This is a genomic window from Asanoa sp. NPDC049573, assembly GCF_040676615.1.
Classification (GTDB): domain Bacteria; phylum Actinomycetota; class Actinomycetes; order Mycobacteriales; family Micromonosporaceae; genus Asanoa.
In genome coordinates this window covers 1-112,222 of the sequence record NZ_JBFAPI010000016.1, presented here as the reverse complement: position 1 = coordinate 112,222, position 112,222 = coordinate 1, and the positions used below count along the sequence as shown (strand labels likewise).

Annotated in this window: 107 protein-coding genes and 5 pseudogenes (1 of these 112 cut by a window edge); 63 read left to right on the top strand and 49 right to left on the bottom strand. The window is 71.8% G+C overall.

Going from position 1 to position 112,222, the window contains the following annotated elements:
• The 3 genes from AB0J74_RS29620 to AB0J74_RS29610 form a co-directional block, all read left to right on the top strand.
• Positions 1-3,180: the 3' portion of an ATP-dependent helicase gene (locus AB0J74_RS29620; RefSeq protein WP_363453837.1), read on the top strand. It extends 1,389 nt beyond the left edge of the window; the window shows 3,180 of its 4,569 coding nt (coding positions 1,390-4,569); its start codon lies off the left edge, out of view; the stop codon is at positions 3,178-3,180.
• Positions 3,181-3,396: 216 nt separating this feature from the next.
• Entirely contained in the window at positions 3,397-3,531 is a 135-nt protein-coding gene (locus AB0J74_RS29615; RefSeq protein WP_363453693.1) for a hypothetical protein, read from the top strand.
• The gene (locus AB0J74_RS29610; RefSeq protein WP_363453691.1) at positions 3,524-4,000 is read left to right on the top strand and encodes a hypothetical protein; all 477 of its coding nucleotides are present in this window, start codon (positions 3,524-3,526) and stop codon (positions 3,998-4,000) included. The genes AB0J74_RS29615 and AB0J74_RS29610 overlap by 8 nt, the downstream gene beginning before the upstream one ends.
• Here the strand turns inward: AB0J74_RS29610 and AB0J74_RS29605 are convergent.
• The 7 genes from AB0J74_RS29605 to AB0J74_RS29575 all read right to left on the bottom strand — a co-directional run bounded on the left by AB0J74_RS29605 (position 3,947) and on the right by AB0J74_RS29575 (position 12,326).
• Positions 3,947-4,645 (bottom strand): haloacid dehalogenase-like hydrolase, encoded by a 699-nt coding sequence (locus tag AB0J74_RS29605; RefSeq protein WP_363453689.1) that lies wholly within the window; start codon positions 4,643-4,645, stop codon positions 3,947-3,949. The genes AB0J74_RS29610 and AB0J74_RS29605 overlap by 54 nt on opposite strands.
• Positions 4,646-4,661: 16 nt before the next feature.
• Positions 4,662-4,985: a hypothetical protein gene (locus tag AB0J74_RS29600; RefSeq protein WP_363453687.1), complete on the bottom strand. Its 324-nt coding sequence runs from the start codon at positions 4,983-4,985 to the stop codon at positions 4,662-4,664.
• Between the two features lie 34 nt (positions 4,986-5,019).
• The gene (locus AB0J74_RS29595; protein ID WP_363453685.1) at positions 5,020-5,463 is read right to left on the bottom strand and encodes a MerR family transcriptional regulator; all 444 of its coding nucleotides are present in this window, start codon (positions 5,461-5,463) and stop codon (positions 5,020-5,022) included.
• Complete coding sequence (locus AB0J74_RS29590; RefSeq protein ID WP_363453683.1) at positions 5,460-7,166, bottom strand: MFS transporter; 1,707 nt, start codon at positions 7,164-7,166, stop codon at positions 5,460-5,462. The genes AB0J74_RS29595 and AB0J74_RS29590 overlap by 4 nt, the downstream gene beginning before the upstream one ends.
• Positions 7,167-7,213: 47 nt before the next feature.
• Positions 7,214-9,382 (bottom strand): bifunctional polysaccharide deacetylase/glycosyltransferase family 2 protein, encoded by a 2,169-nt coding sequence (locus AB0J74_RS29585; protein WP_363453681.1) that lies wholly within the window; start codon positions 9,380-9,382, stop codon positions 7,214-7,216.
• The gene (locus AB0J74_RS29580) at positions 9,382-9,654 is read right to left on the bottom strand and encodes a hypothetical protein (RefSeq protein ID WP_363453679.1); all 273 of its coding nucleotides are present in this window, start codon (positions 9,652-9,654) and stop codon (positions 9,382-9,384) included. Before AB0J74_RS29580 ends, AB0J74_RS29585 begins: the two co-directional genes overlap by 1 nt.
• Before the next feature lie 83 nt (positions 9,655-9,737).
• A complete protein-coding gene (locus tag AB0J74_RS29575; RefSeq protein ID WP_363453677.1) occupies positions 9,738-12,326 on the bottom strand; it encodes a DUF4062 domain-containing protein in 2,589 nt (862 codons plus the stop codon).
• 218 nt (positions 12,327-12,544) lie between these two features.
• Between AB0J74_RS29575 and AB0J74_RS29570 the strand changes: the two genes are divergently transcribed.
• Positions 12,545-13,858: an MFS transporter gene (locus AB0J74_RS29570; RefSeq protein WP_363453675.1), complete on the top strand. Its 1,314-nt coding sequence runs from the start codon at positions 12,545-12,547 to the stop codon at positions 13,856-13,858.
• Here AB0J74_RS29570 and AB0J74_RS29565 read toward each other — a convergent pair.
• The 3 genes from AB0J74_RS29565 to AB0J74_RS29555 are packed head-to-tail and all read right to left on the bottom strand — an operon-like array spanning position 13,824 to position 16,089.
• Positions 13,824-14,819 carry an ABC transporter permease subunit gene (locus AB0J74_RS29565; RefSeq protein ID WP_363453673.1) on the bottom strand — a complete coding sequence of 332 codons (996 nt, stop codon included), beginning with the start codon at positions 14,817-14,819 and terminating at the stop codon, positions 13,824-13,826. The genes AB0J74_RS29570 and AB0J74_RS29565 overlap by 35 nt on opposite strands.
• Positions 14,816-15,706, bottom strand: a complete 891-nt coding sequence (locus AB0J74_RS29560) for an ABC transporter ATP-binding protein (RefSeq protein ID WP_363453671.1) — start codon at positions 15,704-15,706, stop codon at positions 14,816-14,818. Before AB0J74_RS29560 ends, AB0J74_RS29565 begins: the two co-directional genes overlap by 4 nt.
• Positions 15,703-16,089, bottom strand: coding sequence for a GntR family transcriptional regulator (locus AB0J74_RS29555; protein ID WP_363453669.1), 387 nt, complete (start codon positions 16,087-16,089; stop codon positions 15,703-15,705). The genes AB0J74_RS29560 and AB0J74_RS29555 overlap by 4 nt, the downstream gene beginning before the upstream one ends.
• A 142-nt stretch (positions 16,090-16,231) precedes the next feature.
• Between AB0J74_RS29555 and AB0J74_RS29550 the strand changes: the two genes are divergently transcribed.
• The 5 genes and pseudogenes from AB0J74_RS29550 (at position 16,232) to AB0J74_RS29530 (ending at position 22,204) form a co-directional block, all read left to right on the top strand.
• Positions 16,232-16,432: a DUF3046 domain-containing protein gene (locus tag AB0J74_RS29550; RefSeq protein WP_363453667.1), complete on the top strand. Its 201-nt coding sequence runs from the start codon at positions 16,232-16,234 to the stop codon at positions 16,430-16,432.
• A gap of 172 nt (positions 16,433-16,604) precedes the next feature.
• Positions 16,605-17,654 carry a recombinase RecA gene (recA, locus tag AB0J74_RS29545; RefSeq protein ID WP_363453665.1) on the top strand — a complete coding sequence of 350 codons (1,050 nt, stop codon included), beginning with the start codon at positions 16,605-16,607 and terminating at the stop codon, positions 17,652-17,654.
• A 413-nt stretch (positions 17,655-18,067) separates the two neighbouring features.
• Positions 18,068-18,646: pseudogene (locus AB0J74_RS29540) on the top strand (regulatory protein RecX); the annotation flags it as partial.
• Between the two features lie 1,293 nt (positions 18,647-19,939).
• Positions 19,940-21,715, top strand: a complete 1,776-nt coding sequence (gene rny, locus AB0J74_RS29535) for a ribonuclease Y (RefSeq protein ID WP_363453663.1) — start codon at positions 19,940-19,942, stop codon at positions 21,713-21,715.
• A gap of 138 nt (positions 21,716-21,853) precedes the next feature.
• Positions 21,854-22,204, top strand: a complete 351-nt coding sequence (locus AB0J74_RS29530) for a nuclear transport factor 2 family protein (RefSeq protein ID WP_363453661.1) — start codon at positions 21,854-21,856, stop codon at positions 22,202-22,204.
• A 6-nt stretch (positions 22,205-22,210) separates the two neighbouring features.
• Here AB0J74_RS29530 and AB0J74_RS29525 read toward each other — a convergent pair whose 3' ends face one another.
• The 4 genes from AB0J74_RS29525 to AB0J74_RS29510 form a co-directional block, all read right to left on the bottom strand.
• On the bottom strand, positions 22,211-23,185 hold the full coding sequence (locus tag AB0J74_RS29525; protein ID WP_363453659.1) for an amino acid ABC transporter permease: 975 nt from the start codon (positions 23,183-23,185) through the stop codon (positions 22,211-22,213).
• Positions 23,182-23,889 (bottom strand): amino acid ABC transporter permease, encoded by a 708-nt coding sequence (locus tag AB0J74_RS29520; RefSeq protein ID WP_363453657.1) that lies wholly within the window; start codon positions 23,887-23,889, stop codon positions 23,182-23,184. Before AB0J74_RS29520 ends, AB0J74_RS29525 begins: the two co-directional genes overlap by 4 nt.
• Before the next feature lie 38 nt (positions 23,890-23,927).
• Positions 23,928-24,812, bottom strand: coding sequence for a glutamate ABC transporter substrate-binding protein (locus AB0J74_RS29515; RefSeq protein WP_363453655.1), 885 nt, complete (start codon positions 24,810-24,812; stop codon positions 23,928-23,930).
• A gap of 77 nt (positions 24,813-24,889) precedes the next feature.
• Complete coding sequence (locus tag AB0J74_RS29510) at positions 24,890-25,654, bottom strand: amino acid ABC transporter ATP-binding protein (RefSeq protein WP_363453653.1); 765 nt, start codon at positions 25,652-25,654, stop codon at positions 24,890-24,892.
• Positions 25,655-25,858: 204 nt separating this feature from the next.
• Between AB0J74_RS29510 and AB0J74_RS29505 the strand changes: the two genes are divergently transcribed.
• Both AB0J74_RS29505 and miaB read left to right on the top strand, forming a co-directional pair.
• A complete protein-coding gene (locus AB0J74_RS29505) occupies positions 25,859-26,278 on the top strand; it encodes a hypothetical protein (protein WP_363453651.1) in 420 nt (139 codons plus the stop codon).
• Positions 26,279-26,307: 29 nt separating this feature from the next.
• Complete coding sequence (gene miaB / locus AB0J74_RS29500) at positions 26,308-27,801, top strand: tRNA (N6-isopentenyl adenosine(37)-C2)-methylthiotransferase MiaB (RefSeq protein WP_363453649.1); 1,494 nt, start codon at positions 26,308-26,310, stop codon at positions 27,799-27,801.
• Between the two features lie 52 nt (positions 27,802-27,853).
• Here miaB and AB0J74_RS29495 read toward each other — a convergent pair whose 3' ends face one another.
• Entirely contained in the window at positions 27,854-29,452 is a 1,599-nt protein-coding gene (locus AB0J74_RS29495) for a cellulase family glycosylhydrolase (RefSeq protein ID WP_363453647.1), read from the bottom strand.
• A 137-nt stretch (positions 29,453-29,589) separates the two neighbouring features.
• On the opposite strand from AB0J74_RS29495, the gene AB0J74_RS29490 reads away from it, so the two are divergent.
• Positions 29,590-30,447 carry a DUF4262 domain-containing protein gene (locus tag AB0J74_RS29490; protein WP_363453645.1) on the top strand — a complete coding sequence of 286 codons (858 nt, stop codon included), beginning with the start codon at positions 29,590-29,592 and terminating at the stop codon, positions 30,445-30,447.
• Positions 30,448-30,928: 481 nt separating this feature from the next.
• On the opposite strand, the gene AB0J74_RS29485 is transcribed toward AB0J74_RS29490, so the two are convergent.
• The gene (locus tag AB0J74_RS29485) at positions 30,929-32,137 is read right to left on the bottom strand and encodes a DUF349 domain-containing protein (RefSeq protein ID WP_363453643.1); all 1,209 of its coding nucleotides are present in this window, start codon (positions 32,135-32,137) and stop codon (positions 30,929-30,931) included.
• A gap of 239 nt (positions 32,138-32,376) precedes the next feature.
• Here AB0J74_RS29485 and AB0J74_RS29480 point away from each other — a divergent pair, with 239 nt between their 5' ends.
• The 4 genes and pseudogenes from AB0J74_RS29480 to AB0J74_RS29465 form a co-directional block, all read left to right on the top strand.
• Entirely contained in the window at positions 32,377-33,066 is a 690-nt protein-coding gene (locus AB0J74_RS29480; protein WP_363453835.1) for a hypothetical protein, read from the top strand.
• Positions 33,066-33,980 (top strand): annotated as a pseudogene (miaA, locus tag AB0J74_RS29475) (tRNA (adenosine(37)-N6)-dimethylallyltransferase MiaA); the annotation flags it as partial. The gene AB0J74_RS29480 and the pseudogene miaA, both read left to right, overlap by 1 nt.
• A 45-nt stretch (positions 33,981-34,025) precedes the next feature.
• Positions 34,026-34,592: pseudogene (dapF, locus tag AB0J74_RS29470) on the top strand (diaminopimelate epimerase); the annotation flags it as partial.
• A 381-nt stretch (positions 34,593-34,973) separates the two neighbouring features.
• Positions 34,974-35,207, top strand: a pseudogene (locus AB0J74_RS29465) (diaminopimelate epimerase); the annotation flags it as partial.
• Positions 35,208-35,424: 217 nt separating this feature from the next.
• On the opposite strand, the gene AB0J74_RS29460 reads toward AB0J74_RS29465, so the two are convergent.
• The gene (locus AB0J74_RS29460; RefSeq protein WP_363453641.1) at positions 35,425-36,852 is read right to left on the bottom strand and encodes an NAD-dependent malic enzyme; all 1,428 of its coding nucleotides are present in this window, start codon (positions 36,850-36,852) and stop codon (positions 35,425-35,427) included.
• Between the two features lie 97 nt (positions 36,853-36,949).
• Between AB0J74_RS29460 and hflX the strand changes: the two genes are divergently transcribed.
• Together hflX and AB0J74_RS29450 are read left to right on the top strand one after the other, a co-directional pair.
• Entirely contained in the window at positions 36,950-38,422 is a 1,473-nt protein-coding gene (hflX, locus tag AB0J74_RS29455; RefSeq protein ID WP_363453639.1) for a GTPase HflX, read from the top strand.
• Between the two features lie 55 nt (positions 38,423-38,477).
• Positions 38,478-40,151 carry a hypothetical protein gene (locus tag AB0J74_RS29450; protein ID WP_363453637.1) on the top strand — a complete coding sequence of 558 codons (1,674 nt, stop codon included), beginning with the start codon at positions 38,478-38,480 and terminating at the stop codon, positions 40,149-40,151.
• Positions 40,152-40,266: 115 nt separating this feature from the next.
• Here AB0J74_RS29450 and lexA read toward each other — a convergent pair whose 3' ends face one another.
• On the bottom strand, positions 40,267-41,058 hold the full coding sequence (lexA, locus tag AB0J74_RS29445) for a transcriptional repressor LexA (protein ID WP_363453635.1): 792 nt from the start codon (positions 41,056-41,058) through the stop codon (positions 40,267-40,269).
• Between the two features lie 296 nt (positions 41,059-41,354).
• Between lexA and AB0J74_RS29440 the strand changes: the two genes are divergently transcribed.
• The 3 genes from AB0J74_RS29440 to AB0J74_RS29430 all read left to right on the top strand — a co-directional run bounded on the left by AB0J74_RS29440 (position 41,355) and on the right by AB0J74_RS29430 (position 45,896).
• On the top strand, positions 41,355-41,627 hold the full coding sequence (locus tag AB0J74_RS29440) for a LysM peptidoglycan-binding domain-containing protein (RefSeq protein ID WP_363453633.1): 273 nt from the start codon (positions 41,355-41,357) through the stop codon (positions 41,625-41,627).
• A gap of 814 nt (positions 41,628-42,441) precedes the next feature.
• The gene (nrdR, locus tag AB0J74_RS29435) at positions 42,442-42,945 is read left to right on the top strand and encodes a transcriptional regulator NrdR (RefSeq protein WP_363453631.1); all 504 of its coding nucleotides are present in this window, start codon (positions 42,442-42,444) and stop codon (positions 42,943-42,945) included.
• Positions 42,946-42,983: 38 nt separating this feature from the next.
• Entirely contained in the window at positions 42,984-45,896 is a 2,913-nt protein-coding gene (locus tag AB0J74_RS29430) for a vitamin B12-dependent ribonucleotide reductase (RefSeq protein ID WP_363453629.1), read from the top strand.
• A 54-nt stretch (positions 45,897-45,950) separates the two neighbouring features.
• On the opposite strand, the gene AB0J74_RS29425 is transcribed toward AB0J74_RS29430, so the two are convergent.
• Together AB0J74_RS29425 and AB0J74_RS29420 are read right to left on the bottom strand one after the other, a co-directional pair.
• Complete coding sequence (locus tag AB0J74_RS29425) at positions 45,951-46,256, bottom strand: DUF6582 domain-containing protein (RefSeq protein WP_363453627.1); 306 nt, start codon at positions 46,254-46,256, stop codon at positions 45,951-45,953.
• Positions 46,257-46,285: 29 nt separating this feature from the next.
• Positions 46,286-46,600, bottom strand: a complete 315-nt coding sequence (locus AB0J74_RS29420) for a hypothetical protein (RefSeq protein WP_363453625.1) — start codon at positions 46,598-46,600, stop codon at positions 46,286-46,288.
• 163 nt (positions 46,601-46,763) lie between these two features.
• Between AB0J74_RS29420 and AB0J74_RS29415 the strand changes: the two genes are divergently transcribed.
• The 3 genes from AB0J74_RS29415 to AB0J74_RS29405 all read left to right on the top strand — a co-directional run bounded on the left by AB0J74_RS29415 (position 46,764) and on the right by AB0J74_RS29405 (position 49,289).
• Positions 46,764-46,943 carry a DUF5522 domain-containing protein gene (locus tag AB0J74_RS29415; protein WP_363453833.1) on the top strand — a complete coding sequence of 60 codons (180 nt, stop codon included), beginning with the start codon at positions 46,764-46,766 and terminating at the stop codon, positions 46,941-46,943.
• A 10-nt stretch (positions 46,944-46,953) separates the two neighbouring features.
• Positions 46,954-48,147 (top strand): L-2-hydroxyglutarate oxidase, encoded by a 1,194-nt coding sequence (gene lhgO, locus AB0J74_RS29410; protein WP_363453623.1) that lies wholly within the window; start codon positions 46,954-46,956, stop codon positions 48,145-48,147.
• Between the two features lie 581 nt (positions 48,148-48,728).
• Positions 48,729-49,289: a hypothetical protein gene (locus AB0J74_RS29405; RefSeq protein WP_363453621.1), complete on the top strand. Its 561-nt coding sequence runs from the start codon at positions 48,729-48,731 to the stop codon at positions 49,287-49,289.
• Positions 49,290-49,293: 4 nt separating this feature from the next.
• Here AB0J74_RS29405 and AB0J74_RS29400 read toward each other — a convergent pair whose 3' ends face one another.
• Positions 49,294-49,977 carry a metal-dependent transcriptional regulator gene (locus AB0J74_RS29400; RefSeq protein WP_363453619.1) on the bottom strand — a complete coding sequence of 228 codons (684 nt, stop codon included), beginning with the start codon at positions 49,975-49,977 and terminating at the stop codon, positions 49,294-49,296.
• A 91-nt stretch (positions 49,978-50,068) separates the two neighbouring features.
• Here AB0J74_RS29400 and AB0J74_RS29395 point away from each other — a divergent pair, with 91 nt between their 5' ends.
• The 3 genes from AB0J74_RS29395 (at position 50,069) to AB0J74_RS29385 (ending at position 54,738) form a co-directional block, all read left to right on the top strand.
• The gene (locus tag AB0J74_RS29395) at positions 50,069-50,902 is read left to right on the top strand and encodes a sulfurtransferase (protein WP_363453617.1); all 834 of its coding nucleotides are present in this window, start codon (positions 50,069-50,071) and stop codon (positions 50,900-50,902) included.
• A 25-nt stretch (positions 50,903-50,927) separates the two neighbouring features.
• Entirely contained in the window at positions 50,928-52,106 is a 1,179-nt protein-coding gene (locus AB0J74_RS29390; RefSeq protein WP_363453615.1) for an acetoin utilization protein AcuC, read from the top strand.
• Positions 52,107-52,263: 157 nt separating this feature from the next.
• Positions 52,264-54,738 (top strand): GNAT family N-acetyltransferase, encoded by a 2,475-nt coding sequence (locus tag AB0J74_RS29385; RefSeq protein WP_363453831.1) that lies wholly within the window; start codon positions 52,264-52,266, stop codon positions 54,736-54,738.
• Between the two features lie 71 nt (positions 54,739-54,809).
• Here AB0J74_RS29385 and AB0J74_RS29380 read toward each other — a convergent pair whose 3' ends face one another.
• A complete protein-coding gene (locus AB0J74_RS29380) occupies positions 54,810-55,118 on the bottom strand; it encodes a hypothetical protein (RefSeq protein ID WP_363453613.1) in 309 nt (102 codons plus the stop codon).
• Positions 55,119-55,203: 85 nt separating this feature from the next.
• Entirely contained in the window at positions 55,204-56,514 is a 1,311-nt protein-coding gene (locus AB0J74_RS29375; RefSeq protein ID WP_363453611.1) for an MFS transporter, read from the bottom strand.
• 85 nt (positions 56,515-56,599) lie between these two features.
• Between AB0J74_RS29375 and AB0J74_RS29370 the strand changes: the two genes are divergently transcribed.
• The gene (locus AB0J74_RS29370) at positions 56,600-57,106 is read left to right on the top strand and encodes a MarR family transcriptional regulator (protein ID WP_363453610.1); all 507 of its coding nucleotides are present in this window, start codon (positions 56,600-56,602) and stop codon (positions 57,104-57,106) included.
• 22 nt (positions 57,107-57,128) lie between these two features.
• Here the strand turns inward: AB0J74_RS29370 and sigB are convergent, their stop codons facing one another.
• Positions 57,129-58,088, bottom strand: a complete 960-nt coding sequence (gene sigB, locus AB0J74_RS29365; protein WP_363453608.1) for an RNA polymerase sigma factor SigB — start codon at positions 58,086-58,088, stop codon at positions 57,129-57,131.
• Between the two features lie 192 nt (positions 58,089-58,280).
• Here sigB and AB0J74_RS29360 point away from each other — a divergent pair, with 192 nt between their 5' ends.
• The gene (locus AB0J74_RS29360; RefSeq protein ID WP_363453606.1) at positions 58,281-59,069 is read left to right on the top strand and encodes a sporulation protein; all 789 of its coding nucleotides are present in this window, start codon (positions 58,281-58,283) and stop codon (positions 59,067-59,069) included.
• A 5-nt stretch (positions 59,070-59,074) separates the two neighbouring features.
• Here AB0J74_RS29360 and dtd read toward each other — a convergent pair whose 3' ends face one another.
• The 4 genes from dtd to AB0J74_RS29340 form a co-directional block, all read right to left on the bottom strand.
• The gene (gene dtd / locus AB0J74_RS29355) at positions 59,075-59,497 is read right to left on the bottom strand and encodes a D-aminoacyl-tRNA deacylase (RefSeq protein WP_363453604.1); all 423 of its coding nucleotides are present in this window, start codon (positions 59,495-59,497) and stop codon (positions 59,075-59,077) included.
• A complete protein-coding gene (locus AB0J74_RS29350) occupies positions 59,494-60,954 on the bottom strand; it encodes a methyltransferase (RefSeq protein WP_363453829.1) in 1,461 nt (486 codons plus the stop codon). The genes dtd and AB0J74_RS29350 overlap by 4 nt, the downstream gene beginning before the upstream one ends.
• 92 nt (positions 60,955-61,046) lie before the next feature.
• A complete protein-coding gene (locus AB0J74_RS29345) occupies positions 61,047-62,654 on the bottom strand; it encodes a M28 family peptidase (RefSeq protein ID WP_363453602.1) in 1,608 nt (535 codons plus the stop codon).
• 115 nt (positions 62,655-62,769) lie between these two features.
• Positions 62,770-63,198, bottom strand: coding sequence for a cupin domain-containing protein (locus AB0J74_RS29340; protein ID WP_363453600.1), 429 nt, complete (start codon positions 63,196-63,198; stop codon positions 62,770-62,772).
• A gap of 70 nt (positions 63,199-63,268) precedes the next feature.
• Here AB0J74_RS29340 and AB0J74_RS29335 point away from each other — a divergent pair, with 70 nt between their 5' ends.
• The 4 genes from AB0J74_RS29335 to AB0J74_RS29320 all read left to right on the top strand — a co-directional run bounded on the left by AB0J74_RS29335 (position 63,269) and on the right by AB0J74_RS29320 (position 65,754).
• Entirely contained in the window at positions 63,269-63,916 is a 648-nt protein-coding gene (locus AB0J74_RS29335) for a PadR family transcriptional regulator (RefSeq protein ID WP_363453598.1), read from the top strand.
• Positions 63,913-64,581: a class I SAM-dependent methyltransferase gene (locus AB0J74_RS29330; RefSeq protein ID WP_363453596.1), complete on the top strand. Its 669-nt coding sequence runs from the start codon at positions 63,913-63,915 to the stop codon at positions 64,579-64,581. Before AB0J74_RS29335 ends, AB0J74_RS29330 begins: the two co-directional genes overlap by 4 nt.
• A 43-nt stretch (positions 64,582-64,624) precedes the next feature.
• Positions 64,625-65,197: an HhH-GPD-type base excision DNA repair protein gene (locus AB0J74_RS29325; protein ID WP_363453594.1), complete on the top strand. Its 573-nt coding sequence runs from the start codon at positions 64,625-64,627 to the stop codon at positions 65,195-65,197.
• A gap of 311 nt (positions 65,198-65,508) precedes the next feature.
• Positions 65,509-65,754 (top strand): hypothetical protein, encoded by a 246-nt coding sequence (locus AB0J74_RS29320; protein ID WP_089248483.1) that lies wholly within the window; start codon positions 65,509-65,511, stop codon positions 65,752-65,754.
• A 60-nt stretch (positions 65,755-65,814) separates the two neighbouring features.
• Here AB0J74_RS29320 and AB0J74_RS29315 read toward each other — a convergent pair whose 3' ends face one another.
• From AB0J74_RS29315 to AB0J74_RS29305, 3 genes are all read right to left on the bottom strand, one after another.
• Entirely contained in the window at positions 65,815-67,560 is a 1,746-nt protein-coding gene (locus AB0J74_RS29315) for a DEAD/DEAH box helicase (RefSeq protein ID WP_363453591.1), read from the bottom strand.
• A 111-nt stretch (positions 67,561-67,671) separates the two neighbouring features.
• Positions 67,672-68,280 carry a trimeric intracellular cation channel family protein gene (locus AB0J74_RS29310; protein ID WP_363453589.1) on the bottom strand — a complete coding sequence of 203 codons (609 nt, stop codon included), beginning with the start codon at positions 68,278-68,280 and terminating at the stop codon, positions 67,672-67,674.
• Positions 68,281-68,294: 14 nt separating this feature from the next.
• On the bottom strand, positions 68,295-68,567 hold the full coding sequence (locus AB0J74_RS29305) for a DUF3039 domain-containing protein (protein WP_363453587.1): 273 nt from the start codon (positions 68,565-68,567) through the stop codon (positions 68,295-68,297).
• A 58-nt stretch (positions 68,568-68,625) separates the two neighbouring features.
• Here AB0J74_RS29305 and AB0J74_RS29300 point away from each other — a divergent pair, with 58 nt between their 5' ends.
• Both AB0J74_RS29300 and AB0J74_RS29295 read left to right on the top strand, forming a co-directional pair.
• Entirely contained in the window at positions 68,626-69,525 is a 900-nt protein-coding gene (locus AB0J74_RS29300) for a pseudouridine-5'-phosphate glycosidase (RefSeq protein ID WP_363453585.1), read from the top strand.
• Positions 69,522-70,406, top strand: coding sequence for a PfkB family carbohydrate kinase (locus tag AB0J74_RS29295; protein WP_363453583.1), 885 nt, complete (start codon positions 69,522-69,524; stop codon positions 70,404-70,406). Before AB0J74_RS29300 ends, AB0J74_RS29295 begins: the two co-directional genes overlap by 4 nt.
• Positions 70,407-70,791: 385 nt before the next feature.
• Here the strand turns inward: AB0J74_RS29295 and AB0J74_RS29290 are convergent, their stop codons facing one another.
• From AB0J74_RS29290 to AB0J74_RS29280, 3 genes are read right to left on the bottom strand one after another with little or no spacing between them, the layout of a single operon-like run.
• On the bottom strand, positions 70,792-71,442 hold the full coding sequence (locus tag AB0J74_RS29290; protein WP_363453581.1) for an NAD-dependent epimerase/dehydratase family protein: 651 nt from the start codon (positions 71,440-71,442) through the stop codon (positions 70,792-70,794).
• Positions 71,443-71,446: 4 nt separating this feature from the next.
• Entirely contained in the window at positions 71,447-71,758 is a 312-nt protein-coding gene (locus AB0J74_RS29285) for a hypothetical protein (protein WP_363453579.1), read from the bottom strand.
• Positions 71,759-71,760: 2 nt separating this feature from the next.
• Positions 71,761-72,045 carry a hypothetical protein gene (locus AB0J74_RS29280; RefSeq protein WP_363453577.1) on the bottom strand — a complete coding sequence of 95 codons (285 nt, stop codon included), beginning with the start codon at positions 72,043-72,045 and terminating at the stop codon, positions 71,761-71,763.
• 73 nt (positions 72,046-72,118) lie between these two features.
• On the opposite strand from AB0J74_RS29280, the gene AB0J74_RS29275 reads away from it, so the two are divergent.
• Positions 72,119-72,478 (top strand): DUF3099 domain-containing protein, encoded by a 360-nt coding sequence (locus tag AB0J74_RS29275; protein WP_363453575.1) that lies wholly within the window; start codon positions 72,119-72,121, stop codon positions 72,476-72,478.
• A gap of 9 nt (positions 72,479-72,487) precedes the next feature.
• Here AB0J74_RS29275 and AB0J74_RS29270 read toward each other — a convergent pair whose 3' ends face one another.
• Entirely contained in the window at positions 72,488-74,074 is a 1,587-nt protein-coding gene (locus AB0J74_RS29270) for an RNA polymerase sigma factor (RefSeq protein ID WP_363453573.1), read from the bottom strand.
• Between the two features lie 268 nt (positions 74,075-74,342).
• Here AB0J74_RS29270 and AB0J74_RS29265 point away from each other — a divergent pair, with 268 nt between their 5' ends.
• Positions 74,343-75,155 (top strand): inositol monophosphatase family protein, encoded by an 813-nt coding sequence (locus AB0J74_RS29265; RefSeq protein WP_363453571.1) that lies wholly within the window; start codon positions 74,343-74,345, stop codon positions 75,153-75,155.
• Positions 75,156-75,161: 6 nt separating this feature from the next.
• Here the strand turns inward: AB0J74_RS29265 and AB0J74_RS29260 are convergent, their stop codons facing one another.
• On the bottom strand, positions 75,162-75,692 hold the full coding sequence (locus AB0J74_RS29260; RefSeq protein WP_363453569.1) for a LytR C-terminal domain-containing protein: 531 nt from the start codon (positions 75,690-75,692) through the stop codon (positions 75,162-75,164).
• 386 nt (positions 75,693-76,078) lie between these two features.
• On the opposite strand from AB0J74_RS29260, the gene AB0J74_RS29255 reads away from it, so the two are divergent.
• On the top strand, positions 76,079-76,375 hold the full coding sequence (locus AB0J74_RS29255; protein ID WP_363453567.1) for a DUF4193 domain-containing protein: 297 nt from the start codon (positions 76,079-76,081) through the stop codon (positions 76,373-76,375).
• 115 nt (positions 76,376-76,490) lie between these two features.
• Positions 76,491-77,321, top strand: a complete 831-nt coding sequence (locus AB0J74_RS29250; RefSeq protein ID WP_363453565.1) for a hypothetical protein — start codon at positions 76,491-76,493, stop codon at positions 77,319-77,321.
• Here the strand turns inward: AB0J74_RS29250 and AB0J74_RS29245 are convergent.
• A complete protein-coding gene (locus AB0J74_RS29245) occupies positions 77,299-77,754 on the bottom strand; it encodes a DUF3093 domain-containing protein (protein ID WP_363453563.1) in 456 nt (151 codons plus the stop codon). The genes AB0J74_RS29250 and AB0J74_RS29245 overlap by 23 nt on opposite strands.
• 90 nt (positions 77,755-77,844) lie before the next feature.
• Between AB0J74_RS29245 and dut the strand changes: the two genes are divergently transcribed.
• The 4 genes from dut (at position 77,845) to AB0J74_RS29225 (ending at position 80,231) form a co-directional block, all read left to right on the top strand.
• The gene (gene dut / locus AB0J74_RS29240) at positions 77,845-78,321 is read left to right on the top strand and encodes a dUTP diphosphatase (RefSeq protein WP_363453561.1); all 477 of its coding nucleotides are present in this window, start codon (positions 77,845-77,847) and stop codon (positions 78,319-78,321) included.
• Positions 78,318-79,049 carry a DUF3710 domain-containing protein gene (locus AB0J74_RS29235; RefSeq protein WP_363453827.1) on the top strand — a complete coding sequence of 244 codons (732 nt, stop codon included), beginning with the start codon at positions 78,318-78,320 and terminating at the stop codon, positions 79,047-79,049. Before dut ends, AB0J74_RS29235 begins: the two co-directional genes overlap by 4 nt.
• A 121-nt stretch (positions 79,050-79,170) precedes the next feature.
• Complete coding sequence (locus tag AB0J74_RS29230; protein ID WP_363453559.1) at positions 79,171-79,551, top strand: OB-fold nucleic acid binding domain-containing protein; 381 nt, start codon at positions 79,171-79,173, stop codon at positions 79,549-79,551.
• Positions 79,548-80,231 (top strand): DUF3159 domain-containing protein, encoded by a 684-nt coding sequence (locus tag AB0J74_RS29225; protein ID WP_363453557.1) that lies wholly within the window; start codon positions 79,548-79,550, stop codon positions 80,229-80,231. The genes AB0J74_RS29230 and AB0J74_RS29225 overlap by 4 nt, the downstream gene beginning before the upstream one ends.
• A gap of 45 nt (positions 80,232-80,276) precedes the next feature.
• Here AB0J74_RS29225 and AB0J74_RS29220 read toward each other — a convergent pair whose 3' ends face one another.
• Positions 80,277-81,587: an MFS transporter gene (locus AB0J74_RS29220; protein WP_363453555.1), complete on the bottom strand. Its 1,311-nt coding sequence runs from the start codon at positions 81,585-81,587 to the stop codon at positions 80,277-80,279.
• Positions 81,588-81,684: 97 nt separating this feature from the next.
• Between AB0J74_RS29220 and AB0J74_RS29215 the strand changes: the two genes are divergently transcribed.
• Positions 81,685-82,560 carry a LysR family transcriptional regulator gene (locus AB0J74_RS29215; protein ID WP_363453553.1) on the top strand — a complete coding sequence of 292 codons (876 nt, stop codon included), beginning with the start codon at positions 81,685-81,687 and terminating at the stop codon, positions 82,558-82,560.
• A 105-nt stretch (positions 82,561-82,665) separates the two neighbouring features.
• Here AB0J74_RS29215 and AB0J74_RS29210 read toward each other — a convergent pair whose 3' ends face one another.
• Positions 82,666-83,358, bottom strand: a complete 693-nt coding sequence (locus tag AB0J74_RS29210; RefSeq protein ID WP_363453825.1) for a TrkA family potassium uptake protein — start codon at positions 83,356-83,358, stop codon at positions 82,666-82,668.
• Positions 83,355-84,020 carry a TrkA family potassium uptake protein gene (locus AB0J74_RS29205; RefSeq protein ID WP_363453551.1) on the bottom strand — a complete coding sequence of 222 codons (666 nt, stop codon included), beginning with the start codon at positions 84,018-84,020 and terminating at the stop codon, positions 83,355-83,357. The genes AB0J74_RS29210 and AB0J74_RS29205 overlap by 4 nt, the downstream gene beginning before the upstream one ends.
• A gap of 117 nt (positions 84,021-84,137) precedes the next feature.
• Between AB0J74_RS29205 and AB0J74_RS29200 the strand changes: the two genes are divergently transcribed.
• Together AB0J74_RS29200 and AB0J74_RS29195 are read left to right on the top strand one after the other, a co-directional pair.
• Positions 84,138-86,228: an APC family permease gene (locus tag AB0J74_RS29200; protein ID WP_363453549.1), complete on the top strand. Its 2,091-nt coding sequence runs from the start codon at positions 84,138-84,140 to the stop codon at positions 86,226-86,228.
• Positions 86,225-87,436, top strand: a complete 1,212-nt coding sequence (locus AB0J74_RS29195) for a TRAM domain-containing protein (RefSeq protein ID WP_363453547.1) — start codon at positions 86,225-86,227, stop codon at positions 87,434-87,436. The genes AB0J74_RS29200 and AB0J74_RS29195 overlap by 4 nt, the downstream gene beginning before the upstream one ends.
• Before the next feature lie 49 nt (positions 87,437-87,485).
• Here AB0J74_RS29195 and AB0J74_RS29190 read toward each other — a convergent pair whose 3' ends face one another.
• Entirely contained in the window at positions 87,486-87,707 is a 222-nt protein-coding gene (locus AB0J74_RS29190) for a hypothetical protein (protein ID WP_363453545.1), read from the bottom strand.
• A 455-nt stretch (positions 87,708-88,162) separates the two neighbouring features.
• Here AB0J74_RS29190 and dxs point away from each other — a divergent pair, with 455 nt between their 5' ends.
• From dxs to AB0J74_RS29155, 7 genes and pseudogenes are all read left to right on the top strand, one after another.
• Positions 88,163-90,121, top strand: coding sequence for a 1-deoxy-D-xylulose-5-phosphate synthase (dxs, locus tag AB0J74_RS29185; protein ID WP_363453543.1), 1,959 nt, complete (start codon positions 88,163-88,165; stop codon positions 90,119-90,121).
• A 9-nt stretch (positions 90,122-90,130) separates the two neighbouring features.
• Positions 90,131-91,402 carry a PQQ-binding-like beta-propeller repeat protein gene (locus tag AB0J74_RS29180; protein WP_363453541.1) on the top strand — a complete coding sequence of 424 codons (1,272 nt, stop codon included), beginning with the start codon at positions 90,131-90,133 and terminating at the stop codon, positions 91,400-91,402.
• Between the two features lie 18 nt (positions 91,403-91,420).
• The gene (locus AB0J74_RS29175) at positions 91,421-92,812 is read left to right on the top strand and encodes a PQQ-binding-like beta-propeller repeat protein (RefSeq protein ID WP_363453539.1); all 1,392 of its coding nucleotides are present in this window, start codon (positions 91,421-91,423) and stop codon (positions 92,810-92,812) included.
• 45 nt (positions 92,813-92,857) lie between these two features.
• On the top strand, positions 92,858-93,529 hold the full coding sequence (locus AB0J74_RS29170; RefSeq protein WP_363453537.1) for a response regulator transcription factor: 672 nt from the start codon (positions 92,858-92,860) through the stop codon (positions 93,527-93,529).
• Positions 93,530-93,602: 73 nt separating this feature from the next.
• On the top strand, positions 93,603-94,814 hold the full coding sequence (locus tag AB0J74_RS29165; RefSeq protein WP_363453535.1) for a HAMP domain-containing sensor histidine kinase: 1,212 nt from the start codon (positions 93,603-93,605) through the stop codon (positions 94,812-94,814).
• Positions 94,815-94,829: 15 nt separating this feature from the next.
• A pseudogene (locus tag AB0J74_RS29160) lies at positions 94,830-94,943 on the top strand (VOC family protein); the annotation flags it as partial.
• A 21-nt stretch (positions 94,944-94,964) separates the two neighbouring features.
• Complete coding sequence (locus AB0J74_RS29155; RefSeq protein ID WP_363453533.1) at positions 94,965-96,149, top strand: hypothetical protein; 1,185 nt, start codon at positions 94,965-94,967, stop codon at positions 96,147-96,149.
• 58 nt (positions 96,150-96,207) lie between these two features.
• Here the strand turns inward: AB0J74_RS29155 and AB0J74_RS29150 are convergent, their stop codons facing one another.
• The gene (locus AB0J74_RS29150) at positions 96,208-98,190 is read right to left on the bottom strand and encodes a 3-hydroxyacyl-CoA dehydrogenase NAD-binding domain-containing protein (RefSeq protein ID WP_363453531.1); all 1,983 of its coding nucleotides are present in this window, start codon (positions 98,188-98,190) and stop codon (positions 96,208-96,210) included.
• Positions 98,187-99,380 carry an acetyl-CoA C-acyltransferase gene (locus AB0J74_RS29145; RefSeq protein WP_363453529.1) on the bottom strand — a complete coding sequence of 398 codons (1,194 nt, stop codon included), beginning with the start codon at positions 99,378-99,380 and terminating at the stop codon, positions 98,187-98,189. The genes AB0J74_RS29150 and AB0J74_RS29145 overlap by 4 nt, the downstream gene beginning before the upstream one ends.
• A 106-nt stretch (positions 99,381-99,486) precedes the next feature.
• Here AB0J74_RS29145 and galE point away from each other — a divergent pair, with 106 nt between their 5' ends.
• Positions 99,487-100,491: a UDP-glucose 4-epimerase GalE gene (gene galE, locus AB0J74_RS29140; RefSeq protein ID WP_363453527.1), complete on the top strand. Its 1,005-nt coding sequence runs from the start codon at positions 99,487-99,489 to the stop codon at positions 100,489-100,491.
• Positions 100,492-100,497: 6 nt separating this feature from the next.
• Here the strand turns inward: galE and AB0J74_RS29135 are convergent, their stop codons facing one another.
• Positions 100,498-101,853: a ribonuclease D gene (locus tag AB0J74_RS29135; protein ID WP_363453525.1), complete on the bottom strand. Its 1,356-nt coding sequence runs from the start codon at positions 101,851-101,853 to the stop codon at positions 100,498-100,500.
• 111 nt (positions 101,854-101,964) lie between these two features.
• On the opposite strand from AB0J74_RS29135, the gene AB0J74_RS29130 reads away from it, so the two are divergent.
• The 5 genes from AB0J74_RS29130 to hemQ all read left to right on the top strand — a co-directional run bounded on the left by AB0J74_RS29130 (position 101,965) and on the right by hemQ (position 107,082).
• Complete coding sequence (locus AB0J74_RS29130; protein WP_363453523.1) at positions 101,965-103,122, top strand: trypsin-like peptidase domain-containing protein; 1,158 nt, start codon at positions 101,965-101,967, stop codon at positions 103,120-103,122.
• A gap of 90 nt (positions 103,123-103,212) precedes the next feature.
• Positions 103,213-104,253 carry a uroporphyrinogen decarboxylase gene (gene hemE, locus AB0J74_RS29125; protein WP_363453521.1) on the top strand — a complete coding sequence of 347 codons (1,041 nt, stop codon included), beginning with the start codon at positions 103,213-103,215 and terminating at the stop codon, positions 104,251-104,253.
• Positions 104,254-104,357: 104 nt separating this feature from the next.
• A complete protein-coding gene (locus tag AB0J74_RS29120; protein ID WP_363453519.1) occupies positions 104,358-104,921 on the top strand; it encodes a DUF3000 domain-containing protein in 564 nt (187 codons plus the stop codon).
• Between the two features lie 26 nt (positions 104,922-104,947).
• Positions 104,948-106,366, top strand: a complete 1,419-nt coding sequence (gene hemG, locus AB0J74_RS29115; protein ID WP_363453517.1) for a protoporphyrinogen oxidase — start codon at positions 104,948-104,950, stop codon at positions 106,364-106,366.
• A gap of 14 nt (positions 106,367-106,380) precedes the next feature.
• Entirely contained in the window at positions 106,381-107,082 is a 702-nt protein-coding gene (gene hemQ / locus AB0J74_RS29110) for a hydrogen peroxide-dependent heme synthase (RefSeq protein ID WP_363453515.1), read from the top strand.
• Here the strand turns inward: hemQ and AB0J74_RS29105 are convergent.
• Positions 107,031-107,450, bottom strand: coding sequence for a VOC family protein (locus tag AB0J74_RS29105; RefSeq protein ID WP_363453513.1), 420 nt, complete (start codon positions 107,448-107,450; stop codon positions 107,031-107,033). The genes hemQ and AB0J74_RS29105 overlap by 52 nt on opposite strands.
• Before the next feature lie 54 nt (positions 107,451-107,504).
• Between AB0J74_RS29105 and AB0J74_RS29100 the strand changes: the two genes are divergently transcribed.
• Positions 107,505-108,461, top strand: coding sequence for a YafY family protein (locus AB0J74_RS29100; RefSeq protein ID WP_363453511.1), 957 nt, complete (start codon positions 107,505-107,507; stop codon positions 108,459-108,461).
• Here AB0J74_RS29100 and AB0J74_RS29095 read toward each other — a convergent pair.
• Genes AB0J74_RS29095 through AB0J74_RS29085 form a run of 3 tightly spaced genes read right to left on the bottom strand, consistent with a single transcriptional unit; the run spans position 108,458 to position 109,656 of the window.
• Positions 108,458-108,919: a group II truncated hemoglobin gene (locus AB0J74_RS29095; RefSeq protein ID WP_363453509.1), complete on the bottom strand. Its 462-nt coding sequence runs from the start codon at positions 108,917-108,919 to the stop codon at positions 108,458-108,460. The genes AB0J74_RS29100 and AB0J74_RS29095 overlap by 4 nt on opposite strands.
• Before the next feature lie 9 nt (positions 108,920-108,928).
• Complete coding sequence (locus tag AB0J74_RS29090; protein WP_363453507.1) at positions 108,929-109,375, bottom strand: GNAT family N-acetyltransferase; 447 nt, start codon at positions 109,373-109,375, stop codon at positions 108,929-108,931.
• 20 nt (positions 109,376-109,395) lie between these two features.
• Positions 109,396-109,656: a Prokaryotic metallothionein gene (locus AB0J74_RS29085; RefSeq protein WP_363453505.1), complete on the bottom strand. Its 261-nt coding sequence runs from the start codon at positions 109,654-109,656 to the stop codon at positions 109,396-109,398.
• Between the two features lie 181 nt (positions 109,657-109,837).
• Here AB0J74_RS29085 and AB0J74_RS29080 point away from each other — a divergent pair, with 181 nt between their 5' ends.
• Positions 109,838-110,122 (top strand): isoamylase early set domain-containing protein, encoded by a 285-nt coding sequence (locus AB0J74_RS29080; protein ID WP_363453503.1) that lies wholly within the window; start codon positions 109,838-109,840, stop codon positions 110,120-110,122.
• Positions 110,123-110,244: 122 nt separating this feature from the next.
• Here the strand turns inward: AB0J74_RS29080 and msrB are convergent, their stop codons facing one another.
• Positions 110,245-110,676 (bottom strand): peptide-methionine (R)-S-oxide reductase MsrB, encoded by a 432-nt coding sequence (msrB, locus tag AB0J74_RS29075; protein ID WP_363453501.1) that lies wholly within the window; start codon positions 110,674-110,676, stop codon positions 110,245-110,247.
• 176 nt (positions 110,677-110,852) lie between these two features.
• Here msrB and AB0J74_RS29070 point away from each other — a divergent pair, with 176 nt between their 5' ends.
• Together AB0J74_RS29070 and AB0J74_RS29065 are read left to right on the top strand one after the other, a co-directional pair.
• A complete protein-coding gene (locus tag AB0J74_RS29070; protein ID WP_363453499.1) occupies positions 110,853-111,287 on the top strand; it encodes a hypothetical protein in 435 nt (144 codons plus the stop codon).
• Positions 111,288-111,387: 100 nt separating this feature from the next.
• A complete protein-coding gene (locus AB0J74_RS29065) occupies positions 111,388-112,122 on the top strand; it encodes a chaplin family protein (protein WP_363453497.1) in 735 nt (244 codons plus the stop codon).
• Positions 112,123-112,222 lie beyond the last annotated feature (100 nt).

The following is a 112,222-nucleotide window of genomic DNA, read 5'->3' as shown; positions in this document are numbered from 1 at the left end:
GACCTGGCCGTGCTGGTCCGTCGGGCCGCGCCGTTCGCCGAGCTGCCCGACTCGGCGCTGCACGCGGTGCTCGACATGCTGTCGGGGCGCTACCCGTCGACCGCGTTCGCCGAGCTGCGGCCCCGGCTCGTCTGGGACCGGGCGACCGACCAGCTCACCGGGCGGCCAGGCGCGCAGCGGCTGGCGGTGACCAGCGGTGGCACGATTCCCGACCGCGGCCTGTTCGGTGTCTTCCTGGCCGGCGCCGAGCGCGCGGCCCGGGTCGGCGAACTCGACGAGGAGATGGTCTACGAGTCGCGGGTCGGCGACGTCTTCCTGCTCGGCTCGACGTCGTGGCGGATCGAAGACATCACGCCCGACCGGGTGCTGGTCTCGCCGGCGCCCGGGCAGGCGGCCCGCATGCCGTTCTGGAAGGGCGACCAGATCGGCCGGCCGGTCGAGCTCGGCCGGGCCATCGGCGCCCGGCTGCGCACCCTGGTCAAGCAGGAGGAAGAGGCGGCGACCAGCGCGCTCAAGGCCGGCGGCCTCGACGACTGGGCGGCCGGCAACCTGTTGGCCTACCTGCGCGAGCAGCGGGAGGCGACGCGTTCGCTGCCCGACGACCGCACCGTCGTGGTCGAGCGGTTCCGCGACGAGTTGGGCGACTGGCGCATGGCCGTCCACTGCGTGCTCGGCGCGCGGGTCAACGGGCCATGGGCGCTGGCGGTGGGCCAGCGGCTGGCCGAGCGCTACGGCGTCGATGCGCAGGTGATGCCCTCCGACGACGGCATCGTGGTGCGGCTGCCCGACACGGCCGACGAGCCGCCGGGTGCCGACATCGTGGCGTTCGAGCCGGAGGAGATCGTCCAGATCGTCGAAGAGGCGGTCGGCGGCTCCGCGCTGTTCGCCGCGCGGTTCCGCGAATGCGCGGCCCGGGCGCTGTTGCTTCCGCGCCGCGACCCGCGGCGCCGCCAGCCGCTCTGGCAACAGCGCCAGCGGTCCGCGCAGTTGCTCGACGTGGCCCGGGAATACGGCGACTTCCCGATCACCCTCGAAGCGGCCCGCGAGTGCCTGCAAGACGTCTTCGACGTTCCGGGCCTGACCGGCCTGATGCGCGACCTGGCCGCCCGCAAGGTGCGCCTGGTCGAGGTCGAGACGCCGCGCCCGTCGCCATTCGCCCGTTCGCTGCTGTTCGGCTACGTGGGTGCGTTCCTCTACGAGGGCGACTCGCCGCTGGCCGAGCGCCGGGCCGCCGCCCTCGCGCTCGACTCCGCGCTGCTCGGCGAGCTGCTCGGCCGGGTCGACCTGCGCGAGCTGCTCGAGCCGGCGGTGGTCACCGAGACCGAGCGGCAGTTGCAATGGCTGACCCCGGAGCGGCAACCGCGCGACGCCGAAGACGTGGCCGAGCTGCTCCGCCTGCTCGGCGACCTGTCGCCGGGCGAGCTGGCCCAGCGCGGCGCCCCGGTCGCCTGGGCCGAGGAACTGGTCGCCGCGCGGCGCGCGATCCTGGTCCGCATCGCGGGCGAAGACCGCTTCGTCGGCATCGACGACGCGGGCCGGTTCCGCGACGCGCTCGGCGTGGCGCTCCCGGTCGGCATCCCCTCCGCACACCTGGATCCGGTCGCTGATCCACTGGGCGATCTGGTCGCCCGCTACGCCCGCACCCATGGGCCGTTCGCGGCCACCACCTGCGCGGCCCGTTTCGGGCTCGGCGTTTACGTCGTCGAGCAGGCGCTGCGCCGGATGGCCGCGACCGGCCGGGTCGTCTCCGGCGAGTTCTCACCCGGCGGCGCCGGCAGCGAGTGGTGCGACGCCGAGGTGCTCCGGATGCTGCGCCGTCGCTCGTTGGCCGCGTTGCGCCGCGAGATCGAGCCGGTCCCGCCGCGGGTGCTGGCCACGTTCCTGCCGCGCTGGCAGCAGGTCGGCTCCTCGGCCCGCGGCGTCGAGGCCGTCGAGGCGGCGATCGAGCAGTTGCAGGGCCTCGCGGTGCCGGCGTCCGCGTTGGAGCGGCTGGTGCTGCCGGCGCGGGTGGCCGACTACCAGCCGGGTTACCTCGACGAGCTGTGCGCCAGCGGCGACGTGGTCTGGGCCGGCGGCGGAGCCATCGCGGGCGGCGACGGCTGGGTCACCCTGGCCTACGCCGACTCGGCGCCGCTGCTGCTTCCGGTCCCCGACGAGGCGCTGGCGCTGACCCCCCAACACACCGCGGTGCTCGACGCCCTGGCCGACGGCCAGGCCCTCTTCTTCCGCACCCTGTCCGACCGGGTCGGCTCGACCGACGACGCCGAGCTGATCGGCGCCGTCTGGGACCTGGTCTGGGCCGGCTACCTGACCAACGACACGCTGGCTCCGCTGCGCGCGGTGCTCGGCGGCGGCGGCGCACACCGGGCGAAATCGACCGCGCCGCGCACCCGCTACCGCCGCCCTGGCCGGGCCACGATGCCGAGCCGCACCGGCCCGCCGACGGTCGCCGGCCGCTGGTCCCGACTGCCGGAGCGCGACACCGATCCGACCAAGCGGGCGGCCACCCTGGCCGAGGTCCTGCTCGAACGCCACGGGGTCGTCACCCGCGGCGTCGCCGCCGCCGAGGGTGTGGCCGGCGGCTTCGCGGCGGTCTACCCGGTGCTGGCCGCGTTGGAGGAGCGCGGCACGGCCCGGCGCGGCTACTTCGTCGAGGGGCTGGGAGCGGCCCAGTTCGCGGTGCCCGGCGCCGTCGACCGCCTCCGCGCCATCGCCGACCGCAGCGACCGCGTCGAGGCGGTCGAAGAGCCGCCGAGCCGTGGGCGGGCGCGCGGTGGCGGCGGCGGGTTCGCACTGGTCCTGGCCGCGACAGACCCGGCCAACCCCTACGGCGCGGCCCTGCCGTGGCCCGAGCGGGTGGTCGACTCGGGCGAGGGCCAGCCCGGCCCGGCCACCGGCCACCGGGCGGGCCGCAAGGCCGGCGCCCTGGTCGTGCTGGTCGGTGGTGACCTGGTGCTCTACGTCGAACGCGGTGGCCGCACGCTGCTGTCCTTCACCGACGACACGGAGACGCTGGCCGCGGCGGCCAAGGCCCTGGCCGACGCGGTCCACACGGGAGCGTTGGGTGCGCTCTCGGTCGAGCGCGCCGACGGCGAAGGGGTCTACACCTCGCCGCTGCGCGACGCCTTGACCTCGGCCGGTTTCCGCGCCACCCCGCGAGGCCTGCGCCTGCGCGGCTGACGCCCGCCCGGCCGGTCGACACCGCGGCGGTCGGCGAGCTGCGACGCGGGCTCGACCACGCGATCTCTCGGCGATGTGCGCTGCAGGGTGCATGCAACCTTTCTCGCCGCTCCGGCGTATTTCCCGCATCGGGCGTGGGGGAGGGGTTCACGGGCGATGCGCGGACGGCAAGCTTCGACGACTTCTACCGCGGCAGCGTGTGGCGGACGCTGGGCTATGACCGGCGATATCGCCGACGAGAGCGGCGTTGCGCTCGGCACGGTCAAGGCCGGGCTGGCCGGTGGCCGGGCCGCGCTCGCCCTGTTGCTCGCCGACCGCGACGGGCCGGAAGTGGAGGCCGACCGTGGCTGATCTCGAGGAGCTGGCGGGTCGGCTCGACCATGAGCTGCCCGACGTCGCGTGGGCCGAGCCCGACCAGATCCGGGAGCGTGGGCGAGACCGGCGCCGGCAGCGGGCGGTGGTGCTCGCCGCCCTGAGCGTGCTGGTGATCGCGGCCGCCGCGGGCTGGCTGGCGACCGGCACGTGGTCGGTGCCGGCCGGGCCATACCCGTCGGGCATCATCGGCCCGACCCCGTCGGGCACGAGCAGCCCGACGCCGTCGGGCATCATCGGCTCGACCCCGTTCGGCACCATCGGCGCGACGCCGTTGGGCATCACCAGCCCGACGCCGTCGGGCGCCAACGGCCCGATCCCGTCGGGCATCGGGCACCATCGGCCCGACGCCGTGGGGGCATCGGCCCGACCCCGTCCGCCGTCCCTGATACGGCTATTCGGCCGACAGGCCGCCGACCGGCTCTGCGCCGTCGACCGGCGCTGCTGACGCGCCGGAGAGCAGCGACCGCCCGATCGCGTAAGCCGCGAGCAGGTCGTCGCCGTCGTACGCGGCCCCCGCGACCGCCCTCAGCCGCGCGTCGGCGTTGACCGCGACCGTCGTCGCACCCAGATGGGCGAAGAGCGGACCGTCCGAAAGAGAGTCCCCGTACGCGACGCAGCGCGACAACGGCACCCCGAGCCGGAACAGGGCCGAGGAGACCACCCGCACCTTGTCGGCCGGCGTCAGGATCCCGGCCGGGTCGATCGGCGCGACGAAGGGCACCGCGGGAAAGCGCGACGCCACCACCTCGTCGACCCCCTCGGCCAGCAGGAGCGAGGCGAAGAAGTCCGGCGACAGCGTGACGACCAGCGACCGCTCGCCCCGCCGCCGGATGTCGGCGCAGACCTCCCGAATGCCCGACAGCCACGGTGCGCCGGCGAACACGGCGGCCACGGTCGAAGAGGTCAGCCCCGACCACAGCCGATGCACCCCGACCGCGAACCCGGCGGTGTCGATCAGCCCGGCAACGAACGCGGCCTCCAACTCCGCCACCGCCGACACGGTGCCGGTCGCCTCCGCGATCCGCAGGCTCGCCGACGTGCCACGCAGGAGCGTGCCGTCCATGTCGAAGACGTGCAGGGCTGGGGTCATCGCCCCGAAAAATAGCTCAGCCGGGGCTGACGCTGTCGTCCACCTCGCGATCGAGGTCGAACAGCGACTGCTCGACGACCGGCGCGAGGCCGCGGTCGTCCAAGCCGTCGGCGGCCATCTCCAGCACCGCCAGGGCGCCGCCGGTGGGTACGTCGTCGACCCGCAGGTCGGCCCACCAGGCGCCGGCCTCGTCGCGCCAGGTGGCGAACAGGTCGGGCTCGGTCGTGGCCGGTCGCCGGTGCAGCGGGGCGGGCAGCCAGCCCACCCGGGCCGGGTCGGTGGCCGTGTTGAACACGACTTCCGGCTCGGCCGACATGCCGCGTACCCGCCGAACGCTCATCATCGCGGGGTACCCGCCGATGCGGACCCGAAACTCAGCCGCGCAGCTCGGCCAGCTGCCGGTGCAGGTCGGCCAGTTTCGCCTTCCGCTCGGTCGCGAACTCGGCCAGGCTGCGCTGCCGGGCGTGCACCAGCTCGAGCTGGCGCTCGATGTTGTCGACGGCCGCTTCGAGGATCCGCACCCGGTCGGCGTCGTCGGTGCTGCTCGCCCACTGGTCGCGCAGGCTGGCCCGCACCTCGATGGTGTCGGCCAGCCGGGTCAGTTCCTCGAGCGAGACCCCGAGCAGGTCGCGCAGTCGAACCAGTTCGCGCAGCCGCTCGACGTCGGCGTCGCTGTAGAGCCGGTGGCTGCCCTTGAGCCGGTCACCCGCCGCGCCGAGCAGGCCGATCTCCTCGTAGTAGCGGATCGTCCGGGGGGTCACGCCCGCGGCCTCGGCGGCCTCGCCGATCCGGTAGCGCGGGTCAGCGGGCGAGGTCACGGCGCTACGGCGTCGGCAGGTTCGCGAGGCGGCACGGTCGTCTCCTCGGTGTGGTGGTATTTGCCGCCGCGCAGCAGTGACGCGACGACGGCGACCAGGCACGCCACGATGGCGAAGATAAAAGCGTAGACGAGCGCGGTGTGGAACGGCGCCGAGATCAGCTCGGGGAAGAAGGCGCGTCCGGTGATCTCCTGGGCCTGGCCGGGCGGCAGCGCGTCGAGCGTCTGCTGGCCGAGCAGGGTCTGCATCGGGTTGTAGCCGAGGAACGACGCGAACAGCGTCGCCACCGGTGGCAGGGCCGCCACGGTGGCCGCGTCGGTCGAGCTGACCCCGTGCGCGGTCAGGCCGGACTGCAGCGCGCTGGGCAGGTCGGCGGCCAGCCCGATGATCATCAGGGTGAAGAAGACACCGATCGACAGCACGCTGGCGGTGTTCTGGAAGGTGGCGAGCATGCCGGCACCGGCCCCGCGCTGGTTGGGCGGCAGGCTGTTCATCACGCCGGCCGAGTTCGGCGACGCGAACAGGCCCATGCCGATGCCGTTCAGGAGCAGGATCAGCGCGAACCAGATGTACGCGAAGTCGACCGGCAACAGGATCAGCAGCCCGAAGCTGACCGCGGCCAGCACCAGCCCACCGGTCGCGAACGGCCGGGCGCCGAACCGGTCGGACAGGTAACCGGACACCGGCCCGGCGACCAGGAAGCCGGCGATCAGCGGGAGCATGTAGATGCCGGCCCACAGCGGCGTCTCGGTGAAGTCGTAGCCGTGCCGGGGCAGCCAGATGCCCTGCAGCCAGATGATCAGGATGAACTGGAGGCCACCGCGGCCCATCGCGGCCAGCAGCGTGGCGATGTTGCCGCCGGCGAACGCCCGGATCCGGAACAGGTCGAGGTGGAACATCGGCTCGTCGACCCGCAACTCGATCAGGCAGAAGACGACCAGCACCACGACGCCGCCGATCAGGGTGCTGAGCACCAGCGGCGAGGTCCAGCCCATCGTGTGCTCGTGATAGGGCTGGATCCCGTACGTGATGCCGATCATCAGGCCGATCAGGCCGATCGCGAACGTGACGTTGCCCCACCAGTCGACCTTGGCCTTGCGGCGGATGCCACTCTCCCGGAGGCTGCGGAACGACCAGACGGTGGCCAGCACGCCGATCGGCACGGAGACGAGGAACACCAGCCGCCAGGAGATCGGCGCGAGCACGCCGCCGAGCACGAGGCCGATGAACGAACCGGCGATCGCGGCGATCGAGTTGACGCCGAGCGCGAGGCCGCGCTGGTTGGCCGGGAACGCGTCGGTGAGGATCGCGGTCGAGTTGGCGAACAGCATCGCGCCGCCGACGCCCTGGCCGACCCGCATCAGGATGATCCACAGTGCCGCGGCGGAGCCGTGCATCCAGGTGACGGTCAGCAGCACGGAGAAGAAGGTGAAGACGGCGAAGCCGAGGTTGAACATCTTCACCCGGCCGTAGATGTCGCCCAGCCGGCCGAGGCTGACCAGCAGCACCGCCATCACGACCATGAAGCCCAGGATCATCCAGAGCAGGTAGCTGGTGTTGCCGGGTGCGAGCGGGTCGATGCCGATACCGCGGAAGATGTCGGGCAACGCGATCAGCAGGATCGACGAGTTGATCGTCGCCACCAGCATGCCCAGGGTGGTGTTGGACAGCGCCACCCACTTGTAGTCCAGCTTGTGTCGCACCCGACGCCCCTTTCGGTTCCTTACGTAAACGTAAGGTAGCCCCGAAACTAGGCGGCGTCGGCGGCGACCTCCCCGCTGCGGCGCAAGTGTTGCCAACGCAACAGCCCGCCGGTCAGCGCGGTGGCGGCCGCGTGCACCAGCACGAGATACATCACCTGGCGGTAGACGAGCTGCTGGAACGGCAACGCCCAGAGTGGCCGCAGCGGCTCGCGGTCGAGCCGGAACGCCAGGATCGCGGTGAGCACCTGGATCACCAGCACGGCCAGCCAGGCGATCAGCGCTTCCTTGCGGTCGAGGAAGAAGAGCCCGTAGACGGCGAGGATGTCGAGCACCGGGGCCAGCAGCGGGAGGGCGACCGAGAACAGCGCGATGAACGGCAGGCCGCGCCGGCCGAACCGGCCCGAGGCGCCCTTCTCGACGACCGCGCGCCGGTGCCGCCACATCGCCTGCATCGTGCCGTAGCTCCACCGGTAGCGCTGCCGCCAGAGCTGGCCGAGCGTGTTGGGCGCCTCGGTGCGGGCGACCGCGCTCTCCTCGTAGACCACGCGCCAGCCGGCCCGGTGGATGGCCATCGTCAGGTCGGTGTCCTCGGCGAGGGTGGCCCGGCTGAGCCCGCCCGCCGCCAGCACCGCGGCCTTGCGGAAGCCGCCCAGCGCGCCCGGGATGGTCGGCATGCAGCGCAGGGTCTCGTAGAGGCGGCGGTCCAGGTTGAAGCCGATGACGTACTCGATGTGTTGCCAGCGACCGATGATCCGGCGCCGGTTGCCGACCTTGACGTTGCCGGCGACCGCGCCCACCCCCGGGTCGGCGAACGGCTGCACCAGCTTGTGTATCGCGTCCGGCGCGACCACGGTGTCGGCGTCGACCATCACCAGCAGGTCGTGGCTGGCCAGCGCGACGCCGGCGTTGAGCGCGGCCGCCTTGCCGCCGCCGGGCACCCGCACCACCCGCACGTTGGGCAGGTCGAGCGCCGCCACCTCGTCGGCCGTGCCGTCGTCGGACTCGTCGTCGATGACCAGCACCTCGATCACCGGATGGGTGCCGGTGGCCAGGCTGCGCACGGCCGCGGCGATCGTCCGCACCTCGTTGTAGGCCGGCACGAGCACGGTGACCGGGTCGTTCACCTCGGCACCCCACGACCAGGTCCGGGAGCGGCGCCTGCGCGCGTGCCGAAGGGCGAAACCGAAGAGCACCAGGGTACGCAGCAGCGTCAGCGCCCCGACCAGCAGCAGGAGCACCCAGAGCACCCGGTTGGTGCCGTCGGACACCTTGACCGCCCAGACCAGCAGGCCGCCCCGGATCCGGTCGGCCGTGCTGGCCCGGCCCGGCGCGAGGTCGGGCGCCGCCGTGCCGAACGCCTCCTGCACCGTCGCGAAGCGATAGCCGCGCTGCTGCATCTGCGGGATGAACCGGTCGAGCGCGGCGACCGTCTGTGCCCGGTCGCCGCCAGCGTCGTGCATCAGCACCACGGCGCCGTTGCCGTCGTCGGGCGTCGAGTTGCGCACGATCGCGTCGGCGCCGGGCCGGGCCCAGTCGCGGCTGTCGGTGTCGTCGAACACCGTGACCATGGCCTGGTCACCGGCGGCGCGGACCACCGACCAGTGTTCGTCGTCGAGCGAGTCGACCCCGCTCGAGTAGGGCAGCCGCAGCAGCGGCGTGGTGATGCCGGCGGCGTAGGCGATGGCCGACCGGGTCTGGCTCAGCTCCAGCCGTTGCCGCCACCCGGCCAGCCCCGGCAGGTCGGGGTGGGTGAACGTGTGCGCGCCGACCTCGTGACCCTCGCGGACCATCCGCTCCACGAACTCCGGGTGCCGGCTGGCCTGCGAACCGATCACGAAGAAGGTCGCCTTGACGCCGTGCTTGTGCAGCACGTCGAGCACCTGTGAGGTCCACCGCGGGTCGGGGCCGTCGTCGAAGGTGAGCACGATGGTGCGGTCCGGCACCTTGTGGCTCGCGCTCCGCCCGGCGCGCGTGTCGACCACGGGGCCGCCGTCGCGTACGGCCGCCGGCACCGTGTCCTGCCGCCCTGGCTTGTTCTGGTTGTCGGGCGCGAACCGGGAGTTGGCGTAGGCGCCGATCGCGAGCAGGTTGGCCAGCACCAGGGTGCCGATCCCGGCGAGGATCCAGCGCCGGCCGCGCAACCGCGGTTGGCTCGGCTCGGGCATGACGACGTGCTGGGTATCGCCGATCCGTTGCCCGGCGCGGTAGGTGGCCATCAGCCCACCCAGACCGCCTGGCTCAGCCAGAGCAGCGCGAGCAGGGCCAACACCACCACGAGCACGGCGTACGCCGCTCGGCGCAGGCGCCGGCCGCGGCGCCCGCTGTGGTCGACGAAGATGGCCTGGGTGGCTTCGGGCAGGCGGATGGCCCGCGTGTTCACGTCGGGTTTGTCGACCCGGCCGCGCACCGTGCCGCTCGTGGTCGGCCGGGGGCGTTCCAGGCGGATGGAGTCGGCGGTTCGCGCCCGACCCACGAATCGATACGGCATATCCGAAAGCGTATGAGCATCGCCCGACCTCTGCATGATCAACTAGGTCGGCGTCTGTAACCCGATCCAAGCCGCAAATCGGGTCAGGTCGCCAACGCCTCCGCGGTCGCGCGGTCCAGGCCGAGCGCGCCACCGTCGCGGCGGGCCTTGTCGTAGACGGCGCCGCCCAGCTTGCGGCGCAGCGCGTCGGCGGTCGGCCCGTCCTGCGGCCAGGGCAGCACCCACGCGGCGAGCCAGGTGGTCCCCGACGGCGTCCGCAGCGACTCGGCCGCGGCGGTCAGCCGCACCGCGCGTTCGGGCTCGCCCTGCCGGGCGGCGAGGTCGGCCAGCGCCGCGATGAACAGCGGCGGGCTGTTGGTGTCGCCCTTGCCGTAGGCCGAGGACAGCCCGTCGGCCAGGTAGTCGTGCGCCTCCGCCAGGTCGCCCTGGCTGATCGCGTTGAGCCCGAGGCTGTAGAGCGCGATCGAGGTGCCCAGCGCGTCGTCGGTGTGCTGTGCGGTGACCAGCGCGGCATGGAACTCGTCGGCCGCGTCGTCGTGGTTGCCCTCCAGCAGCGCGATCGAGCCCAGCCGGGTGTGGTAGATGCTGCTCTGCCAGTCGTCGCCGCTCTGTGCGCTGAGCCGGCCGGCCTCCTCGACCAGCGGGCGCGCCCTGGCGAAGTCGCGGGTCACGATCGCGAGGTGGCCGAGCGGCCCGGCGGCCCGGGCGACGCCCTCCATGTCACCGACCTCGCGCAGGATCAGCAGTGCCCGCTCCAGTCGCGGCCCGCCCCGGGCCAGGTCGCCGCTGGCCAGCGACATCGTGCCGGCGGCGAGCAGCGCGCGGCCGTACCCCCGCCGGGACAGGTAGTCGTTCATCTCGAAGATCCGGGTGAGGTAGCGCAGCGCCTCGTCGATGTGGCCGTGCAGCCACCAGAACACCCAGATCGCCTCACTGAGCCGCAGCGCCGACTCCGGGTCGTTGCGCTCGAGGAACCAGGTGATCGACGCGGTCATGTTGTCGTGTTCGACCTCCAGGCGGTCCAGCATCCCGCGCTCGGCCAGCCGGTTGAGCAACGGCTCGACGGCGACCGCCACGCCCAGGCAGTACTCGGCGTGCGCCTGGTGCGCGGCGTCCCAGTCCGGGCCGTCGCGCATCTTGTCCAGCGCGAACTCGCGGATGCTGTCGAGCATCCGGAACCGCGGCTCGGCCGTGGGTGTCGTCTCCTGCCGGACCAGGCTGCTCTGCACCAGTCCGTCGAGCGCGTCGACCACGTCGACCACGTCGCCGCCCAGGGCAGCGGCGTCGGCGACCGCCTCGGCGGCCTCGAGCGTGAAGCCGCCGGCGAACACCGCCAGCCGCAGCAACAGCGCCCGCTCGCCCGGGGAGAGCAGGTCATAGCTCCAGGCCACGGTGTCACGCAGGGTGCGCTGCCGGTCCGGCAGGTCGCGCGGACCGCCGGTGAGCAACTCCAGCGGGCGGCCCATCCGCTGCAGGATCGCGGCCGGCGGCAGGACCCGGATCTTCGCGGCGGCGAGTTCGATCGCGAGCGGCAGGCCTTCCAGCCGGCGGCAGATCCCCACCACCGCGTCCAGGTTGTCGGCGGTCAGCGTGAACTCGCCCGACGCGGCGCGGGCCCGGTCGACGAACAGCCGCACCGAGCCGTAGTGCCGGACGACGTCGAGCGTGATGTCGCGGTCCGGGATGGCCAGCGGCTCGAGCGCGAACGCGTGCTCGCCGCTGATCCGCAGCGGCGAGCGGCTGGTCACCAGCGCGGTGACGTCGGCGGCGCCGGCGAGGATGTCGGCGAGCACGGGCGCCGCGTCGGCGACGTGCTCGAAGTTGTCGACCACGAGCAACACCTGCCGGGTACGCAGAAACGCCACCACGTCGGCCAGCGGGCGCCAGGTGCTCGAGGTGCGCAGCCCCAGTGCCCGGGCGATCGCGTCGATCACCATGTCCGGCGAGTTGACCGCGGACAGTTCGACGTAGCCGATCCCGTCCGGGAACTGCGGGCGCAGCCGGTCGGCCAGGTCGGTGGCCAGCCGGGTCTTGCCGACGCCGCCCGGCCCGGTCAGTGTGACCAGCCGCACGTCCTCGTCGGTGAGCAGTTCGCTCAGCGCCGCGATCTCCAGGTCGCGGTCGAACATCTGGGTCCGGGCGACCGGCACGGCCGCCAGCGGCGCCGTCTCCGGCCCGGCGCCGCTCTCCTGGAACCGCTCGGTCAGCAGCACCGCGATGTCGTGCTCGACCAGCCGCCGCAGCTCCTGTGCGTCGCTGAAGAGCCGGAAGGAGACGTCGGCGCTGTCCTCGATGTCTTCGATCAGCTCGGTCAGCCGGGGGTCGCGCCGGGGTGCCGGCGACTTGACGTAGATCAGCCGGGGCATGTCGGCGGCCAGCCGGTATTCGTCTTCGATGCCCGAGATCGAGGCGCCCGGGGGGATCCAGCCGTAGTCTTCGCCGTACACGCCGATGAAGAGGTGACTCTGGGCGACATGGGCGCGGTAGACGTCGCGTGGTGCGTGCGGCCGGGCACCGTGCTCGAACATCACCGGTGCGAGGTGCAGCCGGAGAACGGCCTCGTTGACCGCCCTCCGCTCGGCCGCGAGCTCGTCGAGCGTGGAGCTGACGAACACGCGCAGCCGCTGATCCGGGTTGTGGATCGCGGCCGCGGGCGGGGTCGCGGTCGACACGGGGTATCACCACCTTTTCGGACAATTGCCGTCAATCAGCGTAACGCCGAGCGCGCCGATTGCGGAGGGCCGCGATCCCTGGTCCCGAGCGGACCCGGGGGTTCCCCGGGCGGTCGGGGGTGGTGCGGCTCACCCGGATTACCAGGCCGGCCGGCGGTAAGGCCGAAAGTGGCCGATCCGGCCTTACATATCGACGGACCTGCCACTAGCCTGCGGTGATGGATGTCGGGGCGGTGCAGCGGCATACGCTCCGGCTGCTGTTCGGCACGCAGATCGTCGCCGGCATCGGCACCACGATCGGCATCGCGGTCGGCGCCCTGCTGGCCGCCCGGGTCGGCGGCACGGCGGTCTCCGGTCTGGCCTCAAGCGCGGTCGTCGTCGGCGCGGCGGCACTCGCCATTCCGATCAGCAAGATCATGACGGCGTACGGGCGGCGCAGCGGTCTGGTCCTCGCCTACCTGGTCGGCGCCGCCGGCGCGGTGTTGGTCGTGGTCGCCGCCGCGGTCGGCAGCCTGCTCCTGCTGCTGCTCGGCTTCGCGGCGTTCGGCGGTGGTTCGGCGGCCAACCTACAGGCCCGCTACACGGCGATCGACCTGGCCGAGCCCTCCCGCCGGGCCCGGCAACTCGCGCTGGTCGTCTGGGCCACCACGCTCGGCGCGGTGGCCGCGCCCAACCTCACCTCGGTGGCCGACGGGGCCGGCCGGCGGCTCGGGCTGCCCACCCTGGGCGGGCCGTTCGGTGCCAGCGCGGTCGCCTTCGTGGTCGCCGGCGCGGTGCTGTTCTTCTTCCTGCGGCCCGATCCCCTGCTGACCGCCCGCGCCTTGGCGCCGGCGCCCAGCGACCCTCGCCGGCCGACCTCGCGCGACGGCTTCCGCGCGGTCTTCGGCAGCCCCGTCGCCCGCCTCGGCGTCGCCGCCGTCGCGGTCGGCCACCTGGTCATGGTCGGCGTGATGTCGATGACTCCGGTGCACATCGACATGGAGCCGGGGCACGCCGACGCCGACGTGCTGCGCATCGTCGGCCTGGTGCTGAGCGTGCACATCGTCGGCATGTACGCGTTCTCCCCGGTCGTCGGCTGGCTCGCCGACCGGCTGGGCCGTCGCGCGCTGATCCTGGTCGGCGCGGCTGTGCTGGCCGGCGCGTGCGCGGTGGCCGGCACCTCCGGCCACTCCACGGTCCGGCTGACCGCCGGGCTGTTCCTGCTCGGGCTGGGTTGGTCGGCAACCATGGTGGCCGGGTCGACGCTGCTGTCCGAGGCGGTGACGGTCGACGTGCGGGCCTCGGCGCAGGGGCTGTCCGACACGCTGATGGGCGTCGCCGGCGCGGCCGCGGGTGCCCTGAGCGGCGTCGTTGTCGAGGTGGCGGGCTATCCGGTGCTGACTGCGCTGGCCGGTACTGCGGTGGTGCCCCTGGTCGCGCTAGCGTTACGGCCGTTGCCCGCCGGGCCGGCACCTTCTTCCTCCGGCCCGGTCGGGCACGACCTGCCCGACGCGACGGTCAGGTCAGCCGCCGACGGAGCCACCAGAAGCTGACCGCGGCGAGCAGGGCGGCCAGGGCCACGAAGATGCCGGCCTCGATCCACTGCAGCGGCCAGTAGTGGCTGTCCGGGTGGTAGACCACGTCCTGGCGCAGGCCCAGCGAACCCACCCACGCGTCGCAGCCGCGCATCGGCGCGGTCGGGCCGCAGTGCGTCGGGTCGGCCGGGCCGGTGAACGGCTGGCCCGCCGAGGTCACCGTCTGGTTGCTGACCGTCCAGGCGTTGGCGACGTCGTTGGGCTTGACCAGCATCTCGCCCCGCTGGTCGATCAGCAGCGCGTCCAGGTTGCCCATGTCGAGCGCCGGTGTCTCGTGGCGCGCCGGCACGAGGTGGGCGCGCAGCCACAGGGGCATCGACGCGACGGCTACGGCGTACACCCCGAGGGTTGCCGCCATCGCCGGGACCGTCCGGCGGATCACCATGCCGCAGGTGACGCCGAGGGTGAAAGCGAAGAGCGCATAGCCGATGGGTACGACGCCCCGCGCGCCGAACACCAGCGGGGTGATCCGGTCGGCCGCGGCGCTGTCGATGCGGTGGGCCCAGGTGGTGACCGCCCAGCTCAGCAGGCCGGTGGCCAGGGCGGTGGCGCCGCCGACGATGGCCAGCTTGGTGGCCAGCCAGCGCGACCGGGTGATCGACTGGTTCCAGGCCAGACGATGGGTGCCGGCCTCGAGCTCGCGGGCGATCAACGGGGCGCCCCAGAAGACGCCGATCAGCGGCGGAGCGGCGTACATGATGGCCAGTCCGATGTTGTAGATCGTGCCGCCGGCGCTGTTGCGCACCTGGGTCAGGAAGGCGTCGATCGCGTTGCCGCAGTCGCTGCGGCAGGTGGCGACGCCCGCGTACGCGTCGGTGATGGCGTTGCCGCTGACCAGCAGCACGATCGCGAACACGGCCAGCGCGCCGGCGGTGATCGCGGCCGGGGTGCGGAACTGGCGCCAGGTGAACCAGATCATCGGGCGGTCTCCAACTCGGTCCGGTGCGGCGGCAGGGACGGCGACAGATAGGCCAGGACAAGGTCTTCGAGGGTGAGCTGCTCGACGGTCAGCGACGCGTCGGCGATCGGCACCAGGCTGCGCACGACGAAGGTGGACTGCCGCTCGGTGTGGCTGTGCTCGATCACCTCGGCGCCGGCGGGCAGGTCGGCCGGGTCGCGGCGGGCGCCGGTGAGCCGGTAGTGGCTGCCCATCAGCTCGTCGACCTCGCCGGTGACGCGCACCCGGGAGGCGGTCAGCACGATCAGGTGGTCGCAGACCCGCTCCAGGTCGGACACCAGATGCGAGGAGAGGATCACGCTGGTGCGGTGCTCGGCGGTGTAGGCCATCAGGGCGCGCAGAAACTCGCGCCGGGCGATCGGGTCGAGGCTGGCCACCGGCTCGTCGAGAACCAGCAGCTCGGGCCGCTTGGCGACGGCGAGGGTGAGGGCGAGCTGGGCGCGCTGGCCGCCGGAGAGCCGGCCGGCCTTCTGCGCGGGGTCCAGGCCGAGCTGGGCGATCCGGTCCTCGGCGAACGGCTGGTCCCAGCCCGGGTTGGTGCGCCGGCCGAAGCGCAGGTGCTCGGCGACGGTGAGGCCGGCGTAGGTGGGCGCGTCCTGCGCGACGAAGCCCACCTTGGCGAGTTGGGCCGGGCCGGCGCCGGGGCGGCCACCGAGGACCGTGATGCTGCCGGCGGTCGGTGTCAGCATGCCGACCGCCAGCTGCAGCAGCGTCGTCTTGCCGGCGCCGTTGGGGCCGACCAGCCCGACCACCCGGCCGGGCGGGACGGTCAGGGTGCAGTCGGTCAACGCCGCGCGGCGCCCGTAGTGCTTGGTCAGGCCGGTGGCCCGCAACACGGGGTCGGTCATGTCGACTCCTGTAGCTGGGTGCGGAAGGTGGTCACGAACAGCGCCTCGATGCTGTCGGCGTCGAGGCCGGCCGCCTGGGCCCGGCGCAGCCAGGCGCGCAGCTCCTCGCGCAGCGGCTCGTGCGCGCCGGTCTCGTCGTTGAGGGTGCGGGCGATGAAGGTGCCGACACCGGGGCGGGCGCTCACCAGGCCCTCGTATTCGAGCTCCCGATAGGCCTTGAGCACGGTGTTGGGGTTGATCGCCACCTTGGCGACCACGTCTTTGATGGTCGGGAGCTTGTCGCCCTCACGCAGCAACCCGAGCCGCAGCGCCTGCCGGACCTGCTGGATCAGCTGCATGTAGGGCGCCACGCCGGAGCGACCGTCCAAGTGGAACTCGATCATGCTTACCGCATTTCTCTAGTTTCATAGGACTATAGGACGCAGCGGCCCGTGCCGGTCAAGACCGGCCGCCTGGCGGTTTCCTGGGAACGGCGCGGAGGGCGTACTTTTGGGCGCGGGCGTCTGCGGCTGAGGGGTTTGAACTGTGCGGTTGACCGATTTCTGGACGCGGCTCGAGCAGGCGTTCGGGCCCGGTTATGCGGCGTCGATCGCCGCCGACCAGGTGCTGCCACAGCTCGAGGGGCGCACCATCGAGCAGGCGCTCGACGCAGGCGTGCCGACGGTCGTCGTCTGGCGGGCCGTGGTCGCGGCCTATCCCGATCGGGTGCCGGCGCGGCTGCACTGATTCGTTTTTCCGCGGCGTGTCGGCCGCCGCCTAGAACACCTGTTCGGCTATTGTCCACAGCTGGCGGTTATCCACAGGCGCGGCACGGCGGCTGTTTTCTGTCATACCCAGCGCCTAGGTTGTCCGCGTGACGAAGAGTTCAAAGATGCCGGCGAAGGCAGGGGTGGCGGCAATGGCAACAGTGCCTGATCGAGACAAGGCGCTTGACCTTGCTCTCGCACAGATCGACAAGCAGTTCGGCAAGGGCTCGGTGATGCGGCTGGGAGAGCGGCCGGTCATCCAGACAGCGGTGATCCCGACCGGGTCCATCGCGCTCGACGTGGCGCTCGGCGTCGGCGGCCTGCCGCGCGGGCGGGTCGTCGAGGTCTACGGTCCGGAGTCCTCCGGCAAGACGACCGTGGCGCTGCACGCCGTGGCCAACGCCCAGCGGGCGGGTGGCATCGCGGCGTTCATCGACGCGGAGCACGCGCTCGATCCTGACTACGCCAGGGCGCTCGGTGTCGACACCGACGCGCTGCTGGTCTCCCAGCCCGACACCGGTGAGCAGGCGCTCGAGATCGCCGACATGCTGATCCGCTCGGGCGCGATCGCCATCATCGTCATCGACTCGGTCGCGGCGCTCGTGCCCCGCGCCGAGATCGAGGGCGAGATGGGCGACAGCCACGTGGGTCTGCAGGCCCGCCTGATGAGCCAGGCGCTCCGCAAAATCACCGGTATCCTCAACAACTCCGGCACGACCGCGATCTTCATCAACCAGCTCCGCGAGAAGATCGGCGTCATGTTCGGCAGCCCGGAGACCACGACCGGTGGCCGCGCACTGAAGTTCTACGCGTCCGTGCGCCTCGACGTGCGCCGCATCGAAAGCCTCAAAGACGGCACCGACGTGGTCGGCAACCGCACCCGCGTCAAGGTCGTGAAGAACAAGGTCGCGGCGCCGTTCAAGCAGGCCGAGTTCGACATCATGTATGGCAAGGGCATCTCCCGCGAGGGCTCCCTGATCGACGTGGGCGTCGAGCAGAACATCATCCGCAAGTCCGGCGCCTGGTACACCTACGACGGCGACCAGCTCGGCCAGGGCAAGGAAAAGGCCCGCGAGTTCCTCAAGGAAAACCCCGACGTCGCCGCCGAGATCGAGAAGAAGATCCTCGAAAAGCTCGGCGTAGGCCAGGGCGGCGCCGGCGACGCGGCCGGCGGGCCAGAACTGCCGCCGGTCGACTTCTAACCGGCTGACCGGCCATGGCCGGTCGACGCAGGGGTGCCCGTTCCGGCCGAGGCTGGGACGCGGCACCACCACGTCCTTCAACACGCCCAAAGCGCCCCGGCCCGGCGCCCGACGGCGAAACCCCCACCGACCCGACCGCCGACTTCGACTGGCCAGAAGGCGCCGAACCACTCGGCGACCCCTGGGGCGGCCGAGCCGCGGTCCTCGACGACGCCGCCGCCACGCCGCGCCCGCGCGGCGGCGCCGCCGCGAGCCGCGCCTCCTTCGGCGCGGACGAGGCTGGCGTGCGGCGCGGCGCCTTCGGCGCCGACGACGCCGGGGGTGAGCCGCCCGCGCGGGGTGGTCGGTCGTCCGGCGGGCGGGGCCGGCGCGGCGGTTTCGGTTCGGCGGGTCGCGGCGCGCCCGTCGTCCCTTCGGCACCGGCCGACGAGGCCGAGCTGGCGCGGGAGATCTGCCTGCGCCAGCTCGCGGTGCGCCCGCGCACCCGCGCGGAGCTCGCGCGGGCCCTGGCCCGCCGCGGCATCTCCGAAGAGACGTCGTCGGCGGTGCTCGACCGCTACGACGAGGTCGGCATCATCGACGACGCCGCCTTCTCCCGCGCCTGGGTGGCCAGCCGCCACGCGGGCCGCGGCCTGGCCCGCCGCGCCCTGGCCAACGAACTCCGCAAACACGGCGTCGACGCCGATACCGCCGGCGAAGCCCTGGAGCAACTCGACGACTCCACCGAGGCCGAGACCGCCCGCGCCCTGGTCGACCGCAAGCTCCGCACGGCCCGCGGCGAGCCCGAGCAGATCTTCCGCCGACTGGTCGGCATGCTGGCCCGCAAGGGCTACGCCCCGGGTGTGGCGATCCGCGCGGTCAAGGACGCCCTGGCAGCCCAGAGCGCCGAGGCGGCGGAGTTCGCCGACCAGGTCGACGCCGACGCCCTCGCGGAGGCCCAATCAGCGATGGAAGCCGACGCCGACCTGACCCGCCCAGCCGACCCGGACTAACTAGCCCGCCGGGTCCGTGGGTCCCTCACTGCTGCGGCGCCGCGCCGGGTCGGCGCGTGGCGGGGCGCCGCGCCCGAGTGGTCCCACGCTGGTCGGTGTTTCGCTTGGCTTCGCACCGAGCCAGACGTCGCTCGCTGCGGTGCGGTCGGGTCCGGACGTTGCTTGCTGTGGTGCGGTCGGGTCCGGACGTTGCTTGCTGTGGTGCGGTCGGGTCCGGGCGTTGCTTGCTGTGGTGCGGTCGGGTCCGGGCGTTGCTTGCTGTGGTGCGGTCGGGTCCGGACGTTGCTTGCTGTGGTGGGGTTGGGGTCGGCGTCGTTTGCGGTGCTGCCTTGCCCGGCCCGCGTGGTTGCTGCGCCGGCCGGCCGGCTTGCTGGCGATGCTGCCTTGGCAGCCCCGCTTGGTTGCGGTGCGTCGCTGCCTGGCCGGCTTGGTTCCGGTGCCGCCTTGCCCGGCCGGCTTGGTTGCGGCCCCAGCCGGCAGGCGTGCCTCGGTGCGGCCTCGCCTAGCGGTAACTCTGCCGGCTGCCGCGCCAGGCCCGCGCGCCTCTTCACCCGGGTAGGCGCCGAGTCGGGAAGCTGCGGGCGTCGCGGTCACAACGAGACAAGCCCTATCGGACGGCCCTGCCACGTCAGCCGGCGCCGCGTCCATGGTCTTAACCCCACGCCACGTCGGCGTCCCGGGGCGTCGCAGACGGCGACTCGAAGCCGCACCCCGTCACCACAGCAACTCCCGACCGCGGCCAGAACGGCACCCTCACCGATGACTGTGGACGGCCGCTGTGGCACCATCGGGTATCCACGTTGTGCAACCGCACGGTTACCGACACGCGATGTTGAGTTTGATGGGAACTTTCGTGATGTTTCGAAGCGGGTTGAGCAGGGGGGTGAGCGCATCCGTGCCCTCTGTGCCTCGCCCGGCCGGATCATGAGTCCTTGACCGAACGGCCCCTCGCGACCTAGCCTCGCGTTACAGATTGGATTGCCCGACCATCGCAGGCTAAGCGCACAACATAGATCGCGTAACAAGACGGCATAGATTTTGGTCAGCTTTACGGCCACATCCACCGTTACCGGACAGGCCGGTCCGGCGGCGGGGTGATAACAGCTTCGGCCGGCCGGCGGCGCAGAGGCGCTCCGTCGGTCGGCCCTCCACGGCCAACAGCCGCCTCGGTCGGGCGTCTCATACAGCCGCGCGTGTGAGCGGGAGGTCACACCCTCCCTTCGCGCCGGACGGGTGAAGGGGAGGCGTCATGACCGGGCGACACCGGCGATGCCGCATTGAGGACGTCGCGGCATGAGCGCTCTCGACGTCGTACTCCTGTCGGCGGTCATTCTTCTCGCCCTCGCCGTCCTGGCCGGTCTCGTGCTCGGTGCGCGCGCCCTGCGCCGCTTCAACGCGCAGCCTGCGGCGCCGGCCGGCGAAGACCCCACCTATACGGCCGAGCGTGAGCGGCACGAGCAGTCCCTGGCGACGCTGCGCAGCAAGGCCGAAGAGGTCACCTCCACCGTCGACACCGCGAAGAGCGCGGCCGCCGCCGCGCGCACCGAGGCCGCCGCCGCCAAGGCCGAAGCGTCCGCGGCCCGCGCCGAGGCCCGGCGGATGCTCGACACCGCCCGGGCCGAAGCCGACACCGTCCTCGACCGTGCGCACAAGCAGGCCGAGCAGGACGCCGAGCAGCTACGCGCGGCCGCCCGGCGCAGCGGCGAACGCGAAGCCGCCATGCTCGCCGCCACCACCAAGGAGCACGCCGCCGACGTCGAGCGGCGCGCGGCGCGGATGGACGAGCGGGAGCGGCTGCACAGCGAAGAGGTCGAGCGGCTCACCGAGCGCGAACGCCGGCTCGCCAAGGCCATCGCTGAGGTCAACGAGCGCGAGCAGGCGCTCGCCGCCCGCGAGGTGCTGATCGCCGAGGCCGAGGAGCACCGCCGCAAGGAGTTGGAGCGCGTCGCCGGGCTGACCGCCGAGGTCGCCCGCACCGAACTCGTCGAAGCGATCGAGGTGCAGGCCAAGCGCGAGGCCGCCATCCTGGTCCGCGACATCGAGGCCGACGCCCGCGCGACCGGCGAGCAGCGCGCCCGGCACATCGTCGTCGAGGCGATCCAGCGGGTGGCCAGCGAGCAGACCGCGGAGAGCGTGGTCAGCGTCCTGCACCTGCCCGGCGACGAGATGAAGGGCCGCATCATCGGCCGCGAGGGCCGCAACATCCGCGCGTTCGAGTCGGTCACCGGCGTCAACCTGATCATCGACGACACCCCCGAGGCCGTGCTGTTGTCGTGCTTCGACCCCGTACGCCGGGAGATCGGTCGCCTCACCCTCGAAAAGCTCGTCCTCGACGGCCGCATCCACCCGCACCGCATCGAGGAGGTCTTCGAGACCGCCAAGCAGGAGGTCGAACGCCTCTGCCAGCGCGCGGCCGAAGACGCCCTGGTCGAGGTCGGCATCACCGAGATCCACCCCGAGTTGGTCACGCTGCTGGGCCGGCTGCGCTACCGCACCAGCTACGGGCAGAACGTGCTCAAGCACCTGGTCGAGACCGCGCACATAGCCGGCATCATGGCCGCCGAGCTGCGCCTCGACGCGCCGCTGATCAAGCGCGGCGCGTTCCTGCACGACATCGGCAAGGCGCTCACCCACGAGGTCGAGGGCAGCCACGCCCTGATCGGCGCCGACCTGGCCCGCAAATACGGTGAGTCCGACGAGGTCGTGCACGCGATCGAGGCGCACCACAACGAGGTGCAGCCGCAGACCATCGAGGCCGTGTTGACGCAGGCCTCCGACGCCTGCTCCGGCGGCCGCCCAGGCGCCCGCCGCGAAAGCCTGGAGGCCTACGTCAAGCGCCTCGAGCGCATCGAGGAGATCGCCGGCGGCAAGACCGGCGTCGAGAAGGTCTTCGCGATGCAGGCCGGCCGCGAGATCCGCGTCATGGTCAAGCCCGACGACGTCGACGACATCGGCGCCGCCGTGCTCGCCCGCGACGTGGCCAAGCAGATCGAGGAAGAGCTGACCTACCCGGGCCAGATCCGCGTCACCGTCGTCCGCGAGTCACGCGTCACCGAGATCGCCAGATAACCGCGCGAAACGGTCCCGGGTCCGCCGGGGGCGCGACCGTCGCTCCCGCCGGAGACCGGGCGAGGGCCAGGCCCGGGCCCTCGCCCTGCCAGGTCCGCGAACCCGCAGGCTCAGACCGAAAACCGAACGGGGAACCGCATGGGAACGGAAACGGCGACGAGCGTGGTCGCACGCTACTTCGAGATGTGGAACACCGGCGACACGTCGACGGCGGAGTCCATCGTGGACCGGGCCTGGGTCGACCATGCGCACCCTGAGGTCGCTGGGCCCGAGGGTGTGCGGCAGGCGGTGGCGGCCATCCGGGCCGTGCGCCCCGACCTGCACTTCACGGTCGAATCCATCCTCGCCGGCGACGACGGCCTGGTCGCCGCCGTGGGTGGGGTCGGCGCCCAGCAGCCGTCACCGGGACGGATCATCTGGCTGGTGCGCGTCGCGGGCGGTCTGATGGTCGAGATGTGGACCTACCACCAGAACCCCCCGCCCGTCTGAGCCGGTCTAGGGCGCACCGCCCGCGCCGACGCCGGAAGCGGCGTCCATGCCGACGACCGCGGACATCTTGGCGTCGACCGGCGGAGCCGCGGTGCGGCGGGCCCGCGACATCCGGTGCTGGATGTATTCGGCCAGCTTCGAGAGCGCGTAGTTCAGCAGGATGTAGATGGCGCCGACGACGAGGTACATCTGGATCGGGTTGTTGAGCACCTGGATCACCTGCGTGACCACGCGCAGGATCTCCTCGTAGCCGATGATGAAGCCCAGTGACGTGTCCTTGAGCACCACCACGAGCTGGCTGATCAGCGCCGGCAACATGATCCGGATCGCCTGGGGTAGCAGCACCAGGCGGGTGGTCTGGAACGAGCGTAGGCCGATCGCGCGGGCGGCCTCGGACTGGCCGCGGGGCAGGCCCTCCATGCCGGAGCGGAGGATCTCGCCGATCACGACCGAGTTGTAGATGGCCAGGCCGATGACGAGGTACCAGAGCACGTCGTCGAAGTCGATGCCCATCGCCGGGAAGCCGAGCCAGCAGAACGCGATCGTGACGACCACCGGCGTGCCGCGGAAGACCTCGACACAGGCGCGGGTGATGCCGTTGAGCGTCCAGCTCAGCGCCTTGAGCAGGCCGCCGGCCGGGCCGGTGAAGTCGCGGCGGGCCAGTTCCTTGAGCTGCACGCGGAGGATCGCGAGCAGCAGGCCGGCCACCAGCGAGAACGCGATGGCGAGGCCGGCCGCGGTCAGCGTCGCCTTGAAACCGATCCAGATGCGGTCCCAGAGCAGCTTGAAGCTCTCGTTGCCCGGGTCGACCAGCGGGCCCCACTTGTCCATCGAGAACTCGCCGCGGCTGTCGAGCGGGCGGTAGACGAAGAAGTAGAGGCCGGCGACGATCAGGACGGCGGCGACGATGCTGACGGCCAGCGTGATCCGGCGCGCCCTGGGGCCGGGTGCGTCGTAGAGGACGGTCTGGTTGTTGCTCATCGGGTCACCGCCCGCTGCCGCTCGACCCGGTCCAGCAGGAGACTCAGCGGGATCGTCATGAGGAGGAAGCCGATCGTGATGCCGACGAACGTCGGGATGACCGGTTGGTTGTCCTCGACGATCAGGTTGTAGCCGCGGTAGGTCAGCTCGCCGAGGACACCGAAGAACGCCGCGATGGCGGAGTTCTTGATCATCGCGATGATCACGCTGCCCAGGGGAACGATGGCGGCTTTCCAGGCCTGCGGGAGGACGACGTACCGGAGGTTCTGGGTGAAGGTCAGGCCGATCGCGCGGGCCGCCTCGGCCTGGCCGGGCGGCACCGCGTTGACGCCGCTGCGCAGCGCCTCGCAGACGAACGCGCCGGTGTAGAGGCTCAGCCCGATCAACGCGAAGCGGAAGAACGGCAGGTCGATGCCGAGCCGGGGGACGATCTCCTCCACGCCCGGGATCCGCAGGAAGTCAGCGTTGGAGCCGAGCGCGGGCAGGCCGAACGCGGAGAAGAACAGGACGATCGTCAGCGGTACGTTCCGGAAGATCGTCACGTAGGCGGTGCCGACCCAGCGCAGGGGCGGGATCGGCGAGATCCGGAAGATCGCCGCGATGGCGCCCAGGATGAGGGCGCCGATCGCGGCGAGCACGCAGTACTGGAAGGTGTTCCACAGCCCGCCCGCGAAGGCGTCGAAGTGGTCGACGAGCACGTTCAAGCCGAGCACCTTCCAGTTCTGCGAGTTGTCGGGTTACGTCAGTAGCGGTTGATGGTCGGGGTCTTGGGCTCGTTCTTGTCGTACTTGCCCGCGGTGTCGGCCCAGGCCTTCGCGTAGCTGCCGTCGGTGAACGAGGTCTCGAGGGTCTTGTTGATGAACTCGCGGAACTTGTCGTCGCCCTTCTTCAGGCCGATGCCGTAGGGCTCCTCGGTGAAAGGCGTGCCCGCGAGCTTGAACATGCCCTCGTTGGTCGACATGTAGCCGGTCAGGATGACGTTGTCAGTGGTGATCGCGTCGACCTGGCCGTTCTTCAGGGCGTCCAGGCACTTGGTGTAGACGTCGAACAGCACCAGCTGCGCGGTCTCGTTCTTGAGGTAGGTCTTGATGTTGGTGGCCGGCGTCGAGTTGGTCACCGAGCAGACCTTCTTGGTGCCGTCCTTGAACGAGTCAGGACCGGTGATCGTCGTGTCGTCGGCCTTGACCAGGATCGTCTGGCCGGCGATGTAGTAGGGGCCGGCGAAGTCGACGACCGCCTTGCGCTTGTCGTTGATCGTGTAGGTCGCGGCGACGATGTCGACCTTGCCGTCCTGGATCACCTGCTCGCGCACCGTCGACGGCGTCTCCACGAACTCGATCTTGTCTTCGGAGATGCCCAGGGCCTTGGCGATGATCTTCGCGATCTCCACGTCGAAGCCGGCCGGCTTGCCGTCGAGGCCCTTGAGGCCGAACAGCGGCTGGTCGAACTTCGTGCCAACGGTGATCTTGCCGGCCTTGTTGAGCTTCTCCATCGTCGTGCCGGCCTCGAAGGTCACGTCAGACGTGCCCGAGCTGCCGGAATCGCTGTCGCCGTTGTCACCGCAGGCACCCACCGCCAGGGCGAGGGCCGCCGCGGCGGCAAGGGCCGCCACCCGCTTCATCCGCATGTGCATTTCTCCTTCTGGTACGGGAGATCCCGACGGGGTCGTGCCGGGACTCCGCCGATCGACCTTGTGGTGCTGGGTCAGTGCGTCAGGATCTTGGAAAGGAAGTCCTTGGCCCGGTCGCTGCGCGGGTTCGCGAAGAACTCGACGGGCTCGGCCTCCTCGACGAGTTGGCCGTCGGCCATGAAGACGACGCGGTTGGCCGCGTGTCGCGCGAAACCCATCTCATGGGTGACCACGACCATCGTCATGCCGTCACGCGCGAGTGACGTCATCACCTCGAGCACCTCGCCGACCATCTCGGGGTCGAGGGCGCTGGTCGGCTCGTCGAAGAGCATCGCCTTGGGCTGCATGGCCAGCGCCCGGGCGATCGCGGCGCGCTGCTGCTGGCCGCCGGAGAGCTGGGCGGGATATTTCTCGGCCTGGTTGGCGATGCCGACCCGCTCCAGCAGGGCCAGTGCGCGCTCCCGCGCGGCGGCCGGCTTCTCCTTGCGGACCTTGATCGGGCCGAGCGTCACGTTCTGCAGGATCGTCTTGTGCGCGAAGAGGTTGAACGACTGGAACACCATGCCCACGTCGCTGCGCAGGCGGGCCAACTCGCGCCCCTCGGCCGGCAGCACCTTGCCGTCGAACCTGATGGTGCCCGAGTTGATCGGCTCCAGCCGGTTGATCGCGCGGCACAGCGTCGACTTGCCCGAACCCGACGGTCCAATCACGACGACCACCTCGCCGCGCTCGACCGACAGGTCGACATCGTGCAGAACGTGCAGGTCACCAAAGTATTTGTTGACCTTTTCGAGCACGATGAGCGGCTCAGCCGTCGGCACCGTGTCAGTTGCGACCATCGACCCCCCCTTTTGGATGGGGCCACTCTAAGGGTGACGATGTGTCAGGAAGCGCTGTCTACGGTCACGGAGCGGTAACGCGGGCTACACGCGCGCCAACGGGCAGGCACGATCGTTGGTATGGCGATCCCTCCGGTCCCCCTGGGGCAGGGCTCCGCGATCTGGAACTGGCACGCGGAGGCGCCCTTGACACCTTCCGTAGTCATGCGCGCACTGGGCGCTATCACCGGTTGCGCGGTCGTCCCTCTGGGTGACGACGCCGACCTGCCCGGCGACGCGGTCCTCTGCGACGTCTGGCAGGGCGTCGGCGACTTCCCGATCGCGATCGACTGCTACGCGCCGCCACCGGACGTCCCCGAGGCCGTCGCGGCCGCCGAGGTCGCCGCGGTGCTCCGGCGCCGCATCCTGCTCGCCGACGACACGCTGATCCCCGACCGGCACGTGCTGGCGACGGTCGACGGCACGCTGCGACCCGTACACGTGGATGTGGTCGAAACCGACGACGGCGAGGCGCGATCCAACGTGCGGCCGTGCACCGGCCACGACGCGTGGTGCCGGCAGCGGGTGCCCTGCCAGCAGTCGCGGTGGACTCCCGACCAAGTGGTCCCCGGCCTGGCCGCCTGATCACGCGCGGCGGCTACTCTCTAGGGGTCATGACTACCGCAACGCAGGCCAGCCCCCGCACCTACCAGGTGCGCACATACGGCTGCCAGATGAACGTCCACGACTCCGAGCGGATCTCCGGCCTGCTCGAAGCGGCCGGTTACGTGCGGGCCGAGGCGGATGACGCCGACGTGGTGGTGTTCAACACCTGTGCCGTGCGGGAAAACGCCGACAACCGCCTCTACGGCAACCTCGGCCACCTGCGCCCGGCCAAGACCCGCCGGCCCGACATGCAGATCGCCGTCGGCGGCTGCCTGGCCCAGAAAGACCGCGGCGAGATCGTCAAGAAGGCGCCCTGGGTCGACGTCGTCTTCGGCACCCACAACATCGGCTCGCTGCCCGCGCTGCTGGAACGGGCCCGGCACAACAGCGAGGCCGAGGTCGAGATCCTCGAGTCGCTCGAGGTGTTCCCGTCGACGCTGCCGACCCGGCGCGAGTCGACCTACGCCGGCTGGGTGTCCATCTCCGTCGGCTGCAACAACACCTGCACCTTCTGCATCGTGCCGTCGCTGCGCGGCAAGGAGAAGGACCGGCGGCCCGGCGAGGTGCTGGCCGAGGTCGAGGCGCTGGTGGCCGAGGGCGTGCTGGAGGTGACGCTGCTCGGGCAGAACGTCAACTCCTACGGCGTCGAGTTCGGCGACCGGTTGGCGTTCGGCAAGCTGCTGCGGTCGACCGGGTCGATCGAGGGCCTGGAGCGGGTCCGGTTCACCAGCCCGCACCCGAAAGACTTCACCGACGACGTGATCGCCGCGATGGCCGAGACGCCCAACGTCTGTCACTCGCTGCACATGCCGCTGCAGTCCGGCTCCGACGCCGTGCTGCGGGCCATGCGCCGCTCCTACCGGCAGGAGCGCTACCTCGGCATCATCGAGAAGGTGCGCGCGGCGATGCCCGACGCGGCCATCACCACCGACATCATCGTCGGCTTCCCGGGCGAGACCGAGGAAGACTTCGTGCGAACCCTCGATGTCGTACGCCAGGCGCGGTTCGCGACCGCCTTCACGTTCCAGTACTCGCCGCGACCCGGCACCCCGGCGGCCACAATGGACGGCCAGGTGCCGAAGGCCGTGGTGCAGGAGCGCTACGAGCGGCTGATGGCCGTCGTCGAGGAGACCACCTGGGCGGAGAACCGGGCGCTGGTCGGCTCGACCGTCGAGGTGCTGGTAGCGGTCGGCGAGGGGCGCAAGGACGAGCGCACCGGGCGGCTCTCCGGCCGGGCCCGCGACGGCCGGTTGGTGCACTTCGCGACCGCCGGGCTGACCGGCATCCGGCCAGGCGACGTGGTCGAGACGACCGTCACCTACGCGGCGCCGCACCACCTCAACGCCGACGGCGCACCCCTGTCGCACCGGCGCACCCGGGCCGGTGACGCGTTCGAGGCCGGCCGGGCCACCCGCACGCCCGGTGTCAGCCTGGGCATGCCGACGCTCGGTCGCCCGCCGGTGCAGCCGATGCCGGCCGCGCCGGCCTGCGCCACCCACTGACGCTCCGGGGCGGCGGCGGGCGCGTTGGCTCGCCCGCCGCCGCGGTCCGGTTTCAGCAGGTGACGCCGTTGAGCGCGACCCCGCCCGGTATTGCCGCCGGGCCGTTGGCGGTGAAGCCGATCGTGACGGATGCCCCCGCGGCCAGGGACGGCGACCAGGTCGGCGCCGCCGCCGTGATCGTGGTGCCGGACTGGGTGACGGTCGCGTTCCAGCCGCTGCCGAGGGTGACGCCCGACGGCCAGGTCCAGGTCACCCGCCAGGGGTTGGCGGCCGCGGCGCCGCGGTTGGTCACCGTGACCTCGCCCTGGAAGCCGCCCTGCCAGGTGTTGGTCGACCGGTAGGTGGCGTCGCAGTCGCCCGGCGGGGGAGTCGTCGGGCCGCCGGTCGGCCCGCCGGTGGGTCCGCCGGTCGGTCCACCGGTTCCGCCGGTCGGCGCGATCAGGTAGGGCCCGATGATCGACTGTTTCGCCTGGTTGATCGTGGTCCAGTCGTCGTTGGCGATGCCACCGGTGTCACCCGAGTTCGGGTTCCACGACCAGTAGGTGAACGACATCCCGTTGACCCCACTGCCCAGATAGGACATCAGGTTGGTCAGCCAGACCCGGTCCTTGGGGTCGGCCAGCGTGGTGCCGAACTCGCCCAACATGATCGGGGCGGTGTTCTGCTTGAACAGGTAGCCCCAGTAGTTGTCCCAGATCGCCGGCAGGTTGGCCGGGTAGTTGGGCGCGTCGAACCAGGTCTGGTGATAGACCGAGATCGCGTAGTCGTGCGGCGAGTAGACCAGCCTGTTGGCCACCGAGAGCCGCACGGGGAACTGCCCGGCCTTGCTCAAGTTGCCGCCCCACCAGCCGCAGTCCTCGTCGTTGCTGGTGTCGCCGTCCCACACATTGGACAGTCCGCCGCTCGGGCAGCTGACACCCTCCACGAAGATGAGCCAGTTCGGTTGTACGCCGAGGATCGCGTTGCCGGCCCGTTCGGCGGCCAGCCGCCAGTCCCGGTTGGTGTCGCCACAGCCCCAACAGGCGCCGGTCGCGGCCGGGTTGGTGCCCTCCGCGTGCGGTTCGTTATGCAGGTCGGCGCCGATCACGGTCGGGTTGTTGGCATAGCGCTGGGCCAGCGCGCGCCAGTCGCTGAGCCAGGTGCTCTCCGGCACCGCGCTGGTGTACCAGAGCGCCGTCTGCTGCGCGCTGGTCGGCCGGTGCCGGTCGAGGATCACCCGCATGCCCTTGCTTCCGGCGTACGCGATGACCTTGTCGAGAATCTGCAGTGGAGAGTTGCCGACCAGGTCGGGGTTGACGAAGTCGTTGATCCCGGTGGCGACGGCACCGGCCTTGAGCGCGTCGTTGGAATAGGGGATGCGCAGCGTATTGTAACCGAGGTTGGCCATGGTGTCGATCTGGTTGCGCCACGGGTTGCTTGACCACAGGCCGTGGAAGGTCTTGTTGTCGGTCTCCATGCCGAACCAGTTGATCCCGGTGAGCCGCACGGTCGCGCCGGTGCTGTCGACAATCTTGTTGCCGCTCGTGTGCAGGTAACCGGTGCCGGTGCCGGCAGCCATCGCCGGCGGAGTCGCCAGGGTGATGCCGACGAGGACGGTCGCGGCCGCGACCACCAGCGCGGCCAGCGCGCCGCGGACAGGTTTGCGTTGCATGTGCCAGGGCTCCATTCACGGGGGTACGAAATCCGCGCGCGCCGTTGATCGGCGTCGGTCGCGGTGCGTGCCCTGGCTCCGCGTACATTCTGATCGCGATCGATGCCCCAGGTCAAGGTGCCGGTACGATCGCCTCCATGCAAGATCCATCTTGCCCGTGCGTGATCTGTGGTGGAGTGCGCCGCGGGCGCGATGCTTCGACGATCGCGACCGTCGAGAAACACGGCTGGTGCGCGCTGCTGGTACCGGGCACGATCGACTTCGCCTACACGGTCGGCCTGTGGCACTCGTTCCAGATGCCCGAGTTGGTGATGTTCGGCCTGGCCGGCGAACACATGCAGCTGTGGCTGAATGCCTGTGTCGACCGGTTGCGTGACATCGGTTGGCCGGCCGACTCGGCCCCGTTCACGGGTGTGATCGAGGGCCACGAGACCATGCTCCGCCCGGTCGACGACTCATGGCGCGACGCCCTGTTCGGCACGGCGTACCGCTTCTACCGCGGCTGGCCGGTCCCGATCTGGCAGCTGGTCTGGCCGGACGGAGCGGGCCGCTGGCCCTGGAACGACGAGGCGACGGTGAGCAGCCGTACCCGCCAGGCCTTCGGCTGGCTCCCGGTCGCCCACCACCCGCGCGGAAGCTGGCGCCTGGTCGGCACCTTCGGCGGCTCGTTCCCGCTCCCGGCCGAGCCGGACAGTTGGGCCCTGACCACCCAGTCGTTGCTGGCCGGCACGACCGCGCCGGCCCTGGTCGCCTTCGACGACGGCGCCTTCGACGTGTTGGACGCCCGCGGCTACGACGCCGACGACCTGTGCCTCGGCTATCTCGGCGAGGCGGTGGAACGCCATCCCACGCTGCGCCATTTCGCCGACCTGGCCGCCGGGGACGCCGCCGTCGTCGACGCCGCCGGTGCCTGGCAGCGGGCGCCGCTGTCGCCGGACCAGCGCACCACCAGCGTCGCGGCCTGGAGACAGGCCCAACCCCCGACCCGCGGCTAGACGGTCGCGGGTCCGAGCAGCCTCGACGCCGGCCAGTTGCCGCGGCCAGCCGGTCGGCAGCTCGAGCGGTCTCAGCGGGCAGCCCGGTGCCGCCCTTACCCACCGCGGGCCTTACAGGCGGTGGTCCGGCTGCGCCGGTCTTGCGGACTTGGCGGAGGCCGCGTGGTCTTTTTCCACCGCGGGCCTTACAGACGGTGGTCCGGCTGCGCCGGTCTTGCGGACTTGGCGGAGGCCGCGTGGTCTTTTTCCACCGCGGGCCTTACAGGCGGTGGTCCGGCTGCGCCGGCCTTGCTGCCGCGGTCGAGGCCGTATGGCTGTAACGCACGGCGGGATCTGACGACGGGGCCCGCGGGCCCCGACAGAGGCCGCGCGTGGTCTTTCCCACCGCGGACCTGGCAGGGACGGGCCCCCTAGGGCCCGGCCCGGTCCCCGGCGGGAGCAACGGTCCGGACCACCGCGGACCCGGGACCGCGGTTGTTGATCAGTTGGCCTGCTCGGCCAGGTTGAGGAACTGGCGCTTCTGGTTGAGGGCGGTTTCGGCTTCGCGGATGCGCTTGGCGTCGCCGGCGTTGCGGGCGCGTTCGAGGCGTTGTTCGGCCTCGGCCACCTGCTCGCGCATCTGGGTCAGCAGCGGGTTGGCCGACGGGTCGGTGCGGCGCCACGCGGAGTCCATGGCGAGCCGGACCTTTTCCTCCACCGCGCGCATGCGGCGGTCGAGGGCGCCGGCCACCTCGCGGGGGACGCGCCCGGCGTCGTGCCACTGGGCCTGGATCTCGCGGAGCCTGGCCTGCGCGGCGCGCGGGTCGGTGTCGACGTCGATCGCCTCGGCCTCGACGACCAGGGCCTGCTTGCGCTCCTGGTTGCCCTTCTGCTCGGCGTCACGGGCCGAGAAGACCGTGCTGCGGTTGGTGAAGAAGGCGTCCTGGGCGGCCCTGAACCGCTCCCACAGGCGCTGCTCGGCCTCCTTCGACGCGCGCGGCGCGGCCTTCCAGTCGTTCATCAGTTCCTTGAGACGCGCGGCGGTCGGGCCCCAGTCGGTCGAGTCGCGCAGCGTCTCGGCCTCGGCCACGAGCTCTTCCTTGACCGTCTGCGCCTGCTTGCGCTGCGAGTCGAGGGTCGCGAAGTGGGCGCCGCGGCGGCGGGTGAAGCCGTCGCGGGCCGCGGCGAAGCGCTTCCACAGCTCGCCGTCGGACTTCTTGTCGACGCCGCGGATGGTCTTCCACTCGTCGAGGATCTCCTTGAGCCGGTCGCCGGCGGACTTCCAGCCGGTGGACTCGGCCGCGATCTTCTCGGCTTCTTCGACGAGTTGGGTCTTGCGGGCCAGCGCCTCGGCGCGGGCGGTCTCGCGGGCGGCCCGGGCCTCGCCGGCCTTCGCGTCGGCCGTCTCGGCCAGCCGGTCGAGCCGGGCCATCAGGCCGTCGATGTCGCCGACCACGTGTGCCTCGGGCAGCGTGCCGCGGATCCGGCGGATCGTGGCCAGGGAGTGCGACGCGTCGGCGGCGCCGGAGTTCATCCGGGCCTCGACGAGGTCGACCTCGGTGACCACGTCGGCGAACCGCCGGGCGAAGTGGGCCAGGCCCTCCTCGGGCGAGCCGGCCTGCCACGAGCCGACGACCCGCTCTCCGTCGGCCGTCTTGACGTAAACCGTGCCCTCCGCGTCTACGCGTCCGAAGGCCGTCCAGTCGCTCATCTGCCCATCCTCGTTCGTCCGACTCCGTCGGGAATGCAAGGAATGCACCCTTCAGGCGTCGCCATAGCGCAGTATTGTTACCGCTGCATTGTCACAGGTCCTACCCCGTCCGCGTCGAGCGCCTATTCGCGACCGTGACCATACGGAGACCGGGGCCGGAATCACGCGGGTGCCGGCGACGGTCCCGATACCGTTATGCGGTGACCCTCGTAGCTGTCGCGGTCTGTCCTCATCCGCCCATGATCGTCCCAGAGGTGGCCGGCGGGGCCGCGGCCGAACTCGACGACCTGCGGGCGGCCTGCGCCGACGCGGTGACGATGCTGGGCAAGGCCGGCGCGCGGCAGATCGTCGTGTTCGGTGCTGATTCGTCCATGACGTCCTATGACCCGCCCCAGCGCGGCTCGCTGCGCCCGTGGGGCGTCGACCTCGACGTCTCGCTCGGCCCGCACGACCCGCTGGAGAGCCACCAGATGCCATTGAGCCTGGTGATAGGCGCGTGGCTGTTGCGGCAACACCCGCCACAACAGCCCGTGGTGGTCAACATGCAGGGCATCGCCGGCACCGCCACACCCGCCGAATGCCGGCATTTCGGCGAATGCTGCGCCCCCGACGGCCGGTGGGCGCTGCTCGTGATGGGTGACGGGTCGTCGTCGCGAGGAATCAAATCACCGGGGTACGACGATCCGCGCGCCCTGCCCTACGACGACGCGCTGGCGGCCGCGCTGGCCGACGTCGACCTCGACGTGTTGCACGGCCTCGACCCGGCCCTGTCCGCGGAGCTGGGCGTGGCCGGACGGCCGGCGTTCCAGGCCGCGGCCGGCGCGGTCGCCGCGGCCGGCGGTGCCTGGTCGGGGGAGCTGACCTACAACGCGGCGCCGTACGGCGTCGGCTATTTCGTGGCGACCTGGCAGCGCGGGGCGGCGGCATGACCGTGATCGCCGTGGTCGGCCCGACCGCCGCCGGCAAGTCCGCGCTCAGCCTGGCCCTGGCCGAGAAGCTCGACGGCGAGGTCGTCAACGCCGACTCGATGCAGCTTTACCAGGGGCTCGACATCGGCACGGCGAAGCTGTCGGTGGCCGAGCGGCGCGGCATCCCGCACCACGTGCTCGACATCTGGCCGGTCACCGAGCCCGCCAGCGTGGCCGAATACCAGCGGCTGGCCCGGGCGGCGATCGACGACATCCTGGCCCGGGGCAAGGTGCCGCTGCTGGTCGGCGGCTCGGGACTCTATGTGCGGGCGGTGCTGGAAGAATTCGATTTCCCGGGTACGGACGCCGCTTTGCGCGCGTCCCTCGAGGCGGAACTCTCGGTCGTCGGGGCGGCCTCGCTGCACGAGCGGCTGCGTGCGGCCGATCCCGAAGCGGCGGCGCGGATCCTGCCCACGAACGGCCGCCGGATCGTCCGGGCGCTCGAAGTGATAACGCTCACCGGCTCGCCGTTCAAGGCCGCTCTGCCCGCGGCTCCGGTGCCGTTTTATCCGTCTGTGCAGATCGGGGTCGACGTCGAGGGTCCGTTGCTCGACGAGCGGGTGTCGTCGCGGATCGCTTCCATGTGGTCCGCCGGGTTGGTCGCGGAGACGGCCGCGCTGGTTTCCCGTGGCCTGCGGTCGGGGCGGACGGCCAGCCGGGCGCTCGGGTATCAGCAGGTCCTGGCGTTCCTGGCGGGAACGTGTTCGGAGTCTTCGGCATTCGAGGAAACGATCCGGTCGACCCGCCGGTTCGTACGCCGGCAACGCACCTGGTTCCGCCGTGACCCCCGGATCACCTGGCTCGACGGAGCCGACCCCGACCTGGCCACCGCGGCGCTGCGGGCGGTCCACGCGGATGGAACAGGTGCGCCATGATGGGCGGCGTACCTGTTGGGGGGCGGCTTTGAGATGGGGGGCAGTGTGCGTTTCTTCAAGGGGCATGGCACCGGCAACGACTTCGTGATCCTCCCGGACCCGGACGGGGTCCTGGCGCTGACGCCGTCGCTGGTGGCGGCGCTCTGCGACCGCGGCCGGGGCATCGGAGCCGACGGCGTCCTGCGCGTGGTCCGCTCCGCGAAACACCCAGACGCGGCGGGCCTGGCCGGCGACGCCGAATGGTTCATGGACTACTGGAACTCAGACGGCTCGCTCGCCGAGATGTGCGGCAACGGGGTCCGGGTCTTCGCGCGGTTCCTCGTCGCCGAGGGCTTCGCCGACGCGGCCGACTTTCCGATCGCCACCCGCGCCGGCGTGGTCCGGGTCTCGGTCGGCACCGACTCGGTGTCGGTCGTGTTGTCGGCGCCGCGGGTCGGCGCCGCTTCGACCGCGACGCTCGGCGGGCTGACCTTCACCGGGACGTCGGTCGACGTGGGCAATCCACACCTGGTCTGCGCGCTGCCGTCCGGGATGTCGCTGCGGGACCTCGACCTGACCCACGCGCCCGGCTACGACACGTCGGCGTTCCCGACCGGGGTCAACGTGGAGTTCACGGTGCGGGGCGGCACGGAGGCCGCCGCGTTCGGGCATATCGCCGTCGACCGGCGGCCTGGGCCGGACCGGGGTCACATCGCGGTCGATTCGCCGCCGCCTGTCGGGCTTGAGCGCGGTCACATCGCCGTCGATTCACCTCCCGCGACCGGGCCGGATCGCGGTCATATCGCGGTCGATTCGCCGCCGGTCGAGGGCCGGGAGCGGGGTCATATCGCGGTTGACTCGCCTCCGCCGACCGGGCTGGATCGCGGTCATATCGCGGTCGACTCGCCTCCGCCGACCGACCCGCAGCGCGGTCACATCGCGGTTGATTCGCCGCCGCCCTCGCAGCCGGATCGGGGTCACATCGCGGTCGACAGGCGCCCGGTCCCGGTTGCGGTCGACGCGCATGTCGCGATGCGGGTCTACGAACGCGGCTCGGGCGAAACCCTGTCCTGCGGCTCAGGCGCGATCGCGGTCGCCGCGGTGGCCCTGCGTGAGGCGGGGAAGGAAACCGGCGTGGTCGCGGTCGACGTGCTCGGCGGCCGGTTGACGATCGCCTTCGACGGCCAGACCTGCGTGCTGACCGGCCCGGCCGTCCTCGTGGCCACCGGCGAAACCCTGCACATCTAGGGACGTCTTGTTCGCCGGGTCGGGCCACGCCCGCCCCGGCGAAATCACCGGCATCGGGAACGCGGGCGGCGGCCGCCGCCCTGAGGCAGGGTGATCAGCGACATCCCGCGCACCGATCGCGAGGCGGCGCGCCAAGGGACCGCGACCAACAACGGACCTGGCTTCCCCGGCGGGAGCGACGGCGAGTAACCACCGCGCACCCGGGCAAAAATCAAAATCAGGGCGCCGACGTGTCGGCGGCCGCAACCGCCGCACCGCTCTGCGCCGCCGCCCGCACCGCGGCGGCGACCGCGACCGCCACCCGCGGGTCGAACACACTCGGCACGATCACCGTCGGGTTGATCTTGTCCTGGCCGACCACGTCCGCGATGGCCTGGGCTGCCGCGATGGCCATCTCCTCGGTGAAGGCCTCCGCGTGCGCGTCGAGCATGCCGCGGAAGACGCCAGGGAAGGCGAGCACGTTGTTGATCTGGTTCGGCTGGTCGGAGCGCCCGGTGGCGACCACCGCCGCGTGCTTGCGGGCCTCGCGCGGGTCGACCTCCGGGTCCGGGTTGGCCAGCGCGAACACGATCGCGCCCTCGGCCATCGTCGCGATGTCGTCGCCGGTCAGCAGATTGGGGGCGCTGACGCCGATGAACACGTCGGCACCGCGCAGCGCGCCCCGCAGGTCACCTTGATAGCCGTCGCGGTTGGTGTTCTCGACCAGCCACTGCCACGGCGCCGGGAGGTCCTGGAGGCCCGCGTGCAGCACGCCCGGCCGGTCGTAGGCGAGGATGTCGCCCACGCCCTGGCGGAGCAGCAACTTCATGATGGCCGTGCCCGCCGCACCGGCGCCACTCACCACCACCCGCACGTCTTCGAGACGCTTGCCCACGACGCGCAACGCGTTGGTCAACGCGGCCAGCACGCAGATCGCCGTGCCGTGCTGGTCGTCGTGGAAGACCGGAATGTCCAGCAGATCCCGCAGTCGCTCCTCGATCTCGAAGCAGCGCGGCGCCGCGATGTCCTCCAGGTTGATGCCGCCGTACGCCGGCGCGATCGCCTGCACGATGCGCACGATCTCGTCGGTGTCCTGCGTGTCGAGCACGACCGGCCACGCGTCGACGCCGCCGAACCGCTTGAACAGCGCCGCCTTGCCCTCCATCACCGGCAGCGACGCCGCGGGGCCCAGGTTGCCGAGGCCGAGCACGGCCGAACCGTCGCTCACCACGGCCACCGTGTTGCGCTTGATCGTCAGGCGGCGGGCGTCGGCCGGGTTCTCCGCGATCGCGAGGCAAACCCGGGCAACACCCGGCGTGTACGCCCTGGACAGCTCGTCCCGGTTGCGCAACGCCACCTTCGGGGTCACCTCGATCTTGCCGCCGAGGTGCAGCAGGAACGTCCGGTCGGAGACCTTTCGCACGTCGACGCCCTCGAGCGCCTCCAGGGCCTTGACCACCTGGTCGGCGTGGTTGGCGTCGGCGGTGTCACAGGTGAGGTCCACGACGACGGTCGTGGGATCCGAGTCGACCACGTCGAGGGCGGTGACGATGGCACCCGCCTCGCCGACGCAGGTGGTGAGCCGGCCGATCGACGACGCGTCGGCCATCACCCCGATCCGGATCGTGATCGAAAAGCCGGCGCTGGGCAGGCGGGTCGTCGCCACGTGGTCCTCCGTCGTCCTACGAGCGCCGGCCACGACGCCTGCGCCACGCGCATTGTTGCCCACCTTCGTCGAGGTCGGCCAACCGGCTGCGCGATTTATGGATGCGCTCTCGGTGCTGGCGTGTCACGATCGGTGTTCGAGGAGGATTGTTTTGCGCACATTCCACGCTGTGGATGATCAAGCTGACATCGACGCCACCATCGGCGAGCTCGAGCTCGAAGACCGACATGCCCTGCGTCGCGTCGCGGGCCTGTCCACCGAGCTCACCGACATCACCGAGGTCGAATACCGCCAGCTCCGGCTCGAACGGGTCGTGCTGGTCGGAGTCTGGACCGAGGGCACTTCCACCGACGCCGACAACTCATTGATCGAGCTGGCCGCACTCGCCGAGACGGCCGGTTCCCAGGTGCTCGAGGGGCTGATCCAGCGCCGCGGCCGACCCGATCCGGCGACCTTCGTCGGGCGCGGCAAGGTCGACGAACTGCTCGCCGTGGTCACCTCGACCGGCGCCGACACCGTCATCTGCGACGGCGAGCTGTCTCCTTCGCAACTGCGCAACCTGGAGCAGCGGGTCAAGGTCAAGGTGGTCGACCGCACCGCGCTGATCCTCGACATCTTCGCCCAGCACGCGAAGAGCAAAGAGGGCAAGGCGCAGGTCGAGCTGGCCCAGCTCGAATACCTGCTGCCCCGGCTCCGTGGTTGGGGCGAGACGCTGTCCCGGCAGACCGGTGGTTCCGGGCGGGGCGGCGGCGCGGGTGGCGGCGTCGGCGTGCGTGGTCCCGGTGAGACCAAGCTGGAGACCGACCGCCGCCGGATCAACCACCGCATTGCCCGCCTGCGGCGCGAGATCAAAAGCCTTCGTGTCGTACGCGCCACCAAGCGCGCCAGGCGCAACCGCAACGGCGTGCCGGCCGTGGCGATCGCCGGCTACACCAACGCCGGCAAGTCCAGCCTGCTCAACCGGCTGACCGGTGCCGGGGTCCTGGTGGAGGACGCGCTGTTCGCCACCCTCGACCCGACCACCCGGCGGGCCCGGGCGGCCGACGGCCGGGTCTACACGCTGTCCGACACGGTCGGTTTCGTCCGCCACCTGCCACACCAGATCGTCGAGGCGTTCCGCTCGACGCTGGAGGAGGTCGCCGAGGCCGACGTGCTCGTGCACGTCGTCGACGGCGCCCACCCCGACCCGGAGGAGCAGGTCCGGGCGGTGCGCGAGGTGCTGGCCGAGGTCGGCGCCGAAAACGTGCCGGAGCTGCTCGTCGTCAACAAGATCGACAGCGCCGACGAAGACACCCTGCTCCGGCTGAAGCGGTCGTGGCCCGACGCGGTGTTCGTGTCGGCCCGCTCCGGCCGCGGCATCGACGAGTTGCGCGCGGCGGTCGAGGCACGGCTGCCCCGGCCCGCGGTCGAGATGCGGGTCGTGGTGCCTTACGACCGCGGTGAGCTGGTTGCCCGGTTGCACCGCCGGGCCAAGGTGCTGAGCACCGCCCATATCGCCGAGGGCACGGCGCTGCACGTACGAGTCGATCAAGCGCTCGCGGCCGAGTTGGCGCCCTACCTGTCGGCATAGGGCGGAGATCACGAGGGGGAGGCGCGCACCCAGGGCGGCGTGCGACACTGGCCCGATGCCGCGCGCTTCCTCTTCGATCACGGTCGTCCTGGGCGTGGTCGCAGCGGCGCTCGGTGCCGGCTATGGCACCGCATGGGCCGCGCCATCCCCCTCCGCCGGCGGCGCTGCCGGCGCCGTGGCGCCCGTGCAGGGCAAGAAGGTCTGCACCATCACCGACGAGAAGCTCGTCGAGCTCTCCGGCCTGGTCGCGACCAAGGCCGGCTTCGTCGTCATCAACGACAGCACCGACGTGTCGAGCCGGGAGCGCGTCTTCTACCTCGACAAGAAGTGCAAGGTCACCGACTCGGTCTCCTACAGCGGCGGCGGCCCGCGCGACACCGAAGACCTGGCCCTCTCGCCCGACGGCAAGACGCTGTGGATCGCCGACACGGGCAACAACATCACGAGCGACGACCAGCGTACGAGCATCGTCCTCTGGAGCCTCCCGCTCGACGGCAGCAAGAATCCGGCGCTGCACCGCTTCGTCTACCCCGACGACAAGCCCCGCGACGCCGAGGCGCTGGTCCTCTCCGGCACCGGCGCCGGCACCCCGCTGGTGATCACGAAGTCGACGGGCGCCGCCGAACTCTTCACCCCCGCGTCCGCGATCAAGACCGGCAACGCGACCGGCGTGAAGATGAAGAAGGTCGGCGACCTCACGCTGCCGAAGACGGAGACGCCCAACCTGCTGGGCGCGCCCGGCCGCGTCACGGTGACCGGCGCGGCCCGCTCACCCGACGGCAAGCGGGTCGTCATCCGCACCTACGCCGACGCCTTCGAATGGGACGTCCCCGACGGCGGCGACGTCGCCGCGGCCGTCACCGGCGGCGCCGCACCGCGGATCACCGGCCTGACCGACCCGTTCGGCGAGGCGATCTCCTACACGACCGATGGCAAGCAGTTCGTCACGGTCTCCGACGGCGGCCAACTCGGCGACGACGAAGAGATCCAGATCCTGAGCTACGCGCCGGCCGCGGCCGCGCCCGCGCCGACTGACGGCGCCGCGGCGGGCGAGGCCGCGGGCAGCGGCGGTTCGTGGACCAAGAACCTCTCCCTCGGCGACATCACTTCGCTGATCGCCGCGATCGGCGTGATCGGCCTGATCCTGGTCGGCGCCGGTGTCGCCGGCATCGTCGTGGCCCGCAAGAAGAAGGCGGCGTCCGCGGGCGACCCCGGCGCCGGCGGTGTCGCGAAGGTCGGCCGCCAGGTGGCGCCCGAGCAGGCGACCTGGGACCAGGACGCACCCGGCACCGTTTACGGCGGCGGCCCGGCTCCGGCCGGTGGCGGCGTCTACGGCGGGGGCCCGGCTCCGGCCGGTGGCGGCGTCTACGGCGGGGGCCCGGCTCCGGCCGGTGGCGGTGGCTACGGTGGGCCTCCGCCTCCGCGCGGTGGCGGCGTCTACGGCGGCGGTGGCGGCGCGGCCCCACAGCGTGGCGGTGGCGTTTACGGCGGTGGCGGTGGCGCCCCGGCGCAGCCCGGCTACGGCGACGGCGGTGGCTACGGGCCGCCGCAGCAGGGCGATCCGCGGCAGCGTGGCAACGGCTACGGCCGGCAGCGGAGCGCGCCTGACGACTATGGCTATTCGGAATCCGGGCAGACCTATGGCCAGCAGGGCCGGGGCGGCTATCCCAACGACGACGGCTACGCCGGTTACGTGGGTTCGGGTTACCACCCGGACTATCGCGGCTGACCCTTCTTCGTCCGCTGTGGCGTGGCCACTGTGGTCGCGCGGACCGTCTGGCTGCGGGGTTGACGGGTGTTGCGGGGCCTGCCGGGTTGGTGGTGGCAGGCCCCGAACTGTGTCGTCAGATGCGGCGCAGGACCGCCACGACGCGGCCCATGATGGTGGCCTCGTCGCCGTTGATCGGGTCGAACGCGGGGTTACGCGGCATCAGCCAGACGTGGCCGTCGCGGCGCTGGAAGGTCTTGACCGTTGCCTCGCCGTCGAGCATCGCCGCCACGATCTCGCCGTTGTTGGCCGTCGGCTGCTGGCGGACGACCACCCAGTCGCCGTCGCAGATGGCGGCCTCGAGCATCGAGTCGCCCTTGACGTGGAGCATGAAGACCTCGCCTTCGCCGACGAGTTCCCGGGGGAGCGGGAAGACGTCTTCGATGGCCTGCTCGGCGAGGATCGGCCCACCGGCGGCGATCGCACCCAGCATCGGCACGTAGGCCGGTGCCGGCCGCTGCGCCCGCGCCGTCTCCTCGTCGACCAGGTCGGACGGCTGCCGCACGTCGACGGCGCGCGGGCGGTTGGGGTCGCGGCGCAGGAAACCCTTTCGCTCCAACTCCTTGAGCTGATAGGCCACGCTCGACGGCGACACCAGCCCGACCGCCTCGCCGATCTCGCGCACGCTGGGTGGGTAGCCGTAGCGATCCACCCAGTCACGGATGAATTCGAGAATTCGTCGCTGCCGGGCGGTCAGCTCGGCGGCGGTCACGTCGGGGAAGCTGCTCACAACCGGCGCCACGGCTCTGACCTCAGACGTAGCGGCGCGTGCCCGGGCAGCACCCCGCTTGCGGGTGCTCGGCGACGCGGCTTCGGACGCGATTCTCTGCGGTTGGTGCTGCCGGCTCGCCCGGTCGTCGGTCGACACGTCCGTCCTCCCTGGTCGGCTGTGATGCCCTAATTCGCGGTTGGGGTGACCATGACCGTATCGGTGGGTTGAGACAGTTTCAAACATCTGTACGACATCCGCGCCCGGCGTGTCGCGCGTTTGGGGTCGACATCCGAACGCCTGTTCTGATAAACCATCGTACGTCCGTACTATCGAACTGGCGTTCGATCTTGGGGGTCGGGATGAGCGTGGTCGGCATTTCGGGTGGTGTGGCAGGCGGTCTACGAAGGCGCCCGGCGAGCCGCGCGCTCCGCCGACCAAAGCCACATCTGCGCTTGACCCGCCGCGGCCGGCTGGTGCTGGTCGCCCTGTTCCTAGCGCTGGTGGGCGGCGTGGCCGCGCTGCTCTCGCCGGCCTCCCAGGCCGCCGATCCGGCCGGCCCACCCGCGATAGCGGTGGTCCAACCCGGCGACACCCTCTGGTCGGTGGCGGCCCGCTACCGGCCCAGCGTGGTTCCGTTCGCCGTGATCGACGAGATCCGCCGCCTCAACAACCTTGACGGCTACATCGTGTACGCGGGCCAGGAGTTGATCCTGCCGGCCGAGTAGGAGCGGCACACGCCGTCGCCCGCGGTGGGCGGGTTCGGTCGGGCTGGCAGGGCGCTGGGGGTCTGCCGGGGGCGTGCGCGGCCGCGAGGTTGGGGCTGTGCGTGGCTGCGAGGTTGGGGCTGTGCGTGGCCGCAGGTTGGGGCTGTGCGTGGCTGCGAGGTCGGGCTGCGGGCTGTGCGTGGCTGCGAGGTCGGGCTGCGGGCTGTGCGTGGCTGCGAGGTCGGGCTGCGGGCTGTGCGTGGCTGCGAGGTCGGGCTTTGCGTGGCGTCGGGGCTGGGCGTGGCCGTGAGGTCGGGTTGCCGGATAGGCGAGGGCGGCGGCATTGGGGGGTGGCGGGCGGGGTTGTGTCCATCACGCCGCTGTGGCTTCGGAGCGAGTCGTTGAGACCCCGCACGTGTCGGTCGGGATCGATCTTTTGATGGCCAGGCCGGAGCGGCCTGGAGGGCGGGTTCGGCCGCGCCACTTGGCGTCGTGTGGCGGGTCACAGGAGTCACTCCAACCACGCTGGGACAGAAACGTGGCAGTCGCGACACGCCCGCTCAACTTGACCCCGCGACGTGGGCCGCCTACGGTCGAACCCCTAGATGTAGTAGTTACAGGTATGTAAGTTGTCCACAGGTAGGGGTAGACTCGGCAGGGTTGCCCACACCTTTCCCACAAGTTGTGCACAGCGGTGTCCACCGGTGGTGGTTGGCCGTTGTCCAGAGGCGTGTGCGGAATCGGCGGCGGGAGCGGCGCGGTCGGCGCCGCCAAAACTGTCATACGGGCCCACTAGCGTGGCCCGCGGGATCAGTTCAGGAGAGGAGGGTCGGCGATGCGTTGTCCTTACTGCCGACACCCCGACTCGCGGGTCGTCGACTCGCGCGAGGCCGACGACGGCCAGCTGATCCGGCGACGCCGGTCATGCCCCGAGTGCGGCAAGCGGTTCACCACCGTCGAGGAAGCCGTCCTCGCCGTGGTCAAGCGCAGTGGCGTCACCGAGCCGTTCAGCCGCACCAAGATCGTCACAGGCGTGCGCAAGGCGTGCCAGGGGCGGCCGGTCGACGAAGACTCGATCGCGCTGCTGGCACAGAAGGTCGAGGAGACCGTCCGCGCCAAGGGGGCTGCCGAGGTCCCGAGCCACGACGTGGGGCTCGCCATCCTCGGCCCGCTGCGCGACCTCGACGAGGTGGCCTACCTGCGCTTCGCGAGCGTCTACCGCTCGTTCGAGTCCCTGAGCGACTTCGAAACCGAGATCGAGGCGCTGCGCGCTGCCGCCGCGGCGCGACTCGAGGGCACCGCTGCTGCGGTTGTCAACGCGGAAACGCGTACCAAGTAGAGCTTTTGATTGTGTTCGTAAACGAGGGGGCAGGTGACATGGCGGGCGACGTGGCCGCTGGCAAGAGTCGAGCGCGGACCGTGGGGGCGACCGGGCTCAAGATCGGGCGGGTGTGGACGACCGAGGGTGTCCACCCTTACGACGAGGTGGCGTGGGAACGCCGCGACGTGGTGATGACCAACTGGCGTGACGGCTCGATCAACTTCGAGCAGCGCGGTGTCGAGTTCCCCGAGTCGTGGAGCGTCAACGCGGCCAACATCGTGACCACCAAATACTTCCGTGGTGCCGTCGGCACCCCGGAGCGGGAGTGGTCGCTCAAGCAGCTCATCGACCGGGTGGTGAAGACCTACCGCAAGGCGGGGGAGGACAACGGCTACTTCGGCAGCTCCGCCGACGCCGAGGTCTTCGAGCACGAGCTGACCTACATGCTTCTGCACCAGGTGTTCAGCTTCAACTCGCCGGTCTGGTTCAACGTCGGCACGCCGTCGCCGCAGCAGGTCAGCGCCTGTTTCATCCTCGCCGTCGACGACTCCATGGACTCGATCCTCGACTGGTACAAGGAGGAGGGGCTGATCTTCAAGGGCGGCTCCGGCTCCGGCGTCAACCTGTCGCGGATCCGTTCATCCAAGGAGCTGCTGTCCTCCGGCGGCACCGCGTCCGGCCCGGTCAGCTTCATGCGTGGGGCTGACGCGTCGGCCGGCACGATCAAGTCGGGTGGCGCCACCCGGCGGGCCGCCAAGATGGTCATCCTCGACGTCGACCACCCCGACGTCGAAGAGTTCGTGCAGACCAAGGCCCGCGAGGAGAACAAGATCCGGGCCCTGCGCGACGCCGGGTTCGACATGGACCTCGGCGGCGCCGACATCGTCAGCGTGCAATACCAGAACGCCAACAACTCGGTCCGGGTCACCGACCAGTTCATGGCGGCCGTCGAGACCAACGGTCCGTTCGACCTGCGCGGGCGGCTCGACGGCTCGGTCATCGAGACCGTCGACGCGGCGAAGCTGTTCCGCACGATCGCGACGGCGGCGTGGGAGTGCGCCGACCCCGGTCTGCAATACGACGACACGATCAACGACTGGCACACCTGCCCCGAGACCGGTCGGATCACCGCGTCCAACCCGTGCTCCGAATACCTGCACCTCGACAACTCGTCGTGCAACCTGGCTTCGCTCAACCTCATGAAGTTCCTCCGCGCCGACGGTGGCTTCGAGGTGGAGAAGTTCGTCAAGTCGGTCGAGTTCGTGATCACCGCGATGGACATCTCGATCTGCTTCGCCGACTTCCCGACCGAGAAGATCGGCGAGACCACCCGGGCCTACCGGCAGCTCGGCATCGGCTACGCCAACCTCGGTGCGCTGCTGATGGCGTCCGGCCTGCCCTACGACTCCGACGGTGGGCGTTCGCTCGCCGGCGCGATCACCTCGCTGATGACCGGCACCGCCTACCGGCGGTCGGCCGAGATGGCCGCGGTGGTCGGTGCCTACGACGGTTACGCCCGCAACGCCGAGCCGCACAAGCGGGTCATGCGCAAGCACGCCGCCGCCAGCGACGACATCAAGGCACCGAGCGCGGTCGCGACCGCGATCGCCCGCGAGGCGTCGAAGCAGTGGCAGCTGGGCCTCAAGATCGGTGAGAAGTCGGGCTGGCGCAACGCGCAGGCCTCGGTGCTCGCACCGACCGGCACCATAGGCCTGATGATGGACTGCGACACCACCGGCGTCGAGCCCGACCTGGCCCTGGTCAAGTTCAAGAAGCTGGTCGGCGGCGGCTCAATGCAGATCGTCAACCAGACGGTCCCGCGGGCGCTGCGCAGCCTGGGCTACCCGGAGGAGCAGGTCGAGGCGATCGTCGAGCACATCGCCGATCACGGCCACGTCGTCGACGCGCCGGGCCTCAAGCCCGAGCACTACGCGGTGTTCGACTGCGCGATGGGCGAGCGGTCGATCGCGCCGATGGGCCACGTGCGGATGATGGCCGCGGTCCAGCCGTTCATCTCTGGTGCGATCTCCAAGACGGTCAACATGCCCGAGTCGGCGACCGTCGAAGACGTCGAGAAGATCTACTTCGAGGGCTGGAAGCTCGGCCTCAAGGCGCTCGCGATCTACCGCGACAACTGCAAGGTCGGCCAGCCGCTCTCCGCGGCCAAGCCGGGCAAGGGCAAGGCCGAGGTCGAGGCGCCCGCCGCGGTGGCGGAGAAGACGGTCGAGAAGGTCGTCGAATACCGCCCGGTTCGCAAGCGCCTGCCGAAGAAGCGTCCGTCGGAGACGGTGTCGTTCTCGGTCGGCGGCGCCGAGGGCTACCTGACCGCGTCGTCCTACCCCGACGACGGCCTCGGCGAGGTCTTCCTCAAGATGTCGAAGCAGGGCTCGACCCTGGCCGGCGTCATGGACGCGTTCTCGGTGGCGATCTCCATCGGCCTGCAATACGGCGTGCCGCTGGAGACCTTCGTCGGCAAGTTCACCAACATGCGGTTCGAGCCGGCGGGCATGACCGACGACCCCGACATCCGCATGGCCGCGTCGGTGATGGACTACATCTTCCGCCGGCTGGCGCTCGACTTCCTGCCCTACGAGCGGCGGGCCGAGCTCGGCATCTTCACCGCCAAGGAGCGGGCCGCCCAGCTCCGGGCCGAGGCAGAGGCCGAGGCCGCGGTCGACCTGACCCAGATGGCGTCATCGGCGCCGATTGAGGCCAAGCCGGCCGACGAGAAGGCAGCCGACGAGGATGCCGCCGAGGAGAAGGCCGAGCCAGCTGCGAAGGCGACCGCCGACATCCCGGTCCAGATCGCGGCGCCGTCCCCACGGGTCGGTTCGTCGACCGAACTGCTCGAGGCCGTGATCGGCCGCTCGGCCGACGCGCCGCTCTGCTTCACCTGCGGCACGAAGATGCGCCCGGCCGGCAGCTGCTACGTCTGCGAGGGTTGCGGCTCGACCTCCGGCTGCAGCTGACCCGCTGAACCGAAATTCGTCCCCCGGGCGCCTACGCCCGGGGGACGGTTTCGTTCACGACTGGGTCGGGTTGTCGGTGTGCGGGCGCTTGCCCAGCTGGTGCCAGTCGGTCTCGGTCATGTCGATGTCGAAGTGCTTGGCCGCCTTCCGCAAGTTGGCGAATGCCTGGTCGCGTTCCTTGTCGGTGACGCCCTTGACCTGGTCGAAGCGCGCGATCGCGTTCCGCACGTGATCGGCGTCGGTCAGCGGCTCCTTGCGCTTGTCGGGGAACGCGTAGGCAGAGTCCGGGAGGCTGCGCTTCTCGCCGCTCGACAGGGTTCCTTCGTCGCCCTCTTTGACGGGCTTCCAAGTGGTCTCCATAGTTCGACCGTTACCCAACCGACCAGCGGCTATGCGGCGCAGGCGGTCCAGTCGACGAAGACCCGATCCGGACACTGAGGGTCGATCCGGGCAGCGAAGGCCAAGCCGTCCTGGGCGCGGGCGAGCGCCGGCTCCGCGATCGGACCCAGATACATGGCCGGGTACGGCGGCCCACCGTCGACCCGGCGCACCGACATCAGCACCTCGAGCACCGGCTCCCGATCGACGAATGCACCCGTCTCGCGCAGGTCGAACGGGCGCGCCTGGCCCGGAACGCCGGTCTGGGCGAGGTCGGCCAGGTCTTCGCGCAGGGGTTGGTGTGCGGGCTGCTGCGTCGTGGTCATGCCGGTGGCGCCCTCTCGTCGTACGGATGATGCCTCTTGGGATATAACCGGCGAGGGCGGTTAAGGCAGCGGACGACAGGTCCGATAGGTCCGATAGGGTACGGGTGGTGACGTGGCGACAGCCGACGGTGAGCGTGAGCTGAGCCAACCGCACGAGAGCCGGATGCCCGCCGACGCCGCCTATCGGGCCGAGATCCTGACCGCCCACAATGCTGCGCTGGCCGCCGGTTCGGCCGGATATCTCGACCCGCGGACAGGCCTGTTCGTCCTTTCGGCCGGCTTCCTCGCGGCGCGCGGCACCTGTTGCGGCCGGGGCTGCCGGCATTGTCCGTACGTGAAATAAGGTTCGCGCCATGACTCGGTACGTCGTCGTCGGGGCCGGCATCGTCGGGTTGGCCACCGCGCACCGGATCACCCTCGACCACCCGGACGCGTCGGTCACCGTGATCGACAAGGAGCCGCGGGTCGCGGCGCACCAGACCGGGCACAACTCGGGCGTGATCCACGCCGGGGTCTACTACAAGCCGGGCAGCCTCAAGGCCAGCCTCTGCGCCGCCGGCCGGGCGTCCATGGTCGACTTCTGCGCGACGCACGGCATCGCCCACGAGGTCTGCGGCAAGCTGATCGTGGCGGCCGACGAGTCCGAGGTGCCCCGGCTGCGCGCGCTGCACGAACGCGCGGTCGCCAACGGCCTCCCCGCCCGGCTGGTCGGCCCGGCCGAGGCCAAGGAGTTCGAACCCGAGATCCGCTGCGTCGAGGCGCTGCGGGTCGACTCGACCGGCATCGTCGACTTCGCCGCCGTCTGCACCACGCTCGCCGACCTGGTCGAGAAGGCCGGCGGCGACCTGCGCCTTGGCACCAAGGTCACCGGCATCGCGGCTGCCGCGGGCGGAGGTCGCGAGCAGGTCGTGCACACCGACGCCGGCGACGTCACCGCCGACGTGCTGATCAACTGCGCCGGCCTGCAGGCCGATCGGGTCGCCCGCATGGCTGGGGTCGAGCCGCCTGCCCGAATCGTCCCCTTCAGGGGTGAATACTTCGAACTGACACCTGAGCGGCGTGGGCTGGTCCGGGGCTTGATCTACCCGGTACCCGACCCGCAGTTCCCGTTCCTCGGCGTCCACCTGACCCGCATGATCGACGGCACCGTCCACGCCGGACCCAACGCCGTGCTCGCGCTGGCCCGGGAGGGTTACCGCTGGAGCAAGGTCAACCCCAGAGACGTCGCAGACCTCATCGGCTACGGCGGCCTGTGGCGCCTCGCACGCAAGCACTACCGCTACGGCCTGACCGAGGTACGCCGTTCGTTGAGCCGCCGCCTCTTCGCCGAAAGCCTGGCCCGCCTCGTGCCAGCGGTCACCGAGGCCGACCTGGTCCCGGCCGGCGCCGGCGTGCGCGCCCAGGCCATCGCCCGCGACGGCGCACTGGTCGACGACTTCTTGATCGTCGCCCGCGACCGCCAGGTCCACGTGCTCAACGCCCCGTCACCGGCAGCGACCAGCTCGCTGGAGATCGCCAAACACATCGTGGCCCAGCTACCGGCTTAGCCCACGTCCGCAGGCCAGCGCCGACGCCACGCACAGCGGCGCCCTTCCCCAGGCGCGCCAGTCCCCAACCGTGCCCCGCGCGACCCGCGGGCAGTTCGCAAGGCTTTGCTCTGCACCCCTGCGGGAAGCGCCTGCCGCTTTTGGGCGCTTCCCGCAGGGGTGTAGAGCAAGGTGCCGGGCTAAGCGCGCGAAGCGCCGGACTGCGCACACAGGCCAGGGCGGGTCGGTGCCGCGTCTCCGGTCCGCGCCGCGCCCCGGGCTGATGCCGCGTCCCGGTCCGCGCCGTGCCCCGGTCCGCGCTGCGCCCCGGTCCGCGCCGTGCCCCAGGTTGGTGCCGCGCCTCCGGTCCGTGCCGCGCCCAGCCGGCATCGCGCCCCAGAGCCGCCGACACACAGCATCGCGGCGTCCGGGCCGACACCACTCGACGGACAACCCGGACTTCCGCGCCGGTCGTTGACGTCGTATCTTTTCCGGCGGTGCCCTCCCGTGCTGATCAGCCAGTCGACCGAGGAGTCGTTGTGGTCCTGCCGCGTAGCCGCCACAGCGAACCCGCCCCCGCCCACGCCGCCGGAGCGTCCAGAATGGGCTCCCACCTGGTCTGCCTCGGCGTCGTGGTGAGTCTGGCGGCGGTCGGCGGGTGCTCGAGCGACCCGGTCCCCGAACGGGACACGACGCCCGTGCGCACGAGCTATCCGGCCGCGACGGCCGGCGGGGCGTGCGTGTTCTTCGACTACGACGCGATCGAGAAGGCGATCGGTGCCCGCTTCGATGTCGCCGCGGCCAGTCAGAGTGCGCAGACGACGACCTGCGTCGTGCAGTCGGACGACGCCGACCTGCCCGACCTCACGCTGGCGATCAGCAAGACGTCCGCCGACGCCGACGTCTTCAAGACCGACGTGATGCCCGACAAGGGCGCGACCGCGATCAAGAACCTCGGGCTGGCGGCCTACCAGGCGCCGGTCGCCGCCGCGAAGGACGCCGGCGCCGGGGTGGAGATCTGCTGGCTCACCAAGGACAAGCGGCTCATGTCGCTGCGGTTCACTGGCGCGTTGGACGCGCCCGCGCCGCCGAAGAGTTTCGCCGGCAAGCTGGTCGCCCTGGCCAAGGAGGTCGAGACGGCCAAGGCGCCGAAGCAGCCTTAACGGATCAGTGGGCCGCGACGAAGACCCGGGAGGCGACCTCGCGGGGAAGGCGAACCTGGTCACCCGAACGGTCGATCATCACGCCGTCACGCTCCTGGGCGACCGTGACGGTCGCGCCGGGGTCGACGCCCGCGGCGTGCAACTGGCGGAGGACGTCGGAGTCGGTCTGCACGCTCTCGCAGATGCGCCGGACTATGACCTGGCCGGTGAGCCCCGGGAACGCCAGGTTGCGCTCCTTGTTGTCGAAGCCGTCGGCCTCGATGGGCAGGTCGCTGAGGGCGTCGAGACCGGGGATCGGGTTGCCGTAGGGGGACCGGGTCGGGCGGTTGAGCAGGTTGTAGACCTTCTGCTCGACCGCGTCGCTCATCACGTGCTCCCAGCGACAGGCCTCTTCGTGTGCCTCTTCGTAGGGCATGCCGATGACATTGACCAGCAGCAATTCGGCGAGCCGGTGCTTGCGCATGACCGAGACCGCCTGCTCGCGGCCCAAGCCGGTCAGGTGCAGGTGGCGGTCGCCCTCGACGGTGAGCAGACCGTCGCGCTCCATCCGGGCCACCGTCTGGCTGACCGTCGGGCCGCTCTGGTGCAACCGCTCGGCGATCCGGGCGCGCAGCGCCGGCACACCTTCCTCTTCCAACTCGAGGATGGTGCGCAAATACATCTCGGTCGTGTCGACAAGGTGATTCACGGCAGAAGGCCCTCCTAGCTGTCGATATTACCTCGCCACGCCGATAGCCCCGACGCCGCGAACGGTGCGGAGCGGGTGTTGACTGGAGCGCGTGGTATCCGCCGATGATCTCACGATCGATCCCGATGAGTTGCTGTCCCACCTGGCCGGCACGACGGTCCTCGACACCCGCTGGACGCTTGCCGGCCCGCCCGGACGCGATGAGTATCTCGCAGGTCACATCCCGGGCGCTTCGTACATCGACCTCGACACGGAATTAGCCGGCAAACCCGGGCAGAACGGGCGTCACCCCCTGCCGGATGCGGCTGCTCTCCAGGCGATCCTGCGCGACAAGGGCGTGACCGGCGGGCGTCCGGTCGTGGTCTACGACGCCGGCGAAGGGCATGCCGCGGCCCGGGCCTGGTGGATCCTGCGTTGGGCCGGCCACCGCGACACCCGGATCCTCGACGGCGGGCTCGCCGCCTGGGTCGCGCAGGGTCACCCGGTGACCCGGGAGACGCCCGATGTGACGAAAGGTGAGATACACGTCAAGCCGGGCAGCCTGCCGATCCTCACTGCCGACGAAGCGGCGAAAATCGCCCAGAGCGGCGTGCTGATCGACGCCCGGATCAAGCCGCGCTACCGCGGCGAGTTCGAGCCGGTCGACCCGGTGGCCGGTCACATCCCCGGCGCCGTCAACCGGCCGACCGTCCTCAACACCCACAACCACGGGCGGCTGCGACCGGCCGACGATCTGCGTGCCGAGTTCGCCAACCTCGGCGTCCTGTCGGGCGTGCCGGTCGGCGCCTACTGCGGCTCCGGCGTCACCGGCGCGCACACCGTGCTGGCCCTGCACCGCGCCGGGCGTACCGATGCCGCTCTGTATGTCGGTTCCTGGAGTAACTGGGTCAGCGACCCGGCGCGACCGGTGGCGACGGGAGATTAGGCCCGCCGCGTGGCACGATGGCGCCATGCCGGACGGCGCCGTGGTGGTGTGGGACGAAGATCTGCTCGCCTATGACATGGGCGACCACCCGCTCGACCCGGTCCGGGTCGAGTTGACCATCGCGCTGGCCCGCGAGTTGGGCGTCCTCGACCGGCCCGGCGTGCGGATCGTCAAGCCCACGCCGGCCGACGACGCGGCGCTGACCCGCGTGCACCGGGCCGACTACATCGACGCGGTCCGGGCCGCACCCCATGATCCTTTCTTCAACGGGTACGGGTTCGGCACGCCGGACAACCCGGTCTTCGACCACATGCACGACGCGTCGGCACTGATCGCCGGTGCCACGATCGTGGCCGCCGAGGCGGTCTGGCGGGGCGAGGCGCGGCACGCGGTCAACATCGCCGGCGGCCTGCACCATGCGATGCCCGGCCGGGCGTCCGGATTCTGCGTCTACAACGACCCGGCGGTCGCGATCGCCCGCCTGCTGGACCAGGGCGCCGAGCGCATCGCGTACGTCGACATCGACGTCCACCACGGCGACGGCGTCCAGGCGATCTTCTACGACGACCCGCGGGTGCTCACGGTCTCGCTGCACGAGTCGCCGCTCACGCTGTTCCCTGGCACCGGCTTCCCCGACGAGACCGGCGGCCCGGGCGCCGAGGGGAGCGCGGTCAACGTGGCGCTGCCGCCGGGCACCGGCGACACGGGCTGGCTGCGCGCGTTCCACGCGGTCGTGCCGGGCGTGCTGCGCGCGTTCCGGCCGCAACTGCTGTTCAGCCAGTGCGGCGCCGACAGCCACCGGCTCGACCCGCTCGCCGACCTGCGCCTGTCGGTCGACGGCCAGCGGGCAGCACACATCGCGATGCGCGACCTGGCCGAGGAACTCTGCGAGGGCCGCTGGGTCGCGACCGGCGGCGGCGGTTACGCCCTGGTCGAGGTCGTCCCGCGGACCTGGACCCACCTGCTGGCCACGGCCACCGGCGAGCCCCTCGACCCGCTGACCCCGACCCCAGCCGCCTGGCGCGGCTTCGCGGCGGGGCGGATGCCCGGCCGCGACATCCCACCGCGCCTGACCGACGACGGCGACACCCACTTCCAGCCCTGGCAACCGGGCAGCGAAGACGCCGTCGACCGGGCGGTCGCCCAGACCCGCTCCGCCGTGTTCCCGCTGCTGGGCCTGGACCCGAGCGACCCCCGGGACTGACTCTTGATCAAGATGGGCAAGCCGATCGGACGCTGACCGCCGCCGCCATATGGTGGGACGGGAGACCGAGTCAACCGGAGCCGACGTGACCGACAAAGCCGCCCAGCGGTCGGCGGACGTCCTGCTGAGTGACGGCACCACTGTCCATGTGCGACAGATGCAGCCGGAGGATGCGCCGGCTGTGGTGGAGACGCACTCGCGTTTCTCCGAGCGGACCCGGTATCTGCGCTACTTCTCGCCGTACCCCCGGATTCCCGAACGCGACCTGCGCCGGTTCGTCAACGTCGACCACCGCGACCGCGAGGCGTTCGTGGTGGAGATCGGTGGCCGGATCGCGGCGATCGGGCGCTACGACCGCCTCGGCCCCGACGCCGGTGACGCCGAGGTCGCGTTCGTGGTCGAAGACGCCTACCAGGGCCGCGGCATCGGGCCGCTGCTGATGGAATACCTGGCCGCCGCCGCCCGCGAGGTCGGGATCACCCGCTTCGTCGCCGAGGTGCTGCCCGCCAACGCCACGATGTTGAGGGTCTTCGGAGATTTCGGGTACGAGGTCGAGCGCCGCTACGCCGACGGTGTCGTGCATCTCGCGTTCCCGATCGCGCCGACCGAGAGTTCGCTCGAGGTGCAGTGGCGGCGCGAGCACCGCACCGAGGCGCGCTCGATCGCCCGGCTGCTGGCTCCGCGCGGCGTGGCCGTCTACGGCGCGAGCGCCAGCGGCCACGGCGTCGGCGCGGCCGTGCTCGGGCACCTGCGCGACGGCGGCTTCGGCGGCCCGGTCGTGCCGGTCCACCCGACCGCGCCGCGGGTCGGCGGGTTGCCCGCCGTTGCCCGCGCCCGCAACGCGAGCGCGCCGCTCGACCTGGCCGTGGTCGCCGTGCCACCGGACCAGATCGCGGCGGTGGTCGACGACGCGTCCGCCGCCGGCCTGCACGCACTGGTGGTGGTCAGCGCCGGGTTCGCCGAGGCCGGCCCGGCCGGCGCGGCGATTCAGGCCGACCTGATCCGCCGGGCACACGCCGGCGGGATGCGCGTGGTCGGCCCGAACTGCCTGGGCATCGCCAACACCGACCCGGCCGTGCGCCTCAACGCCACACTCGCGCCGCGACTGCCCGCGCCCGGCCGGGTGGGTTTCTTCAGCCAGTCGGGTGCGCTGGGTGTGGCGTTGCTCGCCGAGGCGGACCGGCGCGGCCTGGGCCTGTCGACCTTCGTCTCGGCTGGCAACCGCGCCGACGTCTCCGGCAACGACCTGCTTCAGTACTGGCGCGACGACCCCAGCACCGACGTGATCCTGTTGTACCTGGAGTCGTTCGGCAACCCACGCAAGTTCGCCCGCCTGGCCCGCGGCATCGGCCGCAACAAGCCGATCGTCGCGGTCGCGTCGCCGGCCCGCCCACCGGGCAGCAGCGAGCGTGGCCCCGACCCGGCGGCGGTCCGTGCCCTCTTCGCCCGATCCGGCGTGATCCGGGTCGACACGGTCGGCGAACTGTTCGACGTGGGTGCTCTGCTCGCCTTCCAACCGCTGCCCGGCGGCCGTCGCGTCGGCATCGTCGGCAACTCACCCGCGCTGACCACCCTGGCCCGCGACGCCTGCGTGGCCGCCGGCTTGGGCGTCGCCGACGGCCATCCGCGCGACGTGGGCCCGGTGGCCGGCGCCCACGAGTTCGGCGACGCCCTGGCCGAGGCGGCGGTCGACCCGCAGGTCGACGCCCTCGTCGTGGTGCTGGCCCCGCCACTGCCCGGCCAGTTGGTGGCCGACGACGCCGACTTCACGGCCACGATCGCGAGCGTGGCCCTCTCCGGCGACAAGCCGGTCGCGGTGACGTCCCTTGTGGAGCGGGTGCCGGCCGGAATCCCGGCCTACCCGTCTGTCGAGGAGGCGGCCCGCGCGCTGGGGCGGGTGGCGAGCTACGCCGAGTGGCGCCGCGAGCCCCGCGGGGTGATCCCGCCACTGTCCGGCGTCGACACGACGCGGGCTTCGGCGGCGACGGACGCGGGGGAGTTGCTGGCCGCGTACGGCATCTCCCTGGTTCCCGACGCCCTGGTCGACTCGGCGCCGGCGGCGGTCACGGCGGCGACCACCCTCGGGCTCCCGGTGGCTCTGAAGGCCGCGGGCGCGTCGCTGCGCCACCGCATCGACCTGGGCGCCGTCCGCCTGAACCTTCGCGACGGCGAGGCGGTCGGGCTCGCCTACGCGGACCTGGCCGCCGCGTTCGGCCCGCAGGTCCTGGTGCAGCCGATGGTCCCGGCGGGCGTGCCCTGCGTGATCGAGATGCTCGAAGACCCGGAGTTCGGCCCGGTCATCGGCTTCGGCCTGGGCGGCGTCGCCACCGAGTTGCTCGGCGACCGCGCCTGGCGCGCCGCCCCGCTGAGTGACCGCGCCGCGGCGGCCCTGGTCGACGAGCCCCGGGCCGCGCCGCTCCTGCACGGCTATCGCGGCGCGGCGCCGGTCGACCGGGCGGCCCTGGTCGACCTACTGCTCCGGGTCGGCCGCCTCGCCGACGAGCAGCCGCGGGTGCGGTCGCTGTCGCTGAACCCGGTGCTGGCCCGCCCCGACGGGCTGTCGGTCCTGCACGCCTCGGTGACCTTCGGCGACCCCGGCACCCGCCCCGACACGGGCCCTCGCCACATCTGACCGGGTCTCGCCGTGGGCGCGGCCGTCGGGTTGCTCGGGCATGCCGATCGGTCAGCCAGCGCGGTCGCCGGTCACCCTACGCAGTCGCAGGACGGCAAGTAGGTCGCCAGGATGACCACCACGGCTGCGGTGAGGATGCCGCCGCCGCCCAGCCGGGCGGCGAGCTTGGCGCCCCGCGTCTCGCGCAGATAGACCGCGAGCCCATAACCGGCGTAGAGCAGGACACCGAGGGCGATCGACAGCGTGAGGTAAGGCGCCACGCGAAATCCCCACCAGCCAAGAGCGAGCAGACCGCAGGCGACGACCGCGACCACGATTTCGGCGACGAGATCGCTCACGAGGTCGCGGAAGATCTCGAGGGCACCACGCAACAGATCCATGACCCTCAACAGACCCCGCACCCGTGTGAGTATCGGGCATCGAAGTCACTTCCGGCTCCCGCTCCCGGTCAGCTGGCCGGTTTTCCTAGCGGCCGACGGTCTCCGGGGTCGCGGTGCGGGGCCGGCCGACCGCGGCCGGGTCCGTCGCCGGTGTGGGCTCGGTGATCGGGGGCATGCCTGCCCCTCCGTCGGTTCGCAGGGTCAGGTTGCGGACGCCAGGAGCGAACAGGGTGCCCGTCATGGCCACCGCCACCAGCACCGCGGCCACGAGCAGCGGGACGGTGTCGCCGCCCAGGGCGGACGACGCCACCGGGGCCAGGGCGTAACCCAGGGGCATTGCCGCGAAGGAGATGAGCATGTCCCAGGAGTTGACGCGGGCCAGCTTCGCCGGCGCCACGTGTTGCTGGACCACCGACTCCCAGACCGGGTTGAGAAATCCGAGTGTCGCCAGCGCCAGGCCGTAGGTGACGACCAGCCACGGCGCCGACGCCGGCACGGCGAACAGGGCCAGGGGGACCGCGTAGAGGGACAGGGACAGGTTGGCCCAGAGGACGGGCCGGCGTGGCCGGATGCCGAACCGGCCCGGTGCTCCGACGCGGGTGGCCAGCAGCGAGCCGAGCAGGAGGCCGATCGCGCCCGCCTGGGCCACCGCGACCCAGACCGCCTCGCCGCCCGCGCGGTGCACCGCCACCAGCGGGCCGAGTGTCGCGAGCACCGCCGCGGACAGGTTCCAGGTGCCGTGTGCGATCAGCGACGTCCAGAGCCAGTCGTGCCGGCGCAGTTCCGACCAGCCCTCCACCAGCGACGACACCAGCGGCAGCGGGGCGGCCCGGGATTCCGGGGCGAAGCGCACCCGGACCAGCGACAGCGCGATCCCGCTCACCACGAACGTCGCCGCGTCGACCAGGAAGGCCCAGCCGGGGCCGATGGTCAGGACCAGCGTGCCGCCCACCGCCGGGCCGAGCACGCCGGCCGCGCCGCGCGAGACGCCCAGCAGACCGTTGGCCCGCGGTCGGCGGGCCGTCGGGACCGTGGCCGTGACCAGCGGCCCGCCGGTCGGCAGCGCGAACGCGGATGCCGCGCCCGCGATCGCCGACGCCACCGCGATGTCGGTCAGGCGGAAGGCCCCCGAGACCAGTTCCACGCCGATCACGAGTTGGACCACCGCGCGGACGACGTCGGCCACGATCGCCACCGTTCGGGGTGACCAGCGGTCGGCCAGCACGCCTCCGATCGGCAGCAGCACCAGCCGCGGCACGCTCGCGCAGGCCAGCACCAGTGCCAGCGCGCTTGCCGAGCCCGTCGCCCGCACCACCGCCAGGGCCAGGGCGGCCGGGACCACGAAGTCGCCGAACGCCGAGAGGGTGTAGCCGAGCCAGAGCAGTCGGAAGTTCATACGGCGCAGAATAATTCGGCACCAAAATATTCGTCAACAAAATTTTCTGGCACGAAATATCTGGTGGCGAAGTATGCTCACCGGCATGCGGGACTCCGTCGACGACCACATCGACCGCTGGCTGCCGTTGCTCGACGACCTCGACCCCGACATCGAGGGCGCGATCACCCGGATGCAGAAGCTGGTCAAGCACCTGCGCAAGCACAAGGACCTGATGCTCGCCAAGCACGACCTGCAGGGCATCGAGTTCGACACGCTGCACATGCTGGTGCGCGAGGGTGAGCCGCACCGCACCACGCCGAGTCGCCTGGCCGGCGAACTCGCGCTCTCGCCGGCGGCGATGACCGGCCGCCTCGACGCCCTGGAGCAGCGCGGCTTCGTGCGCCGCCAGACCTCGGCCACCGACCGCCGCAAGGTCGACATCGAGCTCACCGAAGCCGGCAAGGCCGCCTGGACCCGGGCGATCGGCGACATGGGCTACGAGGAACACCGGGTGCTCGGCGTGCTCAACTCGCGCGAGCGCAAGCAACTCTCCGACCTGCTCCGCCGCGTCACCGTCGCGGCAGAAAAGGGCCCCCCGCCACCGCAGTGACGAGGGGCCGGAAGACCAGAGGTCAGGAGGCGTAGGCCTCCAGCCGCTGCGCGCGCGACGGGTGGCGCAGCTTGAGCAGGGTCACCTTCTCGATCTGGCGGATCCGCTCGCGGGAGAGGCCGAACTCCCGGCCCACTTCGTCGAGCGTGCGCTGCCGCCCGTCGTCGAGGCCGAAGCGCAGCCGGATCACGGCCTGCTCGCGCGAGGAAAGCGTCGACAGCACGATCTCGACCTCGTTGCGCAGCATCCCCTGCGACACCTCGTCGGCCGGTTCCTGGCGGGCGTCGACACCGACGACGAAGTCGCCGAGGGCGCTTTCGCCGTCTTCGCCGACCGCCTGGTCGAGGCTGACCGGCTCCCGGTCGTAGGAAATCAGCTCGATGACCTGGAACTCCTGCATCCCGAGGGCGACGGCGACCTCGGGGACGGTGGGCTCCCGGCCCAGCGAGACGGCCAGGTCGCGGCGGGCCCGCACCATCTTGTTGACCTGCTCGACCATGTGCACCGGGATGCGGATCGTGCGCGACTGGTCGGCCATCGCCCGGGTGATGGCCTGCCGGATCCACCACGTGGCGTAGGTGGAGAACTTGTAGCCCTTGGCGTAGTCGAACTTCTCGACCGCGCGGATCAGCCCGAGGTTGCCTTCCTGGATCAGGTCGAGGAAAGCCATCCCGCGGCCGGTGTAACGCTTGGCGATGCTGACCACGAGCCGCAGGTTGGCCTCCAGGAGGCGGTCTTTCGCGGCGCGCCCCTCAAGGGCGACGATCTCCAGGTCGGCCCGCATCTCGACGGGCAGCCCGGCCGCCGCGACGAGCTTCTCCTCGGCGAACAGCCCCGCCTCGATCCGCCGCGCCAGGTCGACCTCTTCGACAGCGGTCAGCAGCTTCGTGCGGCCGATGCCGTTGAGGTAGGCGCGGACGAGGTCGGCGGAGACGCCCCGCTCGTCGGTGGCGTCCAGATCGACCTGGTCGTAGTCGTTCATTTCTCGCTACCCCGCTTCCCGGCGACCCTCTGTGGTGCCGTGCGAAGAGCTTCTCGCAATGGGCGTGAAGCGGGAGTGAGGAGAAAGTGCGGGTGGCATGAATCCGGGAGCGCATTAGCCCGGCTTGCCGCTTTTCAACACGTTGCGGCCGGCGACTAGTCTGCTCGCAACTCCACTCCAGAAAGGCGCGTCGTGGTTTTCAAGCGAATGTTGCAGGCGATGGGCGTCGGCGGACCGTCGGTCGAGACGGTGTTGACCAACCCCAACTGCCGCCCCGGCGGCTTCCTGGAGGGACAGATCCACGTCGAGGGCGGCGACCACGCGGTCGACATCGAATACGTCGCCCTCGGCATGGTCACCCGGGTCGAGGTGGAGAGCGGCGACGCCGAATACGACTCGACCACCGAGTTCCACCGGCAGCGCGCGACCGGTGCCTTCCGCCTGGAGCCCAAGCAGCGCTACGACATCCCGTTCCGCTTCGACGTGCCCTGGGAAACCCCGATCACCGAGGTGTACGGGCAGCACCTGCACGGCATGACCATGGCCCTGCGCACCGAGCTGGAGGTGGCCCGCGCGGTCGACAAGGGCGACCTGGACGCCGTCGCCGTGCACCCGCTGCCGGCACAGGAGCGGATCCTGGAGGCCCTGCTCCGGCTCGGCTTCCGGTTCGCCCGGGCCGATGTCGAAAGCGGCCGGGTCTACGGTGTGCAGCAGAGCCTGCCGTTCTACCAGGAGATCGAGTTCTACCCGTCGCCGCAGTTCGGTTCTTCGATCAACCAGCTCGAGCTGACCTTCCTGGCCACGCCGCAGCACCTCCAGGTGGTGCTGGAGCTCGACAAGCGCGGCGGGCTGTTCACCGAGGGGCACGACAGCGTCGGCAACTTCAACGTCGACTACGCGACCGCCGAGCAGACCGACTGGGCCGCACACCTGCAAGGCTGGCTCCAGCAGTCGCTGCGCAGGCGCGGGTTGATCCACTAAGGAAGCTAGAGCTCCAACAGGACGGTTCGCGGGCCCACGTTGACGCTCTCCACGAGCATGTGGGCCCGGAACCGGCCCGTCTCCACGTGCGCACCGCGACCACGCAGGGCGTCGGCGAACGCGGTCACCAGCGGCTCGGCCAGCTCGGCCGGCGCCGCGGCCGACCAGCTGGGCCGGCGCCCTTTGCGCGCGTCCGCGTACAACGTGAACTGACTGACCACCAGGACGGGTGCGCCGACGTCGCTGGCCGACTTCTCGTCGTCGAGGATCCGCAGTTCCCAGACCTTGCGGGCGAGCGTGCCGGCCTTGCCGGCGTCGTCGCTGTGCGTCACCCCGAGCAGCACCAGCAGCCCGTCGGCGATGGCGCCGACGACACTGCCGTCGACGGTCACCGACGCCCGCGAGACCGTCTGGACCAGCGCCCTCACGCCACCGGCTCCATGATGCCGCGCTCGATCAGGTGCGCCACAATCGGTCCGGCGGCCAACGCCAGGTCGGCCTCCTCGACCTCGTGCGCAGCGGCCAGCAGGGCGATCTGGTCGCGCAGCGGCACCTGGCCGTCGGCGCCGCTGACCAGGGCCAGCACCAGCGGGTCGACCTCCTCGCTCCAGCGCAGCCCCTCGGGCATGACCAGCACCTGGCGGTCGACGGCCCAGCCCTCGTCGCCCAGCGTGGCCTCCTGCTGGAGCTGCAGCCCGGGCGCGCTGCGGTACCGGGCGCCGAGCAGGTCGGCGTCGCGGACGAAGTCCTGCCGGTGGAACCAGTGCGCGATCTGCTCGCCGAGCGGCTGCTGCACCTGTTGCCGGAGGTCTTCGACCCGTACGACGGGATCGTCGTGCCCGCTGTTGCGCAGCGTGACCAGGCCGAACCCGATCGCGGCGACGTCGTTGGCGTCGAACCAGTCGAGCCAGGCGGCCGCGCGCGCCGGGTCGCCGTCTTCGTTGGCGTCGGCCAGCCAGAGGCTGACGTAGGTCATCGGGTCGGCGACCTCGCGCTGGATCACCCAGGCGTCCAGCCCGGTGCCGGCGAACCAGCCCTCGACCCGCTCGCCCCACTCCTCGCCGGCGACGTGCTCCCAGTTGGCCAGGAACTGCATCACGCCGCCCTCGGTGAGCAGCCCCGGCGCTGCGGCGGCGAGTTCGGCGCAGACCGCGTCGCCGGCCCGGCCGGAGTCGCGGTAGGTGTGCGTGGTGGTGCCCGGCCCGATGACGAACGGCGGGTTGCTGACCACGAGGTCGAAGCGCCGCCCGCGGACCGGCTCGACCAGGTCGCCGCGGAGCAGCTCCCACTCCTGGCCGCTGAGGGCCGCGGTGGTGGCGGCGAACCGCAGCGCCCGTTCGGACAGGTCGGTGGCGGTGACCGAGCCGGCGTGGGTGCTCAGGTGCAGCGCCTGCACGCCACAGCCGGTGCCGAGGTCGAGCGCGCTGCCGACCGGCCGGCGGATGGCCGCGCCGACCAGCGTCGACGAGGCGCCGCCGATGCCGAGCACGTGGTCGGGGCGCAGCGGCTGGCCCGGGCGGGCCGAGGAGGGCACGTCGGAGAGCACCCACCAGGTGTCGCCGTAGGGCTCGAGGTCGACGCCCTGCCGCACCCCGCCGCCCGGCGCGGCTTCGACGAGCCCGGCGTCGAACGCCTCGGCGAAGTCGAGCGGCGCGAGCGCGGCGGCCACCGCCTCGACCGGCTCGCTCTGCGCGCAGACGAACACTCGGATCAGCGTGGCGAGCGGGTCGCGATCCTCGGTGATCCGCAGCGCGGCGCGGAAGTCGTTGCGGGCCACCGCGGCCGTCGCCGCCGGACCGAGCCGGTCGGCGATCCCCGCCGAGGTGAAACCGGCCGCACCGAGGGCCTCCCGCAACCGCGCGACGCCATCGGGGGACAGGAGCATGTCGGACACGTACGGCATCCTGCCATGGGGTCTTTTCCGCGCCCCGCGCCGAGGGCCCCTCCCCGCAGGGAGAGGCCCTCAACAAAAGACGGCTAGATGGAGCCGCGCGTGCCGATGTAGCGGGTCGGGCCGGCGCTCCGGGCGGCCGCCGCGGCGGCGCGGTCCGGGATCGACGACGTGTCGAGAGCGAAGGTGAGCATCGCGGTCGCCATCGCGTCGGAGTTGACGTCGAGGGCTTCCAGGTTGAGGTTGCCGAGCATGTCGTATTCGCGGTCGAGCTGCCGATAGAGGTCGGCGTCGGCCCCGTCGCGGACGGGGAACAGGCTGTCGCACTTCTGGTGGTAGCAGGGGTCGTACTGCTCGCCCTCGACGCCGCCGTAGTCGGCCACGTCCTGCGCCGTCTTGGGCACCTCGGCGCCGGTGAACAGGCCGCCGGCGGGGATGCCGCTCGCGATGAACGGGCCGTAGTCGGAACGACCGTCGAAGTCGGACGCCCGGGTGGGCAGACCACGGTCGGCGAAGAAGTCCTGGAACACCTGCTCGATCTCCGGCGAGCCCGGCGGACCCGCGGGCGCGCCGGCGGCGGCCGAGTCGTCGCCGTCGTAGACGCCCAGCATGTAGTTGGGCGACGCGACCATGTCGAAGTTGAGGTAGAGGGTGATGTCGGCGGCCTGCGCCTCGGTCAGCGAGTTGACGTAGAACGTCGAGCCGATCAGGTTGGCCTCTTCGGCGCCCCACCAGGCGAACCTGGTCTTGTTGGGCGTCTTGGTCTTGGCCATCTGCAGGGCGATCTCCAGCAGCGCAGCGGAGCCGCTGCCGTTGTCGTTGATGCCGACGCCCTCCGGCACGGAGTCGAGGTGCGCCCCGGCCATCACGACGTTGTGCGGGTCGCCGTTGCGCGACTCGGCGATCACGTTCTCGGTCTGACGGACCTCGGACGTGGTGTCGGCCGTCAGGTGGACGGTCAGGCCCGGGGTGTTGGCGAACGTCTCGCCGGTGGCATAGGCGACACCGACCGCCGGGATGCCGACCGGATCGCCGAGCGTGCCGAGGATCAGGTTGTAACGGTCGACGTTGACCACCGGATCGCCGTTGCCCTGGTTCATCACGATCGCGCCCACGGCGCCGGCCGCTTCGGCGTTGGCGACCTTGACACCGAAGGGACAGGTGCCCCGCTGCATGAGCGCGACCTTGCCCTCGACCAGCCCGCCGGCGAAGTCTTCCGCCTCGCAGCCGGAGGTCGAGGCCCGCGGCGGCGTCAACATCAGGTCGACCCCGACCACGGGCGCCGTCACGTCACCCGAGCCGGAATAGTCCATCAGGTCGTAGTCGACACCGTCGACATAGGTGACCGAGCCGGGTGCGGTCTGCGCGAACGACGAGCCGAACTCCTGGAAGAAGTTGAACGGGAACGGCTGCCGGGTGACCTGGTAGCCGGCCAGTCGCAGCACGGTCGACACGTAGTCGGCGCTGCGGGTGTGTCCGATCTGGCCCGATGCCCGGTTGCCGCCGCTGAGGCTGCCGATCGCCTGCAGCGCGAGTTCGTGCCGCAGCACGCCGCCGACGGTGACCGCCTTGGTCAGCTTGCGGACCGAGTTGTTGTTGGGGCTGGCCTGCGCCGGGTTGGCCAGTGCCAGAGCACCCACGAGACTGGCGACGCCGATGGTCGCCAGGGTTTTGCGGACGGTGCGGGACACCACGATGTGCACACTCCTCGCCGTTCGCCACGCCCCGGCCTCCATGCCCCCGCGCCTGGGCGAACCCCGACCATCGCATAGACCGACGATGATCGAAACGGCCGTTCGGTCAAGCGGATCACACCATCCTGAAATCGGCGAAGTCGAATCCGGGCGCCACCACGCAGCTGACCAGCACCGATTGGTCGGTGGCCGGAAGAGCCGACTGCCACACACCACCGGGTACGCGCAACTGCGGTCGCGCGCCGGTCGCCAGGTCGGGGCCGAGCACCCGGGACTCGGGATCGGTGGACGGCTCGGACCCCGAGCCGCCGAAGCGCAGGGTCAGCGGGCCGCCGGCGTGCCACAGCCAGAGCTCGTCGGAGCGCACGACGTGCCAGGCCGACTCCTCGCCGGGGAAGAGCGCGAAGTAGATGCCGGTGGCGGCGGCGCGCGGGCCCGCGTACCCGGATGGCGTGAAGGTGTGTGCGGACCGCCAGGTCTCGGCGAACCAGCCGCCCTCGGGGTGGGGCCGCAGCCCGAGCTCCGTGATCCAGGGATGCGTCATGTCGCCGAAAGTAGCTGGCGCAGCACTTACTCGCGTGCGTATACTCGCTTGCGAGTAAAGGAGTCGGGCGATGCCGCAACGGAAGATCACCAACCTGCTCGCGCTGGCGGTCCTGGCGACCGTGATCGAGCGGCCCATGCATCCCTACGAGATGGCGTCGCTGATGCGGGCCCGCGGCAAAGAGCACGACATGGAGATCAAGTGGGGCTCGCTCTACCGGGTGGTCGACAACCTGGTGAAGCACGGGTTCCTGGAGGCGGCGCAGAGCGAGCGGCAGGGTGGCCGCCCGGAGCGCACGGTCTACCGGATCACCGACGCCGGCCGGGCCGAGCTCGTCGACTGGACCCGCGAGCTGATCGCCGTGCCGGACCGCCGGCCGGGTCCGTTCACCGCCGGCCTCTCGGTGCTCGCGGTGCTCGGCCCCGACGACGTGGCCGGCCTGCTGGCCCGACGGGCCGAGGCGCTCGACGCCGAGATCGCGGCGGCCGAGGCCGAGCTGGCCGGGTGGGCCGCCGAGGTGCCCCGGCTGTTTCTGCTGGAAGCGGAATACGCGGTGGCGATGCGCCGGGCCGAGCTGGCCTGGGTGCGCGCCCTGCACGACGAGATCACCGAGGGGACGCTGCCCCTGCTGGCCGAGTGGCGGACCTTCCACCAGACCGGCGCCATGCCGGCTGACATCGCGGCCCTGGCCGCACGGGGAACCGAGGAGGACCAATGACCCAGACCCAGCGACGCAAGCTCATCCCGGAGATGGAAGGCCCGATGGCCCGGTGGTATGCCAAGCAGCGCGGCTCGGCGCCGCAGCTGGCCGGTTACCGGCGCCAGGCGGCGGCGCTGGCGGCCGACCTGCCGGCCGGCGCGACGGTGCTGGAGGTGGCGCCCGGGCCGGGCTATTTCAGCATCGAGCTGGCCAGGCTCGGCTTCAAGGTGAGCGGCCTCGACGTCAGCCACACGTTCGTCGAGCTGGCCACGGAACGCGCCCGGGCCGAGGGTGTCCCGGTCGCCTTCCGGCAGGGCGACGTGGCCGCGCTGCCGTTCGCTGACGACAGCTTCGACGTGGTCGTCTGCCAGGCCGCGTTCAAGAACTTCGTCGACCCGGTGCGGGCCCTCGACGAGATCCACCGGGTGCTGCGGCCCGGCGGTGTCGCGATCATCCAGGACCTCAACCGGGGCGCGACCGCCGACGACATCCGGGCCGACGTGGCCGGCATGGGGCTCAACCGGTTCAACGGCGCGGTCACCAGGATCTCGCTGGGCGGGCTGAAGCGCAGGGCCTACGCGGCCAGCGACTTCGAGCGGGTCGCGTCCGACAGCGCGTTCCACGGCAGCCGGACCCGCGCCGACGGGATGCTGCTCGAGGTGCGACTGACCAAGGCGGCCTGACGCGGGTTACCGCCGTGGGCGGTGGTCGGCGAAGATGGAGCGCATGACGTTCTCGCTGCCCATCGCCCCGGAGGCCAACGCGCTGCTCGACCGGAGCCCGCTGGCGCTGGTGATCGGCATGACCTTGGATCAACAGGACAAATTGGAGAAGGCGTTCTCGTCGCCGTACGTGCTGTCGCAGCGGTTGGGGCACGAGCCCACCGCCGAGGAGATCGCCGGCTTCGACACCGAAGAGCTGATCAAGATCTTCGCGACGCCGCCGGCGTTGCACCGGTTCCCCAAGGCGATGGCGACCCGCACGCAAGAGGTCTGCCGGCTGATCGTGGCCCGCTATGACGGCGACGCCGCCCGGCTGTGGACCGACGCGTCCGACGGGCGCGATCTGTTCAAGCGGATCGCCGACCTGCCCGGGTTCGGCCGGCAGAAGGCACAGATCCTGGTGGCGCTGCTCGGCAAGCGCTACGGGGTGCGGCCCGCGGGCTGGCGGGAGGCGGCCGGCGCCTACGGCGACGAGGGGTCGCACATGTCCGTAGCGGATATCGTTGACGAGGCGAGCCTGACCAAGGTGCGCGACTACAAGAAGAGTTTGAAGGCGGCCGCGAAGTCTGTCGGGTAACCGCCGGATCCCTCGATCGGGCGTGTTCTGGCTGGGCCACACAGGCGTCGTCAGGATAGCGTGACAAGGGCCGCCGACTCAACGCTGAGTCACCTTTTCGACACGCAACGTCAATAGATCCACGTCAGAAGCGGGTTGTCCGAGCGAGATCATTGACGTGGCCCCCTTGGGTGCCGGCACACTGTCACCAACCAAGGTGTGACCTGGGTCCCCCAGGGGCACAGCGGGAAGGCCGCAGCACCTCCGGGTGTTGCACGATAGGTGAGTAAAGACCGAAGAAGGATGTTCATCGGTGACGAAGGAGGAAGGCGATGACCCCCACTCTCACGCCGCCGCCTGGCACGGTGGTTCCCCCAGCAACCGATGAACGGTGCGATCGGTGCAACGCGGCCGGCAAGCTCCGCATCACGATGGCTGGCGGGGGCGAGCTCGTGTTCTGCGGGCACCACGCGAACAAGTACGCCGACGACCTGGTGAAGATCACCGTCCAGTTCGCGGCAGACCCGGACTTCGAGTGGCGCGGCGCCGACCTTATGGCGTCGAACTCGTCCAACTGATCCGACCGATAGCTGAACCGGCCGGAACTCCCCAGGGAGTTCCGGCCGGTCTTTTTGCTCTCAGAGGGTCTGCACCGTCGCGATGCGCTCCTCGAGCTGTTCGATCGTCGCCTGGGCACTGGGCGGCCCGCCGCAGATCCGCCGCAGCTCGGCGTGGATCTTGCCGTGGGGTAGTCCGGTGCGGTGATGGTGCGCCGCGACCAGAGCGTTGAGCTGACGGCGCAGGACGACCCTTCGCTCGCCGGCCGACACCGGCCCGGGCGGCGCCGCGGCCATCCCCGGCACACGCGCCCCACCGGTCGCTTCCGCGGTAGCGACCGACGACCGCCGGCGCTGGGCCGCCAACTGGTCGGCCTGGCGCTTGTTGAGCAGGGTCGCCACCTGGTCGGCGGTGAGCAGCCCGGGCAGGCCCAGATATTCCTCCTCCTCGGGCGTGCCGGCCAGCGCGCCGGTGCCGAACGAGGCGCCATCGAAGATCACCTGGTCGAGTTCGGCGGTCGCCGAGAGCATCTCGTGCCGCTTGGTCAACTCGCCGCTCGCGTCCTCCGCCTTCTGCGCCCGCTCCAGCAGCGTGTCGTCGAGGCCGTCGTCTTCCTTCGGCGCGCCCAGCACGTGGTTGCGCTCGGCCTCCATCTCGCTGGCCAGCCCGAGCAGGTGCGGCACGCTCGGCAGGAACACGCTGGCCGTCTCGCCGGGGCGGCGGGCGCGGACGAACCGGCCGATCGCCTGCGCGAAGTAGAGCGGGGTCGAGGCGCTGGTCGCGTAGACGCCGACGGCCAGGCGCGGGATGTCGACGCCCTCGGAGACCATCCGCACCGCGACCATCCACCGCTCGTCGGAGGCCGCGAACCTGGCGATCCGGTCCGAGGCGCCGGCGTCGTCGGAGAGGACCACGACGGCCTTCTCACCGGTCACCCGCTCGATCAGCTTGGCGTAGGACCGGGCGTTCTGCTGGTCGGTCGCGATCACCAGGCCGGCCGCGTCGGGCATCCCGCCGGCCCGTTTGACCTGCAGCCGCGCGTCGGCGGCCCGGAGCACCTGGACCATCCAGTCGCCGGTCGGGTCGAGCGCCGTGCGCCACGCCTGCGCGACCAGGTCCTGGGTCATCGGCTCGCCGAGCCGGGCGGCCAACTCGTCGCCGGCACTGGTGCGCCAGCGGGTCTCACCGGAATAGGCCAGGAAGATCACCGGTCGTACGACGCCGTCGCGCAGCGCGTCGGCGTAGCCGTAGACCGAATCGGCCCGGGACCGCTGGAGGCCGTCGCCGCCGCGCTCGTACACGACGAAGGGGATCGGGTTCTCGTCTGACCGGAACGGGGTGCCGGTCAGCGCCAACCGGCGGACGGCACCGTCGAACGCGGCCTTGACGCCGTCGCCCCAGGAGCGCGAGTCGCCGGCGTGGTGGATCTCGTCGAGGATCACGAACGTGCGCCGGGTCATCGTGCGCCGGCGGTGCACCTGCGGCGCGATGCCGACCTGGGCGTAGGTGACCACCGCGCCGTGGAAGTCCGACGACGAGTGCAGGTCGGCGTTGCGGAACGCGGCGTCGAGTTGGATGCCGACCCGGGCCGCCGCCTGGGCCCACTGGTTCTTCAGGTGCTCGGTCGGCGCGACCACGGTGACCGCGTCGACGGTGCCGTCGTTGAGCAACTCCGCGGCGATCCGCAGGGCGAAGGTGGTCTTGCCGGCGCCCGGCGTCGCCACCGCCATGTAGTCCTCGGACCGGCTGCGCAGATAGCCGACCATCGCCTTGCGCTGCCACGCCCGCAGCGGCGGGAACGTGTCGAGCGACGGTTTCACCACCACGCGGCCGCGCCCCCTCACGTCATGAAAAAGGCCCTCGCGGCGAGGCGAAGGCGGCTCTCAGCATAACCACGCGGGCACCGTGATCCCCAGCAGACACAAGGGTGACGCTTGCTACGGAGCCGGTTCGCCGTTCCAGTTGCGGCGGAGGGCGACGATCCGGATCGCGAAGACCAGCACACCCGCGCCGACCATCGGCCAGCCCGTCAGGCCACCGCGATAGAGGGCCATCACGACGACGGCGCCGGCCAGGGAGGCGACCGCGTAGATCTCGCGGCGGAGGACCACCGGGATCTCGCGGAGCAGCAGGTCGCGACCGACGCCGCCGCCGATCGCGGCGATCATGCCGAGCAGGCAGGCACCGACCGGTGGTACGCCGGCCCGCAGCGCGACCAGGGTGCCGGTGACGGTGAACAGGGCCAGGCCGGCCGCGTCGAGCACCAGGACGACCCGGCGGAGCCGGGCCAGCTGCGGGTGGAAGAAGAAGACTGCGACGGCTGTGAGAGCTGCCACAACGGCGTAGCGCCAGTCGTCGAAGGCCAGCGGTGGGGCCTGGTTGACGACCAGGTCGCGGATGATGCCGCCGCCCAGGGCCGCCACGAACCCGACAAAACAGACGCCGAAGAGGTCGAGCCGCTTGACCACTGCGGCGGATGCGCCGGAAGCGGCGAAGACCGCGACGCCGACCAGGTCAGCGAAGAGGAGTGCGGCGGTGGGTGACACCGCCGAACTCTAGATCAGCCTTCGGGGTTGGGCTCTGAGTCGTAGAAGCGGTTGTTGTCTTCGAAGATCTCTTTGCACTCAGGGCAGACCGGGAACCGGCTGGGATCGCGCGACGGGACCCAGACCTTGCCGCACAGTGCCTTGACCGGGGTGCCGAGGACCATCGCCTCGGTGATCTTGTCGCGGTCGGCGTAGTGCGAGAAGCGCTCGTGGTCGCCCTGCTCGAACGGCGTCTCGACCGGACGCTCGAGAATCGTGCCGCTGGTTTCGGGGCTCGGACTGGTCACCAACCAAGTCTGCCAGGTGGGTGCGGTTGCCGCACCTGGCCACCCGTACGGTGACGATGTGAACGACTTGGTATTAGCGCCGGAAGTGGCGGACGCGCTGGCGGCCGCCGGCCCGGTGGTGGCGCTGGAAAGCACGATCATCGCGCACGGCCTGCCCCGGCCCGACAACCTCAAGGTGGCCCGCGAGATCGAGGCGACGGTCCGGGCGGCCGGCGCGGTCCCCGCGACCATCGCGGTGCTCGGCGGCCGCGTGCACGTCGGGCTCGACGACGCCCAACTCACCCGTCTCGCCGAAACCGACGGCGTGACCAAGCTCTCGGTCCGTGACCTCGCCCTGGCCGCCGCGAAGGGCGTCGACGGGGCGACCACGGTGGCCGCGACCAGCGCCGTGGCCGCGGCGGCGGGGATCAAGGTGTTCGCGACCGGCGGCCTGGGTGGCGTGCACCGCGACGCGCCCTATGACGAGTCGGCAGACCTGATCACGCTCGCTCGTACGCCGATCGCCGTTGTGTGTGCCGGGGTCAAGTCGATCCTCGACGTCGGCGCGACCCTGGAGCGGTTGGAGACCCTCGGCGTGGCCGTGGCCGGCTACCGGACGCTGCGGTTCCCGGGCTTCTACCTGGCCGACAGCGGCTTCCCGGTCGACTGGTCGTTGGACTCGCCGACCGAGGTGGCCCGGGCGGTCATCGCGCGGACGGCGCAGGGCGTGCACCACGGCGCGCTGGTCCTCGCGAACCCGCTGCCCGAAGACGAGCAACTCGACCCGGCGCTGCACGACCGCACGCTGGCCGAGGGGATGGCGGCGCTGGAAGCGCAGGGTGTGACCGGCAAGGCCGTCACGCCGTTCCTGCTGGCCTGGTTCCACGAGCACACTGGCGGCGCCAGCCTCGACGTCAACGTCCGGATCATCCTGCGCAACGCCGACCTGGCCGCCCGGATCGCCGTCGCGGCGGCATGACCGCCCGGATCGTCGTCGTCGGCGACCTGGTCACCGACGTCGTGGCGGTGCTGGCCGGCCCGCCCGCGCCGGATACCGACACGGCCGCGTCGATCCGCTTCACCGGCGGCGGCCAGGCGGCCAACACCGCGGCCTGGCTGGCGTGGCACCGCGTACCGGTGACGTTGCTGGCATCGGTCGGCGCGGACGCGGCGGGCGCGGCCCGGGTGGCCGAGTTGCGCGCGGCCGGCGTCGACTGCCCGTTGCCGCCCCGGGCCGACGCCCCGACCGGCACGGTGATCGTCCTGGCCGAGGGCGGCCGCCGCACGATGGTCACCGACCGCGGCGCCAGCGTGCTCCTCGACCCCGACGCGGTGGCGGCCGCCGTGGTCGGCGCGGACCACCTGCACCTGTCGGGCTATCCGCTGCTGGACGACGGCTCGCGCAAGGCGGGCCTGGCCGCTTTGGCCGCGGCCCGCGAACACGGCCTGACGGTGAGCGTCGACGCGGCGTCCGCAGGCCCGTTGCGCCAGGTGGGTGCGGCGGCTTTCCTGTCCTGGGTACGCGGCGTCGACCTGCTGCTGGCCAACCTCGACGAGGCCGCGGTCCTGACCGGCTCGGCCGCCGGCGACCCGACCACCCAGGCCCGAACCCTGGCGACCGACCTGGGCGCGGCGGTGGTGGTCAAGCGCGGCGCGGGCGGCGCGGTCTGGGCCGACGCCGCCGGCGTCGTCACGGTGCCTGCACCGCCGGCCACCGTGGTCGACCCGACCGGCGCCGGCGACGCCTTCGCGGCGGGCCTGCTGGCCACCCGCCTATCCGGCGGCGACCCCCGAGCCAGCCTGACCGCGGCGGCGGCCGCCGGCGCCCGGGCCGTCGCCCGGATCGGCGCCCGCCCCTGACAGAGCCCGCTGCTCGGGCGCGTTCGGACGGTGGGGCAAGCGCTGCTCGGGCGCCGATCGGACGGTGGGGCAAGCGCTGCTCGGGCGCCGTTCGGACGGTGGCGCAAGCCCGCTCGCCTGTGGGGTGGCTGCTGGTGTTCGCGGTCCGCGTGCGCGCGTGCGCTCTGGCGTGGCGCCGTGGCGGAGGGGTCACTTCTCGGGCGCACATGTTCTCGCATGTATTTACATGCGAGAACATGTCGGCGCTGGGAGACCTACCCGGCCTTGGCCGTTGCGGGGTCGCGGTTTTGGGGTGCGGGCGACCCGGGGCGGGCGTGGCAGCGAAGCGGTGTCTGGCGGGAGCGACGGTCGTGCCCGGCGCGGACCCGAGCCAGCAAGATTTCGGTTATCTCGCGAGGGCGGCGATGTCTGGATTGTCGAGGATGTGTTTCGACGGGCCCGACCTCGCCACCTGGAGCATCGCGCGGCCGACTTGCTCCGTGGTGACCACCTGGTTCGGGGCCAGGCGGCGGAAGACGGGGATCAGCCAGCCGCCCGCCGTCAGCATGATGCGGTAGAAGCGGCTCCGGGGGCGGATGCCGTGCAGTGGCTGGATGAAGCCCGGGCGGAACATGTAGCCCTTGGGGAAGCGTTCGAGCAGTTCCCGTTCGGTGCGGCCCTTGACCTGGGCCCAGCGTTGGCGCGAGGTCTCCGAGGTGCCGGCGCCGGAGACGTAGATGAACGTCGGATCCGGGGACTGGGTGGCCAGGGCGTCGGCTACGCCCAGGGTCAGGTCGTGGGTCAGGCGTTCGTAGGTCTCGGCGCTCATGCCCACCGACGAGACGCCCAGGCAGAAGAAGCAGGCGTCGATGCCGGCCAGGTCGACGTTTTCCAGGTCGAACAGGTCGGTCACGACGATCGAGCGGAGCTTGGCGTGCTCGTCGCCGAGTGGAGAGCGGCCCAGGGAGACCACTTCGGACACGTCGGGCGCGCGTAGGCACTCGCGGAGCACTCCCTGGCCGACCATGCCGGTCGTGCCGGTCAGCAGGATGCGCACGGCGTCAGGCCGCGTTGCTGCGGGGGAGGGTGGCCAGCGCGCGGCGGAGGTCGGCGAGCGACACGGTCGCGGAGTCGTCGAGGTCGGCCAGGCCGGCCTCGATCCACTGGCGCATCAGGGTGGTGACGCCGATGCCGCGGGCGTCGGCCGCCGAGCGGACCCGTTCGTAGGTGTGCAGCGGCAGGCGCACCGAGCGGCTGACCATGGGTTGGTCGGTGTCGGGGGCCGGCAGGTCGCCGGGTGTGCCGTCGCTGATCAGGTCGGCGAACTCGTCGCCGCCTTCGTGGAACCGCTTGAGGGCCTGGTCTCTGTCCACGGTCAACGCCTCCAACCACCGAGGGCCTCGTCGTAACGCTTGCTCTCGCTGTCGCTCATCTCGCGCGCCGAGAGGATGTCGAAGTCGTGGTCGTCGTGGACCGTCTCGGCGAGCAGGACCACGAGCCGCCGGCCGCGCCGGCTGGCGGCGTAGACCACGGTGAGCTCGCCGAGGTGCCGGATGACCCGCCGGGAACCGTGCAGGGCCTCCCAGACCTCGCCGGGCGTCACGTCGTAGACCGCGAGGTTGCTCAACGCGTCGTCGGTGAAGCTGTACCGGCGGCCCACGCTTGAAAAGTACCACGGATGTAACACGGACCGCGCGGTCGTAGCGCACCCGGCCAAGTGATTGGATGGAGTGGTGAAGCGTCCGGCCGGTCGACCTGTTCTGATCACCGATGCCGCGGCCAGCCAAGACGACCAGCTGCGCCGCCGGACACACCGCTACGTCCTGATGATGCTCATCCGCGCGGCGTGCGTGATCATCTTCGCGGTGCTGATCTCGACCCGGCCGCCGCTGCTCTGGGTCTGGCTGGTGCTCACCGGCGCGGGCGCCGTGGTGATCCCGTGGCTGGCCGTCATCCTGGCCAACGACCGGCCGCCGAAGGAAAAATATCGGCATCTGCACAAGGGCGAGCGCGCCTCGACGACGCCGATGCTGCCGGCCCAGCCGATGCCCGATGATTCCGCGCCGCACAAGACGATCGACGCGGAACCGTAACCTGCCGGCTCAGTCGAGGTAGTCGCGCAGCACCTGGGACCGCGACGGGTGGCGCAGCTTCGACATCGTCTTCGACTCGATCTGGCGGATCCGCTCGCGGGTCACGCCGTAGACCTGGCCGATCTCGTCGAGCGTGCGCGGCTGCCCGTCAGTGAGACCGAATCGCAACCTGACGACGCCCGCCTCGCGCTCGGACAGCGTCTGCAGCACCTGCTGGAGCTGGTCCTGGAGCAGCGAGAAGGAGACCGCGTCGACGGCGACGACCGCCTCGGAGTCTTCGATGAAGTCGCCGAGCTGGCTGTCGCCCTCGTCGCCGATGGTCTGGTCGAGCGAGATCGGCTCGCGGGCGTACTGCTGGATCTCGAGGACCTTTTCCGGCGTGATGTCCATTTCCTTGGCAAGCTCTTCGGGCGTGGGCTCGCGGCCCAGGTCCTGGAGCAGCTCGCGCTGGATGCGGCCGAGCTTGTTGATGACCTCGACCATGTGCACCGGGATGCGGATGGTGCGGGCCTGGTCGGCCATGGCCCGGGTGATCGCCTGCCGGATCCACCAGGTGGCATAGGTGGAGAACTTGTAGCCCTTGGTGTAGTCGAACTTCTCGACCGCGCGGATCAGACCCAGGTTGCCCTCCTGGATCAGGTCGAGGAAGGCCATGCCGCGGCCGGTGTAGCGCTTGGCCAGCGAGACGACCAGCCGCAGGTTGGCCTCCAGCAGGTGGTTCTTGGCGCGCTCGCCGTCGCGGGAGATCCAGCCCAGGTCGCGGGTCATCTGCGTCGGCAGCTTCTCCTCGCCCTCGTCGGCGGCGCGCAGCCGCTCGGAGGCGTAGAGGCCGGCCTCGATCCGCTTGGCCAGCTCGACCTCCTGCTCGGCGTTGAGCAGCGGAACCTTGCCGATCTGCTTGAGGTAGGCGCGGACGGAGTCGGCGGACGCGGTCAGCTCGGCGTCGCGCCGGGCCTGCTTGAGCGCCTCGGACTCTTCGTCGTCCCACTCGAAGTCGTTGTCGGTGGCGGTCGACGCGGCGTCGCTCGCGGCCGCCTGGACCAGCTCGGCCGGCTCTTCGACGACGACGTCTTCGATCTCGGCGGCCAGCGTCTCGGGATCGATGTCTTCGCCCTCGGGACCCTCGCCACCCTCGACGGCGCCCTTGGGGTCTGCCTCACCGGGCTTGGCCGCCTTGGCGGCCTTGGCCGGCGTCGCGCTCTTGGCCCGGGTCGCCTTCGCCGGGGCCGCTGCCTTCGCCGCCGGTGCCGTGCCGTTGGCCGCGCCCGCTTCCTCGCCCGCCGGGGTCTGCTTGGGCGGCGCGGTCTTCTTCGCCGGAGCGGTCTTCGCGGTGGTCGCCCGCGAGGCCGGCGTGGCGGACCGGGCCGCAGCGACGCGGGGGCGCTTGGTGCTCGCGGAGCCGTCGACGACGACCGTTATGCCGGCATCGACGATCGCGCGGATGATCTTCTTGGCCTGGGCCGGGGTCACATCGGCCGACTCGACCGTGCGCTGGACCTCCGCCGACGTGATGTGGCCGCCGCCGCGCTGGGCGTGGGCGATCAAGATGTCGGTGATCGAGCGGACGTCTGCGCCGGTTTGGCGTGGCTCTGTCACGAATGACCTTCCGGTGGCGAGCGAGCGGGCACTGCCGGTCGAAACCAGCGATGCGGTGGGCCAGGTTCAAAGGTAGTGGGCCCCCGAGCCACGAACCGGCCTGCGCGGGAAGTTCGTGACAGGTGAGCAGGCGTGAATTGTAACGCCGTCCGTGGCGAAACATCGCACGGCGCACGACCGCAGAGCGGCCCGGCCGCGGATGAGCGGCTGCCGGAGGAAAGCAAACGATGGACTTTGACAAAATCGTAACCGGAACAGAGGGGGAGCAATGACCGACACGACGCCGGATGCGGCGGATCTGCTGGCGATCGCGGTGACCGTCGCACGCGAGGCGGCCGACACCGCGCGCAGCATGCGCGCCGAGGGCGTATCAGGGGTTACCACGAAGTCCACCGATACCGATGTGGTCACGGCCGCCGACCGGGCGGTCGAGCGGCAGGTGGTCGCCGCGTTGGCCGCGCGGCGCCCGGACGACACCGTGCTCGGCGAGGAGTACGGCGGCAGCGGCGGTGCCGACTCCCCCGTGCGCTGGGTGGTCGACCCCATCGACGGGACGGTCAACTACCTTTACGGCCTCCCGCAGTACGCCGTGTCGCTGGCCGCTGAGGTCAACGGGGTGGCCGTGGCCGCCGTGGTGCGCAACGCGGCGACCGGCGAGGAGTGGACGGCCACCCGGGGCGGCGGCGCGTACCGGGGCGGGCGCCGGCTGAGCGCGTCCGTGCAGACCGATCTCGCGCAGGTGTTGGTGGCGACCGGGTTCGGCTACGACGCCAAGCGACGGGCACACCAGGCCGAGGTGCTGACCCGCTTGATCACCCGGGTGCGCGACATCCGCCGGTTCGGTGCCGCGTCGCTCGACCTCTGCCTGGCCGCCGAGGGCGGGGTGGACGCCTACTTCGAGAAAGGGCTCAACCCCTGGGACCACGCCGCCGGTGGCCTGATCGCGACCGAGGCGGGGCTGGTGGTCGGTGGGCTCGACGGGCGGCCGGCCGGCCCCGACATGGTGGTTGCGGCACCGCCGGCGATCTTCGGGCCGCTGACCGAGCTGCTGGCCGAGCTCGACGCCGCCGGCGGGCCGTGACGCGCCTTAGGGCGCCGGGCAGCTCTGGGCCGGCAGCTTCGGCTCGCCGGCCGCGGCCAGTTCCACGAGCGACTGGTTGACCTCGGTCGACGTGGCCAGCTGCTTGAAGTCGTCGCCGATCAGCACGTCGACGACGTCGTCGGTGCGGGCCGGGTCGTATTCCGTCTTCGCCTCGTCGAGGAAGTAGGCCCGGATCACGTGGGCGCTGCTGACGGCCTTTGGACCGAACCGCAGCAGGGCGACCTTCTCGACCGCGGTCTTCGAGTTGCTCTTCTTCAGCACCTGGAACTTGCGGTTGGCGAAGTCGTTGCCGACGCTGTCGGCGAGCCCGGGCCTGTCAGTCGCGTTGAAGACATTGATCTTGATGTCTTCGGCCTTCTTGAGTGTCAGATCGACGACCGGCCAACCCGCTGGGCACTGGGCCGCGAGGGTGCGACCCTTCTGTGAATCGTCGACCAGCGCGTAGACGACGAAGGCGACGGCCAGCACCGCGAGCGCGCTCACGACGACGAGTGCTCGCACTCGGGCAAAGGTCATTTCCCGCTCCCGTGCAGGTGACGGTGGAGGTGGACGGTTGGCATGCCATTCGGCGTGGCCACGGTCACCCGGTCTGCGACCGAGGTTAACGGTTGTCCGCTCGACGCGGGGAAACACCCGCGACATCCCCGGCGCGCCGAACGTGATCCACGGCGCCGGACACCTATCTTCGTGTCGCCTGAGTCACATCGGGAACAACTTGGGCCCAAATCGCGTCCTAGTGGGCCACGAGGGCGGTATACATGCCTCCCGCAGGGGCAGGTAAGGTACCGCGCTCGCGGGCGCCCGCCGTGCCCGCGCTCGAAGTTTCGCGGCCGACCGGGAACCGAAACACCGTCGCTTGGCGTTACACCTAGGCGACTTATTGATACGGGAGAGTGAGACCGATGGCCACCGACTACGACGCCCCGCGTCGCGACGAGGTCGACCTCGGCGAGGACAGCCTGGAAGAGCTCAAGGCCCGGCGAGTCGACGCACAGTCGGGCGCTGTAGACGTCGACGAGGCCGAAGTGGCCGAGAGCTTCGAGCTGCCGGGCGCCGACCTCGCCGACGAAGAGCTGACGGTCAAGGTGCTGCCGATGCAGCAGGACGAGTTCCGCTGCGCGCGCTGTTTCCTTGTCCATCACCGCAGCCAGCTCGCGTACGAGCGCAATGGCGACCTGATCTGCCGGGAATGTGCCTGACCGGCGGTCACGAGACAGGGCGGCGGCCCGCACGGGTCGCCGCCGCCGACTTCGACCTGCGGGCGTGGCCCGGACCTGCTTGACTCGTGAATTAAGCACGAGCTGGAGGGCACAGATGAGCCACGCCGACCGGTCTGCGGACGAGCCGGACCCCGCCGGTCCGGAATCGTCCCAGGCCGAACCGCCGACCGCGGAACCTCCGACGAACTCCGAGCTGGGGGACACCGTCGCCCGGCTCACCGACGAAGACCTCGAACCCGGGCAGCGCAACCGGCTGCTCGGCCGGCTGATCGGCCAGGTCCGGGCCCGCGGCGTCGGCGACCTCTTCAAGCCCCGCCTGGCCCTCAAGTGGATCGCCGACGCGGTCGGCGACGTCGCACCCTACGTGCCGGTCCGCGACATCGAAACCCTCCGCAAACACCACCCCGGCCTCGACGACGACCGGCTCGCCGAGCGCCTGGTACGCAACGCCAGCCGGGCCACCGCCGGCGTGGGCGCGGCCGGCGGCGGCGTCGCGGCGATCGAATGGGCGGCGACGCCCACCCTGCTCAGCGCGCCGGTGCTGCTGGCCGCCGAGACGGTCACCGTGGTGGCCATCGAGATCAAGCTGATCGGCGAGCTGCACGAGGTGTTCGGGCAACCGGTGCCGGGCACCGGCGGCCAGCGCGCGATCCCGCTCGTGATGGCCTGGTCGCAGCAGCGCGGCGTCAACCCGATGGTGCCCGGTGTCGGCATTGGAGCCGTGCTCAGCACCGCCGCCCGCCGGGAGATGCGCGACCGGCTGCTGCGCAGGTTCGGCCGCAACCTGACCACCCTGGGCCCGTTCCTGACCGGCGCCGCCGTGGCCAGCTATCTCAACCGGCGGGCCACCAAGTCACTCGGCGACCAGGTGATCGACGACCTGCGCAAGCGTCAGCGCAAGATCATTGAGGGCGAGTCGCGCTGATCGCCGCGGCCAGCCGCACCGGGTCGCGCGAGCTGACCACCCAGTAGGGCGTCGGGTCGGCCGGGTCGTCGATGACCACCTGCACCGCACCGGGCACCCACGGCCGCTGCACCACGAACGCCAGCTCGTGGCTGCCGACGCCGAGCACCTCGCGCTTGCCGGCGGCGTCCAGCGGCACCGCGTCGGTGACGAACCGCAGCGGGATGTGCGCGTCGTCGACGCGCAGCTCACCGCCGTCGACCGCGACCCGGATCCGGCCGGCCCGCCAGAGGCCGGCCAGGGTGAGCGGGATCAGCACCACGAACGGGAGCCAGGCCCGGACACCGCCGGCGCCCATCCACAGCTCGACCGCGAGCAACGTCGCGACGGCCAACCCGCACAGCCACAGCCACCAGGGAAGCCGTAACCGCTCGGCGTAGTCATCGGTAGCCACGATGTCCGAGGGTACGGCGCGCCGTACGCTCGGCACCCGGCAGGATAGGAGGGACCGCCCCCACGCGGACCCAGACAGAAAGCTGACACCGTGACCGACGCCGCCGTCCGGGTGGCCGTGCGCCAGCTCGACCCGGACCTCCCGCTTCCGTCGTACGCCCATCCCGGTGACGCGGGCGCCGACCTGTCGGCCGCCGCCGACGTGGAAATCCCGCCCGGTGGCCGCGCGCTGGTGCCCACCGGCGTCGCGATCGCGCTGCCCGAGGGCTTCGTCGGGCTGGTGCACCCCCGCTCCGGCCTGGCCGACCGGATGGGCGTGACGGTGCTCAACGCGCCCGGCACCGTCGACGCCGGCTACCGCGGCGAGATCCTGGTCAACCTGGTCAACCACGACCCGGTGGCACCCGCGAAGATCTCCCGGGGCGACCGCATCGCGCAACTTGTCGTGCAGCGCGTCGAGCGGGCACACTTCCACGTCGTCGAGGCACTCCCCGGGTCCGTGCGCGGATCGGGCGGGCACGGTTCGACCGGTGGCGTGGCGGCATCTTCGGAAAGGCAGGCGGACTGATGTTCTCGCGAGGCGGATCCGGGCGGCACGCCCGCGGTGACCGCGGCGACCGGTCCGATCGCCCGGCCCGGGGCAGCGCGCAGGTGCCCCAGCCGGCCCGGTCGCACGGCCCTTACGACATCTCCGAGGCACCGTCCGGTGTGGAGCGGCTCGACCTGGGCAGCCTGCAGATCCCGGCCCTGCCCGACGTGGAGATCCGGGTGCAGGCCAACCCCGACGGCGTCGTGCAACAGGTCGTGCTGGTCAACGGCGACAACGCGCTCCAGGTCGGCGTCTTCGCCGCGCCCCGCTCCGAGGGCATCTGGGAGGAGGTGCGCGACGAGATCCGCAAGTCGCTGTTCAGCGAGGGCGTCGCGGCCGAGGAGACCGACGGCGAGTACGGCGTCGAGCTGCGGGCCCGGGTGCGCACCGCCGACGGCCTGACCGACCTGCGGTTCCTGGGCATCGACGGGCCCCGCTGGATGGTCCGGGGTGTCTTCCAGGGCCCGGCCGCCACCGACCCGACGCGGGCCGGCGTGCTGGTCGAGTGCCTGCACGGCCTGGTCGTCGACCGCGGCCAGGAGGCCAAGCCGGTGCGCGAGCCGCTGCCGCTGCGGCTGCCCAAGGACGCCACCGAGCAGGTCCAGCAGCAGCAGGCCGAGCCCACCCCGCCGCCCGTCGCGCCGCCGACCAACGGGTCCGGCCCGGGCCCCGCGCCGCGCCGCCGGCCGTCGCCCCGACCGCGCTGAGCATCGATCGCGCCCGCCGCGTATTCCCGCACGCCGCGGGGAGGTGGGTGACGACCGTCACGCGTACGCTGAAAGGGGCGTGCGCCCGGCCGGGGCGTCGAGGAGAGTGAAGCCGAAGGTCATGGCCATCGACCAGAGCCGCACGTCGCTGCGGCGCTTTCTTCAGCGACTGACGGCTGACGAAGCGACGCTCGAAGCCGAGAGCCTCCAGCGGGAGAGCGCGAAGTCCGGCTGCATGCCGGCCGGGCTCTGCATGCGGGGCCAGTTCGTCGCGCTGAGCGGGCGCCTCAAGACCGTCGTCTACACCCCCCGCACCAACCTCCCCACGCTCGAGGCCGACCTTTACGACGGCAGCGACGTGGTGACGCTGGTGTGGCTGGGGCGCCGGCACATCGCGGGGATCGAGCCCGGGCGACAACTGACCGCGCGTGGTCGCGTCGCGGTCCGAGATGACCGTAAAGTCATCTACAACCCGTACTACGAGCTGGAAGCCACCAGATGACCTCTTCGCCCCGCGCCGCCGACGAGTCCACCCGTGACCCCGACGGCGAGGAGCCGCTGCCGCCCTTCGGGGAGATGGTGGCGCAGCAACTCGGCGGCTGGCGGGGCCTGGTCGAGTCCAGCATCCCGGTGCTGGTCTTCGTGGTGGTCAACATCGTCTGGGAGCTCAACCCGGCGCTGATCGCCTCGATCGGTGTCGCGCTGGTCATCGGCGGCATCCGGCTGGCGCAGAAGCGGCCCATCCGGCACGCGGTCAACGGTCTGTTCGGCATCGGGCTGGGCGCGCTGATCGCCTGGCGCACCGGCGAGGCCCGCGACTTCTACCTGCCGGGCATCATCCAGAGCTACGTCTTCGCCGCCGCGCTGGTGATCTCCGCCCTGGTCCGGCAGCCGCTGGTGGGCTGGGGCTGGTCTGTGATCATGGCGGGCGGTCGGTCCGAGTGGCGCGAAGACCGCCGGCTGATGCGCACGTTCATCTGGCTGACCGTGCTCTGGGCGGTGGTCTGGGTGGTCAAGGTCAGCATCCAGGCCTGGCTCTGGTACGACAAGCAGGACGACCTGCTCGGCGTCGCCCGGCTGGTGCTGGGCACGCCGCCCTATGTGCTGCTGGCCCTGCTGACCGTCGCCGTGGTCCGCCGCGTCACCCGCGACCGCCCACCGGTAGCCGTCGAACGCGCCTGACCCGCCGGCCCCGCAGCGTCCCGCGACCGGGCCGCGGAGTGTGTGTCAACGCGGTCGCGGGGCGCGGCCGAAGACCAGCAACGCGAGGCCGCCGCAGGCCGGCGGGAGTAACAGGGCCCAGCCGGTGCCGGCGCCGACCAGGGCGCCGGTGCAGGCGACGCCGAGTGTGGCGCCGACCTGGCGAACGGCGTTGAGTAGGCCGCCGACCGCGCCGGCCGCGTCCGGCGGTGCGCTGCCGACCACGGCGGTGACCAGCGCCGGCAACACCAGCGAAAGCCCAAACCCGGCCAGCAGCAGGCCAACCGCCAGCCACGGGTAGCCGCCGCCGGCGAAGACGGTGCCGGCCAGCAGTCCGCCGCCGGCAGACAGCAGGGCCAGGCCGGCCAGGATGGGCGGGCGGGGGCCGAAGCGGGCCACCAGCCGGGCGGTGACCGGCGGGTTGGCGGCGAACGGGACGGTCAGCGGCAGGAAGGCCAGGCCCGTCGCCAGCGGGCTCAGGTGCCGGTCCTGCTGGAGCAGCAGCGGCAGCACGAACAGGGCGCCGGCCAGGGCGAAGTTGACCGCGGCGCCGACCAGCAGGCCGGCCCGGACGCCGGCCGAGCCGAGCAGCGCGCGGTTGAGCACCGGTGCCGCGCTGCGTCGCTCCAGGGTTGTGAAGGTCCCCAGCGCGGCCGCGAGCCCGGCGGCTGACCACGTGGCGTGCCGCCACGCGTGTGCCCCGGCCGCGATCACCGCGTCGGTGAGCAGCGCCAGCACCGCCACCCCGGCCAATTGGGCCGGCCAGTCGATCCGCCGGGCGCCGAGCGGGCCCCGCAGGTCCGGGCCGCGGACCAGGACCAGCACGGCGACCCCGATCGGCACGTTGACCAGGAACACCGACCGCCAGCCGAAGGCGCCGACCAGGGCGCCGCCGGCGATCGGGCCGGCCGCCACGGCCGTGCCGCTCACCGCGGCCCAGGTCGCCACGGCGCGGGCCCGGTCGGCGGGCCGCGGGTAGAGCCGGGCGATCAGGGCCAGTGACGCGGGCACGCATGCGGCCGCCGCCACCCCGGCGACCGCCCGCACTGCGACCAGCGTCGCCAACCCCGGTGCGAGCGCGCTGAGCAGCGAGGCGACGGTGAAGCCGGCGATGCCGGCCCGGAACAGCCGGTCGGCGCCGTAGCGGTCGGCGGCCGCCCCCGCTGACAGCAGCAGCGCCGCGAACGCCACTGTGTAGCCGGTGGTCGCCCACTGCAGCCCGGCCACCGAGGCGCCGAGGGAGGTCGCCAGGTCGGGTTCGGCCACGGACAGGACGGTCATGTCCAGCAACACCATGAAGTAGCCGAGCGAGATGCCGGCGAGTGCGGATGGGATCACGCCGGCAACAGTGCGATCCGGCACACCGCGCGCTCCACCGCGCCGGCCGCACGCGGTCTTCGGAATTTCCGTACGGCCGGCAGCCTTCGTTCCGCACGTGGAACTCCAGCACCTGCGTACCTTCGAAGCCGTCTTGTTGCACCGCACCGTGACCGACGGGGCCGTCGCGCTCGGCCTCGCGCCCTCGTCGGTCTCCCAGCAGATCCGCACGCTCGAGGCCGGGCTCGGCGTGGCCCTGTTCGAGCGCGGCCCGCGCGGCATGACGCCGACGCCGGCCGGGCTGCGGTTGCGCGGCTGGGCCCGCAGGCTGCTCGACCAGGCCGAGCAGGCCCGGCTCGACGTGCGCGGCGAGCGACAGCGGCTGCGGCTGGGCGCGCTGGAGACCCTGGTCGGCTCGCACGTGCCGGGTGTCGTCGCCCGGCTGGCCGCCCGCCGGCCCGACCTCGCCGTCGAGCCGCACGCCGACCGCAACCGGGCGCAACTGCTGGCCGACCTGGTCGGCGAGCGGCTCGACGCGGCGCTGCTGCTGGACTCCGGCGCGGGCCTGGGCGGGCTGGGTTTCCCGGCACCGTCCGAGCCGCTGGCCTTCGTCGATCTCGAACCGGTGCCGCTGGCGCTGGTGGCGGCGCCGGATCACGCGCTGGCCGGCAAGGCGCTGGCCCCGGCCGACCTCACCGCCGAGCGGCTGCTGGTCAACGTGCCCGAATGCTCGTTCTGGATGGCGGGGGAGCGGGTGCTGGGCGCCGGGCCGGAACGGGTCCGGGTCGGCGGCGTGCCGGCGATGCGGGCCTGGGCCGAGCAGGGTCTGGGTATCTCGCTGCTGCCCGCGTTCGCGGTCGACGAGAGCCTGCGGGCCGGCCGGCTGGTGCGGCTCGACCTGCCGGTCCCGGAGCTGAGCCTGCGCCTGGTCTGGCGCGCCGACCGGGAACGGCTGCCCGGCCTGCGCGACATGCTGTATGCCGCCGCCGGCTAGCCGGGGAGCGCACCCGGCGCGGGCCGTGCTGGTCGGCCGGGTGCGGCCTGGCGCGCCGCTGCGCCCCTGCGCGGGCCGTGCTGACGCTGGTCGGCCGGGTGCGGCCTAGCGCACGGCGCGGCGGTCGGCGGCGTCCGGGCCCAGGATGACGGCGCGGACGGCGTCTTCGACCTCGGCCGTGCAGACGAAGATGAGCTCGTCGCCGGCCTCAAGCGGGTCGTCGGGGGTCGGCACCAGCACCCGGCGGCCACGCAGGATGGCGACCAGCGCCGAGTCGCGGGGCAGCGGGACGTTGCGCACCGGCAGGCCCACGTAGGGCGCGGTCGGCGGCAGCGTGATCTCCACCAGGTTGGCCTCGCCCTGGCGGAACGTCATCAGCCGGACCAGGTCGCCGACGGTGACCGCCTCTTCGACCAGCGCGGCCATCAGGCGGGGCTTGCTCACCGCCACGTCGACGCCCCACTGCTCGGTGAACAGCCACTCGTTCTCGGCCCGGTTGACCCGGGCGACCACCCGGGGCACCGCGAACTCGGTCTTGGCGAGCAGCGACACCACCAGGTTGACCTTGTCGTCGCCGGTCGCCGCGACGACCACGTCGCAGCTCGCGACGTTGGACTCTTCGAGGCTGGCCAGCTCGCAGGCGTCGGCCAGGATCCACTCGGCGGCCGGCACCCGCTCCGGCCGCAGCATCCGCGGCGAGCGTTCGATGAGCATCACCTCGTGGCCGTTGCCGACCAGTTCCGCGGCGATCGAGCGGCCCACGTTGCCCGCTCCGGCGATGGCGACCCGCATGGTCAGTGCCCCCCTTCCGGCGCGGCGCCGGCGAGCTCGGTCACCGACGTGGCGATGTCGTCGGTGACCAGCATGAAGAGCTGGTCACCTTCTTGGATCACGGTCGAGGCGGTGGGCAGCGTGCCGATGCCGAACCGCATCAGGTAGGCGGTGCGGACGCCGACCGCGTCTTCCAGGGCCCGCAGTTGGCGACCGATCCAGTCCTTGTGCACCGGCACCTCGATGATCGAGACGGTGCTGGTCGGGTCACGGAAGATCTCGATGTGCCCTTCGGGGATCAGGTGCCGGATCATCCGGTCGGCCGTCCATCGGACCGTCGCCACTGTCGGGATGCCGAGCCGCTCGTAGACCTCGGCGCGCTTCTGGTCGTAGATCCGGGCGGCGACCCGGGTCACGCCGAACGTCTCGCGGGCCAGCCGGGCCGAGATGATGTTGGAGTTGTCACCGCTGGAGACGGCCGCGAACGCGTCGGCCCGCTCGATGCCGGCTTCCCGAAGGACATCGCGGTCGAAACCGACCCCGGCGACCGTGATCCCGCGGAACTCCGGGCCCAGCCGGCGGAAGGCGTCGGCGTTCTGGTCGATGACGGCCACCGAGTGGCCGCGGTCTTCGAGGTTGTGCGCGAGCGTCGAGCCGACGCGACCACATCCCATGATCACGACGTGCACCGGTGACACCCCTTCCACGGCGGATTGCGGCCGATTGACCGTACCCCTTGACAAGAGATCTCAGGTGATCGCCCACCGCGTGCCAGGGCCGATCCGGCCGCCGTACCCTTACCCGTTGTGGCCCGCCCCACCTCGGTGATGAAGCGCCTGCTGCTCGGTCGACCGTTCCGGTCCGACCGGCTGCAGCACACGTTGCTGCCCAAGCGGATCGCCCTGCCGGTCTTCGCGTCCGACGCGCTGTCCAGCGTCGCCTACGCGCCCGACGAGATCCTGCTGACGCTGTCGATCGCCGGCGCCGCGGCCTACACCAAGTCGCCCTGGGTGGCCCTCGCGGTCGTCGTGGTCATGCTGACCGTGGTCGCGAGCTATCGGCAGAACGTGCACGCCTACCCGTCCGGCGGCGGCGACTACGAGGTCGCGACCGTCAACCTCGGCCCGAAGTTCGGCGTCGGGGTGGCCAGCGCGCTGCTGGTCGACTACGTCCTGACGGTGGCCGTGTCGGTCTCCTCGGGCGTGGCCAACCTCGGCTCGGTGGTGCCCTGGGTGGCCGAGCACAAGATCGGCGTCGCGGTCTGCGCGGTCGTGGTGCTCACCGCCATGAACCTGCGCGGCCTGCGGGAGTCGGGCACCGCGTTCGCCATTCCGACGTACGGCTTCATGATCATCATCGTCGGGATGCTGTTGACCGGGTTCTTCCGGATCTTCGTGCTCGGCGACGACCTGCAGGCGCCCAGCGCCGGGCTGACCATCGCGGCCGAGCACGACGTGTCCGGTTTCGCCATGGTGTTCCTGTTACTGAGAACCTTCTCCTCCGGCGCCGCGGCGTTGACCGGTGTCGAGGCGATCTCCAACGGCGTGCCCGCGTTCCGCCCGCCGAAGAGCCGCAACGCGGCGACCACGCTGTTGCTGCTCGGCGTGGTGGCGGTCAGCATGCTGGTCGGCATCGTCTTCCTGTCGCGCCTGACCCACCTGCAGTTCATGGAGGACCCGGCCCGGCAGATCGTCGGCGGTGCCGGCGACTACGTGCAGAAGACGGTCACCACCCAGCTCGGCGAGACCGTGTTCGGCAACGGCTCGATCCTGCTATACGTGGTGGCCGGCGCCACGGCGCTGATCCTGTTTCTGGCCGCCAACACCGCGTTCAACGGCTTCCCGGTGCTCGGCTCGATCCTGGCCCAGGACCGCTATCTGCCCCGCCAGTTGCACACCCGGGGCGACCGGCTGGCGTTCTCCAACGGCATCATCTTCCTGGCCGTCTGCGCCAGCGTGCTGATCGTGGCGTTCCAGGCCGAGGTGACCCGGCTGATCCAGCTCTACATCGTGGGCGTGTTCGTCTCGTTCACGCTGTCGCAGGCCGGCATGATCCGGCACTGGAACCGGCTGCTGCCCCGGGAACGGGATCCCGAGGCGCGGCGCCGGATGCACCGGGCCCGCGCGATCAACACCTTCGGCGCGTTCCTCACCGGCACCGTCCTGGTGATCGTGCTGATCACCAAGTTCCTGCTCGGCGCCTGGATCGCGATCGCCGCGATGCTGGTCATCTACGTGGTCATGCTGGCCATCCGCAAGCACTACGACCGGGTCGCCGCCGAGCTGGCCCCGGCCGAGGGGCGGCCGATGCTGCCGGCCCGCAACCATGCCGTGGTGCTGGTCTCCAAGGTCCACCTGCCGACCCTGCGCGCGGTCGCCTATGCCCAGGCCACCCGGCCCGACACGCTGACCGCGGTGACCGTCAACGTCGACGACAAGGACACCCGGGTCGTGCAGGCCGAGTGGGAGCGGCGCCAGGTGCCGGTGCCGCTGACCGTCATCGACTCGCCCTACCGGGAGATCACCCGACCGATCATCGACTTCGTCAAGCGGGTCCGCACGGACTCGCCGCGCGACGTGGTCACCGTCTTCATCCCCGAGTACGTCGTCGGCCACTGGTGGGAGAACATCCTGCACAACCAGAGCGCGTTGCGGCTCAAGGGCCGGCTGCTGTTCGAGCCGGGCGTGATGGTCACCAGCGTGCCGTGGCAGCTCGCGTCGAGCCAGACCCGCGACCTCGACCGGCTGGACGCGACGCTGATCCGCGGTCCGGCGCGCGGGCCGCGTACCCGGGGGGCGGTCAAGCTCGACTCGTCGGGCCTGGCCCCGGCCCAACCCGTGACCCCGCCCACCCAGCCGCCGGACGAGGGCGTGCCGGCGCCGGCGGACCGGCCGTGACGCCGGAGCGGTCGGCGGTCGCCGAGGAGGAGCGGGTCACGCTCACGGTCGGCGCGCCGGCACACGGCGGGCACTGCGTCGCGCGCCTCGACGGCCAGGTGGTCTTCGTGCGGCACGCGCTGCCCGGCGAGCGGGTGACGGCGGTCGTCACCGAGGTACACGGTGGCTACCTGCGGGCCGACGCGGTGGAGATCCTCGAGGCGTCGCCGGACCGGGTGGCGCCGCCCTGCCCGTACGCGGGCCCCGGTCGCTGCGGTGGCTGCGACCTACAGCACGTGGCTCCCGCCGCGCAGCGTGACTGGAAGACGGCGATCCTGCGCGAGCAACTCCTGCGACTGGGCCGCCTGTCGGAAGCCGAGGTCGACGCGCTCGACGTGCGGGTGGCCGCCCTGCCGGGCGAGTTGACCGGTTGGCGCAGCCGGGTCCGCTACGCCGTCGACGCGGCCGACCGGGCCGGGCTGCTCAAGCACCGCTCGCACGAGGTGGTCCCGATCGACCGGTGCCTGATCGCCCACCCGGCCATCCAGGCGCTCCCGGTGCTCGACCGGCTCTGGCCGACGGCCGACGCGGTGGAGACGGTGGCCTCGTCCGGTGGCGACGTCGAGGTGCTGCCGCTGCCCGCGTCCGACGCGGTGCCGACCGTGCGCGAGGAGGCGCTCGGTCGCACGTGGACGATCGGCGCCGAGACGTTCTGGCAGGTGCACCCGGCGGCGGCGGAGACACTGGTCGGCGCCGTGCTGGACCTGGTCGCGCCGCGGGCCGGGGAACGGGCCTGGGACCTCTACGGCGGCGCCGGCCTGTTCGCGGCCGCGCTGGCCACCCGGGTCGGCCCGAGCGGCCGGGTGACGCTGGTCGAGTCGGCGCCCGACGGTGTCGCCGCGGCGCGCGAGAACCTGGCCGACCTGCCGTGGGTCGAGGTCGTGCCGGCCCGCGTGGAGACCGCGCTGGCCCGCCGCCGGGTCGCCGGCCCGGTCGACGTGGTGGTGCTCGATCCGCCGCGCACGGGTGCGGGCGCGAAGGTGGTCGACGCGCTGACCCGGTCGGGCGCCCGCGCCGTCGGTTACGTCGCGTGCGATCCCGCCTCGTTCGCACGGGACGTGCGCACGTTCCGGGAGCAGGGTTGGCGGCTCGCGGAACTGCACGGCTACGACTGTTTTCCGATGACGCACCATCTCGAGTGCGTCGGGTTGTTGTTACCGGAATCGTGAGCCGGATTTGTTTTCGGGTTAGTTTTCGGAAATGACGGCCGATCGGGGGTCACCGTTGCGGTGCGGGGACTCGTCTGGCGGGTGCGGTGACGATGCTGCCCTCCTTTTCGCGACTGGCCGCGCGGGAGGCGACGCGCCGGTCACGGAGTCGGATCCAGCCGATGACCAGCAGGATCAGCGGGAGCAACGGCAGCGCGATGACCGCCACGACGATCAGCGCTATCAGTTGCCCTGCGGCGTACTTACCGGTAACGCGCGAGGAATCTGACATGTGGGCATACCTTTTGGGGAGGGAAACTCTGCGCCCATCGTACGTCTCTTCACGCTTGTGTCCTATTTATCACCCGGGCGGTTCGGCGTCGTTATCGATCTCGGTTTCGGCCATCGATCATGGCCATAGCTTGCGGTTTTGAAGATCGGCGTCGGCGCGCGCCGGCAGCGGGCGGCCGGAAAACTGTCCCGGTCCCGTCAGCAAGACTTGTCCGATCGGTCCACCCGATCGCCCGATCGGTCGGGCCAGCCACGCCGACGCGCCACTGGTCCCGTGTACGGGAGTGGGAGGCTAGCTGTGCGGTCACCGAGCGCGGCTGGCCGGGCGCGCACCGTCCACAGCGGCTACCCAGCGTGATCGCGCCGGGCTGTCCACGCTCTGCGGAAAGGGAGATTCGGTGAAGACGATCTCGGATCGGGGTGCGCCAGGTGCCCGCACCGATACACTTGCCGGTCATGAGCGTTGAAGAGGGTCGGACCAGTCTGTTGTCCGCCATCCGCGGCCCGCAGGACCTCAAACGGCTCTCGGCCGACGACCTCGTCCTGCTGTCCGCCGAGATCCGTGACTTCCTCGTCGCGAAGGTGTCCCGCACCGGCGGGCACCTCGGCCCCAACCTCGGTGTCGTCGAGTTGACGCTGGCGATGCACCGGGTCTTCGACTCGCCGCGCGACCGGTTCCTGTTCGACGTCGGCCACCAGGCCTACGTTCACAAGATCGTGACCGGCCGGCAGGACGGGTTCGACCTGCTCCGCCAGCGTGGTGGCCTCTCGGGTTACCCGAGCCGCGCCGAGAGCGAGCACGACCTCATCGAAAACTCGCACGCCTCGACCGCACTGAGCTTCGCCGACGGCATGGCCAAGGCCTACGCGCTGCGTGGCGAGAACCGCAGCGTCGTCGCCGTGGTCGGCGACGGCGCCCTGACCGGCGGCATGTGCTGGGAGGCGCTCAACAACATCGCGACCGCGGGCAACCCGCTGGTCATCATCGTCAACGACAACCAGCGTTCCTACGCGCCGACGATCGGCGGCCTGGCCGACCACCTCTCCTCGCTGCGGCTCAACCCCGGCTACGAGAAGGTGCTCGACCTGGTCAAGGAGTCGCTCGGCTCGACGCCGCTGGTCGGCAAGCCGCTCTACGAGGTATTGCACGCGGTGAAGAAGGGCATCAAGGATGCCGTGGCGCCGCAGGCCATGTTCGAGGATCTCGGCATCAAATACGTCGGGCCGGTCGACGGCCACGACATCGCCGCCGTGGAGTCGGCGCTGCGCCGCGCGAAGAACTTCCGGGGCCCGGTCATCGTGCACGCGGTGACCCGCAAGGGCTACGGCTACCGCCCCGCCGAGGAAGACGACGCCGACTGCCTGCACGGCCCGAGCAGCGCGTTCGACGTCGAGACCGGCAAGCTGCTGGCCGCACCGAGTGTCAAGTGGACCCACGTGTTCGCCGAGGAGTTGGTCGCGATCGCCGACGAGCGGCCCGACGTCGTCGGCATCACCGCCGCGATGGCCGAGCCGACCGGCATCTCCGCGCTGGCCCGCAAGCACCCCGACCGGGTATACGACGTCGGCATCGCCGAGCAGCACGCCGCGACCTCCGCGGCCGGCCTCGCGATGGGCGGCCTGCACCCGGTGGTCGCGGTCTACGCGACGTTCCTCAACCGGGCCTTCGACCAGGTGCTGCTCGACGTGGCCATGCACAAGCTGCCGGTGACCTTCGTGCTCGACCGGGCCGGCATCACCGGTCCCGACGGGCCGAGCCACTACGGCATCTGGGACATGTCGGTCTTCGGTGTGGTGCCCGGCCTGCGCATCGCCGCGCCCCGCGACTCCGCCACGCTGCGCGAGGAGTTGCGCGAGGCGTTGGCCGTCGACGACGGGCCGACCATCGTGCGCTTCCCGACCGGCTCCGTCGCCGCCGACCTGCCGGCCGTCCGCCGGGTCGGCCCGGTCGACGTACTCACCGAGGCACCGCAGAAAGACGTCCTGCTGGTCGCCGTCGGCGCGTTCGGCCACCTCGGCATCGAGGTCGCCACCCGGCTCGGCGAGCACGGCTACGGCGTGACCGTCGTCGACCCGCGCTGGGTCCGCCCGGTGCCGGCCGAACTCGTCACGCTCGCCGCCGCGCACCGCCTCGTGGTCACCGTCGAAGACGGCGTGCGCGACGGCGGCGTCGGCGACGCCCTGGCCAAGGCCATGCGCGACGCCGACGTGCGGGTCCCCGTCAAGGACCTGGGTGTGCCGGCCGCGTGGCACCCGCACGGCAGCCGGGCCGAGATCCTGGCCGACGTCGGCCTCACCGCGCAAGACGTGGCCCGCGAGGTCACCGGCTGGGTCTCCGGCCTCGACACGACGCCGTCTCTTGGTGCCGAGGCCGCGGCACCGGCACCCCGCGACAACGCGACCAAGGGCCGTTAGGCCGGCACCATGGCCGAGCCGCCGGGCGACTGGGTGGTGATCGACCTCGGCACTGGCCACGGGTCGGTCGACGAAGACCAGCGTCCGGCGGCCGGCCACCGGCGTCGCTGGCGTCGCTGGCGGCTGGCCGGCACGGCGGCCGCCCTGCTGCTGGTCTGCGGCGGCGCCGCCACCGCGAGCCCGCCGTTCCGGCCGACCGCCGCCGTTGCGGTCGAGCCCGCGTCCAGCGTCTCGGTCGCGGGTGACCTGCTGGTCGTCGCCGATCCGGCGCCGCCGGGCACCGAGGGCATCGAGGCCGCGGTCGGTTCGGGTGGCACGGCCGGCGGCGACGCCGACACGGGGCAGAGCGTGCTGCGGGGGTACGCCCTGCCGAGCGGCACCCAGCGCTGGCAGGTCCGGTTGCCCGCGGCGATGTCGCAGTCCGCCACCCGCCTCGGCGACCTGGTGCTGGTGGCCTCCCGCGACTCGATCCGCCGGCAGACCGGCACCACCGCGATCGACGCCGCCACCGGCGAGGTGCGCTGGAGCCGCGACGACGCCGTGCTGACCGTGCCCGGCGCCGGTGCGGCCCTCGCCGTCGACGAGGTGCGCAGCGCCAGCGGCGCCGGCAGCCGGGTGTCCGGCCGGATCGACGCGATCGACCTGGCCACCGGGCGCACGCTCTGGCACCGGCGGGTCCCGTCCACGGCCGTCGTGCACACGGTCGCCGGCGACCCGCCGGTAGCCGTCTTCGTGCTCGACTCCGGGCTGGTCCAGGTGCACGACCTGACCACCGGCGCTCTGCGCGGCACCGGCACCCTGCCGCCCGCCGACTACGCGCCCGACAATCCGAGGCTGGTCGACGACGGCTTCGTGCTCCGCCACCCCGACGGCCGGTCCGGCCAGCGGGTCGCGCTCAGCGCCTACAACCTCGACAACGTCGGCCTCGAATGGAGCCGGCCCGACCGCGCCGACGACGTCCGCTGGGCCGACTGCGACGGCAACCTGTGCGGTCGTACCCCCGACGGGATCTGGACCCTCGACCTCGACGACGGCGCGCAGGCGTTCGCCATCGGTGACGGGCTGCCCTGGCTGCCGGTCCGCGGCAGCGACGACCAACTGGTCTTCCGGCTGCTCCCCGACGAACGGGTCGCGGTGGCCAGCGGCGGCACCACGACGGCGCCGCGGCCGCTGGGCACCCTGCCGGCCGGCAGCCGCGACTGCCGGCTCGGCGACACGGCGCTGGTCTGCCGCGGCGCCGACGGCCGCCAACTCGAGATCTTCACCCTCCCGCACCCCTGACGCCGCGCCGGAGGTCACATGGTCCCAGGCGGCACCATCGACCTCGGCTCGGTCGCCGACCGGCCGGCCGGAGCGGCCGAGCCCGACCTGCCCCGGCGGCCGCCGTTCGCGGGCTGCGTCGTGGTGCTGGCCCTGGTGTTCCTGGTGCTCGGCGGCTCGCTGCGGCCGGTGCCGCCGCTCACCGAGACGGTCAGCCGGCTGGCCGGGGCCGGTTCGTCCTACGCCGTCGTCGGCGACCGGCTCTACCTCGTGCGGCGGGCCGGCACGCAGACCTGGTCGCTGGCGGCGATCGGGTTGCCGGCGGGGGAGGAACTGTGGACCGCGCCGTACGCACCGACCGGCGAGCGGATCGTCCGGATCGACACCGCCGGCCCGGTCCTGCTGGTGTCCGGGGGTGAGGCGACCGGGCGGATCCGGCGGACCGACGCGTACGAATCGGCGACCGGCCACCTGCTCTGGTCGATGCCCGAGGAACTCGTGATCGACGCCGACGCCAACACCGGGTATGCCAGCAGCGCCGACCCGCCCCGGCTGCGCGCGCTCGACCTGACCACCGGCCGGCAGCTCTGGTCGGCCGAGCCGGGGGAGCGGTTCACCTTCGCCGCCGTCGGTGGCGCGGCACCGGTGGCCGGCCGGATCCCGCCCCGGGTCGCGCCCGAGTCGGAGGCCAACGCGGTCGGCGGCGGCGAGGGCGGCGCGACGGTGGCCGCCGGCAGCACCGGCTCCGGTGCCGGCGGGTCCGGGCGGCTGGCGCTGTTCGTCCGCTCCGGGCGGGTCGAACTGCGGGACGCCCGCAGCGGGACGGTGCTGCGCCGGAACAGCCCGCTGGGCGCCGGCGCGCTGCCGCTCTCCGGGCTCAGCGCGGGCGGCGGGCTGGTCCTCTGGTTCACCGAGCACGGCGGCACCGGCCTGGTCGGACTCGACCCGGTCACGCTCGACGTGCGCTGGCGGATGCCCTACGACATCGACGGCGGCGGCCTCGGTCGGTGCCTGGCGCTGGTCTGCGTGAGCAGCCACGGTGACGTGCTCGCCCTCGACCCGGTCAGCGGCCGGCTGCGCTGGCGGGCCCGCGACGCCAGCTACCTGGTCGAGGCGCGCGGCCGGCTGGTCGCCCTCGGGCCGGTGCCGGGCGGCCTGGGCCCGGTCCGCACGGTCGATCCGGACACCGGTGACGAGGTGGCCGACCTGCGCGGCTGGCGCACCGGTGCGCGCGGCGACCCGGTGGTGATCCGGATCCCGGTCGGCGGCACCGACACCGTGATCGCCCTGCTGGACGCCCGGTCCGGCGTGCTGCGCCCGCTCGGCTCCGCACCGGAGGTGCTGCTGGCCTGCCAGTCCGGGGCCAACGCCATCGTCTGCCGCACGGCGACGGGCGAACTGCGGATCTGGGCCGTCCGACCCGAGCGCTAGTTTTGCTCACACGGGTTTTACGGAGTGTTAGGCAGGGTGGACCTGGTGCGGGTGCTGGTGGTCGAAGACGAGCGCAATCTCGCCGACGCGATCGCGCGTGGGCTGCGGCGGCACGGGCTGGCCGTCGACGTCGCCTACGACGGCACGTCCGGCCACGAGATGGCGTTCGTCACGCGTTACGACGTGGTCGTGCTCGACCGCGACCTGCCCGGCGTGCACGGCGACCAGATCTGTGCCGACCTGGTCTCCTCGGGCGCGCTGACCCGGGTGCTGATGCTGACCGCCAGCGGCACCGTGGCCGACCGGGTCGACGGGCTGCAACTCGGCGCCGACGACTACCTGCCCAAGCCGTTCGCCTTCGACGAGCTGGTGGCCCGGGTCCGGGCCCTCGGCCGGCGGGCCACGCCGCCCGCGCCGCCGGTGCTCGCGGTCGCCGACCTGGTGCTCGACCCGGCCCGCCGGGTGGCCACCCGGGCCGGCGCGCCCGTCGACCTGACCCGCAAGGAGTTCGGCGTGCTCGAAGAGCTGCTCAAGGCGCGCGGCGCGGTGGTGTCGAGCGAAGAGCTGCTGGAGCGGGTCTGGGACGCCAACACCGACCCGTTCACCACGACCGTCCGGGTGACGGTGATGACGCTGCGCAAGAAGCTGGGCGAGCCGCCCTTGATCGAGACGGTGGTCGGTGCCGGCTACCGGATGCCGGGGGAGCTGGTCACATGACCGAACCGTGGCGAGGTCATCATCAGCAGAGCCCGCCCGGGCAGGGCGGGTCACCACGAAGTGGGGACCCGGCATGACGGTCTACGCGGCGGCCCGGCAGCGCGGCCCGCGGCCCACCCTGCGGTTGCGGCTCACCCTGCTCAACGGCGTCGTCGTGGTCGCCACCGGCCTGGTCCTGATCCTGTTGGCCTGGCTGCTGGTCGGCGACGCGATCCACCCGGCCGACCAGCTCCAGCCCGGCGCCTTCGTCGACCTGGCCGACGGCCGCCGGATCGACGCCGCCGCCTGGCAGGCCCAGGTGGTCGACGCGGCGTCGCGCGAGCTGCTGCTCAAGGGCCTGCTCGCGCTGCTGGTGACCAGCCTGGTCGGCATCGCCGCGGCCTACGTGGTGGCCGGCCGGGCGCTGCGCCCGTTGCACCAGGTCACCGCGACCGCGCGCCGGCTCGGCGAGCAGACGCTCGACCAGCGGATCCGCTACACCGGCGCCGACGACGAGATCGCCGAGCTGGCCCGCACCTTCGACGCCATGCTCGACCGGCTCGGCTCGGCGTTCGAGGCCCAGAAACGCTTCGTGGCCAACGCGTCGCACGAGTTGCGCACACCCCTGGCGGTGATGCGCACCGAGATCGACGTGACGCTGGCCGACGACGAGGCCGACGACGAAGAGTTCCGGCGGATGGCCACCGTCGTGCGCGACGCCTCCGAACGGGCCAACGGCCTGGTCGACGCGCTGTTGGTGCTCGCACGCAGCGAGGCGCAGCGCGGCCGCCGGCTGGGCCGCAAGGTGCCCACCGACCTGGCCGACAGCCTGCGCGCCGCGATGTCGGCGATCCGCCGCGAAGTCGACCGCCTCGGCCTCGACGTCACCACCGACCTGGCGCCGGCGCCGGTCGTCGGCGACCCCGGCCTGCTCGAACGGCTGGCCGGCAACCTGGTGGAGAACGCGGTCCGCTACAACCACCTGCACGGCCGGCTGTGGGCCCGCACCGGCACCGACGGCGACCAGGTGTTCCTGGTGGTCGGCAACACCGGCTTCGAGGTCGAGGCGGGCGACGTGCCGGGCCTGTTCGAGCCGTTCCGGCGCGGCGGCCGGGAACGCACCGGCGCCCGCGGCTCAGGCCTCGGCCTGTCGATCGTGCGGGCGGTCTGCGACGCACACGGCGGCAGCGTGACCGCGACGCCGCAGGAAGACGGCGGCCTCGAGGTGCGGGTGACCCTGCCGGCGGCGAGCATCACCCCGGTCGCGGCCGGCACGGCGGCAGTGGGCGACCTGAAACCACGTTGATCGCGGCGGGGACCCGCGCTCTGCGCCACGCAGGTCAGCGACCAGCGCCGACCCGACCGCACAGGCTGGGCCGTGCTGGGCAACGAGTTCTGCGTCGAACGCAGCGCCGCCGAACGGGCGGGCGGATGAAACGCGTCACGATCGGGCCACGTGAGTGTCCCTTGGACGACGCAGGGCACCCCCGACGTGCATGTGGTCGCTACGATCCGGCAGTCCACTGAGTATTTCCTGGGAGCCGTGATGTCCGACCCCTACGCCCAGCCACCGTCGTACGGCTCCGAGCCTCCTTACGGCCAGCAGCCCCCGCAGTCCCCGCAACAGCCGCAATACGGGCAGCCCTACGGCGAGCAGCAGCAGCAGCCGCCGCAGCAGCCCGGCTACGGCCAGACCTACGGGTCGCCGCAGCCCGGCACCTACGGCCAGCCGGCGCAGCAGCCCGGTTACGGTGACTACGGCCAACAGCAGCCGGGTTACGGCGACTACGGGCAGCAGCCCGCTTCGGGCGCACCCTACGGTCAGCAGCCCGCTTCGGGCGCACCCTACGGTCAGCAGCCTGCTTCGGGCGCACCCTACGGTCAGCAGCCTGCTTCGGGCGCACCCTACGGTCAGCAGCCCGCCTCGCCGGCCCCCTACGGCCAGCCGCCCGCCTACGGTCAGCCGGCCTATGGTCAGCCGCCGCAGCAGCCGACCTACGGTGAGCAGCCGTTCGGTGGGCCGCCGATGCCGCCGACCGCACCGCCGAAGAAGAGCCGCGCCGGGCGGATCGTGCTGATCGTCCTCGCCGTCGTGCTGCTGCTCTGCATCGGTGGCGGCGCCGCCCTCTACTTCGTCTTCAAAGACCCGGTGAAGGAGGTCGTGGCGGCGGCCAACACCCGTGTCGTCGCGCCCGACACCCTGGGCGGCAAGAAGAAGATCACCGACCCGGCGTTGCAGGGTGCGGTCGACGAGATGGACAAGTCGCTCAACTCCGACGTGCCCAACGCGACCAGCACCGCCGCCGCCTTCTACGGCGACATCGAGAAGGAAGACCTGATCATGCTGGTCGCCGTCTCCGGTGTCATCGAAGACCCGGTGAAGGAGCTCAACGACACCTTCACCAGCATGAACGCCAACGGCACCTCGGTGAAGAACATCAAGGACGTCGAGGCCGGTCCGCTGGGCGGCCAGGCCAAGTGCGGTGACGGCGAGATCGCCGACTCCGGTGCGGCCCTGCCGCTGGGCATCTGCGTCTGGTCCGACAAGGGCAGCGTGGGCATGATCGGCGTCTACAACGTCAAGGGCGCCGAGGCCTACAAGAACTTCCTGGCCATGCGGGCCGAGGTCGAGAAGCAGTAACCACCGCGTAACGGAAGGCCCCCGGGAGCATCCCGGGGGCCTTCCGCGTGTGACCAGGTCAGCGCGCGGCCAGGTACGGCGTGATGCCCCCCAGGTGGAACGGCCAGCCCGCGCCGAGGATCAGGCACAGGTCGATGTCTTTCGCGTCGGCGACGACGCCGTCGGCCAGCATCAGCTCGACCTCCTGGGCGATCGCGTCGAGCGCGTTCTCGCGCACCTGCTCGGCGGTCAGCGGCGCGTCACCGACCTCGAGCAGCGCCACCGTCGAGGGGTCGACCGCACCGTCCCGGTCGGTCAGCGACCGGCCGCTCTCGACGATCCGGGCCAGGTTGGGGCTGACCCCGAACCGGTCCGGGAACGCCGCGTGCATGGTCTCCGAGACGTGCAACGCGACCGCCGGCCCGACCATCGTGAGCAACGCGAGCGGGCGCATCGGCAGGCCCAGCGGGTCGAGCGCGTTGTTGGCCACCTCGACCGGTGTGCCGGCGTCGATCGCCGCGTAGATCTCGCCGAGGAAGCGGGTCAGCAGCCGGTTGACCACGAACGACGGTGCGTCCTTGACCAGTACGCACGACTTCTTGAGCTGCTTGCCGATGGCGAACGCGGTGGCCAGCGTGGCGTCGTCGGTCTTGCCGGCCCGGACGATCTCGACCAGCGGCATCACCGACACCGGGTTGAAGAAGTGGAACCCGACGACCCGCTCCGGGTGGTCGAGTTCGGCCGCCATCTCGGTGACCGACAGCGACGAGGTGTTGGTCGCCAGCACCGCCTCCGGCGAGACGACCTTCTCCAGGTCGGCGAACACCTGCTTCTTCACGGCGAGGTCTTCGAACACCGCCTCGATCACGAAGTCCGCGTCGGCGAACACCGCCCTGTCGACCGAGCCGCTGACCAGCCCGAGCAGCTTGGCCGCCGTACCGTCGTCGATCCGGCCCTTGCCCTTCAGCTTGTCGATCTCGCCGTGCACATAGGCGACGCCCTTGTCGACGCGGGCCTGGTCGAGGTCGGTGAGCACGACCGGGACCTCCAGCCGGCGGGCGAACAGCAGCGCCATCTGGCCGGCCATCAGCCCGGCGCCGACCACGCCGACCTTGGTGACGTCGCGGGCCAGCGCCGGAGCCGGCGCGCCGGCCGGCCGCTTGGCCCGGCGCTGCACCAGGTCGAACGCGTAGAGGCTATTGCGCAACTGCGGGCCGGTGACCAGGTCGCCGAGCGCCTCGTCCTCGGCGGCCGTGCCGGTCGCGAAGTCGGCGTCCTTGGCCAGCGCCAGCAGTTCCAGCGCCTTCTCGGCGGACGCCACCGCGCCGTGCAGCCGCTCGTCGAGTTGCATCTTGGCGAAGTAGAGGACGCCGTCCCACATGTCGCGGTCGATCTCGGGACGCTCGACGGTGATCTCGCCGGCCACCACGCCGGCGGCCCACTCGAGCGAGCGCTCCAGGAAGTCGGCCGGCTCCAGCAGCACGTCGGCGATGCCCAGCTCGCGGGCCTGCGGCGGGCGAAGGGTCTTCTGCGTCAGCGGGTTCTGGATGATCACCTGCGCGGCCGGCGCGATGCCGATCAGGTTGGGCAGCAGCTGGGTGCCGCCCCACGCCGGCACCAGGCCGAGCGAGACCTCGGGCAGCGCCAGGGCGCCCGCGCCGGCCGACAGCGTGCGGTAGTGGCAGTGCAGCGCGACCTCGAGGCCGCCGCCCATCGCGACGCCGTTGACGAACGCGAACGTCGGCACGGTCGAGGAGCGCAGCCGGTTGAACACCCGGTGGCCGAGCCGGCCCAGCTCGACCGCCTGCTCGCGCGACGAGATGAGCGGCATGCCGGTGATGTCGGCGCCGACCGAGAAGATGAACGGCTTGCCGGTGATCGCGATGAACGCCGGCTCCAGCGCCAGCGCCGCCGTGATCGCCTCGTCGAGGCTGGCCAGGCCGGCCGGCCCGAAACTGTTGGGCTTGGTGTGGTCGAGCCCGTTGTCGAGCGTGATCAGCGCGGCTTTGTGCCCCTTGACGGTGACGGCGCGGACGAGCGCGCGGGTGACGACCTCACTCATTTCGTGCCCTCCCAGGCCGGGTTCTCCCAGATGACCGAGCCGCCCATGCCGATGCCGATGCACATGGCGGTGATGCCGTACCGCACCTCGGGGTGCTCCGCGAACTGGCGCGCGAGCTGGGTCATCAGCCGGACGCCGGAGGAGGCGAGCGGGTGCCCGACCGCGATCGCGCCGCCCCACGGGTTGACCCGCGGGTCGTCGTCGGCGATGCCGAAGTGGTCGAGGAACGCCAGGACCTGCACGGCGAATGCCTCGTTGAGCTCGAACAGCCCGATGTCGCCGATCGACAGCCCGGCCTTGCGCAGCGCCTTCTCGGTCGCCGGGATCGGGCCGACGCCCATCACCTCCGGCTCGACGCCGACGAAGCCGTAGGAGACCAGCCGCATCGCGACCGGCAGCCCAAGCTCGCGGGCGGTGTCTTCGGCGGCGATGATGCTCGCGGTCGCGCCGTCGTTGAGGCCGGCCGAGTTGCCGGCCGTGACCCGGCCGTGCGGGCGGAATGGGGTCTTCAGGGTGGCCAGCTTGGCCATGCTGGTGTCGCGCGGCGCCTCGTCGACCGTGGCCAGGCCCCAGCCCAGCTCCGGGTCGCGGGTGGCGACCGGCACGAGGTCGTCCTGGAGCTTGCCGTTGGCGTACGCCTTGGCCGTCTTGATCTGGCTCGCCAGGCCGAACGCGTCGGCGCGCTCGCGGGTCACGGCCGGGAGGATGTCGTGCAGGTTCTCCGCGGTCTTGCCCATCACCAGCGCCGACGGGTCGACCAGCTTCTCGGCCAGGATCCGCGGGTTGGGGTCGACGCCCTCGCCCATCGGGTGGCGGCCCATGTGCTCCACGCCGCCGGCGACGGCGACGTCGTAGGCGCCCATCGCGATGCCGCCGGCCACCGTGGTCACGGCGGTCATCGCGCCCGCGCACATCCGGTCGATCGCGAAGCCCGGCACGGTCTTGGGCAGCCCCGAGAGCAGGGCGGCGGTGCGGCCGATGGTCAGGCCCTGGTCGCCGATCTGGGTGGTCGCGGCGATCGCGACCTCCTCCACCCGCTCCGGCGGCAACTGCGGGTTGCGGCGCAGCAGTTCGCGGATGCAGCGGATGACCAGATCGTCGGCGCGGGTGTGCGCGTACATGCCACCCGCCTTTCCGAACGGGGTGCGAACGCCGTCGACGAACGCGACGTCGCGGACTGAACGGGGCACGGATGGGCCTCCTCGATTACGGGCATCTTCGCCGTATGCTACTCGTCAGTAACCTCGCGCGGAGCGTGGAGTAGGCCACAAGCACGCGGTTGGTAGGGTCCTGCCCATGAAGGTCTTGATCGCGGGCGGGGCGGGCTTCATCGGCAGCACGGTGGCGTCGGCCTGCCTCGACTCCGGGATCACTCCCGTCATCATCGACAACTTGGTGACCGGCCGGGCCGAATTCGTGCGAGATCGCGTCTTCTACGAGGGCGACATCGCCGACGGCGCGCTGATCGACCGCATCTTCGCGGAGCACCCCGACATCTCGGCGGTGGTGCACGCGGCCGCCCTGATCGTGGTGCCCGAGTCGGTGGCCGAGCCGCTGCGCTACTACCGGGAGAACGTGGCCAAGTCGCTCGACCTGATCGCGCACGTGACCCGCAACGGCTGTCAGCGCTATCTGTTCTCGTCGTCGGCCTCGATCTACGCGCCCGGCGCCGACTTCACCGTCGACGAGAGTTCGGCGCTGCGCCCGGAGTCGCCGTACGCCCGGACCAAGGCGGTCATGGAGTGGGTGCTGGAAGACTGCACCAACGCCTACGACCTGCGCGTCATCTCGCTGCGCTATTTCAACCCGATCGGCGCCGACCCGAAGATGCGCACGGGCCTGCAGCACCCGCAGCCGACCCACCTGCTCGGCCGCCTGATCACCGCCCTGGACGCCGGCGCGACGTTCCACGTCACCGGCACCGACTGGCCGACCCGCGACGGCAGCGGCATCCGCGACTTCATCCACGTCTGGGACCTGGCCCGGGCCCACGTCGAAACCCTGCGCCGCTTCGACCAGGTGCTGCCCGCCGGCGGCGACAAGAGCTATGACGTGCTCAACCTGGGATCCGGCACGGGTACGACGGTCCGCGAGTTCGTGGCCGCCTTCCAGCGCGTCGTCGATCGCCCGCTGGCGGTGGCGGACGCCCCGTCCCGCCCGGGCGACGTGGTCGGTTCCTACACCCGCACCGACAAGGCCCACGCCGCCCTCGACTGGTCCTGTGACTACACGGTCGAAGACGGCATCCGCCACTCCCTGGAGTGGTCCTCCACCCACCGCCGCCAACTGCTCGGCGAGTAGGGGCCCCTAGCTCGCTTCCGTCGCGGGTTTGGGGTCTTCCAGGGCTGTTGCCAGGTCGGTGGCGATCAGGCCCACCTGCCACGCGCGGGCGCCGTAGCCGCGCAAGGTGGACGAGACCGTTTCCGGGGTGACGTCTTCCGGTGGGGTCCAGGCCAGGCGGCGGATCGAGTCCGGGGCGATCAGGTTCTCCGGCGGCAGCTTGTGTGCCGCCGCCGTCGTGGTGACCACCTCGCGGCAGCGGGACAGGCGGCCGGCCGCCACCGGGTCGCGTTCGGCCCAGCGGTGTGGTGGCGGAGGGCCGTCGATCGGCGGGTTGGTCGGCAGGGCGTCGTCGGGCAGGCCGCGGGCCGTGTCGAGGGCGTCCAGCCAGTTGCGGGCCAACCGGCGGACCGACCGGCCGCCGAAGCCGGGCAGTGACAGCAGGGTGCGCTCGTCTTTCGGGTCGATCTCGGCCGCGGCGACGATCGCCGAGTCGGGGAGGACCCGGCCCGGCGCCGAGTCGCGGCGGGCGGCGATGTCGTCGCGGGCGTACCAGAGGGCCCGCACGCGAGCCTGGGCCCGGGCGCCGCGGATGCGGTGGATGCCGGACGTGCGGCGCCACGGGTCGGGGCGGCTGCGGGCCGGCTGGGCGCCCCAGGCGACCAGGGCGGCGAACTCCTCCGCGGCCCAGTCCTGCTTGCCCTGGGCGATCAGTTCGGCCGCCAGCGCGTCGCGGAGGTCGACCAGCAACTCGACGTCGAGCGCCGCGTAGGTCAGCCAGGACTCGGGCAGCGGGCGGCTCGACCAGTCGGCGGCGGAGTGGTGCTTCTCCAAGGCGAAGCCGAGGAGTTGCTCGGTCAATGCCGCCAGGCCCACCCGCTCGAAGCCGGCGAGCCGGCCCGCCAGCTCCGTGTCGAACAGCCGGCGCGGGCGCAGGCCCAGGTCGGACAGGCACGGCAGGTCCTGGCTGGCGGCGTGTAGCACCCACTCGGCGTCGGCGATCGCGGCGTCGAGGGTGCGCAGGTCGCCGAGCGGCAGCGGGTCGATCAACACGGTCCCGGAGCCGCCGCGGCGTAGTTGCACGAGGTAGGCGCGTTGGCTGTAGCGGTAGCCGGACGCGCGCTCGGCGTCGATGGCCACCGGGCCGGTGCCACCGGCGAAGCGGGCGACCACGTCGGCGAGGTCGTCGGGCGATTCCACGGGCAGGGGCGTGCCGTCTCGCGGCGCCGTGAGCAGCGTCGCGGCGGGGCCGGCCGTGCGGGGCTCAGGAGCCGCCGGGCCGTCGGGGGAGCCGGTGGAGGGGCCGTCCGCTTCGGGGGAGGTGGGCGACTCGTCCCCCGCTCGGCGTGCGGCCCGACGGCGCAGGGGTGGTTCGTCGGTCACCTGCCAACCCTAGTAGGCACGCCGTCACGCATCGGACAGCCGGGTCGGCGCGTCGGGGAGTGCGGTACGGTCCTGCGGGGGCCCAGTCCGGTGCGACGGGAGGGAGCGGAGATGTCCGCCGGGAACGACCGCACATCCTGGCCCGAAACGTCACCGGGGTACGCCGCCGCGGCGGAAGCCGCGCCGCCGGTGCTGGCGCCGGAGGGGCCGATCTACCGGCCCGCCGACCGCGCACCGCAGCCCCCTGACTATGGCCCGCCACCTGCGCAGATGCCCTACGCGCCGCCCGGCCAGCGGGCTCCCGTCGAGCCGCCGCCCAGTCAGTGGGCGCCGCCGGTCGGCTACGCGCCGCCCGGCCCGCGCGGCCCCGTCGACGGCCCGCCCTACCGGCCCGTCCCGGCCCGTCCGGCCTTCGACCCGGGCTCCCCGTTCGGCACCGGCGTCGCGGCCGGACCGCCCCCGGCGCACCCCCGGATTGATGAAAAGCGACCCCGGCGGCAGTGGGGTCTCGGCGTCACGGTCGCGCTGGTCGTTTTGCTGGCCGGTGTCGTCGGCTATCAGGCGGTGCGCATCGACCGGCTCGACGACCAGGTCGCCGCCAACCGGAAGGAGTTGGCCGAGACGCGGGCGCGGGACAGCGGCCGGCTCGACGGCCTCGACGGACGGGCGACCGAGTTGGAGAACAAGGTCGGCGCCGCGTTCAACCCCGAGGCGATCTCCAGTGCGGCGCTGCCGAGCGTGTTCCGGGTGGCGGCCGGCGACGTGACCGGCACGGCGTTCGCCGTGGGCAAGCCGGCCAGCGGTGGCAAGGCCAACCTGATCACCAACTTCCACGTGGTCGAAGACGTCTATGACGCGGGCGGCCGGCAGGTGTTCCTGGAGCGCGACGGCAAGCGCTACCCGGCCACGATCGTCGCGGTCGACAAGACCGGCGACGTCGCGCACCTGCGCAGCAGCACCAAGATCACCGGACTGGTCACCGCGAAGGGCGCCGTCAAGTCGGGCCAGCAGATCGTCGTGGTCGGCGCGCCGCTGGGGCTGAGCGACTCGGTGACCACCGGCGTGGTCAGCGCGGTCCGCGAACTGCCCGACAGCAACGGCCCGATGATCCAGTTCGACGCGCCGATCAATCCGGGCAACTCCGGCGGGCCGGTGATCAACTCGGGCAAGCAGGTGGTCGGTATCGCCACCGCCAAGGCGCAGGGTGCCGAGGGCATCGGCCTCGCCGTGCCGATCAAGGTAGCCTGCGACGCCTTCAAGATCTGCTGACCTGGTCGGCCGGATGCGTGCGGCCGCCGCGATCCCTTCCGTGGCGGCCGCACATTCGGGTGCCGAACCGCGCGTGACACGATGGGGTCGATGACGACCAAGACCCACACCGACTCCGCCCTGGTCCGTGCCGCCCGGGGGCAGGACGTTCCGCACACTCCGGTCTGGTTCATGCGCCAGGCCGGGCGCTCTCTCCCGGAATACCGCGAGCTGCGCGCCGGGATCGGCATGCTCGACACGATCCGGCGGCCCGACCTGGTCGCCGAGATCACCCTGCAGCCGGTCCGCCGGCACGGGGTCGACGCGGCGGTCCTGTTCAGCGACATCGTCGTGCCGGTCGCGGCGGCGGGTGTCGGCGTCGACATCGTCGCCGGCACCGGCCCGGTGGTCGCCGAGCCGATCCGGTCCGCCCACGACGTGGCCCGGCTGCGCCGGCTGGAGCCGGTCGACGTGTCCTATGTCGACGAGGCGGTCCGGCTGACCGTCGCGGAACTCGGCGACACCCCGCTGATCGGGTTCGCCGGTGCCCCGTTCACGCTGGCCAGCTACCTGATCGAGGGCGGCCCGTCGCGGAACCATGCCAAGACCAAGGCGCTGATGTACGGCGACCCGCAGACCTGGCACGCCCTCATGGAACGGCTGGCCGAGAACGCGCTGACCTTCCTGCGGGTCCAGATCGAGGCCGGCGTCTCGGCCATCCAGCTCTTCGACTCGTGGGTCGGCGCGCTCTCCGAGGCCGACTACCGGCACTATGTGCTGCCGCACTCGAGCGCCGTGCTGTCCGCGTTGGCCGGCGCGGGCGTGCCGCGGATCCACTTCGGCGTGGGCACCGGCGAGTTGCTGGGTGCGATGGGCGAGGCCGGCGCCGACGTGGTCGGTGTCGACTGGCGCACCCCGCTCGACGTCGCCACCGGCCGGATCGGCCCGGACAAGGCGGTGCAGGGCAACCTCGACCCGTGCGTGCTGCTGGCGCCCTGGGAGGTCATCGAGGCCGAGGTGCGCCGGGTGCTCGACCAGGGCCGGGCCGCGCCGGGCCACATCTTCAACCTCGGGCACGGCGTACTCCCGGAGATCGATCCCACGGTGCTGACCCGGGTCACCGAGCTGGTGCACGAAGACACCGCGCGCTGAGTGTCGGGTTTCGGGGGTAATGTCGTTCTAGCCGACCGATCATGCTAAGGCGCCCCGGCGCGCCCTTCCCCCATGGCGCCCCGATACATGCATAGGCTGCGCTCATGGCTCCGACAGCGGTTCCCGACGTCTTCGCGAACGCCGTCGCCAGCCTGCGCGCCGCCACACCGCGCTCCGAGGTCGTCCTCGAAGAGGTCGGTGCGCCACAGCGCCTGGCGCCTTTCACGTTCGCCCTGAGCGCCTCGGTCACCAAGACCGACGACGACGAGATGGCGACGGGCCGGCTCATCCTGCTCTACGACCCGGCCGGGCACGAGGCCTGGGAGGGCACGATGCGGCTGGTCACCTACGTGACCGCCGAGGTCGACGTCGACATGGCCGCCGACCCGCTGCTGCCAACGGTCGGCTGGACCTGGCTGACCGACGCGCTCGACGCGCAGGAAGCGCACTACCGGGCGATCGGCGGCACGGTCACCCAGACCATGTCGACCCGGTTCGGCGACCTCGCCGGCCCGCCGACGGCGGCCGACATCGAGATCCGGGCCAGCTGGACCCCGACCGACGAAGACCTCGGCGCCCACCTGCTGGCCTGGTCGACCCTGCTGGCCTCGACCGCGGGCCTCCCGCCGCCGGGCGTCACCGCGCTGCCGGGCCGCCGCACCGCCTGATCCCGGCCCCGCCATAGGGTGGGTGCATGCAGCACGGGTGGCGGGTCGCGGTGATCGGCGGTGGGATCGCGGGACTGGCCGCGGCGGTGCGTTTGCGCGATGAGGGGCCGTCGGGCACCCGGGTCACCGTCTTCGAGCAGGGCCCGGCGCTCGGTGGCAAGCTGCGCACCGGTGAGCTGGCCGGATCGCCGGTCGAGCTGGGTGCCGAGGCGTTCCTGGTGCGCGACGCGGCCACCGGGCAGGACTCGCCGGCGATCGCGCTGGCCCGCCGGGTCGGGCTGGCCGACGACCTGGTCAACCCGGCCGTCGGCGCCGCCGCGATCGCGGTCGCGCGCAAGCTGGTGCCGGTGCCGCGCGGCACGCTGACCGGCGTGCCCGGTGACGTCGGCGCGCTGGCCGGGTTCGCCCGGGTCGAGGCCGGTCGTGACCTCGATGGCGGCGAGCCGCTGCTCGGGCCCGACGACGATGTCGCGGTGGGCGAGCTGGTCCGCCGCCGGCTCGGTGACCAGGTCGTCGACCGGCTGGTCGACCCGATGCTGGGCGGCGTCTACGCCGGCCGCGCCGACCGCCTCTCGCTGGCCGCCACGATGCCCGCGCTGGCCCGGCAGGCGCGGGTCGAGGGCACGCTGACGGGCGCCGTGAAGGCCGCACAGGCGGCCTTTCCGCGGGTCAAGGGCGGCGCCGTGTTCGCCACCGTGCGCGGCGGGGTGAGCCGGCTGGTCGCTGCCGCCGCGCAGGCCAGCGGCGCGGAGATCCGGCTCGGCGCGACGGTCCGGGAGATGGAGCGCACCCCGGACGGCTGGCGGCTCACCGTCGGCCCGACCCGCGAGCCCGAGCACGTGACGGTCGACGCCGTCGTGCTCGCCGTCCCGGCCCGGCCCGCCTCCCGGCTGCTCGCCGGCGTCGACGCCGGCGCGGCCGGCACCGTGGGCGCGCTCGACTACGCGAGCGTGGCGTTGGTCACCATGGCGCTGCCCGAGCCGGCGCTACCCGAGCTGTCCGGGTTCCTGGTGCCGGCCGAGAACGGCACCGCCGTCAAGGCGGCCACCTTCTTCAGCACCAAGTGGGCCCACCTGCGCCGGCCGGACGGGGTCGCCCTGCTACGCGCCTCGGTCGGCCGCTACGGCGACGAGCACGTGCTCCAGCGCGACGACGCCGACCTGGCCGGGATCGTGCACCGGGAACTGTCCACCCTGGTCGACCACAGCCTGCCCAGGCCGCTGGAGAGCCGGGTCCAGCGCTGGGGCGGGGCGCTGCCGCAATACGCGCCCGGCCACCTCGACCGGGTCGCCTCGGCCCGTGCGGCGCTGCGGGGGAGTGCGCCGACACTGGCGCTGGCCGGTGCTGGTTACGACGGGGTCGGCATTCCGATCTGCGTACGCTCAGGCGAGGCCGCCGCCGACACCGTCCTCGCCGCCCTGCGGGCGCTGCCGGAAGCACGCTGAGAGAGGATGGGCGCATGACGGAGCAAAGCAACGCCGCCCGGATCCGGGAGTTGAACGACACCATCCGCTACACGATGTGGTCGGTGTTCCGGGCCGCCGAGCCGCTGCCGCCGTCGCGCACCGGGCTGGCCGCCGAGGTCACCACCCTCTTCGACGACCTGGCCGGCAAAGACGTCACCGTCCGCGGCAGCTACGACGTCTCCGGCCTGCGCGCCGACGCCGACCTGATGATCTGGTGGCACGCCGAGTCCAGCGACGCCCTCCAGGAGGCCTACGGCGCGTTCCGGCGCACCGCCCTGGGGCGGCACCTCGCCCCAGTCTGGTCGCAGATGGCGCTGCACCGCCCGGCCGAGTTCAACAAGAGCCACCTGCCGGCGTTCCTGTCCGGCGAGGAGGCGCGGGCGTACGTCTGCGTCTACCCGTTCGTCCGCTCCTACGAGTGGTACCTGCTGCCCGACGAGGACCGGCGCGACATGCTGGCCGAGCACGGCCGGCAGGCCCGCGGCTTCCCGGACGTGCGGGCCAACACGGTGGCGTCGTTCGCGCTCGGCGACTACGAGTGGATGCTGGCCTTCGAGGCCGACGAGTTGCACCGGATCGTCGACCTGATGCGGGAGCTGCGCGCGTCCCGGGCCCGCCGGCACGTCCGCGAGGAGGTCCCGTTCTACACGGGCCGCCGCCGCAGCATCGCCGAGCTCGTCGACGCCCTGCCCTGAGCCGCCGGGGTGACCGGGGTGAAGACGTTGACGAGGTTGCCGTCGGGGTCGCGGAAGAGCAATGAGCGGTTGCCCCACGGCATCGTCGTCGGCTCGTTGACGAAGTCGGCGCTCAGGTTCTCGTAGACGAGGTCCACGTCGTCGACGCGGAACTCGATGATCACGCTGTGGTTGTCGGCCGGACGGGCCGCGCCAGGTGCGAAGAGCGGCACCGTGCGGGTGCTGGCGATCGCCAGCGTCGCGCCCGCGGTCCTGAGCTCTGCGAAGTCCTCGTTGGCCCAGGTCGCCGGTGCCCCCAGCACTCGCTCGTAGAACTCGACGAGGCGCGCCACGTCGCTGGTGATGATGCGAATCGAAACGAACTCCATGGGTCACACGCTAGGAGAAATAGTGGACAGAATCGGTCCACTATTCTTGGCAGGGTGACTGGACCCACTGGCCGCGTGCTGACGCTCCTGGAGCTGCTGCAGTCGGGCGGGACCCGGACGGTGGCCGAGCTCGCGGAGCGGCTCGGCGTCGACAGGCGCACGGTGCGGCGGTATGTCGACCAGTTGGTCGATCTGGGCGTGCCGGTGGAGTCGGTGCGCGGGCGCTACGGCGGTTATCGGCTAGGCCCCGGCTACCGGCTGCCCCCGCTCATGCTCAGCGACGACGAGGCGCTGGCCGTGCTGCTAGGCCTGATCGCCGGCCGCCGCGCCGGGTTGACGACGGCCGATCGCACGGCCAACGAGACGGCGGCGGCGAAGATCCGCCGGGTGCTGCCCCGGCACCTCGCGAGCCGGCTCGACACCCTGCTCGCGGCCCTCGCCTTCACGGATCAGCCCGGTGAGTTCGACACACCGCCCGCCGGGGTGCTGCTCGCCCTCGCCGACGCGGTGCGTCACCGGCGGCCGGTCTCGATCCGCTACACCGACAGCCAGGGCAGGAGCAGCCAACGCACCCTGCACGCGTACGGGATCGTCGCCCATTCCGGCCGGTGGTATGTCACGGGCGAGGATCGCACATTCCGGCTCGATCGCATCGCCGACGTGCGGACCCTGCCTGGCTCTTTCGAGGCGCCAGAGGGTCCCGACCCGGCGAAGCGCCTGTTGACGGGTTTCGCCACGGCCGACTACGAGCACGAGGTGGTCGTGCGGATCCACGGGACCGAAGAGCAGATCCGCGCTCGGCTGCCCGCCAGCGTCGCGCGCTTGACGCAGCATGGCCAGGACGAGGGCTGGTGGCGGGTGGAACTGCGGGCGCGGCGGCTGGACTGGATGCCTTCCGTGCTCGCCGCGCTCGACCGGCCCTTTGTCATCGAGCGACCCGATGCGCTGCGCGACCTGGTCGTCGACCTGGCCGACCGGCTCGCGTCCTACGCCGCCCGCCGGCCGGGCTAGGGCTGGTAGGGCGGCGCCACGCCCCAGCCCCAGTGCGGGACCGGCGCGTGCTCGACCGGGGTGGCGCCGGGCTGGGAGTTGGACATCGCGATCCGGGTGCCCCACTCGAGATAGCCGACCAGCGCCGCCCGGAACTCCGGGTCGGCCGGCAGCTCCGCGTCGTCCGCGGCCAGGCTCATCAGCGACGCGAACCGGAACCGGTGCTCGGGCTGGATGCCGAGGTTGCGGTGGTGGGCCAGCATCCGCTCGTAGCCGCCGAGCTCGCCGGTGTAGTCGGCGGGGCCGCCGAACACCTCCGACCACCAGGTCGTCACGTGGTCGCGGTGCGCCTCGGTGACGCCGCCGGGGAAGAACGGGCTGAGCAGGTCGTCGCGCTCGACCCGGTCGTAGAACGCGTTGATCATTCGCGCGATCGCGGGCCGGCCGCCGGCCCACTCGTACAGCGTCGGGGTGGTCATGATCCAAATCTAGGCGGGACGCGCCATCGGCACATGCGGGATTCCGTCTTCGACGAAGCCGTCGCCGCTGATCTTGTAGCCGAAGCGGGCGTAGAAGTCGGCCAGGTGCGCCTGGGCGTCGAGCACCGACGGGCGGGCGCCGACCACGGCCAGCGCGGCCTCCATCAGCCGACCGGCCACGCCGGCGCCGCGGGCCACCTTGGCGACCACGACCCGGCCGATCCGCATGCCTCCGTCGGGCTCACCGAGCACCCGCAGGTAGGCGATCGGCGTGCCGGCCTGGGCGATCCAGATGTGCCGGGTCGCCGGCTCGGTGTCGCGGCCGTCGATGTCGAGGTAGGCACACTCCTGCTCGACGACGAAGACCTCGCTGCGCAGGCGCAGCAGGGCGTAGAGCGTGCTGCTGTCGAGGTCGGCGAAGGACGCCACCCGCAGTTCGTCGGTGTGCGGCCGCATGGCCACCGAGCATAGGCGGGTCAGCCTGGATGGGCGCCGACGGTGTCGGCGATCGCCGCGGCCTCGGCGCCGGCGGTCGCCCGGGCGCAGTGCGCGCAGCAGAAGAAGCGGCCGCCGACCTCGACGCCGTGCCCGACGATCTTGACGCCGCAGTGCTCGCAGATCGGCGCGAGCCGCTGGATCGCGCACTCGAACGAGTCGAACACGTGCCGGTCGCCGCTGATCGTCGTCACCTCGAAAGACAGCCAGTAGTCGTTGCCGCAGGTCTCGCACTCAGCCATGACATCGCCCCCCGTTTCCCGCAGCCTCCCCGATGGATCGGACGGCGGCAACCGGAATGCGGTATTCGAGCCATTTTCGCGAACGATGAACAGCGTGTAACGCGCGGTGTGTCGGTCCGCCCGTGTCATGGGTCCGGAAGGGAAGCTCCTTGAGGTTGTGTCCTTACCGGGAGGAGCCGACATGATCAAGAGAAGCAAGCTCTTCGGCAACAAGACCCGCGTGACGTTCTGCCTGCCCAAGGACAACCCGGTCGGGCAGGTCAGCGTCGTGGGTTGCTTCAACGACTGGGAGCCGGGCCGGCACGAGCTCCAGCCGCGCCGGGACGGCACCCGCACGGTGACCCTCACCCTGGCCCCGGGCGAATACACGTTCCGTTACCTCGCCACCGGCGGCGTCTGGCTCGACGACGAGCAGGCCGACGGGTTCGACGGGCGTGGCGGGCGGATCGTGCTCGGCCGGGCCTGAGAAACCGGTCGTCCCGCCGCTGGCGTGAGCGGGATGACCGACCACAAGAGATCGTCGTACCCCCGGCTCTCGTAGCCGCCCAGGTCCGGTTCCGCGGCGACGCGGGCCGGGCCTGGGCGCCGTCATGCGGGGATGAGCCGCATGCTCACCGAGTTGATGCAGTAACGGGCGTCCTTCGGGGTGTAGCCCTCGCCGTCGAAGCGGTGCCCGAGGTGCGAGTCGCAGTGTGCGCAGCGCACCTCGACGCGGACCATGCCCAGCGAGCGGTCTTCGATGTAGCGGATCGCGCCCGGGATCGCCTCGTCGAAGGACGGCCAACCGCAGTGCGAGTCGAACTTCGTTCCACTCTCGAACAACGCGGCGCCGCACGCCCGGCAGACGTAGGTGCCCGGGGTCTTGGTGTCGACGTACTCGCCGGTGAACGGACGCTCGGTGCCGGCCTGGCGGAGAACGCGGAACTCCTCCGGATTGAGCCGCACGCGCCACTCGTCGTCGGTCTTCGGCAACTCTTCGGTGGGGATTTCGGTCACTGGGGAGGACTTCTCGGGTGCCATGCGTCAACCGTACGACCCCCATCGCGCGGTGGCCGATTACCTCGGTGTGACCTCGTCGTTAGCAGAGCATGCGAACACCGGCCAGAGCGGCCAGTGGTAGAGCGGAAGACCCGCTGCCGGGTGACCCGCTGTGCTTCCGGCCGACCTGGCGGCAAGCACTGGGCCACGGTATGTGGGTGGGCCTGCTGGTGGTCGGCGCGCTCGCGCTGACCGGCCTGGCGGCCGAGGTGGCCCCGGCCGTCGCGCACTGGCTGACCGGGGTTCCGCCGCACCGCACGGTGCCCGGCCAGACCTGGTGGGCGCTGGTGCTGCCGGTGCCCCTGGGTGGGCTGGTCGGTCTGGTGCTGGGCCGCCGTGTCGGTGCCGACCTGGACTCGACGGGTGCGTGGTCGGTGCCGGGCGCGCTCGGTGCCTCGGCGCCCTGGCACCGCGTGGTCGAGGTGCGGATGGAGCGCCGCGGCCGGCGGACGGTGGTCGCGCTGCCGTTGCTGGACGGCTCGATCGTGCGGCTGCGGGCCCCGTACGACGGGCACCTGATGGGTCGCGATCCGCAGTTCGAGCGCAAGCAGTTCCGGATCCGTCTGCTCTGGGAGACCCACCGGTACGGCTGACCCTGCGTGGGTGATCTATCCCGCCGGCTTGGACGGTTTCGGACAAACCGCTTTAGTCTGCCCAAACGGTACGAATTCCCCGGACGACAGGAACAGGACGATGACGAAGACACGACGGCGGCGGCTGGCCAACGCCGCCCTGCCGGCCGCGGGCCTCGCGGTGGTGGCCGGCGCGCTCGCCCTCACCGGTCAGGCGGCCAGCGCCGCCACGCACGGCGACGCCACGGCCGGGCTCGGCGAGACGGGCGGCGACCCGGCGGCCGCCGCCGCCGACCGGGCCCAGGAGCTCACCGACCGGGCCAAGGGTGCGGCCGACAACGCACTGGCCGACGTGCTGCCGGACTCATCCTCCTCCGCCGACGACGGCGACGCGCCCGACGACGAGGGCGCCGACGGCCCGGCCGACCTGCCCGCGGCGGCGATGTTCGGCAGCGGTGTCTCGCACCTCGCCAGCGGACACAACGCCGGCATCCTCAACGGGACCCAGGTCGTCGTGCCGGTGACCGTCGACGTGAACGTGTGCGGCAACAGCCTGGCGGTCCTGGGCGGCGCGTCGGCCTCGTGCGGCGACGACGACGAGGACCCGCCGGTGGACGAGGACCCGCCGGTCGACGAGGACCCGCCGCCGGCCGCCCAGGAGGAGCCGCCACCGGTGCCGCTGCCGACGCCGATCGACGAGCCGCAGGCCGAGTTGCCGAAGACCGGTCTACCCGTCGGTTCGATCGCCGGCCTGGGCGGGCTGCTCACCGCCGGCGGCGCCGCCATGCAGATGGCCGGCGTGCGGACCTCGCGTTACACCGGCCGGCACCGCCGCCGCCCCAGCCCCGCGGCCTGATCAACCCCACGTCACGCAGGCGCCGCCCGCCACCGGACCGGGGGGGGGGGGGGCGGGGGGACGGGGGCAGGGTTTTGGGGGGGTGTGGGTGGGGGGGGTA

Coding starts and splice junctions, on each gene's coding strand:
- AB0J74_RS29615 (WP_363453693.1), top strand. CDS start 3,397: ATGACCGGCGATATCGCCGACGAGAGCGGCGTTGCGCTCGGCACGGTC.
- AB0J74_RS29605 (WP_363453689.1), bottom strand. CDS start 4,645: ATGACCCCAGCCCTGCACGTCTTCGACATGGACGGCACGCTCCTGCGT.
- AB0J74_RS29600 (WP_363453687.1), bottom strand. CDS start 4,985: ATGAGCGTTCGGCGGGTACGCGGCATGTCGGCCGAGCCGGAAGTCGTG.
- AB0J74_RS29585 (WP_363453681.1), bottom strand. CDS start 9,382: ATGGCCACCTACCGCGCCGGGCAACGGATCGGCGATACCCAGCACGTC.
- AB0J74_RS29580 (WP_363453679.1), bottom strand. CDS start 9,654: ATGCCGTATCGATTCGTGGGTCGGGCGCGAACCGCCGACTCCATCCGC.
- AB0J74_RS29570 (WP_363453675.1), top strand. CDS start 12,545: ATGGATGTCGGGGCGGTGCAGCGGCATACGCTCCGGCTGCTGTTCGGC.
- AB0J74_RS29565 (WP_363453673.1), bottom strand. CDS start 14,819: ATGATCTGGTTCACCTGGCGCCAGTTCCGCACCCCGGCCGCGATCACC.
- AB0J74_RS29560 (WP_363453671.1), bottom strand. CDS start 15,706: ATGACCGACCCCGTGTTGCGGGCCACCGGCCTGACCAAGCACTACGGG.
- AB0J74_RS29555 (WP_363453669.1), bottom strand. CDS start 16,089: ATGATCGAGTTCCACTTGGACGGTCGCTCCGGCGTGGCGCCCTACATG.
- recA (WP_363453665.1), top strand. CDS start 16,605: ATGGCAACAGTGCCTGATCGAGACAAGGCGCTTGACCTTGCTCTCGCA.
- rny (WP_363453663.1), top strand. CDS start 19,940: ATGAGCGCTCTCGACGTCGTACTCCTGTCGGCGGTCATTCTTCTCGCC.
- AB0J74_RS29530 (WP_363453661.1), top strand. CDS start 21,854: ATGGGAACGGAAACGGCGACGAGCGTGGTCGCACGCTACTTCGAGATG.
- AB0J74_RS29525 (WP_363453659.1), bottom strand. CDS start 23,185: ATGAGCAACAACCAGACCGTCCTCTACGACGCACCCGGCCCCAGGGCG.
- AB0J74_RS29515 (WP_363453655.1), bottom strand. CDS start 24,812: ATGCGGATGAAGCGGGTGGCGGCCCTTGCCGCCGCGGCGGCCCTCGCC.
- AB0J74_RS29510 (WP_363453653.1), bottom strand. CDS start 25,654: ATGGTCGCAACTGACACGGTGCCGACGGCTGAGCCGCTCATCGTGCTC.
- AB0J74_RS29505 (WP_363453651.1), top strand. CDS start 25,859: ATGCGCGCACTGGGCGCTATCACCGGTTGCGCGGTCGTCCCTCTGGGT.
- miaB (WP_363453649.1), top strand. CDS start 26,308: ATGACTACCGCAACGCAGGCCAGCCCCCGCACCTACCAGGTGCGCACA.
- AB0J74_RS29495 (WP_363453647.1), bottom strand. CDS start 29,452: ATGCAACGCAAACCTGTCCGCGGCGCGCTGGCCGCGCTGGTGGTCGCG.
- AB0J74_RS29490 (WP_363453645.1), top strand. CDS start 29,590: ATGCAAGATCCATCTTGCCCGTGCGTGATCTGTGGTGGAGTGCGCCGC.
- AB0J74_RS29485 (WP_363453643.1), bottom strand. CDS start 32,137: ATGAGCGACTGGACGGCCTTCGGACGCGTAGACGCGGAGGGCACGGTT.
- AB0J74_RS29480 (WP_363453835.1), top strand. CDS start 32,377: ATGATCGTCCCAGAGGTGGCCGGCGGGGCCGCGGCCGAACTCGACGAC.
- hflX (WP_363453639.1), top strand. CDS start 36,950: ATGGATGCGCTCTCGGTGCTGGCGTGTCACGATCGGTGTTCGAGGAGG.
- AB0J74_RS29450 (WP_363453637.1), top strand. CDS start 38,478: ATGCCGCGCGCTTCCTCTTCGATCACGGTCGTCCTGGGCGTGGTCGCA.
- nrdR (WP_363453631.1), top strand. CDS start 42,442: ATGCGTTGTCCTTACTGCCGACACCCCGACTCGCGGGTCGTCGACTCG.
- AB0J74_RS29430 (WP_363453629.1), top strand. CDS start 42,984: ATGGCGGGCGACGTGGCCGCTGGCAAGAGTCGAGCGCGGACCGTGGGG.
- AB0J74_RS29425 (WP_363453627.1), bottom strand. CDS start 46,256: ATGGAGACCACTTGGAAGCCCGTCAAAGAGGGCGACGAAGGAACCCTG.
- AB0J74_RS29420 (WP_363453625.1), bottom strand. CDS start 46,600: ATGACCACGACGCAGCAGCCCGCACACCAACCCCTGCGCGAAGACCTG.
- AB0J74_RS29415 (WP_363453833.1), top strand. CDS start 46,764: ATGCCCGCCGACGCCGCCTATCGGGCCGAGATCCTGACCGCCCACAAT.
- lhgO (WP_363453623.1), top strand. CDS start 46,954: ATGACTCGGTACGTCGTCGTCGGGGCCGGCATCGTCGGGTTGGCCACC.
- AB0J74_RS29405 (WP_363453621.1), top strand. CDS start 48,729: ATGGGCTCCCACCTGGTCTGCCTCGGCGTCGTGGTGAGTCTGGCGGCG.
- AB0J74_RS29390 (WP_363453615.1), top strand. CDS start 50,928: ATGCCGGACGGCGCCGTGGTGGTGTGGGACGAAGATCTGCTCGCCTAT.
- AB0J74_RS29385 (WP_363453831.1), top strand. CDS start 52,264: ATGCAGCCGGAGGATGCGCCGGCTGTGGTGGAGACGCACTCGCGTTTC.
- AB0J74_RS29380 (WP_363453613.1), bottom strand. CDS start 55,118: ATGGATCTGTTGCGTGGTGCCCTCGAGATCTTCCGCGACCTCGTGAGC.
- AB0J74_RS29375 (WP_363453611.1), bottom strand. CDS start 56,514: ATGAACTTCCGACTGCTCTGGCTCGGCTACACCCTCTCGGCGTTCGGC.
- AB0J74_RS29370 (WP_363453610.1), top strand. CDS start 56,600: ATGCGGGACTCCGTCGACGACCACATCGACCGCTGGCTGCCGTTGCTC.
- sigB (WP_363453608.1), bottom strand. CDS start 58,088: ATGAACGACTACGACCAGGTCGATCTGGACGCCACCGACGAGCGGGGC.
- AB0J74_RS29350 (WP_363453829.1), bottom strand. CDS start 60,954: ATGCTCCTGTCCCCCGATGGCGTCGCGCGGTTGCGGGAGGCCCTCGGT.
- AB0J74_RS29340 (WP_363453600.1), bottom strand. CDS start 63,198: ATGACGCATCCCTGGATCACGGAGCTCGGGCTGCGGCCCCACCCCGAG.
- AB0J74_RS29335 (WP_363453598.1), top strand. CDS start 63,269: ATGCCGCAACGGAAGATCACCAACCTGCTCGCGCTGGCGGTCCTGGCG.
- AB0J74_RS29330 (WP_363453596.1), top strand. CDS start 63,913: ATGACCCAGACCCAGCGACGCAAGCTCATCCCGGAGATGGAAGGCCCG.
- AB0J74_RS29325 (WP_363453594.1), top strand. CDS start 64,625: ATGACGTTCTCGCTGCCCATCGCCCCGGAGGCCAACGCGCTGCTCGAC.
- AB0J74_RS29320 (WP_089248483.1), top strand. CDS start 65,509: ATGACCCCCACTCTCACGCCGCCGCCTGGCACGGTGGTTCCCCCAGCA.
- AB0J74_RS29295 (WP_363453583.1), top strand. CDS start 69,522: ATGACCGCCCGGATCGTCGTCGTCGGCGACCTGGTCACCGACGTCGTG.
- AB0J74_RS29265 (WP_363453571.1), top strand. CDS start 74,343: ATGACCGACACGACGCCGGATGCGGCGGATCTGCTGGCGATCGCGGTG.
- AB0J74_RS29260 (WP_363453569.1), bottom strand. CDS start 75,692: ATGACCTTTGCCCGAGTGCGAGCACTCGTCGTCGTGAGCGCGCTCGCG.
- AB0J74_RS29255 (WP_363453567.1), top strand. CDS start 76,079: ATGGCCACCGACTACGACGCCCCGCGTCGCGACGAGGTCGACCTCGGC.
- AB0J74_RS29250 (WP_363453565.1), top strand. CDS start 76,491: ATGAGCCACGCCGACCGGTCTGCGGACGAGCCGGACCCCGCCGGTCCG.
- AB0J74_RS29230 (WP_363453559.1), top strand. CDS start 79,171: ATGGCCATCGACCAGAGCCGCACGTCGCTGCGGCGCTTTCTTCAGCGA.
- AB0J74_RS29225 (WP_363453557.1), top strand. CDS start 79,548: ATGACCTCTTCGCCCCGCGCCGCCGACGAGTCCACCCGTGACCCCGAC.
- AB0J74_RS29190 (WP_363453545.1), bottom strand. CDS start 87,707: ATGTCAGATTCCTCGCGCGTTACCGGTAAGTACGCCGCAGGGCAACTG.
- dxs (WP_363453543.1), top strand. CDS start 88,163: ATGAGCGTTGAAGAGGGTCGGACCAGTCTGTTGTCCGCCATCCGCGGC.
- AB0J74_RS29180 (WP_363453541.1), top strand. CDS start 90,131: ATGGCCGAGCCGCCGGGCGACTGGGTGGTGATCGACCTCGGCACTGGC.
- AB0J74_RS29175 (WP_363453539.1), top strand. CDS start 91,421: ATGGTCCCAGGCGGCACCATCGACCTCGGCTCGGTCGCCGACCGGCCG.
- AB0J74_RS29165 (WP_363453535.1), top strand. CDS start 93,603: ATGACGGTCTACGCGGCGGCCCGGCAGCGCGGCCCGCGGCCCACCCTG.
- AB0J74_RS29150 (WP_363453531.1), bottom strand. CDS start 98,190: ATGAGTGAGGTCGTCACCCGCGCGCTCGTCCGCGCCGTCACCGTCAAG.
- galE (WP_363453527.1), top strand. CDS start 99,487: ATGAAGGTCTTGATCGCGGGCGGGGCGGGCTTCATCGGCAGCACGGTG.
- AB0J74_RS29130 (WP_363453523.1), top strand. CDS start 101,965: ATGTCCGCCGGGAACGACCGCACATCCTGGCCCGAAACGTCACCGGGG.
- hemE (WP_363453521.1), top strand. CDS start 103,213: ATGACGACCAAGACCCACACCGACTCCGCCCTGGTCCGTGCCGCCCGG.
- AB0J74_RS29120 (WP_363453519.1), top strand. CDS start 104,358: ATGGCTCCGACAGCGGTTCCCGACGTCTTCGCGAACGCCGTCGCCAGC.
- hemG (WP_363453517.1), top strand. CDS start 104,948: ATGCAGCACGGGTGGCGGGTCGCGGTGATCGGCGGTGGGATCGCGGGA.
- hemQ (WP_363453515.1), top strand. CDS start 106,381: ATGACGGAGCAAAGCAACGCCGCCCGGATCCGGGAGTTGAACGACACC.
- AB0J74_RS29105 (WP_363453513.1), bottom strand. CDS start 107,450: ATGGAGTTCGTTTCGATTCGCATCATCACCAGCGACGTGGCGCGCCTC.
- AB0J74_RS29095 (WP_363453509.1), bottom strand. CDS start 108,919: ATGACCACCCCGACGCTGTACGAGTGGGCCGGCGGCCGGCCCGCGATC.
- AB0J74_RS29090 (WP_363453507.1), bottom strand. CDS start 109,375: ATGCGGCCGCACACCGACGAACTGCGGGTGGCGTCCTTCGCCGACCTC.
- AB0J74_RS29085 (WP_363453505.1), bottom strand. CDS start 109,656: ATGGCTGAGTGCGAGACCTGCGGCAACGACTACTGGCTGTCTTTCGAG.
- AB0J74_RS29080 (WP_363453503.1), top strand. CDS start 109,838: ATGATCAAGAGAAGCAAGCTCTTCGGCAACAAGACCCGCGTGACGTTC.
- msrB (WP_363453501.1), bottom strand. CDS start 110,676: ATGGCACCCGAGAAGTCCTCCCCAGTGACCGAAATCCCCACCGAAGAG.
- AB0J74_RS29065 (WP_363453497.1), top strand. CDS start 111,388: ATGACGAAGACACGACGGCGGCGGCTGGCCAACGCCGCCCTGCCGGCC.